We start from the raw sequence: 107,991 nt of genomic DNA, 5'->3' as shown, positions 1-107,991 counted from the left end.
CGCGGCGCGGTGGGCGCGCTGGGCGTGGCGCGGCGCGGTGGGCGCGGTGCGGCGCGGCGGCCAGGGCGGTGGGGCGGGCGGGGAGGTGCGGTGGGATTAGGCGGGGCCGGTGGAGTCGCGGACTACCAGGCGGCAGGGTTGGCGGATCACGCCTGATGTTGGTTGGCCGTCCAGGGCGGCGAACAGGTGCTTTACCGCTGTCTCGCCCAGCTGTTGGAGGTTGAGGTCGACGGTGGTCAGCGGGGGCTGGCAGTCGGACGCGAACTCGTGCCAGTTGTCGTATCCGACGATCGACACGTCGTCGGGGATGCGCCGGCCGAGGTCGCGCAGCGTGTTGGCCACGCCGGTCGCGATCTGGTCGTTGCCGCAGAAGATCGCGTCGATTTCCGGGTACGAGCTGAGGAGCATCCGGGCGGCGTGCCGGCCCCAGCGCTGCGACCATTCGCCGTACAGCGGCTCGCCGCCCACCAGCGACAGGCCGGCGCCGTCGAGCACCTTGCGCAGGCTGGCGACGCGGTCGCGGGCGGCGCGGTACGTTTCGGGGCCGGTGATGTGGGCGATGTTGCGCCGGCCGAGTGACACGAGGTGCTCGGTGGCGAGGCGTGCGCCGTCGGCGTCGTCGGCGAGCAGGGACAGGTCGTCGGGGTCGTCCGACTCGCCGTACACGTAGACGACCGGGACCGGGATGTCGCCCGTCAGCGACGGGCGGACGTCGTTGGAGTCGCCGAGGATGATGAAGCCGTCGACCTGGCGGGCGAGCAGCGTGCGGATGTAGTGGCGGCGCCGGATGGCGTCGCCGCGGGCGTCGCACAGCAGGACCGACATCTGCTCGCTGCCGAGCGCGTTTTCGACGCCGAGCAGGATCGGGATCGAGAACCGGCCGGCGAGTTCATCGGTGAGCAGGCCGATGGTGCGGGTGCGGCCGGAGATCAGGCCGCGCGCCAGCACGTTGGGTTGGAACGAGAGCTCGTCGGCTGCCGCCAGGACGCGGCGGCGGGTCTCCGGTGCCACCTCGTCGCGGGCGTTGAGCGCTTTGGATGCGGTCGCGATGGACACCCCGGCGCGGCGGGCCACGTCGGTGAGTGTGACGGACTGCGAACGCTGCCTGGCCACCGAAACCCTTTCGAAATGCTTTCGGATACCTCAACAATGTAGACCATGGTGCCATGAGATCCATAAGAAATGTGACCTTGACAGCGGTGTTTGGGCATGGCTAAATTGCCGAAAAGGTTTTCGGGGATCGATGGGGGTGTTGGTGATGTCTCCAGGTGGTGCATCCCCCGTGCGCCCAGCCGGGCCAGTTCACGGTAACCGGTGCGGCCGAGGGCACGTCGCTCGTGGACGCGACCGTGCCGGTGACCACCTGAAGGGGTGAAGATGATCGGACCGGTGCGTCCGTCCACCGGGGCGCTGAGCCCGCTGGGGGTCGACCAGGCGCGGCTGACCGGCGGCTTCTGGGCCGAGCGGCAGGAGCGCAACGGCACGGCCACGATCCCGCATGCGCACGAGTGGATCGAGCGGACCGGCTGGCTCGACAACTTCCGGCTCGCCGCCGCGGGCGAGCTCGCACCGCACCGCCGCCGGGGTCGGGAGTTCTCCGACTCGGAGATCTACAAGCTGGCCGAGGCCATGGCCTGGGAGATCGGCCGTGGCGGCGACGCGCCACTCGACGACCTGTCCATGGTGGTCGCGGCCGCGCAGGAGCCGGGCGGATACCTCAACACCATGTTCGGACGGCCGGGGCAGCGGCCGCGCTACTCGGACCTGGTGTGGGGTCACGAGCTGTACTGCTACGGGCACCTCATTCAGGCGGGCGTGGCCCGGCTGCGCACCGGGTTCGAAGACGCGCTCACCGCCACCGCGATCCGCGCGGCCGACCACGTGTGCGCGGAGTTCGGGGCGGCCGGGCGGCAGTTCCTCTGTGGACACCCTGAGATCGAGATGGCGCTCGTGGAGCTGTACCGGGCCACCGGCACGACCCGCTACCTCGACCAGGCGCGGCTGTTCATCGACCGGCGCGGGCAGGCCACCCTGCCCGACATCGAGCTCGGCCGTGCGTATTTCCAGGACGACATCCCGATCAGGGAGCGGGCGGCGTTCGCCGGTCACGCCGTGCGCGCCCTGTACCTGGCCTGCGGCGCGGTCGACTTGGCGGTGGAGACGGGCGACGACAAGCTGCTCGCCGCCGTCGTCCGGCAGTGGGAGCGCACGGTGGCGGCCCGGACGTACCTGACGGGGGGCATGGGCTCGCGGCACGAGGGCGAGGCCTTCGGCGACGACTTCGAACTGCCCACCGACCGGGCGTACGTGGAGACCTGTGCCGGCGTCGCGTCGGTGATGCTGTCGTGGCGCCTGCTGCTGGCCACCGGCGAGCCGCGCTTCGCCGACCTGGCCGAGCGAACTCTGTACAACGTGGTGGCCGCCTCGACATCGCTGGACGGGCGGGCCTTCTTCTACACCAACACGTTGCACCAGCGGGTGGCCGGCACCCCGATGGACCCGTCGAAGCCGTGGCCGCGGGCCTCGTCGAGCGAGCGTGCGCCGTGGCGAGACGTGTCGTGCTGCCCGACCAACGTCGCGCGCATGCTCGCGTCGCTCGGCGGATACGTGGCGACCGCCGACAGCGATGGCGTGCAGGTGCACCAGTACGCCAGCGCCAAGGTGCGCGCGGGAGAGACCGGGCTGTCGATCGAGACCGGATACCCGTGGCGCGGCGACGTCACGGTGCGGGTCACCGCCACCAGCGACCGGCCGTGGCGGCTGTCGCTGCGGGTGCCCGGCTGGGCAGGTGAGGCCACGCTCGTCACGCCCCAGGGCACCGAGCGGGTCCGGTCCGGGTACGCGGGGGCTACCCGGACCTGGCGCATCGGCGACCAGGTGCGGCTCGAGTTGCCGGTCGGTCCACGGTGGACGGCGCCCGACCAGCGTATCGACGCGGTGCGCGACTGCGTCGCGGTGGAGCGGGGCCCGCTGGTGTACTGCGCGGAGTCGGTCGACCAGGACCCGGCGGTGCCGCTCGACGCGGTGGCGGCGGACCGGTCGGCGCCGGTGGTGGAGCGCCCGCTGCCGGCACTCGGGCCGGACGCCGTCGCCCTCGACGTGCCGGCCGCACAGCTTGCGGTCTCCGCCAACGGCTGGCCGTACGGGTCACCTGGTGGCAGCGAGCCGGAGGCGAGCACGCTCACGCTCGTTCCGTACCACCTGTGGGCCAACCGCGGTCCGGCGACCATGCGCGTCTGGCTACCACAGAGCAGGGGGTGAAACCAATGTCACCGTCTCGCCGCACCGTCCTGCGCACCGGGGTCGCCGGTGCCGCCGCGGCCGCCGGCCTCGCGGCGCTCGATGGCCGGCCCGCGTCCGCCGTCCGGCCGGACACCGAGGTTTCCGTGTACCCGTTCCCGCTTTCCGCGGTGACGCTGCTGACCGGCCCGTTCCAGGCCAACATGGCGCGCACGCACAGCTACCTGAGCTTCCTCGACCCCGACCGGATGCTGCACATGTTCCGGCTCAATGTCGGCCTGCCCTCGTCGGCGGCCGCGATGGGCGGTTGGGAGTCGCCGACCACCGAGCTGCGCGGCCATTCGATGGGCCACCTGCTCACCGCGCTCGCCCAGGGGTACGCCAACGCCGGCCCGGCCGCGTTCAAGACCAAGGGTGACTACCTGGTGGCCGAGCTGGCCAAATGCCAGGACCGCGCGACCACCGCGGGCTTCAACACCGGATACCTGTCGGCGTTCCCGGAAAGCTTCATCGACCGCGTCGAGGCCCGGCAGTCGGTGTGGGCGCCGTACTACACGCTCCACAAGATCATGGCGGGTCTGCTCGACATGCACCTGCTCGCCGGCAACGCGCAGGCGCTCGATGTGCTGACGAAGATGGCCGCGTGGGTGAAGTTCCGCAACGACCGGCTCACGCAGACCCAGCGGCAGAACATGCTGGACACCGAGTTCGGCGGCATGAACGAGACGCTCGCCAACCTCTACCAGCTCACCGCCGACCCCGACCACCTGGCCACCGCGCGGTACTTCGACCACGCCGAGGTATTCGATCCGCTTGCCTCCAATGTGGACGCGCTCAACGGGTACCACGCGAACACGCAGATCCCCAAGGCGTTGGGCGCGATCCGGGAGTACCACGCCACCGGCGAGACACGGTACCGGGACATCGCGGCCAACTTCTGGGACATCGTGGTCGGCCGGCACTCGTATGCCATCGGCGGCAACTCCAATGGCGAGTACTTCAAGGCGGCGAACCGCATCGCCAGCGAGCTGAGCGACACCACAGCCGAGTGCTGCAACACGTACAACATGCTGAAGCTGAGCCGGCAGCTCTTCTTCACCAACCCGACCCGCGCCGACTACATGGAGTACTACGAGAAGGCGCTCTACAACCACATCCTCGGTGCCCAGAACCCGTCGTCGTCGCACGGCTTCCACTGTTACTACGTGCCGTTGCGCCCCGGCGGCATCAAGACCTACAGTAACGACTACAACGACTGGACGTGCTGCCACGGCACCGGCATGGAGAGCAACACCAAGTACGCGGACAGCATCTACTTCCACTCCGCCGACACCCTGTACGTGAACCTCTTCATAGCCTCGGTGCTCATGTGGTCGGCCAAGGCGATCACGGTGCGGCAGGAGACCAGCTTCCCGGAGACGACGAGCAGTCGCCTGACCATTACCGGCTCCGGGATCTTCACGCTAAAGGTCCGGGTGCCGTCCTGGGCCGCCGGCGCCCAGATCCGCGTCAACGGCACCGCCGTCACCGAGCCCGTGACACCCGGCTCGTACGCGACGATCAGCCGCACCTGGGCCTCTGGTGACGCGGTCGACATCTCGCTGCCGATGGCGCTGACCCGCGAGTCCACTCCAGACAGTGCCAGCACGCAGGCGGTCAGGTACGGCCCGATCGTGCTCGCGGGGGCGTACGGCACCAACAACCTCTCCGTGCTGCCCACGCTCAACGCGTCCACCGTCGCGTCGACGTCGACGCCGCTCCAGTTCACCGCGACCGCCAGCACCGGGCAGGTCACGCTGCTGCCGTTCTACAAGACGCACGGCCAGCGGTACACGGTGTACTGGACCGTCGGCACCACACCCCAGCTGCCGCCGTTCGTCGCGCACTACCGCTTCGACGAGACGACCGGCGCCACTGCGGCGGACGCGACCGGCAACCGGCGCACCGCCACCCTCGCTGGCGGTGCGGGCTGGATAGCGGGCCGCACCGGCAACGCGGTCAACCTCAGCGGTTCGACCGCGCACGTGGCGCTCCCGTCGGGCATCCTCGCCGGTGCGACCGCGTGCAGCGTCGCCACCTGGGTCCGGTTGGACACGATCGCGACCTGGGCCCGGGTGTTCGACTTCGGTGCCGGTACCGCCGCGAACATGTTCCTCACGCCGCGCAGCAGTGCGGGCACCGCGCGCTTCGCGATCACCAGCTCCGGAGCTGGCGGCGAGCAACGCATCGACGCGCCGGCGGCGCTGGCGGCGGGCGTGTGGACGCACGTCGCGGTCACACTCTCCGGCAGCGCCGGCATCCTGTACGTCAATGGCGTCGAAGCGGCCCGGAACTCCTCGATGACCCGGCGCCCGGCGGACCTTGGCACGACCACCCAGAACTGGCTCGGTCGCTCGCAGTACGGCGGCGACCCTTACCTCGACGGCGCTCTGGACAACGTCCGCGTGTACAGCCGGGTGCTGACCGCGGCGGAGGTGGCGGACCTGCACGCCACCGGCGGATAGCGCCCCACGAACCCCCGGCTGGTGGTTCCGACCTGCGCCCGGCTGGTCGGGCCACCAGCCGGGCCAGTTTCGGCTCCGCTGCTTCGGGTATCCCGCCCGCATGCGAGCGGTTACCTGGCACGGCAAGAGAGACGTCCGGGTCGACGACGTGCCCGACCCCACGATCAAGGAACCCACCGATGCGGTCATCCGGGTGACATCGAGCGGCATCTGCGGCTCCGACCTGCACCTGTACGAGGTGATGGGCCCCTTCATGGGCAAGGGCGACGTGCTCGGCCACGAGCCGATGGGCATCGTCGAAGAGGTCGGTGCCGAGGTCACCGGCATCAAACCAGGCGACCGGGTCGTGGTGCCGTTCCAGATCGCGTGCGGCCGGTGCTTCATGTGCCGGCAGGGGCTTCAGACCCAGTGCGAGACCACGCAGTGCCGGGACACCGGTATGGGCGCGGCGCTGTTCGGCTACACCAAGCTGTACGGCGAGGTGCCCGGCGGCCAGGCGGAGTACCTGCGGGTGCCGCAGGCACACTACGGGCCGATCAAGGTGCCGGAAGGACCGCCCGACGACCGCTTCGTGTACCTGTCGGACGTGCTGCCCACCGCGTGGCAGGCGGTCGAGTACGCGGCGATCCCGCCGGGCGGGTCGGTGGTCGTGCTCGGCCTCGGACCGATCGGTGACATGTCCGCCCGGATCGCGATGCACCGAGGCGCAGGTCGGGTCATCGGTGTCGATCTGGTACCCGAGCGCCTCGACAGGGCCCGCGCTCGGGGCGTCGAGGTGGTCGATGTCGGTGCGGTCGACGACGATCTCACTGAGGTGATCCGCGACCGCACCGACGGGCGCGGCCCGGATGCTGTTATCGACGCGGTCGGGATGGAGGCGCACGGCGCGCCCGCCGGCAAGTTGGCACAGCAGATGGCCGGCCTGCTGCCCGACGCGGTCGCTGCGAAGATCATGCAGAAGGCGGGCGTCGACCGGCTCGTGGCCCTGCACTCGGCGATCGACATCGTGCGGCGCGGCGGCACGATCTCACTGATCGGCGTGTACGGCGGCATGGCCGATCCCATGCCCATGCTGACCCTGTTCGACAAGCAGGTGCAGCTGCGGATGGGCCAGGCGAACGTGCGCCGCTGGGTCGACGACATCATGCCGCTGCTGACAGGCGACACTGATCCGCTCGGCGTGGACTCGTTCGCGACCCATCACCTGACGCTGGACGAGGCGCCGCACGGGTACGAGATCTTCCAGAAGAAGCAGGACGGCGCGGTGAAGGTGGTCCTACATCCCTAAGCGGCGTCTTCGAACCGCGACCTCAGGTCGCGCATGTCCTCCGGGTCGATGAGCGCCTTGAAGGCCTGCTCCTGGTACTGCGCGGGGATGATCTGGCGGACCCGCTCCGGATAGCCCTCGCCGCCCTCGGCCACCCGGATCACCGGCGGCTGGGCGAACTGGACCGACAGCGGCCCGCTCAGCTTGACCGCGAAGTCCCACGGCCGGTCCTTCTCGGCGACCGCGCACAGGTGGTATCCGTAGAAGGTCTTCACCTCGGCGAGCGTGGCGGCGCCCGGCGGGTCGAAGCCGAGCGTCTCTGCCTCGCAGACAACCTTGCCGGCCTCGGCCACCTCGCCGTGCCCGTGCGCGTGGTGCTCGGTCGTCGTGGACTGCTCCAGGATCGCCGCGACCTGGTCGGCGAGCTGGTTGTGCAGGGTGGGCGGCTCGGCGGTGCCGCCGGAGCCGATGCCGCGCAGCACCACCGCGACCAGAACGGCGGTCAGAACGACGACACCGACCGCGATCCAGCGGGTGTGACCGCGCCTGCGGGGCCGCTGGGTGGCCGTATCGACAGCGGTGGACATGACTACATCGTCCCATCCAAATGTCCCTGGGTGTGGCCCCTCGACGTCCCAACGAGAGGCCACACCCGTGTGGGGGCGGGTCAAGCCGAGCAGGCAGCGCCGTTCAGGGTGAACGCGGTGGGCGTGCCGGGTGCGCTGCCGGTGTATGTGCCCTGGAAGCCGATGCTGGTCGTGGCGCCGGTGGCCAGCGATCCGTTCCAGGTGGCGTTGCGTGCGGTGATCTGAGTGCCGGACTGGGTCCACGTGCCGTTCCAGCCGCTGGTGAGCCGGACGGTCGAGCCGACCGTGAACGCCAGCGTCCAACTCGTCACCGCGCTGCCCTGGTTGGTGATCCGGATCTCCGCCGTGAAGCCGCCGGTCCACACGTTGGGTGTGTGCACAATGGAGCATGCAGTCGGCGGCGGCGTGGTCACGGGCGGGGTGGTAACCGGGGGAGTGGTCACCGGCGGTGTCGTGACTGGCGGTGTCGTGACTGGCGGTGTCGTGACTGGCGGTGTCGTGACTGGCGGTGTCGTGACTGGCGGTGTCGTGACTGGCGGTGTCGTGACTGGCGGTGTCGTGACTGGCGGTGTCGTCCGCGGCGGGGCCGCGATCGCGAGGTCATAGGCCCGCTGCGGTACGAACTGGCCGGCGCTCGCGATGCAGCCGTCGGCTTCGCCCGGCAGCTTGATCCACAGGTACGCGTCAACCGCGGCGTCGCCGGTCACGTTGGTCGTCTCGATGCCGATCGCGCGCCCCGGCGGGTCGCACCACTCGGAACCGGCCGGCCCGTTGCCGTTGCGGCTGGTGTCGACGACGATCTTCAGGTTCGGCGCGCCGGTGGCCGCGACGACCGCCTTCGCGTAGGGGATCAACTCGCTGTTGGTGCGGTAGTTCGACACGTTGACCGAGATGCCGTGCGCGCTGTTCGCGATGTCGGCCTGCACGAGGCGGCGGGCCATCTCGCTTGCCGACAGCCATGCAGAGTGGGCCGCGTCGAAGTAGACCCGGGCCTGGGAAGAGCCGGCGCGCAGCGCCTTGCCCGCGTACGCCATGGAGGCCGCGGTCTCGGCCTGCTGTGCGGCGCTCTGGCAGTCGCTCATTATGGCGAGCACGTCGGGTTCGAGAATGATGTACGCCGGGCGGCCCCCGAGGCCGGCCGCGACCTGGTCGACCCACTGGCGATATGCCTGGTGGCTGGGCGCGCCGCCCGAGCTGGCGCCGCCACAGTCCCTGTTCGGCACGTTGTAGACCACCATGATCGGGATCTTGCCGGCTGCGGCGGCCGCGCCGACGAACCCGTCGACCTGCGCCCGTACCGCCGAGGTGTTGGTGGTGGTGAACCAGCGCGCCTGGGCCACGTTGGCGATGCGGTCCCGGATCACCGGGGTCCGTGAGTCGTTGGGGTTGGCGGCGACCCAACGAGCGGCCCCCGTGTCCGGGTCGACATAGAATGCGGACTCAGCGGCGGCCGCGGCGTGTGGTCGCAACAACCCGACGCCGACCACGGTCGCGACCGAGGCCAGGCTCATGGCGGCGGTCGCGACGGCCGCGGTGAGCACGGATCTCCTGCGCATGCGGGACTCCCTTGCATCGAGCGGTCTCTGTGGAAGCGCTCCCACGCATCGATTACCGTACGTGGATGTTGCGAGAATGTGAAGTCTTCGCGGCGTGCTTTCTCGGGGGGTGGCACATGCACCTGGTCATTACAGCGGACACCCACGTGCCGAAGCGCGCCCGCGACCTGCCGGCGCCCCTGTGGGCGGCCGTCGACGCCGCCGACGTGGTGATCCACGCTGGCGACTGGGTCGACGTCGCCCTACTCGACGCGATCGAGGCGCGGGCGGCCAGGCTGATCGGCGTGTACGGCAACAACGACGGCCCGGCGCTGCGGGCCAGGCTGCCCGAGGTGGCTCGGGCCGAGCTCGACGGGCTCCGGCTGGCGGTCGTGCACGAAACCGGTCCCGCGGGTGGGCGGGAGCGCCGGTGCGCGGCCCGGTTCGGCGACGCGGACCTGCTGGTGTTCGGCCACTCGCACATCCCGTGGGACACGGTGGCGCCGGGTGGCCTGCGGTTGCTCAACCCGGGTTCACCCACCGACCGTCGTCGCCAGCCCCGGGCGACGTACCTGACCGCCGCGGTGGAGGCGGGCGCCTTGACCGAGGTCCGACTTCACCCGCTCTGATGCCGGATTGCGGGGTTGCGTCCCGCAAGGGCGGGACCCATATAGTCGCTGGGTGACGGAGCCGGGGGAGAGCCGCCGCGAGACTTCCGGGGTGATGGGGTACGTCGCGGAGCTTCAGCAGTTCGACCAGAGCATGACCGTCGACGAGCCATCTGCGCGGGACCCCGAGCCCGAGCCGGCCATCGAGCCGGTGCTCGCCCCTGTCCGCGTACCCGAAAAGCTGCCGTGGACCCGCATCGAGGTCGTCCTGGCCGTGGTGTTCGTGATCGTGGCGGCGACTGTCGTCATGGGTGGGGCGTACGCGTTGATGGAGCGGCGGCGGCCTACCGGTGAGGTGGCGTTGCCGCTCCCGATGGTCGTGCCGTCGCGGCCGGCGGCGTCGCCGCCGGCGGAGGGGGTGGCCAGTCCGACGCCCACGGCTGGGGTCCGTGGCGAGAGTCGCCAGCGGACGTCGCCGGGCGCGGGGCCGGTGCCCGCGAGTCCGACGCCGGAGTCGGCTACAAGCGCGCCCGTCGCGGCGGCTGACCTGCACGCGAGCTATGCACGCGCGGCCAACACCGGCCTGTTGGGGCTCGGCGGGTATCGCGGCGAGGTGACCGTCCGCAACGAGGGTGCGGGTGCGGCGCGGGACTGGCAGGTCACGCTGAGCCTGCCGGCCGGGCTGGAGGTGAGCGGCGCGTCCGGTGCGCAGTTCGCACAGGACGGGACGCTGGTGATCTTCACGCCTGAGGACGGTGCCGCTGCGGTGCCGCCCGGCGGGTCGGTGGCGTTCACGTTCGACGTGCCGGGATTGCTGGCGGGCGAGCCGACCGGCTGCGCCATTGATGGGCGAGCTTGCGCGTAACTTCTGCCTTTTGTCCGAAAAGCCCCGAATAACCCTAGATTGAGTTGCATGATCAGGGGGTATGGAGGGCTGCGAGTGACAGGAGGGGACGCGTATGTCCGAGCCCTTGGCGGTGGAGCACGTCGATATCGACGGCGCGCTCACCGATATGTGGAGATCAGTGCTGTTGTTCGTGCCCAAGGCGATCGGGTTCATCGCGATCCTGGTCGTGGGGTGGATCATCGCCCGGTTCGTGCTGAAGCTGGTCGACCGGATATTGGAGCGGATCGGCTTTGACCGCGCGGTCGAGCGTGGCGGCATCGGCCGCGCGCTGCAAAACAGCAAGTACGACGCGAGCGACATCGCGGCGCGGATCGTGTACTACGCGGTGCTGCTGTTTACGTTGCAGTTGGCGTTCGGGGTGTGGGGGCCGAACCCGATCAGCGATCTCATCAGCGCCGTTGTCTCATGGCTGCCGAAGGCGTTCATCGCGATCGTGATCGTGGTGGTGGCCGCGGCAATCGCCAACGCGGTGCGTGACCTGGTCACGGGGGCGCTGGGCGGCCTGTCGTACGGGAAGTTGCTCGCCAACCTGGCGTCCGTCTTCATCATCGGGCTCGGCGTGATCGCCGCGCTCAACCAGGTGGGCATCGCGACGACCGTCACGACGCCAGTGCTGATCGCCGTGCTGGCCACGGTGGCCGGCATCCTTATCGTCGGCGTTGGTGGCGGTCTGGTGCGGCCGATGCAGCAGCGCTGGGAGGGCTGGCTCGACCGGGCGGCCGCCGAGACGCAGGTGATCCGGGAGCGGGCGCAGGCCTACTCGGCTGGCCGGGAAGACGTCAACCGGCAGATGGCTGACCGCACCGAACCGTTGCCGACGGGGGCCGAGGCGCCCGCGATGGCGGCATCCCAGCCGTCCCAGCCGGGGGTGTACCAGTCGTCGGCGGGCTCGCCGCCTCCGGCAGCTACGGCGGCTTCGGCACCTCCGCCGGCTCCGCCCGCGGCGCCGGCCCCGGGGTCTTTGGCCAACGACGAAACGCAGCGCATCGAGCGCCGGTAGAGCGCTCTGTCGTCCCGCCGATCTTGTGGCCTGAGGGCTGCGAGATCGGCGGACGGCGCGATGGGTGGCCTAGCGGGCGAGGGCGCAGACCGCCAGGAGTCGGGTCAGGACCCAATCTTGCGCGGCGCTCCAGTCGATCGCCTCGGGCTCGCGCCAGCCGTGCTCGACGGCGGCCTCGCGGACGCCCTCGGCGTATCCGGCCAGGTGTACCGGGGTCAGCTCGCGCAGGTCACCGAAGAGGCTGTCGCGGATCGCGGCGGCGTGCTGGTCGATCGCGGCCAGCAGGCCGGGGTGCCGAGCGGCGGCTTCGAGACCGGCCGCACCGATGGACGCCATCAAGCTGGCCAACACGGAGCGTGCTGACTTCGTGGCGGAGCGTGCGGAAAGGTCGCTGAGAAACCCGGTCATAGTGACTCACCGTAGTCGCGGGCCGCGCTGTGGTCTTCGGCCAGTCGGCTGATTTTGCCTGTTCTCCGTGAGAGGGATGTCACGGACTATTCGTCGCTGCGCACCTTGACCGGGCGGCGACGCATCGAGTCGTCGGCCATGATGACCGTCGCGACCATGAGCGCCACGACGACGCTGAACAGCCACGACTCGTCTGGCAGCAAGCGGGCGGCGAGCGGGGCCTGCAGCGCGGTCAGCACGAAGCCGACCCACGCGAAACGGCGCTGGTTTGGGGTGAGGAAGCCCGGGGCTTGGCGCATCCGGAAAGTCTGCCGTGCGGTTTCGGGACTGCCATGGGACGTTCGGCTGATAACGATTGAGCCGTCCGGTCGAGACTGCCGTTAATCGCGTTGGCCGCCCCGGGTGTCCGTCGGGAAAGATCGGAACTCATGTCGACCGCCAAGACCGCGACCCGTGGGTCGTTGCTCCTGCTGGCCTACTTCGCGTTCATCAGCCTGGGACTGCCCGACGGCCTGATCGGCGTCGGCTGGCCGTCGATCAGCCCCGACCTCGGCGTGCCGCTCGACGCGGTGGGCCTGCTGCTGATCGCGGGGACCACGGGGTACATCACGTCGAGCGTGGCGGCCGGCTTCACGATCGCCCGGCTGGGCGTGGGCTGGCTGCTCGCCGGGAGCACCGCGCTCGCCAGCCTGGCGCTGACCGGGTACGCGACGTCGCCGGTGCTGGCCATGATGGTCGGGTGCGCGCTGCTGCTCGGGCTCGGCTCGGGCGCGGTCGACTCGGGGCTCAACGCGTACGCGGCCGCCGCCTTCGGCCCCCGGCACATGAACTGGATGCACGCGTTCTTCGGGCTGGGCGTCGCGATCGGGCCGCTCATCATGACCTCGGTGATCAGCGCGGGGCTGTCGTGGCGCTGGGGGTACGCCGCGGTGGCGACGGCGCAGGCGGTGCTGGCCACCGCGTTCGCGCTCACCGCGCGCAACTGGGCGGCGCACCGGCCGGTGGCGGACGGCGAGGCGCCCCTACTCAAGGTGCCGATCCGCGACACGCTGGCCATCCCCGCCGTGTGGTTCGGGGCGCTGGCGTTCGCCGTGTACGTGGCGGTCGAGGTGGCGGCGGGGCTGTGGGCGTACCTGCTGCTGACCGAGGGGCGCGGCCTGAGCGGCGCGGTCGCCGGTGTGTGCGTGTCCGGGTACTGGGCCAGCCTGTTCCTGGGCCGGGTGGTGCAGGGCGTGGTCGCCGAGCGGCTGGGCAGCGATCAAGTCCTGCGGGCCAGCCTGGCAGGCATGGTGTTCGGGGCTGTGCTGGTGGCGCTGCCCGCGCCCGGCTGGGTGGCCGTGGTGGGGCTCGCGATCATCGGGTTCGCGGCGGCGCCGGTGTTTCCGCTGATGACGCTCACGACCGCGAACCGGGTTGGCCCGGCGCACGCGGACCGCGCCATCGGGGTGCAGATCGGGGCGGCTGGGCTCGGCGGTGCGCTTCTGCCGGGCGCGGTCGGTGTGCTGCTGAACCGCCTGGACGTGGAATACCTGGGGCCGGCGCTGGTGACGCTGGCGGTACTGCTGCTGGCGCTCTATGTGGCGTCGGCGCGCCGGCCCTCCTCGGCTGGTTAGGCCTTAGTGCGGGCCGGTCCGGCCCGTCGTGGTCGGACGGTCCTCGTGGTCAGGGATGTCCTCGTCGTGGCCGGCCTCCTCCCTGCCGGAAAGGGGGAGCCGGCGGCCGCCGGCTCCCCCTGCTTCCTGATCGCTACAGAATTGGGCTTCCTGATGGCTACAGCATTGGGCTTCCTGATGGCTACAGCATTGGCTGCGGCCTGTCGGTGCCGGGCCTCTCGCTGCCCGGCTTGGGCACCTCGCCACGCCACGCGCCAGTTTCCTGGCCGCCGCGCTGCTCGATGTACTCCTTGAACCGCTTGAGGTCACCCTTCACGCGCGTCTTCAGCACGCCAAGCTTGTCGGCGCCCTTCTCCACCGCGCCCTCGGGTTCGAACTCCATCTGCGCCGTCACGCGGCTGTGCGTGTCGTCGAGCCGGTGGAACGTCACCACGCCCGCCTGCTTGGTGCCAGCCGTGGAGGTCCAGGCCACCCGCTCGTCGGGCAGCTGCTCGGTGATCCGCGCGTCGAATTCGCGCTTGATCCCACCGATCTCGACCTTCCAGTGGGTCATCGTGTCCGACATCTGCCGGACCTCCTGGACCCCTTCCATGAACTGGGGGAACTCCTCGAACTGGGTCCACTGGTTATAGGCCGTGCGGACTGGTACCGCAACGTCCACAGACTCGGTAACCCCACCCATTGGTATTCCTCCTAACCGTCGTTCGTGCGTTGCAACGTGGCCCATTCCTCGGTGACCGTCTTTCGAACGTCACATCCGGGGCGAGCAGGTCCCCACGCCCAAGCGCGGACCGTGCCTGCTGCTGCCACGTGCCATACATTTGCGGTACCCGACGCTTGGGCGGCCAAACACCGCCCCTAGTCACAGAGGCCTACTCGGAGGGCTCGGTGCGTGGAGGGAGTACCGGGTCGTCGGGGTCGTGGGTGCCGGCCTGGATCTGGCGGCCGCGCTGCAACTCGGCGTTGATCTCCACACCGAGCATCAGGGCACAATTCGACAGGTACAGCCAGATGAGAAAGGCGATCACCGCGCCCAGACTCCCGTACGTCGCGTCGTAGGAGCCGAAGTTCGCCACGTACAGCCCGAAGCCGAACGACACGAGCCCCCATGCGATCAGCGTCGCGAACCCGCCGACGGTGAGCCACCGGAACCGCGGCGGCTGCACGTTCGGCGCGATCCAGAACATCAGCGCGAGCAGCAGGAGCATCACCAGTATCAGCACCGGCCACTTGACGATCGTCCACAGTGTCTTGGGTGCGTTGCCGAGCTTCAGCGCGTCGCCGATCGCGTCGGTGACCGGGCCGCTGACGATCAGGATGACCGCGACCACCGCCAGCAGCACCAGCGCGGTTGCCGTCACGAGCAGTTGAAGCGGGCGCAGCTTGTAGATCGGCCGCCCCTCGGCCACCCCGTAGATGGCGTTCGACGCGCGGGTGAAGGCACCGATGAACCCGGACGCCGACCACAGCGCGCCGATGAGGCCGAAGCTGAGCAGCACGCTGGCCGAGTCTTGATCGGTGACGCTCTTGATGATGCTGACGACGTTGTCGTTGGCCACTACCGAACCGGCGCCCACGTCCTTTGCCAAGTCGGTGATGGTGGTGACCGTCTGCTCGCCCTTGGAGACCAGCCCGACGAGCGCGACGATGACGATGAGGCTGGGGAAGAGGGCGAGCACGCCGTAGTACGTGAGCGCGGCCGCCCAGTCGGTGCAGTTGTCCTTCATGAAGCCCTTGGCGCTGCGGACCAGTACGCCGCGCCACGTCGACCAGCGCAGGTCGCGCAGCCCGCGGGGAATGCTCATCCGGTCGGCTGCCGTCGTTGCCATGCCCGCCGGTACCCGGGTGTGACCAGGCACAAACGTTTGCGTGTCGATGAACGGGGGAACCGCGATCGAAGAGGCAATGTGAGGAGGTCGCCATGCCGGCACGCAAGGAGATGCCCAGCACACTGAAGCGCTCGCCGAAGAAGGCGCAGGAGACGTGGGCGAAGGCGCACGACTCGGCGGTCGATACGTACGGCGAGGGTGAGCGTTCGCACCGCACCGCCTTCTCTGCGCTCAAGCACTCGTTCGAGAAGGTCGGTGACCGCTGGGAACCCAAGAACGGCAAGGGGCCGAGCGACGCTCAGGCCGCCCGCAGCCGCCGGGCCAAGCCGGCCAAGACGGCGGGTGGGGTCGACGCGAACGCCTCCAAGGAGCACCTGATGGAGGTCGCGAAGAGGCTCGAGATCCGCGGCCGGTCCCGGATGACCAAGTCGGAACTGGTCGACGCGATCCAGAAGGCGAACAACCGCAAGACCGCCAAGGCTCGGAGCAAGTAGCAGCTCAGCGTCGGGGTGCTTGGGCGAGGTGGCCGACCTTCGTGACGGTCATCTCGTCCAGCAACTCCGGGCCGTACCCGAAGCCCTGGCCGCTGCCGCGCCGGGGGTGGGCCGCGCCGCCGGGCGCGCCGCCGAACACCGCGTTCACCTTGACGGTGCCGACCGGCAGCTCCCGCCAGGCCCGCTGGGCGTGCTCCCAGGAACCGGTCAGCACGGTCGCGGCCAGCCCATAGGGCGAGTGGGCCGCGCGGGACAGGGCCTCGTCGAAGGAGTTCACCACCATCACCGGCGCGACCGGGCCGAACGTCTCCTCGCGCATGACCGCCATGTCATCGGTGCAATCCGCGAGCACGGTCGGTGCATAGTACGCGCCGGGACCGTCCGGGACGGTGCCGCCGCACAGGAGGCGTGCACCCCCGGCCATCGCCTCGGTCACCTGCGCGTGCACCTGGTCCCGGTGCCTGCGGTCAACGAGCGGGCCAAGGTCGGTGCGCGGGTCGCGCCCCGGACCGACCCGCAGCTCGTGGCACGCCTGGACAAGTGCGGCGAGGAACTGCGGCGCGGTAGCTCGGTGCGCGTACACCCGCTCGACCGCGACGCAGATCTGCCCCGAGTTCGCGAACGCGCCCAGCGCCACCTGTTCCGCCGCCCACTGCGGGTCGACGTCCTCATCGACGATCAAAGGATCGCTGCCACCGTTCTCCAGCAGCGCCTTCGCGCCGGTGCGCGCGCACGCCGCCGCGATCGAGCGGCCCGCCGCCGTGGAGCCCACATGCGCGACCACGTCGACCTCGTGCCCGGCCAGCGCGGCGCCGACATCACCGCCGCCGGTCAGCAGCGACAGCACCCGGGTCGGCAGGTGTTCGTTGAGAAGCCGGGCGAGCAGCCAGCCGGTCGCGGGCGCGCGCTCGCTCGGCTTGTAAACGACCGTGTTGCCCGTCACCAGCGCCGCGCCGAGCAGGCCACAGGAGACGGCGACCGGGTCGTTCCACGGGGTGATGACCGCGACGACGCCGCGCGGCTCGTACGCCATCAGGTCGATCGCGTGCGCGCCGCCGGCCAGCGCCTTGCCGCGGTGGAGCGGACCAAGCTCGGCGTACTGGCGCAGCGTCCCCACGCCGGCCTCTACGGAGGCCCGCGCGCCATCCAGTGGCTTGCCCATCTCCGCGGTCATCGCCTCGGCCAGCCGGTCGGCCGCGGACTCGACCGCGTCGGCCGCCAAGCGCAGCGCGGTGCCACGGTCGGCGGGCGCCATCCGGGCCCAGGCCGGCGCGGCCTGCTGGGCGCCCTTCACCGCCGCGTCCACGTCGGCGGGCGAGGCCATGGGCACTCGGCTCACCGGCCGGCCGTCCGCCGGGTCACACACCGTCAGGTCCCCGCTTCCGGGCAACCACTCACCGTCAACGAGCTGCTCCACCTCGTACATGCGGAGGTGATCCCCCGGGCGGGGGTGCGCGAAACGCGCGACAATGGGACCGATGGTCGACGCTGTCGTAATCGGAGCGGGGCACAACGGCCTCGTCGCCGCCAACCTGCTCGCCGATGCTGGCTGGGACGTTCTGGTGCTGGAGGCCACCGGTGCGCCGGGCGGCGCGGTGCGGTCGGGCGAGGTCACCGCGCCCGGCTACCTGAGCGACCTCTTCAGCTCGTTCTATCCGCTCGGATACGCCTCACCGGTGATGCGCGGGCTGCGCCTGACCGAGCACGGGCTCAGCTGGCGGCACGCCCCCGAGGTGCTCACCCACGTGCTGCCCGACGGGCGGGCGGCCACGCTGAGCCGCCGGCCGGAGACCACGGCGGCGTCCGTCGAACAGTTCGCCCCGGGTGACGGGACGCGCTGGCTCGACGCGTACGCCGAGTGGTCCGGCCTTTCCCAGCCGCTGCTCGACGCGCTGTTCACGCCGTTCCCGCCGGTGGCCGGCACGCTGGCGGCGCTGCGGCGGCTGCGGACGGCCGGGGCGCTGCGGATGGCGCGCCGGCTCGTGCTGCCCAGCCGCCAGCTCGGTGGCGAGATGTTCGAGGGCGAGGGCGCCCAGTTGCTGATGGCTGGCTGCGCGCTCCATACCGATCTGTCCCCCGACGACGTCGCCAGCGGCATCTACGGCTGGTTGCTCGCCATGCTGGGGCAGGAGTTCGGGTGGCCGGTGCCCGCCGGGGGCGCGCAGCAGATCACCGACGCGCTCGTGCGCCGGCTGCGGGCCCGCGGTGGGCGCATCGAGTACGACGTGCGCGTCGACCGGGTGCTGACAGCGCGCGGCCGGGCGATGGGAGTGTCCACTGTGGGCGGCCGCCGTTGGCGGGCCCGCCGTGCCGTGCTCGCCGACGTGCCGGCACCGTCGCTGTACCTGCACCTGGTCGGCGCGGCGCTGCTGCCACCCCGGTTGGTGACCGACCTGGAGCACTTCAAGTGGGACGGTTCGACGGTCAAGGTGGACTGGGCGCTTGCCGGCCCGATGCCCTGGAAGCACAGCGCGGCGGCTGGTGCGGGCACCGTACACGTGGGCGCCGACCTGGATGGCCTGACGAAGTACGCGGCCGCGCTGGCGTGCGGTGAGGTGCCGCGGCACCCGTTCCTGCTCGTCGGGCAGATGACCACCGCCGACCCGGCGCACTCACCACCTGGCACCGAGTCGCTGTGGGCCTACACACACCTGCCGTTCCGTCTGGATTGGACAGCCGACGACGTGGCCGAGCACGTGGCGCGCATGGAGGCGGTGCTGGAGGAGTACGCGCCGGGCTTCGGGAGGCTGGTGGTGGGGCGGCACGTGGCCGGCCCCGCCGACCTGGAGCGGGAAAACCCCAGCCTCGTGGGCGGCGCGGTGGGTGGCGGCACCGCGGCGGCGTACCAACAGCTGTTTCTGCGGCCGATTCCCGGGCTGGGCCGGGCGGACACGCCGATCGACCGGCTGTATCTGGCCAGCTCGTCGGCGCACCCGGGCGGCGGCGTGCACGGCGGCCCCGGCGCCAACGCGGCCCGTGCCGCTCTGGCCCGCGACCGGGCCCTGACCGGCGCCGTCTACAAGGCGGCGATCGCCGCCGCGCACCGCGCCATCTACCGGTGATCGAAGACCCGGTCGGCGGTGGTGGGGCGGCCGAGTAGCCAGCCCTGACCCAGGTCGCAGCCGATCGCGCGGAGGCGTTCCAGCTGGGCGGCGGTCTCGATGCCTTCGGCCGTGACCGTGAGGTCCAATGTGTGTCCCAAGTGGACGAGCGTGGTGAGCACCGCCTCGTCGGTGCGGCCGGCGAGGCCCGGACGGCCAAGGCTCGCGCTGAACGCGCCGGCCAGCTTGATGCCGTGGACGGGCAGCCGTCGCAGGTACGCGAGGCTGCAGTACCCGGTGCCGAAGTCGTCGAGCGCGATCCGCACGCCGAGGCCGGCGAGGGCGTGCAGGTTGGCGACCGCGTCGGCCTCGGCGGTCATGACGTCGCTCTCGGTGATCTCGAGCTGTAGCAGCTCGGCCGGCAGGCCGGTGCGGTCGAGCACGGTGGCGACGTCGGCCGCGAGGCTGGGATGGCAGAGCTGCCGGGCGGCCAGGTTGACGCTCACCACCGGCGGCTCGGGCCGGGCGGTGCGCCACCGCACGGCCTGCCGGCACGCCCGCTCCAGCAGGTGGATGCCTAACGGCACGATGAAACCGGAGTCTTCGGCCAGGTGGATGAAGCGCGCCGGCGGCAGCTCGCCGAGCTCCGGGTGATGCCAGCGGGCCAGCCCTTCGACCCCGGCCACCGAGCCGTCGGCGAGGCTCATCAGCGGCTGGTACGCCAGGCTGAACTCGCCGCGGGCCAGCGCGCCGGGCATCTCCGCCGACAGCTTGTAGCGGGCGACCTCGCGGGCGCTACGTATCTCGTCGAAGAGCTCGAAGCGGTCGCGCCCCTCGGCCTTGGCCCAGTACAGGCTCATGGCGGCGGCCCGCAGCGCGTCGACCGGGTCGGCGGCGTCGACGGCGCGCTCGACGACGCCGGCGCTGGCGGTCATCGGCAGCTCGTGCCCGTCGATGTGGAACGGCGCCCGGAGCGCGGCGAGGGCCCGGTCGGCGGGCTTCACCGCGTCTTCCGGCCCTTCTGTGTCGCGGATCAGCAGCGCGAACTGGTCGCCGCCGAGATGAGCGAGGGAGCTGGCGCGGCGACGCCTGGACCGAGGAGCGAAGCGACGAGGGAAGGCGTCGCCTTCGGCGCCGCGCGACTGAGCGAGTCCGGAGTCAGAGCCTTCGGCGCCGCGCGACTGAGCGAGTCCGGAGTCAGAGCCTTCGGCGCCGCGCGACTGAGCGAGTCCGGAGTCAGAGCCTTCGGCGCCGCGCGACTGAGCGAGTCCGGAGTCACAGTGCGCGGCCTCGTCGCAGAACAGCGACAGGCGCTCGGCCACCGCGACCAGTAGCCGGTCGCCGACCGCGTACCCGAGGCTGTTGTTGACAGCGGTGAAGCGGTCGATGCCGATCACGCAGACGCCGAAGCGCTCCGGCGGGTCGGGCGCGGTGCGCAGCGCAGCGAGCCAGTGGGTGACCAACGCGCGGTTGGGCAGGCCGGTCAGGGCGTCGTGGAGCGCGGCGTGGCGCAGCCGCTCCTCGCTGCGCCGCAGCGCCTGCTCAGCCTCGGTGCGCGCGGCGATGTCGGCTCGGCGCAATGAGTCCTGCTTGTCGAGTGTGCGGTCCTGCAGCGCGGCGGTGTATCCCATGCAGAGGGCCTCGACCAGCGCGGTCAGCCGGTCGCGGCTGATTAGGCCGTGCAGTTCGAGGTCGGCGAGCAGCCGGGTGCTGAGCAGCGTGACGGTGCGGCCGAGGGCCTCCGGGGCGATCGCGTCGGCCTCGGCCAGATCTGTGCCGACCTGGTAACCGCCGTACGCGTCGAACGGATCGGCGGTCAGCGCGGCCGCCAGCCGCTCGGTCAGGTCGAGGAAGAACGCCTCGCGCTCGGCCCGGGTCATCAGCACGTAGCTGGCCTCGTGCACCGCCTGGCCCCAGGCGAGCGCGAACCGTCGCGCGGCGGTCATGGCTTGCGTCCCACGCCGCCGTAGTTCGCCGACATCTCCGGCCGTTCGGGCACGTCTTCCGGCGACTCCGGCCGCCACTCCGGCACCCAGACGAGGCCCGGCTCGACCAGCTCGAACCCTTCGAAAAAGCGCAGGATCTCGGCGTGCGCGCGCATGGCCAGCGGGGTGGTCGTGCTCTCGGTCATCTCCATGATCTTGTGGAACTCGTCGGGGCGGCTCTCGTAGGTCGCGTGGCCGATCACCAGGTAGCTGCCCGGTGCCAGCGCGTCCTTGAGGGTGGCCACCGCGCCGTACGGGTCGCGCTCGTCGCGCACCGCGTGCAACACCGCCACCATCAGCAGCGCGATCGGCTGGTCGAGGTCGAGCAGCCCGCGCACGTCGGGGTGGCCGAGGATAGCCCGCGGCTCGCAGAGGTCTTCGCGGATCACGGTGGCGTTGGGGTTGCCGGCCAGGATCTGGCGGCTGTGGGCCACCGCGACCGGGTCGATGTCGACGTACGCCACCCGCGCGCCAGGGTCGACCTTCCGCGCGATCTCGTGCACGTTGCCCACGGTGGGGATGCCGGACCCGATGTCGAGGAACTGGCGGACGCCGACGCTCAGGGCGAACCGGACGGCGCGGTGCAGGAAGGCGCGGTTGACCCGGGCCTGCCGCCGCGCGTCTGGCATCAGTGTGACTATGCGTTTGGCCAGCTCGCGGTCTGCGGCGAAGTTGTGCGATCCACCAAGTAGGTAGTCGTACGCCCTGGCGAGGGTGGCTGTGCCCATGTCGACGTCCTCGGCGTTCGTCACGGTCTTGAGTATCCTGTGTCCGGGGTCACACCTCAAACCGTCTGCCGGCCCGTAAGGGATGAAATCCGGGCGGCACCGGATCCGTGGCGGCGCGTCTCGCGCCACCATCTCTGCATGCTTCGAACACTGTCCACACTGGGCCTCGCTGGCGTCACCCTCCTCGCCGCGGCGGCCTGCGGCGTCGCCGACATCGACACCTCCGCGGAGGAGGATCGGTACGGCGTGCCGGGTACGGTCACCGCGCTCGACGTGCGCGCCAACGCCGGCTCGGTGACGATCGTCGCCACCGATGGGCCGGTGCAGGTGCGGGAGACGCGCCGGTACTCCGACGAGCCGCCGCGCACCAGCCACCGCACCGAGGGCGGCACGCTCTACCTCGTCGACGACGGCTGCGACGGCAAGCGGCGGTTCAACTTCAAGTGCGAGACCGACTACCGCGTCGAGGTGCCGGCCGGCGTGACGGTGGCCCTGAAGGCGGACGCCTCCGAGGTGACGATCACCGGCATCACCGGCGCGCTCGACATCGCCACCGACGTCGGCGCGATCAAGGGGACCGGGCTCGCGGGCAAGACGAAGGCGTACACCAACGTCGGCGATGTCGACCTGCGGTTCGCGACCGTGCCGGCCAGCGTCGACACCTCCAACGACGTGGGCAGCACGGCGGTGTACCTGCCGTCGACCGGGTCGTACCGGTTCGACGTGGACGTGGAGCTGGGCGACCAGAACATCGATCTGCCCACTAGCCCCGACGCCAGGACGCTCGTGACGATGCGGGGCAATGTCGGCGACGTCTCGGTGCGGGCCGCCTAGGCCCTAGTTGTACCGGGTGCAGATCGCCTCGATCGTGACGAGGACCGCGAGGCTCTCTACCGCGAGCAGACCGATGAGCACGAGGAGCTGGATGGCGCCGGCCTGCACCGGGCTGGCGCCGCCGAGCAGCACACCGACGAACGCCCCGGGCAGGGTCACCAGGCCCACGGTCCGGGTCTGGTCGAGCGCCGGCACGAGCGCGGTCGCCGCCTTCGGCCGGGCGATCTCGAGTGCGGCGTCGCGGCGCATCAGCCCGATCGCGAGGCCCGCCTCATACTCGCCGTGCCGGGTGCGCAGCTCGTCCAGCGCTCGCCGGCCGGCCAGCGAGGTCGCGGTCATCGCGCCGCCGATGAGGATGCCGGCGATCGGCACGACGGAGATGCCCTTCAGCGGCACCAGGCCGGAGGCGAGTAGCAGCGTGAGCACCGGCGCGACCCCGGCCGCGATGGCCGCGGCGGCGATCCACCACGCGGACCAGCCGTCGCCGACGCGCCGGGCCGCGGTGAGGGCGGCGACGGTGTACATCAGACCGATGAACGCGGACGTGAGCAGCCCGTGGCGGAGGACCACGACGATGATCACCGACACGGCGGCCAGCTGCACCGCGGCCCGGAGGGACGCGGTGAGCACCGCGCGCCCAACGCCGAGCCTCCCGGCGTAGGCCACCCCGGCTCCAGCGAGGGCGAGCACGCCGAGCACAACCCCAAGCAGCGGTCCGATCGGCACATCTGTCTCGGTCACGCCGTAGATGATCTCCCGGCGAGCAGGCGGTTGTCGCCTCGACAGCGTTGATCAGGACTTCTGGCGGGTCGCCACGTCGGAGAGCCTGCGGAGCGATTCGACATTGCGTCGGTGCAAGATCAGGTCGTTCAGCTTCGTCCTCAGCCAGCGCGCCGGGCCGGCGGTGAAGTCTTCGCCGATCGTGACCTTGGTGCGGCCGGGGGAGACCTCGGTCAGGGACAGGATCACCTCGGCCTCGCCCAGGGGCCACATGTGGGGGCGCACCACCAGCTCGCGGTGCGGGTCGGAGCGCAGCACGACCGTCTTGTCACGCAGCGAGAGGGGCCACGGCCCCGCCTTGTGGTAGAGGTGCGCGCCGGGTGCCGGCCACGAGTCGTCGACGTTACGGACGTGTGCCGTGCCGACGACCCAGTCGCTGTACGTCCAGCCGTCGGCCAGTACCGCCCACACCCGCTCGGGCGAGGCATCGATGACCCGTTCCACGACCGCCATGTCAGTGCAGGTACCCGCGTTGGGGACAGGTGTAACCGGTAAGTCTTCGGGTACCAGCGGCCCATGCGCGTACTCGGTGTCAACGCGATCTTCCACGACCCCGCCGCGGCGCTGGTGGTCGATGGCCAGGTGGTGGCGGCAGCGGAGGAGGAACGGTTCAGCCGGCGCAAGCACGGCAAGCGGCCAGTGCCGTTCTCCGCGTGGGAACTGCCGGAACTGTCCGCCGCCTGGTGCCTGGCCAGCGCGGGCCTGGACCCAGGCGACCTGGACGCGGTGGCGTACTCGTTCGACCCGGCGCTCTGCCTGCCTGAGCGCGACGGAGATCCTTGGGACTGGCTGCGCCAGCGGTACGCCGAACGCGCGCCGCACTTCCTCGCGACCGCGCTGCCCGGGCTCGACCCGGGCGCGGTGCGCTTCGTGCCCCATCACGTGGCGCACGCCGCCTCGGCGGGGCTCGCCATGCCGTACCGGGACGGCGACAGCGCGGTGCTGGTGCTCGACGGGCGTGGCGAGTCGGCCAGCCATCTGGCCGGGGCCTACCGCGACGGCGTGCTGGAGCCGCTGTACAGCCAGGCACTCCCGCACTCGCTCGGGCTGCTGTACGAGGACCTGACGCGGCACCTCGGCTTTCTGCACTCCAGCGACGAGTACAAGGTGATGGCGCTTGCCTCGTACGGTGCTCCGAAGCACCTCGGGGTACTGCGCGAGCTGATCCGGAGCACCGGCGAGGGCGGTTTCGTGGTCGAGCGGATCGATTGGGGCGCACTCGCGAAGGCCCGACCCGCGCACGCGGACCTCGCCGAAGAGCACGCCGACCTTGCCGCGAGCGTGCAGGTGCGGCTCGAAGAGGTGTTGCTCGACCTGGTCCGGTGGGTGCACGAGGCGGCCGGTGGGCCGCGCACGCTCGCGATGGCCGGTGGAGTCGCGCTCAACTGCGTCGCGAACGCCCGGATCGCCGCCGAGGGGCCGTTCGACCGGGTGTGGGTGCAACCCGCCGCGGGCGACGCGGGCACCGCGCTGGGGGCGGCCCTGCACGTCGCGCGCGAGCTGGACGACCGCACCGCACCCATGCCCGGCGCCGACCTCGGCCGCGGCTGGTCCGACGAGGAGATCGAGGCAGAGCTGCGGCGGGCGGCGCTGCCCTACACACGGCCGCCGTCGATCGCGGCGGAGGCGGCCCCGGTACTGGCCGGTAGCGGCATCGTCGCCTGGTACCAGGGGCGCAGCGAGTACGGGCCGCGGGCGCTCGGGCACCGGTCGCTGCTCGCCCACCCGGGTGACCGCGACACCACCGTCCGGATGAATGCTGTGAAGGGGCGCGAGCAGTTTCGTCCGATCGCACCGATGGTGCGCGCCGAGCGAGCGGCCGAGATCTTCGAGGGCAATCTTCCGAGCCCGTACATGCTGTTCGTGCACCGGGTGAAGCCCGCGTGGCGGGAGCGGATCCCCGCCGTCGTGCACGTCGACGGTACGGCCCGGGTGCAGACGGTGGACCGGGAGAGCGAGCCGCTGGTCGCGGAGATGCTGGCCGAGTTCGACCGGCTGACCGGGCTGCCGGTCGTGGTCAACACGTCTCTCAACACCGCGGGGCGGCCGATGGTCGACACGCCGCGCGAGGCGATGGAGCTGTTCGGCTCCGCGCCCGTCGACCTGCTGGCGATGGGGCCGTTCGCGGTGCACCGGGTCGGCGCGTTCCGATGAACGTCTCGATCGTCATCCCGACGGTGGGGAGGCCTAGCCTCGGGGTGCTGCTCGAGGCGCTCGCGCGGGGTGTGGACGACCGGGTGGAGATCCTGATCGTCGACGACCGCGGGCCGGTGGACCGCGCCGAGCCACTCGTGGTCCCGGCGACGCTGTCCGCGTACACGAAGGTGCTGGCGGGCGGCGGCGCGGGACCTGCGGCGGCGCGCAACGTGGGTTGGCAGGCCGCCCGATCCGAATGGATCGCGTTCCTGGACGACGACGTGGTGCCGGACCCGGACTGGTTCGCGCGCCTGGCGCGCGATCTCGACGTCCCGCCCGACGTGGGCGGCGTGCAGGGCCGGGTCCGGGTGCCGCTGCCGGCGCACCGGCGGCCGACCGACTGGGAACGCTCGACGGCCGGCCTGGCGCGGGCTCGCTGGATCACCGCGGACATGGCGTACCGGTCGGCCGCGCTGACGGCGGTCGGCGGGTTCGACGAGCGGTTTCCGCGCGCGTACCGAGAGGACACCGAGCTGGCGCACCGAGTGCGGCAGGCCGGGTGGCGGCTGCTGGTCGGTGCAAGGGCGGTGAGTCATCCGGTGCGCCCCGAGGGGCCGTGGGCGAGCCTGCGGGCACAGCGCGGGAACGCGGACGACGCGTTGCTGCGCCGGATGTACGGTCCCCGGTGGCGGGCGCTGCTGGAGATCGCGCCGGGACGGCGACGCCGGCACGTCGCGACGACAGCCGCGCTGGTCGCGGCCTTGATCGCCCCGCGCACTCCGGTTGGGATGCTGGGCGCGGCCGGCTGGCTGGCGGGTACCGCGGAGTTCGCGCTGGCACGGGTCGGGCCCGGTCCCCGGACGCCGCGCGAGATCGTGACCATGGCCGTGACGAGCGCGGCCATCCCGCCACTCGCCACCATGCACTGGCTGCGCGGCTGGTGGGCGGGGCGTGGCGCCCGCCCGTTTGGCGAGGTCAGGTGATGTTTACTTCACCTTCTCCCGGGCACTCGCCTCTCGTGCTTTTCGACGTGGTTCTGTTCGATCGGGACGGCACGCTCGTCGTAGACGTTCCATACAACGGGGATCCTGACCAGGTACGCCCGGTGGCTGGGGCGCGCGCCGCGCTCGACCGGCTCCGGGCCGCCGGGCTGAAACTCGGCGTGGTGACGAACCAGTCCGGCCTGGCGCGCGGCCTGTTCACCGCCGCTGACCTGGCCCGGGTGAACGCACGCGTCGACGAGTTGCTCGGGCCCTTCGACACCTGGCAGGCGTGCGTGCACGGTCCCGGCGACGGGTGCCGGTGCCGCAAGCCGGCGCCCGGGATGATCCTCGACGCCGCGCGGGCCCTCGGTACCACGCCAGAGCGCTGCGTCGTCGTGGGTGACATCGGCAGCGACATGATCGCCGCTGGTGCTGCCGGAGCCGCGGGGATCCTGGTGCCGACCGAGGTCACCCGGGCGGAGGAGGTCGCCGCGGCCCCAGCGGTGGCTGGCGACCTGGGCGGGGCGGTAGATGTGATCCTGCGCCGGCAGCGACTCGTGGCCAGCCCAGCGGGGGTACGCCGCCGCACCGTCCTCGTCGCCCGCCCTGACTCGGCGGGCGATGTGCTGGTGACGGGCCCCGCGATCCGGGCGGTGGCGGCGGGCGCCGAGCGCGTCGTCATGCTGTGCGGGCCGCGCGGGCGGGCCGCGGCCGAGCTGCTACCCGGCGTCGACGAGCTCATCGAGTGGCGGGTGCCGTGGATCGACCCGGAGCCATCGGCAGTGGATCGGTCCACAGTGGATCTAGTGAGGGATCGGGTTGCCGCGGCCGGCGTCGAAGAGGCCGTCATCTTCACCTCGTTCCACCAGTCGCCGCTGCCGCTGGCACTGGTGCTGCGGATGGCCGGCGTGGGCAGGATCTCCGCGATCAGCGATGACTATCCCGGCTCCCTTTTGGACGTACGGCACCGGGTGCCGCTCGGCCTGCCCGAGACGGAGAGAGCGTTGTCGCTGGCCGCCGCGGCCGGCTTTCCGCTTCCGCCGGACGACGGACCCACACTGCGGCTGCGCGAGCTCCCCCCGGCTGGGCTGCCACTCGGATACGTGGTGGTGCACCCCGGCTCGTCGGTGCCGGCCCGTGCCTGCCCACCGCAGCGGTGCGCGGAGATCGTCACCGCGCTGGCCGATGCGGGGCACCGCGTCGTGGTGACCGGCGGTCCGGACGAGCGTTCGCTCAGCGGCCGGGTCGCCGGCTCGGTAGGTGTGGACCTGGGTGGGCAGACGTCGCTTGGTGAGCTCGCCGCGATCATCGCTGGCGCCGGCTGCCTGGTCGTCGGCAACACCGGGCCGGCGCACCTGGCGGCTGCCGTCGGCACGCCCGTGGTGAGCCTCTTCGCACCGACCGTCTCCTTCGGACAGTGGGGCCCGTACCGCGTGCCGTGGGTGCGGCTGGGTGAGGCGGCCGCCCCGTGCCGGCACACCCGGGCGTCGACGTGCCCGATACCCGGCCACCCCTGCCTGGCCAGTGTGGATCCGCACGCGGTCGTCGAAGCCGTCCGCCTGGTGGGTGTGCGATGAACGTGTTGCTCTGGCACGTGCACGGCTCGTGGACGACCGCGTTCGTACACGGCAAGCACCGGTACCTCGTGCCGGTGACGCCCGACCGCGGGCCGTGGGGCCTGGGCCGGGCACGCACGTACTCGTGGCCGGACACGGTGGTCGAGGTTCCGCTGCATCGGCTTTCCTCCGAAGAAATCGACATCGCTATCCTCCAGCGCCCGTCCGAAGTGGACCTGCTGGACGCCCTGCTCGGTCGTCGCGTGCCCAGGATCTACGTCGAGCACAACACCCCCAAGGGTGACGTGCCGGACAGCCGGCACCCCATGGCCGACCGGGACGACCTGCTCGTCGTGCACGTCACCCACTTCAACGACCTGTTCTGGGACACCGGCGACACCCGCACCGCCGTCGTCGAGCACGGCATCGTCCCGCCCACCGCCTCCTACACGGGCGAGCTGGACCGGTTCGCCGTGGTGACCAACGAGCCGGTACGCCGCGGCCGGGTCACCGGCACCGACCTGATGCCGCGGTTCGCGGCCGTGGCGCCGCTCGACGTGTACGGCATGGGCGTGGCCGGCCTGGCCGTACCGGACGTGACTGCCCACGAAGACGTTCCGCAGGCGCGGATGCACGCGGAGGTCGCGCGCCGCCGCGCCTACCTGCACCTGTGCCGCTGGACGTCGCTCGGGCTCAGCCTCATCGAGTCGATGGCGATGGGCATCCCAGTCGTGGCGCTCGCCACCACCGAAGCCGTCGCCGCAGTTCCGCCGGACGCGGGCGTTCTCAGTACCCGGGTCGACACGCTCGTCGAAGCCGCACAGTGGCTCCTCGAGGAGCCCGAGGCGGCGCGCCGTCTTGGCGCCCGGGCGCGTGAGGCCGCCGGCACCCGCTACGGCCTCGATCGTTTCCTCGCCGATTGGGACCGGCTGCTTGAGGAGGAAGTATGCGCATCGCGATGATCTCAGAGCACGCGAGCCCACTGGCCTCGCTGGGCGGCGAGGACGCGGGCGGCCAGAACACGCACGTCGCCGAGTTAGCCGCGGCCCTCGTCGACCAGGGTCACGAGGTGCGCGTGTACACCCGCCGGGACGCACAGGAGCCGCCCGATCTGGTGCGGATGGACGGCGTCACGGTCGTGTACGTGCCCGCCGGCCCACCCGAGGCGCTGCCGAAGGATTCCCTCCTGCCGTACATGAAGGACTTCGGGCGTCGGCTGGTCGAGCAGTGGCGCGGCGACTGGACACCCGACGTGGCGCATGCGCACTTCTGGATGAGCGGGCTCGCCGCTCTCACCGCTGGAAGGCAGACCGGGGTCCCGGTGGTGCAGACATACCACGCGCTCGGCACCGTCAAGCGCCGGTACCAGGGGGCGGCGGACACCAGCCCGCCCAAGCGGATCGGGTACGAGCGGGCGCTCGGCCGAGCCGTCGACCGCGTGATCGCGCAGTGCCAGGACGAGGTGCGGGAACTGGTGCGCATGGGCGTTCCACGGTCGCGCCTGGCGGTCATCCCGTCCGGTGTCAACAGCGAGAAGTTCACGCCCGAGGGGCCGACCGTGCCTCGTGACCCGAACCGGTCCCGCGTCCTCACGGTCGGCCGGCTCGTGGAGCGCAAGGGCTTCGCCGACGTGATCCGGGCCATGCGCGCGTTGCCCGACGCGGAATGCGTCATCGTCGGCGGGCCGCCAGGCTCCAGCGTGGACGACGACCCACTTGCCCAGAAGCTGCGTGCCGAAGCCGAGGCGGCCCGCGTGGCCGACCAGGTCCGGCTCGTCGGCGCGGTGCCAGCAAGTGAAATGCCGAGTTGGTACCGGTCGGCCGACGTGGTCGCTGCCGCACCGTGGTACGAGCCGTTCGGACTGGTGCCGCTGGAGGCAATGGCCTGCGGTATACCTGTGGTCGGGACAGCTGTCGGCGGGATCACAGACACCGTCGTGGATGGATTGACCGGTGATCTGGTGCCGCCGCGCGACCCGCGGGCGCTCGGCGTCGCGCTGCGCAGACTGCTCGCCGACCCCGTGCGACGTTTCACGTACGCCACCGCCGCCGTCGACCGAGCACGCCAGTGCTACTCGTGGAAGCGGGCCGCCGAACAGCTCATCGCGGTGTACGAGGCGGTCGGCGGCCTGCGCCGGCCGAGCGGGGCGGTGGCCTGATGTCGTCGGTACTCGACAGCCACCTGGCGGCGTTCGCGTCCGCGTTGGTCCCGTATCGGCAGGTCGCCGGCAAGCTGGCCCGCTGGGGCACCGAACTGGCGCGTACGCTCGCCGCGGGCGGTAGGTTGCTGGTCGCCGGAAACGGCGGGAGCGCCGCCGAGGCCCAGCACCTCGCCGCCGAACTGGTCGGCAAGCTGCGCGACGACCGCCAGCCGCTGTCCGCCATCGCGTTGACCGCCGAGACGTCGTCGCTGACCGCCATCGGCAACGACTACGGGTTCGAGGAGGTCTTCGCGCGGCAGGTAAGGGCGCACGGCCGCCCGGACGACGTCTTGCTACTGATGTCGACCAGCGGACGCAGCACCAACCTGCTCGCTGCCGCTGAGGCAGGCGCCGAGGCGGGGCTGCGCGTGCTGGCTTTCACCGGACAGAGCCCGAACCCCTTGGCCGAGCTGTGCTCCGACGTCCTGGCGGTGCCGTCGTCTGACCCGCAGGTCGTGCAGGAGCTGCACCTGGTCTCGGTACACGTGCTGTGCGAGCACATCGACCTGGCGCTGCCGACGCTGGTCGCGCGCCGTCCGGCCCTCTCGTTCGTGAGGTCTTCGTGATTGTCGTGGTGGGTGACACGCTGCTGGATCGTGATGTGGATGGCGCGGTGGAACGGCTGTGCCCGGACGCCCCAGCGCCCGTCCTCAATGAACGGTCGGCATTGGAGCGCCCCGGTGGAGCAGGGCTGGCGGCGGTGCTCGCCGCGCGGTACGGCGGCGACGTCGTCCTGGTGACCGCGCTCGCCGACGACGCGGGCGGGGCCTGCTTGAGCGAGCTGCTGTCCGCGGCCGGTGTCAAGGTGTACGCCCTGCCAATGCGCGGCGCGACGCCGGAGAAGGTGCGGCTGCGCGCCGACGGGCGAGTGATGCTGCGGCTCGACCGCGGCGGTGCGCCCGGCGCGGTGGGCGAGGCGCCCGACGCGGCGCTCGCGGCGCTCCGCGACGCCACCGCGATTCTGGTCAGCGACTATGGCCGCGGGCTCGTCCGGCAACCGGACCTGCGGGCGGCGCTCGGGAGGGCGTCCGCGCCGGTCGTCTGGGATCCACACCCGCGCGGCCCGGCACCGGTGCCGGGCGTACGGCTCGCCACACCCAACGAGGCGGAGGTGCGCCGGCTCGCTTCCGCCGGCTCGTCCGGCTCTGAGGTCGACGGCGGCAGCCGTATCGCCGTGGCGACGGCGGGTGCGCAGGAGCTTCGGCGGCGCTGGCGTGCCGGCGCGGTCGCGGTCACGATGGGCGCCGACGGCGCGTTGCTGTGCCACGCCGGCCCCACGCCACTGGTCGTACCAGCGTCCGTCGTGGACGGTGGCGACGCGTGCGGTGCGGGCGATAGCTTCGCGGCGGCGGTGACGGTGGCGCTCGCGGGCGGCGAGCTGATGTCGCGCGCGGTCGAGCAAGCCGTACGGGACGCCACGGCGTACGTGTCGTCCTCGTTGTTGTCTTCTTCTTCGCCGCGGCCTTCCCCCGGCGGGGTTGGTCGGGACGCAGCCGGTGAGGTGCTGTCGCGGGTGCGGGCCGCTGGCGGGCAGGTGGTCGCCACCGGCGGCTGCTTCGACCTGCTGCACGCCGGTCACGTCGCGACCCTGGAAGCGGCCCGCCGGCTCGGTGACTGCCTGGTGGTCTGCCTCAACTCCGACGCCAGCGTCCGAGGGCTCAAAGGCCCCGAACGGCCGGTCGTGGGCGAGGCCGACCGGGCACGGCTGCTCGCCGCACTCGGCTGCGTCGATGCCGTCGTCGTCTTCGACGAGTCCACACCGGAGGCCGTGCTGACCTGGCTGCGCCCCGACGTGTGGGTCAAGGGCGGCGACTACGGCTCCGACGCGGCCGAACTGCCCGAGGCCGACCTGATGCGGCGCTGGGGCGGCCAGGCCGTTCTCGTGCCGTACCTGGACGGTCGTTCCACCAGCACCATGATCGCCGCTGCGCGGGAGGGAGCACGATGAGGAGCGTTCTGGTCACCGGAGGTTCGAGCGGCCTCGGCGCCGCCGTCGTCACCGCCGCCGCGAAGGAAGGCTGGCGGCCGTACGTGCTGGACCGTCGGCCGCCGGCCGAAGGCGTGCCCTGGGCCGACTGCGACCTCGCCGACACCCGCGCCGCGGAGGAGGCGACCCGCGCCGCGGCCGCGTCACTGGGCGGTTTGGACGCGGTGGTCGCCGCCGCCGGTATGGACGTGCCCGGGCGACTCGCCGACGTGCCGGCGGAGACCTGGGAGCGCGTCATCGCCGTCGACCTGCTCGCCACGGCGGCGGTGGTCAGGGCGGCACTGCCATCGCTCGAACAGGCACACGGGACGATCGTCACGGTCGCGTCCACATTGGGCGTCAAGGCGGTCAGCGACGCCACCGCGTACTGTGCGGCGAAGTTCGGCGTGGTGGGCTTCACGCGGGCGCTCGCCGCCGAACTGGCCGGCAGCGTCGACGTCACGCTGCTGGTGCCGGGCGGCATGCGCACGGCGTTCTTCGACGAGCGCGACGAGCGATACAGGCCCGGCGCCGACGCCGTGCTCAACGACCCGGCCAGCGTCGCCGCGGCTGTGATGTTCGCACTCGACCAGCCCCCCGGCTGCGTCGTGCGGGAGCTCGTGGTCTGCGCCGACCAGGAGACCTCCTACCCATGATCCTGATACTTCGCGCTCTGGGCGTCGGTGACCTGCTCACCGTGGTGCCGGCGCTGCGGGGCCTGCGCGCGGCCTTCCCGGACCGCCCCCTTGTGCTCGCCGCGCCCGCGTGGCTGGGCCCGCTGGTCGACCTGATCGGTGGCATCGACGCGCTCGTACCGTGCGATGGGCTGGCGCCGCGCCAGCTGCCCGCTCCCAGTGTGGCCGTCAACCTGCACGGTCGCGGACCGCAGTCGCACCGGCTGCTCCGATCGGCCGGGGTGGCGCCGATGATGGCGTTCGCGTGCCGCGAGGCCGAGCACCACGAGGGTCCGGTGTGGACAGCGGAAGAGCACGAGGTGCGGCGCTGGTGCCGCATGCTGTCCTGGTACGGCGTCGCCACCGACCCGTCGGACCTGGCGGTGCGCCGCCCGCCACCACGGTCGGTGGGGTTGACCATCGTGCACCCGGGTGCCAAGGCGCCGGAACGGCGCTGGCCGGTGGCGCGGTTCGCCGCCGTGGCCGCCGCGTTGCGCGGGCGCGGCCACCGGGTGGTGGTCACCGGGTCGCCCGCCGAGGCGCCGCGCGCCGCTGACGTGGCCGCTCTCGCTGGCCTGCCACCCGGGGCGGTGCTGGCCGGCGACACCGACATCGGCGACCTGGCCGCGCTCGTCGCGCACGCCCGCCTGGTGGTCAGCGGCGACACCGGCATCGCCCACTTGGCCACCGCGTACCGGACCCCGTCGGTGACCGTGTTCGGCACGGTGTCACCCGCGCTCTGGGGGCCACCACCCGACCGGTCCGAACACCGGCCATTGTGGCGCGGAAAGCTCCTGGACGTAACCGTCGAAGATATACTGTCGGCTGTGGACGGAGTGCTCTGTGCGCCTACGCCGTAGCGACCCGAGCAGGCCCGGGTATGGCAGGCGCCGGCACGGGCGAGGGTTCGTGTACATCGACGAGGCGGGACGGCGGATCACCGACCCGGACGTGCTCGACAGGCTCCGGTCGCTGGTCATCCCGCCCGCTTGGCGCGAGGTTTGGATCAGCCCCGACGAGCGCGGCCACATCCAGGCCACCGGTGTCGACGCGGCCGGCCGCAAGCAGTACCTGTACCACCCCGTGTGGCGGACCAAGCGCGACGAGGCCAAGCACGACCACGTGCTGCGGGTGGCGCGCCGCCTGCCGCGGATGCGCAAGCGGATCGAGGCCGACCTGGCTGGCCGCGGGCTCGGCCGAGACCGCGTGCTGGCCGCGATCGCCAAACTCCTCGACATGGGCGCGTTCCGGGTGGGCGGCGAGCAGTACGCGTCAGGCGCCGACCCCACGTACGGTGTCGCGACCCTACGACCAGAGCACGCCAGCGCACAGCGCGGCTACGTGGTCCTCGAGTACCCGGCGAAGGGCGGCATCGAACAGATCAGTACGGTGAACGACCCGGCGGTGTGCGAGGTGCTGCGCTCATTGCGCCGGGCTCGGCGGGGACACGTGCGGCTGTTCGCCTACCGCAACGGGCGGCAGTGGCACGAGGTGCGCAGCGACGAGATCAACGAGTACCTGCGCGAGATCAGCCGCAGCGAGATGACCGCGAAAGACTTCCGCACCTGGCACGCGACGGTACTGGCGGCGGCGCGGCTGGCTGCGGCCGGGCCGCAGCCCTCGGCGACGAAGCGCCGCCGTACGGTAAGCGCCGTCATGCGGGAGGTGGCCGACCTGCTCGGCAACACGCCGGCGGTGGCGAGGGCCTCCTACGTGGACCCCCGCGTCCTCGACCTCTTCGCCGACGGCGTGGTGGCAGACCTCGACTCGACCAGCGACCGCGAGCGCGCCGTCCTCCAACTCCTGTCCGACTAGGCCACCCCACGCCGCCCAGGGGCGCCACACAACGGCGTCCTCGGGTTGAGGGCTTGAGCAGCGCGGCCTGGGTCAGCGGTCGGTTAGGCGAGCTCGGGCCTCGGGCCAGCGTGGAGCGGGAAAGGCGTGGGTGGCGAGGGGTTCGGGCACCGCCGCGACGCCCGGGCCGCCGTCTGCGAGCCAGTCGGTGATGGCCGCCACCGCCCTGTCGTCGAGAACGCCGCCGAGCCACACCGGGCGGGCGCCGGCGCTCCGGGCCGCCGGTGCTGGCTGTACGACGACCACATTGGACTGATCGCAGACGTTGAGGCATTCGCTGGCGCGTACCCGGTGCTGGTGACCCGCCGCTGCGCGCAACGTTCGCAGCTGGCCGTCGTGGTCGACGTCCGGGTGTTTCGACACGGTGCCGCAGCAGCAGCCGCGGCAGACCGTGACGGTGACGCGGTTCACGCGGAGCGGGCGGACGCCGGGGCGCGGCGGGGCACCAGCGACAGCGCGAACGTCAAGCCGAAAACCGTCCACAGTGCGGTCAGCTCGCCAAGCGATGCCACCCGGAAGTCCCACAGCAGGTCGGCCGGCATGGTGTCGGGCACCGGATCTGGGTTCGGCGGCCACGTCATGAGCAGCGCGACGTATCCGATCGCGGCGACCGCGACGGCGGTGGCCGTGCGGTGCTGCGCCGGCCACGAGCGGCCGGCGAGCCGGTGGTGCACCAGCAACGCGAGCCACGATATGGCGATCGCCGCGGCGATGAGGGTGAGGTACTGCACCGTGCGCTCGGTCACCGTGTCGGGATCACCGACGCCGGGTGGGTTCGCCGGGTACTTGACCGCCGGCAGGAGCGCCACCGTCACGAATCCGAGGAACGCGAGCAGTGCCGCGCGGCCGAAGTCGGTGCTGGCCGGCAGCCGGTGGCGTACGCCGGCGAAGACCACGGCCACGACGAGCGCGAGGCACACCGCGACCGCGACCGCGGCGACCGCACCACCGAAGACCTGCGTGCCGCGGCTGAACATGGGCTCCTCGTGCGAGGCTTCTTCGAGGGCGATCGCCTCGTCGAGGCGCGGCTCGACGAGGAGCAGCCCGACCAGCGCGGCCGCGAGGCCCGCGATCAGGCCGCAGAGCGCCCCCCGGCGCAGCACGGCGCCGAGTGTCAGGGACGTCACGGGGGTTAGTGGCAGGGCACGCCGAGCGCGTGCCGGCCGTCGTGTGTGAACTCGTGCAGCTGCTCGGCGAACGCGGTGCCGCTGAGCTGAAGCAGCACGTAGATGACGCCCAGCGCGACAGCGACGAGCAGCCACGCGAAGACGGGCACGCGGATGGGAGCAACCGATGTGGAGGGTGCGGGCGACGACATGCCAGGTGTTCCTCTCGTCCATGCCTCGTGGCGATCCGGTCAATGCCACGGCCGGTCTCCTGGCTCCCGGATCAGCACACTCCGCTCGGCCTTCCCGGACCAGTGTCGGCCCAGTGGCGTGGTGAGCGGAGCGCTCCCCGGTCACAGTGGCGAGGACCACGCCGGATTCACACCGGCTTCCCGTACACCGTGGCCTGGGCAGCGTATCGCTTCCTCACCTGCACCGCTAGCATGGCCGAGCGAGCGTGTGACGGAGGAACCCGGTGCGAGTCCGGGACGGTCCCGCCACTGTGACCGGGGTCAACCCGGGAGTCAGACACTTCGGGCGCTCGGCTCATCCGCACCGATACGCGGGCGTGGACACCCGCGGAAGGGACTCGCGCACATGCCCGCGCCATACCCGTTCTCAGCCGTCGTCGGCCTCGACGACCTGCGCACCGCACTCCTGCTGACCGCAACCAATCCCGCGATCGGGGGAGTGCTCGTGCGGGGCGAGAAGGGGACCGCGAAGTCGACCGTGGTCCGCGCGCTCGCCGGGTTGCTGCCGGAGCTGGACGTCGTCACGCCGTGCCGGTTCGCCTGCGACCCGGTGGCGCCCGACCCGGAGTGTCCGGACGGGCCGCACCCCTCCGGCGTCGCGGCCCGCACGCGCCGTGCCGCGCTCGTCGAGCTGCCGGTTGGCGCGACCGAAGACAGGGTCGTGGGCACGCTCGACATCCAGCGCGCGCTCGCCGACGGCGTCAAGGCGTACGAGCCTGGGCTGCTCGCCACCGCCCATCGTGGACTGCTCTATGTGGACGAGGTGAACCTGCTCCCGGACCACCTGGTAGACCTGCTGCTGGACGCCGCCGCGATGGGACGCGCCCACGTCGAGCGCGACGGGGTGTCGGTGAAGCACGCGGCGCGGTTCCTGCTCGTCGGCACGATGAATCCGGAGGAGGGTGAGCCGCGCCCGCAGCTCGTCGACCGCTTCGGCCTCGTGGTGTCCGTCGGGGCGCCCACCGAGCCGGCACCGCGCGTCGAGGTGGTGCGCCGGCGGCTCGCCTACGACGCGGACCCGGACGGGTTCGCGGCCCGGTGGGCGGCTGCCGACGCGACGCTCGGGGAGCGGATCAGGGCCGCGCGGTCGCGGCTGCCCGGCGTGGTGCTGCCCGACGCCGAGCTCGACCGGATCGCGCGCCTCTGCCTGGCGTACGGGGTGGACGGGCTGCGGGCCGACATCGTGGTGGCACGCGCCGCGCTCACGCTCGCGGCGTGGCACGGGCGTGCCGAGGTGACCGCCGAGGAGGTGCGGGAGGCGGCGCGTCTGGCCCTGCCACACCGGCGCCGCCGTGACCCGCTCGATCCGCCGGGGACGGACGAGCAGGCGTTGGAGGACGCGCTGGACGCGGCCGAGAACACGCCGGATGACACCCGGGATGACGGGCCGGACGACGGTGGTGGAGGTGGAGGCGCACCGCGTCCCGATGCGGCTGATGGGGAGGGGGCGCCCACCAAGCCGGCGTCGGCGCCGGGGACGCCATACAAACCGAAGGTGCTCACGCTCCCGAAGACCGGTCAGCGGGCGCACACCGGGCGGCGCTCCGCCGCGTATGCCGCGCGCGGCCGCGTGGTCGGCGCGCGGCTGCCCCGCGCGGAAAGCGCTCCCGTGCATCTGCCCGCGACCCTGAGAGCCGCCACCGCGCGCGGCAGCCGCACCGTCCATCGTGGAGACCTGCGCGAGGCCGTGCACATGGGTCGGGAAGGCAATCTCGTGCTCTTCGTGGTCGACGCCTCCGGCTCCATGGCGGCGCGGCAGCGGATGCGCACCGTCAAGACGGCGGTGCTGTCGCTGCTGCGCGACGCGTATCAGCGGCGTGACCGGGTGGGCATGATCACCTTTCGGGGTGCCGGAGCCGAAGAGGTGCTGCCGCCGACGTCCAGTCACGAGGTGGGCGTGGTGCGGCTGGCCGAACTGCGCACCGGTGGGCGCACGCCGCTCGCGGCCGGCTTGCGCGCGGCGGCGACCACGCTGCGCACCGAGCGCCGCCGCGACCCGCGCCGCCGGCCGCTCCTCGTGCTCGTCACGGACGGGAGGGCCACCGCCGGCCCCGATCCGCTGGCCGTGGTGGCGGAGCTCGGCGGCACCGCGGCGGTGGTCATCGACTGCGAGGCCGGGCCGGTGCGGCTGGGTCTGGCACGGCGCCTGGCCGCCGCACTTGGGGCCGATTGCCTGCGCCTGGAGGACCTGTCCGCGACCACGCTGCGTCGCGCCGCATGATCGGAAGGGATCGTTGATGCCGCAAGGGAAGCCGGAGACGGTGCCGGACGACGGGCTCACCACCCGCGAGCGCCGACGACAGCCGGTACTGGCCGTCCACACCGGACACGGCAAAGGGAAGTCGACGGCGGCGTTCGGGATGGCGTTGCGGGCGTGGAGCGCCGGCTGGCCGATCGTGGTCTACCAGTTCGTGAAGAGTCCGAAGTGGAAGGTCGGTGAAGAGTCGGCCCTTCGGGCGCTCGGCGAGACCGGCAAGGGTGGCCACGTCACGTGGCACAAGATGGGCGAGGGCTGGTCGTGGATCCGGCGCCCCGGCACCGAACGCGACCACGCCGCCGAGGCGGCCGAGGGCTGGGCGCAGATCAAACGCGACCTGGCCGCCGAAACCTATCGGTTCTACGTGCTCGACGAATTCACGTACCCGATGAAGTGGGGTTGGGTCGACGTGGCCGACGTCGTCGCGACGCTGCGCGACCGTCCGGGTGGCCAGCACGTGGTCGTCACCGGCCGGGACGCGCCCGCTGGCCTGGTCGACCTGGCCGACCTGGTCACCGACATGGCCAAGGTCAAGCACCCGATGGACGCGGGCCGCAAGGGCCAGCAAGGGATCGAGTGGTAGCCCGGGTCGTCGTCGCGGCACCCGCGTCGGGCCACGGCAAGACGACGGTCGCTACGGGGCTGCTGGCCGCGTTCGCCGGGCGCGGGACGCGGGTCGCCGGCTTCAAGGTTGGCCCCGACTTCATCGACCCCGGTTACCACGCACTGGCAGCCGGCCGGTCGGGTCGCAACCTCGACCCGGTGCTGGTGGGGGAGGAGTTGATCGGGCCGCTGTTCGCGCACGGCAGCGCGGGCGCCGATCTCGCCGTCGTCGAGGGCGTGATGGGCCTGTACGACGGCCGCACAGGCGCTGGAGACTTCGGCTCGACGGCGCATGTGGCCGCGCTGCTGCGGGCACCGGTGCTGCTGGTGGTCGACGCGTCCGCGCAGGGGCGCTCGGTGGCGGCGCTGGTGCACGGGTTCCGGTCGTTCGGGCAGGTGCGGATCGCGGGCGTCATCCTCAACCGGGTCGGCTCCGAGCGCCACGAAAACATCCTTCGCGACGCCTGCGAGGAGGTCGGCGTACCAGTGCTCGGTGCACTGCGCCGGCACGGAGCGGTGGCCGCGCCGTCGCGGCACCTCGGCCTGGTGCCGGTCGCCGAACGATCCGCGGAGGCGAAGGCGTCGGTGGCCGCGCTGGCGGCTCTCGTGGCGTCCGGTGTGGACCTGGACGCGGTCGGAGCGGTGGCGCGGGCCGCACCACCGCTTGACGCCGCACCGTGGTCGCCGGCTCTGGATCCGGTCCCGGGCCGTCCGCTGGTCGCGGTCGCCGGCGGACCGGCCTTCACCTTCGGGTACACCGAAACGGTCGAGCTGTTACACGGGGCGGGCGCCGACGTGGCCACTGTGGACCCGCTGCGTGACGAGGCGCTGCCGCCCGGCACACGGGCGCTGGTCGTCGGTGGCGGCTTCCCCGAGGTGTACGCCGACCGGCTCGCCGCCAACGCCCCGCTGCGCGCCGCGGTGGCCGCCCTCGCCGCGACCGGAGCGCCGATAGCGGCCGAATGCGCGGGTCTGCTCTGGCTGAGCCGCAGCCTCGACGGCGCCCCGATGTGCGGGGTGCTGGACGCGGACGCGGTGATGACCGACCGGCTCACGCTCGGCTACCGCGACGCGGCGGCCCTGTCGGACAGCGCGCTGGCACCGGCCGGCACCCGGGTTACCGGCCACGAGTTCCATCGCACGGCCGTCACACCGCGCGCGGGCACCACGCCGGCGTGGGCGTGGCGCGGCGCCGCACCGGAGGGCTTCGTCACAGCCGGTGTGCACGCTTCGTACCTGCACCTGCACTGGGCCGGCCACCCGGACATCCCGCGCAGCCTGGTGGGCGCGGCTCTTAAGGTTGCCCCATGACCGAAGAGCGCGAGGATCTCGACTGGGCGACGTTCGGCGGTGCCGGCTACGAGCTGGCCGCCCAGGTCGCGGCCGACGGGTTCCGGCCCGACCTGATCCTGGGTATCGCCCGCGGTGGCCTGTTTCTGGCGGGGTCGCTGGCGTACGCCCTGAACGTCAAGAACGTCCACGTGATGAACGTGGAGTTCTACACCGGCGTCGACGAGCGGCTGCCGATGCCGGTCATGCTGCCGCCGGTGCCTCAGGCAGTCGACCTGGCGGGCTCGCGGGTGCTCATCGCCGACGACGTCGCCGACACCGGCGCGACGCTCAAGCTGGTACACGACTTCTGCGGCGAGCACGTCGCCGACGTGCGCTGCGCGGTGCTGTACGAGAAGCCACACACCCAGGTGAGGTGCGAGTACGTGTGGCGTCGCACTGAACTGTGGATCAACTTTCCGTGGTCTTGAGGTTTTTCCACCGCCTTGGGCGGGATGTGCCAACGCTCTTGAGCGCGAGATAGTGCGATCACACAAACTCCCGCGAACGGAGGAGCCCCACCGTGACCACGATTCCCGATAGGCCATCAGAGATCGCCATCTCGGTCGCCGCCAACGCGCTCGCCGCCGAAGCGGATGCGGCTGGTGTCGAAATCACCTACGAGCAGCGTGAGCGGCTGGCACGGGCGGCCCTGGAGGGCGCCTGGCCATACCTGACCGCCACCGAGTAGCTAGCGGTCTTCCAGGTCGCCTTCGGTCGCCAGGTACGCCTCGCGGAGACCGTCGAGGACCGCCGGGTCGGGGTACTCCCACATCTTGCGGTCGGCGGCCTCAAGCAGCCGCTCGACGATGCCGTGCAGAGCCCACGGGTTGGACCGCTCGAAGAACGCCCGGTTCTCCTCGTCGAGCACGTACGTCGACGCCAGCTTGTCGTACATCCAGTCAGCCATCACGCCGGCCGTCGCGTCGTACCCGAACAGATAGTCGACGGTGGCGGCCAGCTCGAACGCGCCCTTGTAGCCGTGCCGGCGCATCGCCGCCAGCCAGCGCGGGTTGACGACCCGGGCCCGGAAGACACGCGCTGTCTCCTCGCTCAGCGCCCGGGTGCGCACCGCCTCCGGCCGCGTACTGTCACCGATGTACGCGGCCGGGTTGGTGCCGGTCAGTGCGCGCACTGTCGCGATCATCCCGCCGTGGTACTGGAAGTAGTCGTCCGAGTCGGCGATATCGTGCTCGCGGGTGTCCACGTTCTTGGCCGCCACCGCGATCCTGCGGTACGCGGCCTCCATGTCGGGGCGGGCGGCCACTCCGTCGAGCCCGCGGCCGTACGCGTAGCCGCCCCACACCGCGTACACCTCGGCGAGGTCGGCGTCGTCGCGCCAGTTCCGGCTGTCGATGAGCGGGAGCAGCCCGGCACCGTACGCGCCCGGCTTTGAACCGAAGACACGCGTGGTGGCCCGCCGTTCATCGCCGTGCCCGGCCACGTCGGCGGCCACGTGCGCGCGGACGAAGTTGTCTTCCGCCGGCTCGTCGAGCCCGGCCACGAGCCGGACGGCGTCGTCGAGCATCAGCACCACGTGCGGGAAGGCGTCGCGGAAGAAGCCGCTGATCCGCACGGTCACGTCGACGCGCGGCCGGCCCAACTCGGCCAGCGGGATTGGCGCCAGCCCGTTGACCCGGCGGGACGCGTCGTCCCACTGCGGACGGACTCCGAGCATGGCCAGCACCTCGGCCACGTCGTCGCCGGCTGTACGCATCGCGCTGGTGCCCCACACCGACAGCCCCACCGAGCGCGGCCACTGGCCGGTGTCGGCGCGGTACCGGGCCAGCAGCGAGTCGGCCATCGCCTGGCCGGTCTCCCACGCCAGCCGGCTGGGCACCGCCTTGGGGTCGACGGAGTAGAAGTTGCGGCCCGTCGGCAGCACGTTGACGAGGCCGCGCAGCGGGGAGCCGCTCGGCCCGGCCGGTACGTACCCGCCGGCGAGGGCGTGCAGCACGTTGGTCAGTTCGTCGGTCGTGCGGTCGAGCCGCGGCACGATCTCGGTGGCCGCGAACCGCAGCACGTCGCTCACCGGGCCGCTGCCGGCGTGCTCCGGCGCCCAGCCGCGCGCCTCCATCTCGGTGACGAGCGCGTGTGCTTGCGCCTCGACCCGATCCACATCGGACCGCGGCGCGTGCTCGGCCAGACCCAGCGCCTCGCGTAAGCCAGGAAGGGACACCTGGCCGCCCCACATCTGCCGGGCACGCAGCATCGCCAGTACCAGGTTGACGCGTGCCTCACCTGCTGGCGCCTCGCCGAGCACGTGCAGCCCGTCGCGGATCTGCGCGTCCTTGACCTCGCACAGCCAGCCGTCGACGTGCAGCAGGAAGTCGTCGAACTCGGCGTCATGCGGGCGGTTGCCGATCCCGAGGTCATGGTCGAGCTTGGCCGCCTGGATCAGCGTCCAGATCTGCGCGCGGATCGCGGGCAGCTTCGCCGGGTCGAGCGCCGCGATGGTGGCGTGCTCGTCGAGCAACTGCTCCAGCTTGGCGATGTCTCCGTAGCTCTCGGCGCGGGCCATCGGCGGCACCAGGTGGTCGATGAGGGTCGCGTGGGCGCGGCGCTTGGCCTGGGTGCCCTCGCCGGGATCGTTGACCAGAAACGGGTAGACGAGCGGCAGGTCGCCGATGGCCGCGTCCGGCCCGCACGCCGCCGACATGCCGACCGTCTTGCCGGGCAGCCATTCGAGGTTGCCGTGCTTGCCGATGTGAACGACCGCGTCGGCCCCGAAGCCGGCCGCCAGCCAGCGGTATGCCGCCAGGTAGTGGTGACTGGGCGGCAGGTCGGGGTCGTGGTAGATGGCGACCGGGTTGGCGCCGAAACCGCGCGGCGGCTGCACCATCACGACGACATTGGCGGCGACGAGCGCGGCGAGCACGATGTCGTCGCCGTCCACGTACAACGAACCGGGCGGCGGCCCCCAGTGCTCCTCGACCCTCGTCCGAAGCGAGACCGGCAGCGTTTCGTAGTAAGCGATGTAGTCGCGGGCCGGGATGCGCACAGGGTTCGCGGCGAGCGCCTCCTCGGTGAGCCAATCCGGGTCCTGGCCACCGGCCGCGATGAGCGCGTGCATCAGGCTGTCGCCGTCGTCCGGCAGGTCGCCGATGGTGTATCCGCGCTCGCGCAGCGCCGCCAGCAGCCGCACCGTGCTGGCGGGCGTGTCGAGGCCGACGGCGTTGCCGATCCGGGCGTGCTTGGTGGGGTACGCGGACAGCATGAGCGCGATCCGCTTCCTGGCGGGCGGCACGTGCCGGAGCCGGGCGTGGGCCACCGCGATACCGGCGACTCGAGCGGCCCGCTCGGGATCGGCCACGTACACCGTGAGCCCGTCTTCGTCGATCTCCTTGAACGAAAACGGCACCGTGATGATGCGCCCGTCGAACTCGGGGATCGCCACCTGCGTAGCGGTGTCCAAAGGGGACATACCGTCGTCGTTGGCGGACCAGGTCTCGCGGCCGGAAGTGAGGCACAACCCTTGCAGGATCGGCACATCGAGCGCGGCCAGCGCGCCGACGTCCCAGGCCTCGTCGTCGCCGCCCGCGCCCGCCTCGGCCGGGCGGGTGCCGCCAGCCGCGAGCACGGTCACGACGAGCGCGTCCGCCTGACCCAGCGTGGCCAACAGCTCGGACTCCGGCGTTCGCAACGACGCGCAGAACACCGGCAGCGGCCGCGCTCCAGCGTCTTCGATGGCCGTACACAGCGCGTCGACGAACGCTGTGTTGCCCGCCACATGGTGCGCGCGGTAGTAGAGCACGGCCACCACCGGCGCATCACCATCGGCGAGCGGGCGCATGAGGCCCCACGTCGGCGTCGGCACGGGCGGTGCGAAGCCGTGACCGGTCAGCAGGACGGTGTCGGACAGGAAGCGGTGCAACTCGGCGAGGTTGGCCGGACCGCCGTGCGCAAGGTATGCGTGAGCTTCCGCGCACACGCCGCTCGGCACCGTCGACAGCCGCATCAGCTCGGCGTCTGGCGCCTGCTCGCCACCCAGCACGACGACCGGACGCGGACCGGCCAGCAGCGCGTCGAGCCCTTCCTCCCAGGCCCGCCGGCCGCCGAGAATACGCACCACGACCAAGGTGACGCCCTCGACCAGCGCGGGCAGGTCGTCGATCGTGACCCGGGCCGGGTTGGCGAGGCGGTAGTCAGCACGGCTGGCACGCGCGCTGAGCAGATCGGTGTCGGACGTCGACAGCAGCAGGAACACGCGGCACGGCTCCCCTCCGAGATCCTCGTCTCGGTCAGTAGGAACGCGGCGACGGGAGTGTCTGGCTTCCGAGAACCGTGGCTCTCGGTGACAGTGGCGGGACCGCACCGGACTCGCACCGGCTTCCTCCGCTTGTCGCCGCGGGTTGCGCCCGCCAGCTTAGCGGGTCGTATGCTCCGGCCCGTGGTCAGCCCTCTCACACCAAGCCGCGATCGCGCCGACGCGTGCCCCGGCGTGCTCCAGGTGCACGCCGCCGCCGACGGCGGCCTCGCGCGCGTGCGGATACCCGGCGGGTGGCTGACCGGCGCGCAGCTCGCCGCCGTCGCCGCCTGTGGCGGCCTGGAAGTCACCTCCCGAGGTAACCTCCAGGTCCGCGGCCTGGCGCCGGGCGCCGAGACGGCGCTCGCCGCGCGGCTGTCGGAGGTCGGCCTGTTGCCGTCGCACACCCATGAGCGGGTACGCAACATCGTGGCATCACCGCTCACCGGCCGTGACGGGCACGGGGTACTAGACGCGCGTCCGCTGACGACGGCGCTGGACCGGGCCCTGTGCGCGGATCCGGCGCTGGCCGAGCTTCCCGGGCGGTTCTTGTTCGCGCTCGACGACGGGCGCGGTGACGTCGCTGGACTCGGCGCCGACGTCGCGATTCACGGCGCCGCCGTGCTGCTCGCCGGCCGCGACAGCGGCCTGCGCGTGTCGCCAGCTGAGGCCGTGCCGGTGCTGCTGGCCGCCGCGCACGCGTTTCTCGCCGAACGGAGCGACGAGTGGCGACTGTCCGAACTGGACGACGGCCCGGCACGGGTGGCGCGGCGCCTCGGCGGATCGGTGGGTGCGTCGGTGAGCGTCGCCGGCCGCCCGCCGATCGGTGCCGTGCGCCAGGTCGACGGCCACGTCGCGATCGGCGCGGCCGTGCCGCTGGGTCGGCTCACACCGGATCACATCGCTGTCCTGTCCGGACAGTCGTCGGTGTGCGTCACGCCGTGGCGAGGAGTCGTCGTCGCCGACCTGCCGGACGCCGGGCTCTTGGAAAATCTGGCGGCGGTGGGGCTCGCGGTCGAGCGCGGCTCGCCGTGGGCCGGTGTGACCGCCTGCGCCGGGCGACCCGGGTGCGCCCGGTCGCTGGCCGACGTGCGTGCCGACGCGCTGGCCTTCCACGGTGGGCGGCCGGCGCCCTCGCTGCCAGTGCACTGGGCCGGCTGCGAACGCGCCTGCGGCCGCCCCACCGGAGCGCACGAGCTGATACTGGCCACAGAGGACGGATACGAAAGCCGATGACCCTGACAACTGGCGCCCGCCCCCGCTCCCTCGACTCCGGGCCGGCTGCGGGAGGCGGCGCATGACCGGCTACGTCAAGGATGGCGCGGAGATTTACCGTCGTTCGTTCGCCACCATCCGGGCCGAAGCCGACCTTTCGGCGCTACCGGAGGATGTGGCACGGGTCGCGGTCCGGATGATCCACGCGTGCGGGATGGTCGACCTGGTCAAGGATCTGGCCTGGTCACCCGGCGTGGTCGCGGCCGGCCGGGCCGCGCTGCGGGCCGGAGCGCCCATCCTGTGCGACGCCGCGATGGTCGCCGCCGGGGTGACCCGGCGGCGCCTGCCGGCGGACAACGAGGTGGTGTGCACGCTGAGCGACCCGCGCGTGCCCGACCTCGCCGTGCGGCTCGGCACCACGCGCAGCGCGGCGGCACTGGAGTTGTGGCGCGACCGCCTCGCCGGGTCGGTCGTGGCGGTGGGAAACGCGCCGACCGCACTGTTTCGGCTGCTGGAGTTGATGGCCGAAGGAGCCGGTCGCCCGGCGGCGGTGCTGGGCATACCAGTCGGGTTCATCGGGGCGGCGGAGTCCAAAGTGGCGCTGGCGACCAGCGACCTTTCGCACCTGGTGGTGCACGGGCGGCGGGGCGGCAGCGCGATGACGGCGGCGGCGATCAACGCCATCGCGAGCGAGGAGGAGTAGTGGCCGGTCGACTGTGGGGAGTGGGGCTCGGGCCCGGCGACCCGGAACTGGTGACGGTCAAGGCCGCGCGGCTCGTCGCGGACGCCGACGTGGTTGCCTACCACTGCGCGCGCCACGGCCGCAGCATCGCCCGTTCGGTGGCCGCGCCCTACCTGCGGGCTGGCCAGATCGAAGAGGCGCTGGTGTACCCGGTCACCACCGAGACGACCGACCACCCCGGTGGATACCGCGGCGCGATCGAGGAGTTCTACGCCGACTGCGCCGAGCGGCTGGCCGCCCACCTCGACGCCGGCCGGGACGTGGTGGTGCTGTGCGAGGGCGACCCGTTCTTCTACGGTTCGTACCAGCACATGCACAAGCGGCTCGCGCACCGGTACGAGACCGAGGTGGTGCCCGGCGTCACGTCGATGAGCGCCGCGTCGGCGGCACTGGGTCGGCCACTCGTCGAGCGCGACGAGGTGCTGACCGTGCTGCCCGGCACGCTCCCGCCGGAGGTGCTCGCGGAGCGGCTCGCCGGCACCGACTCGGCCGCGATCCTCAAGCTGGGGCGCACGTTTCCGGCCGTACGGGACGCGCTCGACAAGTCTGGACGGCTCGACGAGGCGTGGTACGTCGAGCGTGCCAGCACCGACCGGGAACGGGTCGCACCGCTGTCCGAAGTGGATCCTTCGTCGGTGCCGTACTTCTCGGTCGCCGTGCTGCCCAGCCGGGTGGCGGCGGCGCCGGTCGCTGTCCCGGCTCCCGCCCGATCGCGCGATCGCGGTGAGGTGGTCGTCGTCGGTCTCGGGCCAGCCGGGCGGGAGTGGCTGACACCTGAGGCCCAGGCCGCCCTCGCCGAGGCGGACGATCTGGTCGGCTACGGCCCGTACCTCGACCGCGTCCCCCCGAATCCCCGCCAGAAGCGGCACCCGTCCGACAACCGGGTGGAGGCGGAGCGGGCGGCGTTCGCGCTCGACCTGGCGCGAGGCGGGTCGCGGGTGGCCGTCGTGTCGTCCGGCGACCCGGGTGTCTTCGCCATGGCCAGTGCCGTGCTGGAGGTAGCCGCCGAGCCGCACTTCGAGGCCGTGCCCGTCCGGGTGGTGCCGGGGCTCACAGCAGCGCAGGCGGTGGCTTCCCGCGCGGGCGCGCCGCTGGGCCACGACTACTGCGTACTGTCGCTGTCCGACCGGCTCAAGCCGTGGGACACCATTGTGGACAGGCTCACCGCCGCCGCCCACGCCGACCTCGTCATCGCCATCTACAACCCGGCGTCCCGTACGCGTACGTGGCAGGTGGAGAAGGCGCGCGATCTGCTGCTGGAGCACCGGTCGCCCGACACGCCCGTGGTGGTCGGCCGAGACGTCGGGGGAGCGGCGGAGAGCGTGCGTGTGGTGCGCCTGGCCGACCTCGACCCGTCCAGCATCGACATGCGGTGCCTGCTGATCGTCGGCTCGTCGACGACCCGGCTCGCGCCCGGCGGCGCCGTTTTCACACCCCGGCGTTATCCCTGAGCCAATCCACCGCCTCGCCGACGGTCGCCACCGTGGGGACCCCGTCGGGCGGGGCGGGGCGGTCGACCATCAGCACGGGCAGGCCTAGCTCGCGGGCGGCCGCGAGCTTCGCGGCGGTCAGCGGGCCGCCGCTGTCCTTGGTGACCAGCACGTTGATTCGGTGCTCCCGCATCAGCGCCGTCTCGCCGTCCACGGTGTAGGGCCCGCGATCCAGCACGATCTCGTGCCGTGACGGAAGCGGCGGTGACGGCGGATCGACGGTGCGGATCAGGAACCACCCGCTGTTGCCGGCGAACGCCGCGAGGCTCTGCCGGCCGGTCGTGAGCAGTACCCGGTCGCCGAGCTCCGGCAGCGCGGCGGCGGCCGCATCGACGCTTGGCACCCGGCGCCAGTCGTCGCCCGGCCCGGGGGTCCACCCGGGGCGGTGCAGCGCCAGCAGCGGCAGTTCGAGGTCGGCGGTCGCCTGCCGTGCCGACGCGCTGATCCGGTGGGCGAACGGGTGCGTCGCGTCGACCACCGCGTCGATACGTTCGCAGACCAGCCACGCGGCGAGGCCCTCCGGGCCGCCGAAGCCTCCGATTCGCACCTCGCCCACGGGCAACCGGGGCGCGCTGACCCGGCCCGCCAGCGACGTGACGACATGACCGGCGGGCACGGCCGCTGCCAGCTCCCGCGCCTCGCCTGTGCCGCCCAGGATCAGCAACCGCAGCGTGCCTGATGGTTCGCTCGCTCGCACGGCGCTGAAGGCGCCAGCTCGCTCACTCACTTGACGCCGATGGAGTGGAACGCGCCCGCGCGGGTGCCGAAGTAGAGGTTGCCCTTCCACACCGCCGGCGTGGACTCGACGCAGCCGCCGATGTTCACCGTCCACAGCTTCTTCGGCGCGGCGGTGGTGTCGCTGACGTCGTACGCGTGCATGTCGCCCTTGCAGTCGCCGATCAGGAGCACGTCGTCGACGACCACCGGGGACTGCCAGGTCGGCCCCGGCAGCTCGAATCGCCACCGCACAGCGCCGTCGTCGCGGCCGATGCCGAGCACCTCACCGCCGTTCGTGTCGAAGATGACGATGTCCTTGTGCAGCGCCGGCGTACCCCAGATGCCCGCCGGGTTGCCCTTCTGATCGTCCACCTTCCACACCAGCGGATCCTTCTTCGTCGGGTCCAGCTTCATCATCTGGCCGACCTTCTTCGAGCGCGCGGTGCCCCGCTCGTACTCCGAACCGACGTAGAGCGAACCCTTCTCGTCCACCACGATCGTGGCGTCGGTGTCGTCACCGGTCCAGAAGCGAAACACCCGCTTCGGCTTCTTCCCGTCCTTCAGGCCGCTGATGTCCCAGCCCTGCACCAGCCCACCCGAGTTGCTGAAGTACACGGTGTTTCCGTGGATCGCCACCGAGGTCTCGATGGAGACGTTCTGGTCGCCGACGTCCTTGAGCAGCTGCGAATCCCAGCCCGGCGCGTTGAAGACAATCTTCGGCGAGACGGTCACCTTGCCGTCCTTGCCGTACTTCCGGTTCAGCTTCACGATGTGGAACTGGCTGTTTTCCCCGCCCTCGAACAGGTAGTCGTCGATGATGAGCCCGGTGCTGTCCCAGTCGTTGTTCCACATCGTCGGCGACACCGCCGTCGCCGGCAGCTTCCACAGCTCCGTCGGCTTGCCCCGGTCGATCGCGATGACCCGGTAGTTGTTGTCGCGCGACCCGGAATACACCAGCGGGAAGCCGTCCGGATCCACCGTCACCGAGCCCTTGATGATGTCGCCGGTGGGGAAGTCGGGAAGGATGCGCTCACCGGTCGCCGCGTCCAGGAAGTGGATCGCCTTGTCGTACGCGCCGAAAACCACCCACGTGCGGTTGTCGCGCTCGAAGACGGCCGGCTGACCGGTCCAGCCCGAGCCGCACCAGACCCGTTCGCCCTTGCCGTCCGTCGACTTCGCGCACAGGCCGCCGCTGCGGGGGAACTGCCACCGTTTCTCCGGCGTTGTGCGCGACACCGGACCGGTGCCGTAGTAGGTGCGGGTCGGGTTGCCACGGAACGTGAGCAGCCCGGTCACCTTCTCGCCGTACGGCTTGCCGACTCCGGCGGGGTCGGACCAGCCCTCGAAGGCGGCGGCTCCCGTGGCCGGTGCCGTCGCGGGCGCTGTCGACCCGGACGTGCCCTGCACGAACTTCGGCTGCGCCGGCTCCGAACCGCACGCCGCCACGCTCAGTACCAAGACCATCGCGAACCGTCTCTTCACTGGCACAAGTGTGCAGGTTGCGGGCGAGTGGCGAAAGGGTGTGGGGCATCCTGTGACCGTGACTTTGCGGTACGGCTGGACCACCGGAGCGTGCGCGACCGCGGCGACCAAGGCCGCGTACACCGCGCTGCTCACCGGCGCCTTCCCAGACCCGGTGGAGATTGCGCTGCCCAAGGGTCAGCGGCCGGCGTTCGCGCTCGCCGTGGAGCACTTGAGTGACGACTCGGCTACAGCGGGTGTCGTCAAGGATGCCGGTGATGACCCTGACGTCACCCACGGCGCTCTGGTCCGCGCCACTGTCCGCCCGGCCCGGTCGGGGGAGGGAGTGGTCTTTCGTGCCGGCCCGGGGGTGGGCACGATCACCAAGGCGGGCCTGCCGCTTCCGGCCGGCGAGCCGGCCATCAACCCGGTGCCGCGCCAGATGATGCGGGACGTGGTCGCCGAGGTGGCCGCACAGCACGGCGGCACCGCAGACGTGGTCGTCGAGATCTCCGTCGACGGCGGCGAGGAGCTGGCCGCGCGCACCTGGAACCCGCGTCTCGGCATCCTCGGCGGCCTGTCCATCCTCGGCACCACGGGGATCGTGGTGCCTTACTCGTGCGCCGCCTGGATCGACAGCATCCGCCGCGGCATCGACGTCGCCCGCGCCGCCGGCCACCAGCATGTCGCCGGCTGCACCGGCAGCACGTCCGAGCGGGTCGCCGCCGAACTGTACGGCCTGCCCGAGGACGCGCTGCTCGACATGGGCGACTTCGCCGGCGCCGTGCTCAAATATCTGCGCCGCCACCCGGTGCCTCGGCTCACCATAGCCGGCGGGATCGGCAAGCTCGCCAAGCTCGCCGACGGCCACCTCGATCTCCACTCCGGACGGTCCCAAGTGGACCTGCGCAGCCTGGCCGCGCTCGCGCGCGCCGCCGGGGGCGACGACGAGCTGGCCGAGCGGGTGGTCGCGTCGAACACCGCGCTCGAAGCCCTCCAGCACTGCGAGGCGGCCGGCGTCCCGCTCGGCGACGCGGTCGCCGCCGGCGCCCGCGAAACCGCCGCGTCCGTCCTCCGCGAGGCCCCCGTAGCGGTCGACGTGGTGGTCATAGATCGCGCCGGCCGAGTCGTGGGCACGGCGCGGCCGGGAGGTTAGCGGGAGCGTTGCGCGGAGTAGAGGTGGCTGTCGGGGAACGCTTCGGCGGACAGGACGCGGCCTACGACGATGACCGCCGTTCGCACTATGCCAGCCGCCTTGACCAGATCCGCTATGTCGGACAGGGTGCCGCGCAGGACCACTTCGTCGGGGCGGCTGGCGCACGCGACCACGGCCGCGGGGCAGTCCGCGCCGTAGTGCGGCAGCAACTGGTTCACCACCTCGTCGATGCGCTGGACCGCCAGGTGGAGCACCACGGTCGACCGGCTGGCCGCCAGCGTCGCCAGGTCTTCGCCCGGGGGCATCGGGGTCGCGCCGCCTGATATCCGGGTCAGGATGACGGTCTGGCCGACTGTGGGCACAGTCAGCTCGCGGCCGAGCGTGGCCGCCGCCGCGGCGAACGCGGGCACACCCGGGGTCACGGCGTACGGGACACCAGCCGCGTCGAGCCGCCGCATCTGTTCGGCCATCGCGCTGAACACCGACGGGTCGCCGGAATGCAGCCGCGCCACGTCGTGCCCGGCGGCGTGCGCGGCCACCATCTCCGCCACGATCTCGTCGAGCGTCAGCCGTGCCGTGTCTACTGCGCGCGCACCGGACGGGCAGTACGCCAGCAGCTCCACCGGCACGAGGCTGCCCGCGTACAGGCAGACCGGGCTGCGCGCGATGAGGTTGCGCCCCCGGACGGTGATCAGGTCGGCGGCGCCGGGGCCCGCACCGATGAAGTGGACTGTCATTTCACCACCGTCCACTGTGTCACCGGGTGCAGCGGGCGCCAGCCGGTGAAGCCGCCGATCGGCGCCGCACGCTGGACCGCGATCCGGGTCAGGTCGCCGCCCATCCGGTCGTGCCACTCGGCGACCAGGCGCTCGGACTCCAGCGTCACCGCGTTGACGACCAGGCGCCCGCCGGGCCGCAACGCGGCCCAGCACGCCTCCAGCATGCCGGGTGCGGTCACCCCGCCGCCGACGAACACCGCATCGGGCGGGTCGAGGCCGTCGAGGGCCGCGGGCGCACGACCCTCCACAACAGACAGATATGGTACGCCCAACGCCTGTGCGTTGGCACCGATGCGTGACGCGCGTTCCCGGTCGGCCTCGACGGCGACCGCCCGGCACGCGCGGTGTGCGCGCGACCATTCGATGGCGATGCTGCCGGCGCCCGCACCGACATCCCAGAGCAGCTGCCCGGGCACCGGTTGCAGGCGGGCGAGCGTGACGGCGCGCACCTCGCGCTTGGTGAGCTGCCCGTCGTGGGCGTACACGTCGTCGGGCAGCCCGGGCACGGTGGCCATGACGGCGGTGCCGCGGCAGTGCACGGCGACCACGTTGAGCGGGTCGGCGACGGGCCAGTGGTCGCGGGCGAGGCCGGCGACGACGCGTTCACGCGGGCCGCCGAGCTGTTCCAGCACGGTCAGTTCGCTGTCGCCGTACCCGCGCGCGTCCAGCAGTGCGGCGACCGCGGCGGGGGTGGCGCCGTCGGCGCTCAGCACCAGCACCCGGTGGTCGGGGTGGAGCACGGGGTGCAGCAGGCTGACCGGGCGGCCGACCGCGCTGATGACCTCGACGCCGTCCAGGGGCCAGCCGAGGCGGGCGCAGGCGAGCGACGCCGATGAGGGGTGGGGCAGCACGGTGACCCGCTCCGCGCCGAGCAGCTTGACCACAGTGGACCCGATGCCGTGGAACATCGGGTCGCCGCTCGCCAGGACGCACACCCGCCGGTCGCGGTGCGCGTCGAGCAGCCCGAGCAGGGCGGCCAGCAGCGGCGACGGCCACGGCACGCGGTCGGCCTTGACCTCGTCGGGCAGCAGGTCGAGCTGGCGGCGGCTGCCGAGCAGCACCTCCGCCGCGCGGGCCGCCTCACGAGCGGGCTCGGGCAGGCCGGCCCAGCCGTCGGCGCCGATGCCGACGACGATGACGTCAGACATTGCCCAGTACCCGAGTCACCGTGATCTCGATGACCACGCGCTCGGGGTTGGCGCGCGGGGTACGGTACCGCTCGGCGTAGCGGCGCTCGGCCTCGGCGACGGCCTCCGGGTCCGCGCGGACCGTGGCCTGACCCTCCAACGTGGACCAACGACGGCCGTCGACCTGGCACACGGCCACGCGGCCGGTGGCGGCGGCGTTGCGCGCCTTGCGCGACGAGCCGGAGGTGATGACCCGGGCCACGCCCGCATCCGGGTCGAGGGTCACGCCGACGGGCACGACGTGCGGGGAGCCGTCGCGGCGCAGGGTGGTGAGCGTGCACAGATGCCGCTCCCGCCAGAACTGCCGGAAGTCTTCGCTGGTCATCATCGTGCGCTACGGTACCGCCCGGCCCTGGTGCGGCGATCAAGGGCGTTTGCATCGATCAAGGGCGAACGCACGTGGAAAAGAGATCGAACCACGTGCGTTTGCCCTTGATCGACGGAAAGAGGGGAGGGGTAGGCGCGGCGGCGCGGTTAGTCGGTTAGGACGTGGGCTAGGCGGTCGCGGAACTTGCGTTCGGGGTCGGTCACCACGTCGCCACCGATGCCCAGGATGCCGCCGCTGGGAGCCGCGGTCACCACCTGCTCGGCGATCGTCACCAGCCAGTGCTTGTAGGCGCCGGCCGCGCCCTCGTCGACCTTCGCGGCCAGCAGCTTCGCGGCCTCGGCGGCCCGGCCGAGAACGTCGGCGATGTAGGCCTCCGGGTCGGCGGGCTGGATGGACGGGAGCTCCTCGCCCAACTCCGGGTCGCCGACGCGGTTGACGAACTCCTGAGCCACGGCCGCGACCAGCGGGTCCGCGTCGTCCCGACCCTCCGCGATCGCCTCCAGGCCGGCGGCGTTCTCCTGGTGGGTGCGCTTCGCACCGTCCGGCTCGGCCGCGCTGGCCGCGGTCAGCACCGACTGTGGTAGGCCGACCAGCAGGCCCCACTCCTCGTCAGTGAAACCCAGCCTCGTGTACACCGGCTGCTCCGTCACGTGCGCGCCCCTCTCCAATGAGTCATGTCAGCAGTCCTTGCTCCCGGACCACCGGCACCGACAAGGTCTTATACCCTACGTCGTCGAACAGCACCGTCATCCGGTCCGCCTCGTAGCCCATCACCATTCCGGTGCCCCAGTCGGCGTGTCGCACGGTGCTGTGAAGGGGGAACGGTCCGGCGGTCTTCGCCGCCGCTGTGGAGGTGCCGGCCGCGCAGTTGTCGCAGTGCCCGCACTGCCTCGCCATGTGCTCGCCGAAGTACGTGAGCAGAGCCTGCCCCCGGCAGGACCGGCTCTCCGCGAAAGCACGCATCATGTCGGTGCGCGAGCGCTGTACCGTCTGCTGGCGCTCGGCCTCGGCGAGTGCCGCGCGCGCCGCCTCGGCCGGAGCCGGCGCGTAGGGCGGCGCGGTGACCTTGTTGTTGCCGAGCGTGACCGCCGCGTCGACCTGTTCCAGCAGGCTGAGCAGCCGGCCGACCTTGCGCGGGCTGAGGCCGGTGCGGTCGCGCAGGGCGGTGCGGCTGAGCGGGTCTCCGGTGCGCAGGACGGCGGCCAGGTCGCGCAGTTCGGTCTCGTCGGGGGCGCCGCCGGTGAAGAACCGCTGGAGGCCCACGTCTTCGGCCCGCCACAGCAGCAGCGCCCGCGCCGGTGCGCCGTCCCGACCGGCGCGACCGATCTCCTGGAAGTAGCTGTCGGGCGAGTCGGGCAGCGCCATGTGCGCCACCCAGCGGATGTCGGGCTTGTCGATGCCCATCCCGAACGCCGAGGTCGCCACCATCAGCGGCACCCGGTTGTCGAGGAAGTCGTTGTGCCGCCGCTCGCGCGGGCCGGCCGACATCCCGCCGTGGTACGCCTGCGCGGGGAAGCCGGCGGCGGTGAGCCGTTCGCACAGCTCCTCGGCGGCGCGGCGGGTCGGCACGTACACGATGCCTGGCCGCTCACCCTCGCGCAGGAGCGCGACCAGCCGGCGCCACCGGTAGTCCTCGGTCGGGCAGTGAGCGACCTCGAGGAAGAGGTTGTGGCGGTCGAGCCCGGACACGATTACGCGCGGGCGTCGCAGCCCGAGGTGGCCGATGATGTCGTCGCGCACCGGTGGGGAGGCGGTGGCGGTGAGCGCGGCGATCGGCGGCCGGCCCAGGCCGCGGATGAGGTGGCCGAGCGCCAGGTAGTCGGGGCGGAAGTCGTTGCCCCAGGCGGAGATGCAGTGCGCCTCGTCGACGGCGACCAGGGCGGGGCGCAGCATGCGTACGTCGGCGAGCCGGTCGGGGTTGCTGAGCTGCTCGGGTGTGATGAACAGAAACCGTGCCTCACCCCGGCGTACCGCTTCCAGAGCCGCGGCCTGCTGGGTCGGTGACTCGGCGGAGCTGATCCGCACGGCGCGCAGCTCGGGCTTGTCACGTTCGTTGAGCGCGGCGATCTGGTCCTGCTGGAGCGCCAGCAGCGGCGAGATCACCACCGTCGGTCCGGGCAGGACGGTGGCCGGCACCTGGTACACGGCGGACTTGCCGCCACCGGTGGGTAGGACGACAAGGACATCGCGGCGGTTGAGGACCGCCTTCATGGCGTCGATCTGGCCGGGGCGCAACCGCCGCCAGCCGAAGTGATTACGGGCGGCCCGGCGAAGGCGGCGGGCGTTCAGCAGCGGCAGCAGTCTCATGGCCCCGCCATCTTGCCCTGGCGGCGCAAGCTACAAACGAGGCAGTACCCGCTTCGCGTACAGGTCGAACAGGCCCTGGTAGTGCGGGCCGACGTTGGCGACGTACAGCTCGTCGAAGCCGGCGTCGGCGTACTTGCCGATCATCTCCAGGTGGCTGTCGGGGTCGTTGCCGAGCACGAACGCGTCGCGCATAGCGTCGGGCCGCACCAGCTGGCTGGCCTGCTCGAAGTGCTTCGGCGACGGCAGCACCTGCGACAGCTCACCGGGGACGCCGGCGTTGGGCCAGCGCTCGTACGCGATCCGCACCGCCTCGTCCTCGCTGTCGGCGAAGCACGCCTTGAACCCGGCCTGGGTGGGCTTGTCGCCGCCGCCCTTCTCCCGGAACCGCCGCACGAGGTCGCCGTCGGGCATCGTGCTGACGTAACCGTCGCCGATGCGCGCGGCGAGGTCGACGGACTTCGGCCCGAACCCGGAGACGTACACCGGCGGCGGGCGGTCGGGCAGGGTGTAGATGCGGGCGTTCTCGACGGTGTAGTGCTTGCCGCGGTGGTACGTGAACCCGCCCTCCCACAGCTCGCGCATCACGGCGACCGCCTCTTCGAGCATTTCCAGCCGCACGTCGGCGCTGGGCCACGGGTCGCCGAGGATGTGCTCGTTGAGCGCCTCGCCGCTGCCGACGCCCAGTACGAACCGCCCCTCGTGCAGCACCGCGCTGGTGGCCGCCGCCTGGGCCAGTACCGCCGGGTGGATGCGCACGGTCGGGCAGGTGACCGCGGTGGTGACCGGCAGCCTGGTCACCTGACTGAGCGCTCCGATCATCGACCACACGAACGGGCTCTGCCCCTGCGCGTCGACCCAGGGGTGATAGTGATCGGAGATCCACAACGCCTGGAAGCCAGCCGCCTCGGCGCCGCGCGCCTGTTCGATCAGCTCAGCCGGGGTGAACTCTTCGCAGGAAAGGAAGTAGCCGATGCGCATGCCCTGGAGGTACCCAGGGGCGGCGCGCTCACACCGATGTCGGCCGGACGGGGCCCTGACCGGGCTGAGCCTCGGGGCAGCGCAGGCGCAGCTCCTGGTGCCCGAACGGGGTGTCGACGAGCCAGCAGTGATGCGGCTCGGTGCTGCCCGGGTGGGCGTACCCGTCGAAGAACCGGCACGTCACGCACATCTTGGTGACCGGGATCTGGCCCTCGCGCTGCATGCGGCGGATCTGCCCGGCCACCACACCGAGCAGCCGGTGCTGCCCCTCCTGGTCGAGGTTGTGCAGCTCGGCGAGCAGGTCGGCGGCCCAGCCGCGCACCTCGGGGGCGTGCCGGCGGCCGGCCTCGGTGAGCGTCACGCGCACGGCGGCCGGCGCGTACGACGGCGACGGGTCCATCGACACCAGGCCCTCGCGGACCAGCGTCGACACCGCCGTCATGGTGGCCTGTGTAGTCATGCCGAGGTCGCCGGCGAGGTCAGCCAGCGGGTACACCTCGCTGCGCCGGCTCAGTAGGAGCAGTACCTGCTGCTGAGCGATGGTGCGCTCCAGTTCACCGCCCGGGCCTTCCGCGGCGTGGACGGCGACCGCCACGCGCGCCAAGCCGGTGGCGAGCTGACGGGAAGAGCTTTCCAGATCCACGCGTATCTGCCCAACGATCGATAACGCTTGGTGGTGACGGCGGTCACGTTACCCGAGGTCTACCCCGTGTGACGAGTCGCGGATCGGCTGCTCTTCGCTCAGGTGCGGCTTAACGCCCTTTTCCGAACATCGACCGTATCGCAGCCATCAGTAGCAGCGTGCCCAGGATCGCGCCGACCACCCGGACCGCCGGGATGTCGTACCAGCTGGTGTCCATGCTTCAGAACTGTCCCACACCAAATAGAAAAGTTTATTTACTATGGCGGCATGACAGGACAGAGGAGCCGTGACCTGGTCCGGCTCGCGGGCACCGTGCTCCAGCCCGGTTTCGCGGGCACGACGCCGCCGCCATGGGTGCGCCGCTGGTTGGGGGAGGGGCTCGGGGGCGTGGCGCTGTTCGGCCGCAACATCGACCGTCCGGCGCAGCTCGCGGCGCTGACCGCCGCCCTGCGCGCCGAACGCCCGGACGTCATCGTGGCAGTCGACGAGGAGGCCGGCGACGTCACCCGGCTGGAGACCCGGCGGGGCAGCTCGCGGCCGGGCAACCTGGCGCTCGGGGCCGTCGATGACGTGGCACTTACCGAGGCGGTCGCCCGCGACCTGGGCCACGACCTCGCGGCGGCGGGTGTGACGCTCAACTACGCGCCGGACGCCGACGTCAACACCGACGTCCGCAACCCCGTCATCGGCGTGCGCTCCTTCGGTCCCGACCCGGACCTGGTCGCGCGGCACACCGCCGCCTGGATCACGGGACTCCAGTCCGCGGGTGTGGCCGCCTGCGCCAAGCACTTCCCGGGCCACGGCAACACCAGCGTCGACTCGCACATCGACGTACCAAAGATCAATGCCTCTCGCGCGGAGCTGGACGCCGTCGAGCTGCCGCCCTTTCGGGCCGCCATCGCCGCGGGTACGCAGGCGATCATGACCGGACATCTGGTCGTGCCGGCCATCGACCCGCAGTGGCCGGCGACGCTGAGCCGGCGGGTGCTGGTCGGCTTGCTCCGCGACGAGCTCGGGTTCGCGGGGGCGGTGGTCACGGACGGCATCGAGATGGCGGCGATCGCCCGGCGGTACGGCTTCGAGGCCGCCGCGGTGCGCGCGCTCGCGGCCGGCTCTGACGCGGTGTGCGTGGGCGGCGACCACTTCGACGAAGGCGACGCGCTGCGGCTGCGCGACGCCGTGATCGACGCGGTCGCCACCGGCGAGCTGCCCGAGCAGCGCCTCGCCGAGGCCGCGAAGCGAGTGGAACAGCTCGCCGAGTGGACCGTCCAGGTTCGCGCCGGCCTACCTGACCGACCGGCCGGGACGCCGGTCGGCCTGCTCGCCGCCCGGCGCGCGGTTCGCCTCACCGTCGCCGACGGCGCCGTGCCGCCGCCGCTGGCCGCCGCGCCCCATGTCGTGGAGTTCGCGCCGCCGGCCAACATGGCCGCCGGGACGCAGACGCCGTGGGGCGTCGCGACGCCGCTGCGCACGCGGATGCCGGGCACGACCGCGGTGCGGCTCAGCGCCGCCGACCCCAAGGCCGCGCTCCGTCCGGCACGCGGGCGTCCGCTGGTGGTCGTCGTCCGTGACATTCACCGGTACCAGTGGATGGCGCGCGCCGTGGCGGCGCTGCTCGCCGAGCGGCCGGACGCGGTGATCGTCGAGATGGGCGTACCGGAACTGATCACCGGCGCGGTGCACCTGGCCACGTACGGGGCGACCCGGGCGTGCGGCGAGGCGGCTGCGGAGGTGCTCGCTGGCGCTGCGTGACTACCGTCCACAGCGGAGCGTGCCCCCACGGATACGCGCTGTGGCAGTATCGTGCCTTTCGTGGCCGTCGATTGGCAGCGGGCAGTGATGGTGCCGTCCTGGATTCGCTGGCTCCCCTGCTCGTTCGCCTACCTGACCGTGATCCCTGACCAGGAGCAGTTCCCCCGATCGGCGTGGTCGATCCTGCCGTGGGACACACCTGTGTGGTGCGACCCCGGATCGGTCGACGACTGGATCGCCCGCGCCCGGCGGCGGCATCCACGACGTGACGCCGGTCACGCCGAGCGCCGGGCCCGCGAGCACTACGACCGGGTCGTGCAGGTGCGGGCGGCCCGCATCGAGCTGTTCACCGAGATGTGCCGGCGCCGCGGGCTGCCCGTGCCGCACACCCTCGACGAGCTGCTGACCTGCCTCGCCGGCTTCGGACTGTTCACATTGGACGGCGAGGTGGTGCGGCCGCGGCTCGACCAGAACCCGATCGACGTGCTGCCGCTCGTCGGCCAGGAGCTGGTGCACGAGGAGCAGGCCCAGCAGGACGACCGCACCGTGCTCGTCGCCATCACGGTGCGCGAGATGGCCAGCCGCGGGCGGCGGCGGTGGCGGCGCCGGCAGCTCACCACCTACCTGGGGGCGATGGCGACAGGGCTGCGCATGCCGGTGAGCGAGGTGCGGCGGGCGCTGGCGCAGCTCGGTGAGATCGCCGACCTGGCCACCGAGCCGGCGCTCGACGCCGCCGCCGACCGCATCCGCATCACCGTGACCTGGCCCGACTTCGCCCGGCGGTTTCCGTTCGAAGACCTGCCGGCGCCGGAACACGCGGTCTAGACCGCGGTGGCCAGGGCTTGGACGCGCACCGCTTCGTCCACGCCGGACACCAGGTCGCGCAGCACCCACGGCAGGTTTTCGCGAATCCGAGCCGGATCGGCGACCAGCCCGGCAGTCCCGGCCAGCGCGGCCAGCGTCGCGAGCTGCGCGTCGACGGGGCCCTGCCCGGCCATCGCCTGCGCGAGGCGGCGGCGCGGCTCGGCGTACCGCTGCGGATCGTAGGCGGGGTAGCGGGTCTGCCCGCGCCGCGCCAGGCCGCGCGGCTGCTCGCGCCGCACCAGCCCGGTCGCCACCAGCCGCCTGGCCACCACGTCGCGCACGTCGTGGCGCAGGTAGCCCACCCAGTGCCGGACCGGTAACCGGTCGCCCTGGCGGCACACCTCACCCATCGCCGCGTCGGTCACTTTCTCGCCGTACGCGCGGGCGGCCTGCACCGCGACGCGACCCTCGACAATGGTCAGCCGGCCGTCGAGCAGCAGCTCACCGAGGACCGCGCCCGCGAGCGCGCTGGCCAGCACGTCGGCGTTGCCGGTCGGTTTGCCGGTGTACTCGTCGTGGCCGACGAGAAACAGCTCGTCGGCGAGCGGGTGGTTCATCTCTCGACGACGAGGTCCTGGTATTCGGTGTGCCGCTGCACGTACGCGGCCATGAAGGGGCACTCCAGCACGATCTTCTCGCCCCGCTCGCGCACCTGGTCGAGCGCGGCCGCCGCGAGCTGGGCACCGACGCCCTTGCCCTGGAAGGCGGGGTCGATCTCGGTGTGGGTGAAGACGAGGAGGCCGTCGCGCACCAGGTACGCCGCGAAGCCGGCCAGCCCACCGTCGACCAGGATCTCGAAGCGGCGTCGGGCGGGATTGTCGGCTACGAGCACGTTCACGAGGGCCAGGGTAGCGGCATACGCAACCCCGTGGATCCCGCCACGTACGCTGGATCACGTGATGAACCGACTGACCGCCGCCCGGCTAGCGTCTGGGCTGGCCCTCGGCCTGGTCCTTCTCGCTGGCTGCGGCTCCGAGGGCTCCAACACCGACTGCGGCCTGGATGCGTGCACCGTCACCTTCGACCGCGGCGTCGACGCCAAGGCGAGCGTGCTCGGCGTCGACGCCAAACTGGTCGGCGTCGACGGCGACAAGGTGACCGTCGAGGTGGCAGGCGAGAGCCTCTCCCTCACCGTAGGAGAGCAGGGCACCGACGTGGGCGGCCTAAACGTCGCCGTGCAGAGCGTCACAGACACCGAAGTCGTAATGAAGATCTCCCGCTGAGGCTGGTTACCTCCGCTCACTTCGGGCATCGTTGGCGGCTTGGCCGGCCGTTGCCGATGAGAAGGAGGTACACCAGTGGAGGCCGCCCTGTGGACGGTCGCCGTAACCGTCGCCGCCGTGGCGATCGCACTGGCTGTGGTCGAGGTCGTACACCGGGTGATCCGCCGGCTCGGCAATCGGTCCGTGCTGCTGCGCGAGCTCACCGAGCACGCGCACCGGCCGTTCCAGGTAGCCGTCGTGCTGCTGGCCTGCCAGGCGGCGGTACGCAGCTCCGCCGGTGAGTTCCCCGGCCGGGCGAGCGTGCTGCACCTGCTGGTGCTGGCCGCGATCGCGGGGTTCGCGTGGCTGGTCGCCGCACTGCTGCTGGTGAGCGAAGACCTCGCGCTGGCCCGGTTCCGCACCGACGTACCCGACAACCGCCGCGCCCGGAAGCTGCACACCCAGGTGGTGATGCTGCGCCGGGTCACCGTGGCCGGCATCGTGGTGCTCACGGCCGGCGTGATGCTGATGACGTTTCCGCATGTGCGAGCCATCGGCGCGAGCGTGCTGGCGTCCGCTGGCGTCATCGGCGTGGTGGCCGCGCTGGCCGCGCAGAGCGTACTGAGCAACGTGTTCGCGGGGCTCCAGCTCACGTTCAGCGACGCGGTGCGGCTCGACGACGTGGTCGTGGTCGAGGGCGAGTGGGGCCGGGTCGAAGAACTCACCCTGAGCTACGTGGTCGTGCAGGTCTGGGACGACCGGCGGCTGATCCTGCCCACGTCGTACTTCACCACCAAGCCGTTCCAGAACTGGACCCGGACCCGGGCGGCGGTGCTGGGCACGGCCGAGTTCGACCTGGACTGGTCGGTGCCGGTGACCCAGATGCGCGAGGAGCTACGGCGGTTCGTCGAGCGCAGCGAGCTCTGGGACGGCCGGGTGTGCGTGCTCCAGGTCACCGAGGCGACCGGCGGGATGATCCAGGTACGCGCGCTGGTGAGCGCCGCCGACGCGCCGACGCTGTGGGACCTTCGCTGCCTGGTACGCGAGCACCTGGTCAACTGGATCCGCCAGCACCACCCGGACGCCCTCCCGCGCATGCGCGCCGACCTGGCCTCCGACGGCGCGGTATGGCCCACGCTCACCCGCCACCCCGACGGCACCGCCCGCGACGGCGCCCGCGACGGCACTGTCCGCGACGGTGCTGCTCGCAATGGTGCTGCTCGCGACGGCGCCCACGACGGCGCCCACGACGGCGCTGCTCGCAATGGTGCTGCCCGCGATGGCGCTGCTCGCAATGGTGCTGGTCGGGATGGCGGCGGTCGGGATGGTGTGGCGCGCGATGGCGCGGCGCCGGACGACGATGCCCGCGTCTTCGGCGGCAGCGACGACGGCGACTCCCGCGCCGAGGCCTTCGTCGGCCCCGACGACTCCGCCCGTCCCGATCCAGCGGAGCCGCCCTCACCGCCCGAGCCGGCGCCGGCCGTTGCCGGCCGGGAGGCACGGCCCACCCCGCCCTCCTGACCGCCGATCAAGGGCAAACGCACGTGGTTGGATCTCTTTCCGCGTGCGTTTGCCCTTGATCGATGCAGATCTCCTTGATCGACGTCGCCCAAGGCACGCTTCCGCGCGCTCCTGCCGCGTGTTGCCCTCCGCGCTCCTGCCGGGTGACCCCGACGCGACATCCGCGCGGCAGCCTTGCGGTTGACCCGGCGGATTGTCCTGGTTTAGACCTCGGCGAGATCGCCGCGCTGCCAAGGGCCGTGCGCCGCCGCCGTGCCCAAGTCACGACGGCCGCGCGCCGCCGCCGTGCTCCCAAGGCGCGGCGCTGATCAAGGAGAAGTCCGCCGATCAAGGGCAAACGCCCGTGGAAATGAGATCCAACCCCGTGCGTTTGCCCTTGATCGGCGGAGATGTCCTTGATCGGCGGGATCGCGCCGGGCAAACCGGCAGCCGGGGAAGTGGGTTTGCGGGAGGCTCAGAAGCGGGCATAGGGGCGGCGAGGGGCAGAGGAGGGGCGCCATGGCGGATGTGCTCAAGAACGGGTCCCGGCCGGTCGCGGAGCAGTCGACCGGTGAGCTGGTGCAGCGGGCCAGCGAGCAGATCTCCCGGCTGGTGCGCGACGAGCTGGCGCTGGCGAGGGCGGAGCTGACCGAGAAGGGCAAGCATGCCGGGCTGGGCATCGGCCTGTTCGGTGGTGGGGGCGTGCTGGCCGTGTACGGGCTGGGGGCGCTGGTCGCCACAGCGATTTTGCTGCTCGATCTTGTCCTGCCGGCGTGGGCGGCCGCGCTCATCGTGACGGTGGTGCTGTTTGCGCTGGCGGGCGTGTTGGCGCTGGTCGGCCGCAGGCAGGTGAAGCAGGCCGTGCCGCCGGTGCCGAGCGCGACGGCGTCGAGCCTGCGGGCCGACGTCGACGCGGTGACGTCCGCGATCAAGAAGGACGCGGCCATGAGGGACGCGGTCAAGAAGGACGCGGCCATGAGGCGCGCGGTCAAGAAGGAGCGGAGCCGGCACTGAAGACGGCAGCGACGGAGGGCGGAGCGCCATGAACGGTACCAATGGCAGCGGCGACGTGGAGATGCTGCGCGAGGACATCCGGCAGGCGCGAGCCGACCTGGGCGAGACGGTGCAGGCGCTCGCGGCGAAGGCGGATGTCAAGGCCCGGGTGCGTGCCTCCGCCGAGCACACCCGGGAACGTGCCCTGGCACAGGTGCACGACGCTGGGGTGGCGGTGCGCCGCAACGCTGTGCCGTGGGCGGCCATGGTGGCCGGTGCCACCGCCGCGATAATCGTCCTGATGGTGATCCAGAGGAGGCGCGGGTGAGCAAGACGGTCAACAAGCTGGCGTACAAGCCGGTGGGCCTGCTGCTGGGCGTCGGCGCGGGCATGGTCGCCGGGGCCCTGTTCAAGCAGGTGTGGAAGATGGCCGCGGGCGACGACGATGCCCCGAACGCGACAGACGAGGATCGCGGCTGGGGTGAGGTGTTGGGCGCCGCGGCGCTCCAAGGGGTCATCTTCGCGGTGGTGAAAGCGGCCGTAGACAGGGGCGGAGCTGCGGGAATACGGCGGTTGACCGGTCGCTGGCCGGCCTGACCCCCACCACACCGCGAGCCCCCAGCAGGTCACATGTCGGAGAAATTCCTCGGGTAGGCTGTACGAAGTTTTTGCGTACGTGGTTTGCTGGTCCACGCTGTTGTCGAGACGGCGTGGGTTATGAGAAGTCCTCCTTCTGGGGGCCGCCTCAAGCGCCGCTGCTCGAAAACGGCCAACCGGCCGCACGGTGCTCGGCCGTCAGTTTCAGAAGGAGATACAGCATGGCGCAAGGAACCGTGAAGTGGTTCAACGCTGACAAGGGCTTCGGCTTCATCACCGTGGATGGTGGGGGTGCCGACGTGTTTGTCCACTTCTCGGCGATCCAGACCAGCGGTTACCGGACCCTGGAGGAGAACCAGCGGGTGGAGTTCGAGATCGCGCAGGGCCAGAAGGGCCCGCAGGCCGAGCAGGTTCGCCCGCTCTGACCGAGCTCAGTCGCGCCCCGCACCCGACCCCGGGTGCGGGGCGCGATCCGTTTAGCCGCGCTTGCGGGTCCGCAGGCCGTACCAGATCAGCGCCAGGCCGATGAGCGCCACCAGCGGGCCCACGACTGCCCAGATCCGCTCGTCGGTCATCACGCTGCCCGTCAGGTGCCCCAAACCCTGCAGCGTCCACACCGCACCGACGACGACGGCGAGGAGCCCCAGCGCGAGGGCGAGCCAGCCCTTCACCAGCGGTGGTGGATCTGCGGGCGGATCAGTTCGTCGTACACGGCTTTGACCTGTTCGTGCACCTCGGGGGAGAGGGGCGGCAGGTCGGCGGCCGCCGCGTTTCCGCGGGCCTGCTCGGCGTTGCGCGCGCCCGGAATCACCACGGTCACTGATTTCCCGGTGGAGTCTCGTTCAGCGCTCGCGCTGAACGAGACTCCACCGGACAGGGCAGTCGGCTGGTCGAGGATCCAGCGCAGCGCGAACTGGGCCGTCGTCGCACCTTCGGGTACCAGTGGTGTCAAGCGGCGTACCGCTTCGAGTCCGATGTGGTATTCGACGCCGGAGAACGTCTCGCCGACGTCGAAGGAGCCGCCATGGCGGTTGTACGTGCGGTGGTCGTTCTCGGGAAAGTGGGTGTTCTCGTCGTACCGGCCGGAGAGCAGGCCGCTCGCCAACGGCACCCGGGCGATGATGCCGACGCCCGCCTCGGCGGCTGCCGGGAGCACCTCTTCGAGCGGCTTGTGCCGCAGCGCGTTCAGGACGATCTGCACGCTCGCGATGCCCGGCCGGGTGATCGCGGCGAGCGCCTCTTCGCAGGTCTCGACGCTGACGCCGTACGCCGCGACGCGCTTTTCCTGCACGAGCGTCTCGAGGGCCTCGTAGACCTGCTCGGTGCGGTAGACGGCGCTGGGCGGGCAGTGCAGTTGCACCAGGTCGAGGGTGTCGACGCCCAGGTTTTCGCGGGAGCGGTCGTTCCACTCGCGGAAGTTGTTGAGTGTGTAGGCGGCTGGGTCCTGCTCGACCCGCCGGCCCATCTTGGTTGCCACGGTGACGCTGCTGCCGGCCGGATGTTCCCGCAGGAACCGGCCGATGATCTGCTCGCTGCGGCCGTCGCCGTACACGTCGGCTGTGTCGATGAAGGTCACGCCCGCCTCGACGGCACCGGCCAGCGTGGCGAACGCCGTGTCTTCGCTGACCTCACCCCAGTCGGCGCCAAGCTGCCAGGCGCCGAGTCCGATCACGCTTGAGTCGCGGTCCATTCGTGCAAATTTGCGCTTCTCCACATCGCCACCCTAGCGTCAAGCTAAACAAGACGGACGTACGGTTTGGAGATGATGAAATGTGGGATCCATCGACCTACCTGCGCTTCGGTGACGAGCGATCGCGACCGTTCGTCGATCTTCTCGCCCGGGTGCCCGTCGAGCGGCCACGGTCTGTGGTCGATCTCGGGTGCGGGCCGGGCACCCTCACGGTCACCCTCGCGCGGCGCTGGCCGGGCGCCCGGGTCCGCGGGCTCGACTCGTCAACGGAGATGATCGAAAAGGCGCGCACGGAGGAGTACCCGATCGATTTTTCGGTGGGTGACGTGCGCGAGTGGACCCCGGAGCCCGACGACGACGTGATCGTCTCCAATGCCGTGCTGCAGTGGGTGCCCGGCCACGAGGCGCTGCTGCGCCGGTGGGCCGGCGCCATGGCGCCGGGCGCGTGCCTCGCCGTGCAGGTGCCGGGAAACTTCGCCGCGCCGTCGCACCGCGCGCTGCGCGCGGTGGCGAGCGAGGCACGCTGGCAGGCGCCGCTCGCGGGCCTGTTACGCGACGCGCCGGTCCTGGATCCTTCCGGATACGCGGGCATACTGCACGCCGACTGTGTGGTGGACGCCTGGGAGACCACGTACCTGCACCAGCTCCCCGTCATCCCCGGCGGTGACCACCCGGTTCTGACGTGGATGGAGGGCACCGCGCTGCGGCCGGTGCGCGCCGCGCTCGACGGCGACGACTGGGCCGTGTTCCGCGCCACCCTCGGCGCGCGCCTGGCGGGGGAGTATCCGGCCCGGGGTAACGTCGTCTTCTTCCCGTTCCGCCGAGTCTTCTTCGTCGCGCTCAAACAGGGGTAGTAGTGGTGCAGGACTTCATCGCTGGGCTGCCAAAGGCCGAGTTGCACGTTCACCACGTCGGGTCGGCGTCGCCGCGGATCGTCGCGGAGCTGGCCGCGCGGCACGAGGGCAGCACGCCGGTGCCCGCCGACCCGGCGCTGCTGGCGAAGTACTTCGAGTTCCGGGACTTCGCGCACTTCGTGGAGATCTACCTCAGCGTTGTCGACCTGATCCGTGACCCGGAAGACGTGCGCATCCTGACCTATGAGGTGGCCCGCGAGCTGGCCCGGCAGCAGGTGCGCTACGCCGAGCTGACCGTCACGCCGTACTCGCACGTGAAGCGGGGCATGCCGGCGCCGGTGTTCTGCGAGGCGATCGAAGACGCCCGGGTGCGCGCCGAGTCCGAGCTGGGCATCGTGCTGCGCTGGTGCTTCGACATCCCCGGCGAGGCGGGACTGCCCGCCGCCGAGGAGACGCTGCGGATCGCCCTCGACGAGCGGCCCGACGGACTGGTCAGCTTCGGCCTCGGCGGCCCCGAGATCGGCGTGCCGCGGCCGCAGTTCAAGCCGTACTTCGACAAGGCGCGCGCGGCCGGGCTGCGCTCGGTGCCGCACGCGGGCGAGACCACGGGCCCAGCGACGATCTGGGACGCGATCCGGGAGCTGGGCGCCGAGCGGATCGGGCACGGCATCTCGGCGGTGCAGGACCCGTCGCTGCTGGCGTACCTGGCCGAGCACCGCATCCCACTGGAGGTCTGCCCGACGTCCAATGTGCGCACCCGGGCGGTGGCCTCGATCGAGCAGCACCCGCTGCGGCTGCTGCGTGACGCCGGCGTACCGGTGAGCATCAACTCCGACGACCCGCCGATGTTCGGCACCACGCTGAACGACGAGTACGCGGTGGCGGCCGAGCTGCTCGACCTGGACGAGAACGGGCTGCGCGAGCTGGCGAAGGCGGCCGTCGACGCGTCGTTCCTGCCGTCGGAGCAGAAGCAGCGCCTCGCCGCGGAGATCGGCGCCTACAGCGCGTAGACCGGGTCCTGCCAGCAGGCGAGCACCGCGAGGATCAAGGCGCCGCCGATCGCGGCCCAGCGGATGATCCGGCGCCGGCGCCTGGCGTCGCGTGGGTCGCGTCGGGCGGGGGAGAGCGACTCGGCAGTCTCGGCGGTGGGTTCAGGGGCCACGCGCGCGCACTCCTCCTGTGAGGTGGGCGCGCGGCGGGATCAGGGTTGGGGGACCGTCTCCCGCCGCGCGCAAGCTCCGCCGGACCGGGGTGGGTGGACAGGTACTGCGGGCGGTGGTCCGGGGAACCGGATGGGATCGCTCCCGATGCTGCCATCCGGCCCGCGCGCGGTCGTGCCCGTTAACTCAGACCTAAGAGAGACTTGTGCTTTCGCTACTCTTCGGGCGGGCGTTGGCGGGGCCAGCGGCGCGAGCCGGGCTCCCGAGCCAGCCGCCCGACCAGGCCGAACCTGCTCATCTGCCGAGGTGTGGCCTCGGCGTCGGCGAGGAGCATGACCACGCTGGCGCCGCCGAGCTGGGCCCGGTCGAGGCTCACCGAGCCGCGCGCCTGCTGGGCGACCCGCTTGGCGATGTCGAGCCCCAGGCCGGTCGAGCCCCGGTCACTGGCGCCGCGGCGCAGCGCCCGGTCGGGGTTCGCGATGCCGGGACCGGCGTCGTCGACGCGTACCGCCACGTAGCCGTCGCGCCGCGAGATCGCCACCTCGAAGGCGGTGCCCTGCGGCGTGTACCGGAAGACGTTGCCGAGCACCGCGTCGAGCGCGGCGGCCAGCTCGGGGCGCGGCACCGGCACGGGGATGCGGGTGTGCGCGCCGATCACCTTGTACGGGCGCTGCTGGTCGCTTGCCAGCTGCGACCAGAAGACCATCCGATCGCGGACCACCTCGCTGGCGTCGCACACGCCGCCGCCCTCCGGGGGCGCGGCCTGGGCCACCGCCTTCCGGCTCGTGTTGATCAGTACGTCGACTTCGCCTTCCAGCGTGACGATGGCCTGGCGGATCCGGCGGATCGTGCGGCGCCGGTCGAGCTCGGCTTCGCTGAACGTGCCCACGCTGGTGTCGTCGGAGTCGAGCGCGTCGGCGTCCAGCCGCAGGGCGGTGAGCGGGGTGCGCAGCCGGTGCGACAGGTCGGCGACCATCTCGCGCTCGTTGGTGCGCGAGGTCACCAGGCGGTCGGCCATGCGGTTGAACGCGTACCCGGCCTCGGCCAGCTCGCGCGGGCCGCCGGGCTGCACGCGTACCCCGCCATTGCCATCGCCCACGGCCATGGCGGCCTGGACCAGACCGCGCGCCGCGGCGACCGCCTTGGCCGCCAGCCGGTCGACGACGAACACCGACGCGGCGATCAGCCCCAGGACCAGGCCGATGAGCAGCCACCAGTTGCCGCCGTCCTGGGCGGAGTCCGGGATGAACACCTCGACCACGGCTGTGTCGCTGCCGACCCGCACCGGTTGCAGGTACACGGCCCCGCCGGACACGTCGACGACCAGCGACGTGGTGCCGCTGGCGGCGCGGGTGACGTCGTCTTCGTCGGCCCGCCCGTCCGCGTTCCGGCCAAGCCCGTACACGACCGGCGTGCCGCCCGGCCCGTTGCCGGCGGCCGCGAGGGAGCGCTCGACCGCCTCACGTCCGGTCGCGACGGTGAGCGCGCCGGCCACGGCCGCGCCGCGCTGGCGCGCGTCGGCGACCGCGCGGTCGCGCGCCTCACCGTCCTGTTCGATGCCCAGCGGGATCATGAACGCCAGCGCCGCGATCGCGGTCAGCGCGGCGGTGACGTACGCGTGCGCCTGCCTTAGTCCGGTGCCACCAACCGGAAGCCGACCCCCCGCACGGTGCGCAGGTAGCGGGGCTTCGCCGCGGACTCGCCCATTTTGCGGCGCAGCCAGTACAGATGCACGTCGATGGTCTGGTCCTCGCCTACCGAGGGTTGCCGCCATACCTCCTCCAACAGCTCCCGGCGTGAAACCACGCGGCCGGGTCGCGCCGCCAGGTAGGCGAGCAGGTCGAACTCCTTGCGGGTCAGCGCGAGCGGGACGCCGTCGAGCTGCGCGCTGCGCTCGCCAACGTCGACCCGGAGGCCGCCGACCTCGTGCACAGCGGGTTGTACGGTGCGGCTGGCCCGTCCGGCTCGACGCAGGACGCTGGTGATCCGGGCGTCGAGGTGGGCCCCGGTGAACGGCTTGACCATGTAGTCGTCGGCGCCGGCCCGAAGCAGCCGAACGATGGCCTGCTCGTCGTCACGGGCGGTAGCGATGATGATCGGAATGTCGGTGATCCCGCGCAGCATCCGCAGGGCGTCGGCGCCGTCGAGGTCGGGCAGGCCGAGGTCGAGAACGACGAGGTCAGGGGTTTCGGCCGCGACCCTGCGCAGCGCGTCGAGGGCCGTGCCGACCGCGTGCACGGCGTGCCCGCGGTCCGCCAAAGAACGCAGCATCGCCCCGCGTACGACGTGGTCGTCTTCGACCAGGAGCACGGTGGCCATGCGAAGACGGTACTGCGCTTGGCAAGCTTTCAGTACGTCAGGCCAAAGCCATACGGGTAGAGGGGCGGCTTGCCGTCGCCGCTGTTGATCGGTTGTTGGCCCGCCGACGCCATCCAGGTGACCGGCAGTTTCCCGGTCGGCGGGTGCACGCCGAACAGCACGTCGGCGACCCCTTCACCCTCTGTGCCGGGCAGCCAGGCGGCCAGCAGCGCGCGCCAGTTCGGCACCTGCGTCGCGACGTCGAGCGGGCGGCCCGAGACCAGCACCACGATCACCGGTACGCCAGCGGCGCGGAGCCGGGCGATGGTGTTGAGGTCGGTGCTGGAAAGGCCCATCGCGCCGGGCCGGTCGCCCTGGCCCTCGGCGTACGGGGTCTCGCCCACCACCGCGATGGCGGCCCGGTACGAGGAGTCGATTCCGGTGCCGTTCGCGTTGTACGTGACGGTGGTCGAGGGCGCCACGCTGGCTCGGATGCCGGCCAGGATCGAGGTGCCCGGCGTGATCGCCCCGCTGCCGCCCTGCCAGGTGATCGTCCAGCCGCCGCTCTGGTATCCGATGTTGTCGGCGCTCCGGCCGGCGACGAAGATCCGGTTATTCTCCCTGGCCAGGGGCAGGATGTTGCCGTCATTCTTGAGCAGCACCTGCGACTGCCGCACCGCCTGGCGGGCCAGCGCGCGGTGCTCGGCGTTGCCGACCGTGCCAAGGTATGAGCGGTCGGTGAGTGGTTGCTCGAAGAGGCCCAGCTCGAACTTCTTCGCCAGGATGCGGCGGTTCGCGTCGTCGATCCGAGCCTGCGTCACCCGGCCGGCCTGCACCTCGGCGCGCAGATGCCCGATGAACGTGCGCCAGGTCTCGGGGACCATGACCATGTCGATGCCGGCGTTGACGGCCTGCCGCACCTCGGCGGCGGTCATGCCGGGTGCGCCGTCGATCTGGTCGATGCCGTTCCAGTCCGAGACCACGAACCCGGTGAAGCCCAACTCGCTTTTGAGAACCTCGCTGATCAGGTACTGGTGGCCGTGCAGCTTCTGCCCGTTCCACGAGCTGAACGAGATCATCACCGAGCCGACGCCCTTGCGTACCGCCTCGGCGAACGGCGGCAGGTGGATGTTTCTCAGGTCGGCTTCGCTGAGCCGGGTGTCGCCCTGGTCGTCGCCGCCCTCGGTGCCGCCGTCGCCGATGTAGTGCTTGGCCGTGGCGAGCACCCGCTCACCCTGGATGCCGGTGATGTAGCTGGTCATCGCGGTCGCGATCTCGGGCTGCTCGCCGAAAGACTCGTACGTGCGGCCCCATCGGTCGTTGCGGGCCACGCACAGGCATGGTGCGAAGTTCCAGTCGACGCCGGTGCCCGCCATCTCCGTGGCCGTGGCCCGCGCGATCCGCTCCACGAGCGCCGGGTCGCGGGCGGCGCCGAGCCCGATGTTGTGCGGGAAGATCGTCGCGCCGCGCACGTTGTTGTGCCCGTGCACCGCGTCGACCCCGTAGATGAGCGGGATCGCCAAAGGCGTGGCGAGCGCCTGTGCCTGGAAGCGGTCGTACATGTCGGCCCAGGAGGTCGGCGTGTTGGGTGACGGCGCCGAGCCGCCGCCGGACAGCAGGGAGCCGAGCCGGTACGTCGTGACGTCGGCGTCCGTGACGAAGGCGCGCTCGGCCTGGGTCATCTGGCCGATCTTCTCGTCGAGACTCATCCGGCCGAGCAGGTCTTCGACGCGGGTGGCGACCGGGAGGGTGGGGTCCTGGTACGGCAGTGCGGCGGCCTTCGCGGGTGGAGCCAATGTCAATGCGGTGACCAGCGCCACCATGGTCACGATATTGACGTACTTCATTGGATGAAGATACCTGACGTTCCGTTCTGCGGGATACGGCGTGGTATCGCCGCATGACCTGGGATCGGCTGGGAAAGTGTGTGGAGTGAACCGCACCACCGTCGCGCCGGCCCTCGAGGCCGGCGCCGCCACCAGTGACGATGCCCTCTGGCAGGGCGCCGCAGCCGTCCTCGATGCCAACTGGGAACGGGACCACACGGTGCCCTCCCGGACCCTCTATCCGCACCACTGGAACTGGGACGCGGGGTTCATCGCGGTGGGGCTCGCCCACCACGACCCCGCCCGCGCCTGGGCCGACCTGCGCAGCCTGTTCTCGGCGCAGTGGATCGACGGGCGGGTGCCGCACATCGTCTTCGACCCGGACGTCTCCGAGCGCGACTACTTCCCGGGGCCGGCATTCTGGGACAGTGCCGCGATGCCGGGGCGGCTGGCCGGGCTGACCACCGGCATCGTGCAGCCGCCGGTGCACGCGCTCGCGGTCGTCCAGATGTGGCGGCGGGCGCCGGACGAGGTCGAGCTGCGATGGCTGTACGAGCGGCTGGCGCACCAGCAGCGGTACCTGCTCGAACGGCGCAACGTCGGCGGTGTGGGCCTGGCCAGCATCGTGCACCCGTGGGAGTCGGGCCTCGACAACAGCCCGTCGTGGGACGCGGTGCTCGGCGCGATACCGGTCGACCTGGACATGATGCGTAAGTACCGCCGGCAGGACAATCGGGTAGCGAACTCGGACCACCGCCCCACCGACGCGGACTACGCCCGGTACATCGCGATCGCGGCCAACTACCGCGACGGCGGGTACCTGGACGCGGGGCTGATCGACCGGCACCCGTTCCTCGTGGAATGCCCCGGTTTCAACGCGATCCTGGGCGCGGCCGAGCATTCCCTCGCCGACCTGGCCGAGGTGGTGGGCGCCGACCCGGCACCGCACCGCGAGCGCGCCGCCCGGGTCACCCGCACGCTGGTCGACGAGCTGTTCGACCCGGCGACCGGCATGTTCCACTCCCGTGACGTGCGCACCGGCGGGCTGAGCCCGGCCCGCTGCGTCAACGGGCTGGTCCCCCTGATCCTGCCCGACCTGCCCACCGAGGTGGTCGACTCCCTCGTGGCGGCCGCCTCGTCGGAGCGGTTCGGCATCGGCCCGCTGCCGGTGCCCAGCTACGACCGCACCGCGGGTGACTTCGACCGGCTGCGGTACTGGCGCGGCCCGATCTGGATCAACGTGAACTGGCTGCTCTGGCAGGGGCTACGCGCCCATGGCCGGGAGCGGGAGGCAGCTGTCTTGAGGGACGCGATGCTCACGCTCGTGCGGCGAGGTGGCTACCACGAGTACTTCGATCCGGTGACCGGCGACGGGATCGGGTCGGCCGCGTTCAGCTGGACGGCCGCGCTGACGATGGATCTCCTCACGGGGTCCTGAATCCGCCGATCTTGGACGGCGCATAGCATGGCACGGTCATCACCGACGAGTACCGAGGAGATCACCGTGTCCGGACCCCGTACCCCAGCTGTGGCCGACCCCATCGTCGTCCCGGCCGGTACGACGGCGGCCGACGCGGTGGCCGCCGCCGGCCTGCCCACGACGGGCCCGAAGGCGATCGTCGTGGTCCGCTCCTCCTCCGGTGATCTTCGCGATCTGGACTGGGCGCCTTCGGGCGATGAAACCGTCACGCCGGTGGCGATCGACGAGCCCGACGGGCTCAACGTGCTGCGGCACTCCACCGCGCACGTGCTCGCGCAGGCCGTACAGGACGTGTTTCCCGAGGCGAAGCTCGGCATCGGGCCGCCCGTCGTCAACGGGTTCTACTACGACTTCGACGTGCCGCGACCGTTCCAGCCGGACGACCTCGACAAGCTCGAAAAGCGCATGCAGGAGATCGTCAAGTCGGGGCAGCGGTTCCGGCGGCGGCGGTTCGAGAGCGTCGACGAGGCGCGCGCCGAGCTCGCCGACGAGCCGTACAAGCTGGAGCTGGTCGGCACCGCTGGCGCCGGCGGCTTCGACGCGGCCGAGATCATGGAGGTGGGCGAGGGTGACCTCACCATCTACGACAACGTCGACGCCTCGTCCGACAAGGTGTGCTGGTCCGACCTGTGCCGCGGGCCGCACCTGCCCAACACCCGGCTGATCGGCGCCTTCAAGCTGATGCGCTCCGCCGCCGCGTACTGGCGGGGCTCGGAGAAGAACCCGCAGCTCCAGCGCGTTTACGGCACCGCCTGGCCGACCCGGGACGCGCTCAAGGGATACCTGAAGCTTCTCGAAGAGGCCGCCCGGCGCGACCACCGCAAGCTCGGCGCGGACCTCGACCTGTTCTCCTTCCCCGACGAGATCGGCTCGGGCCTCGCGGTGTTCCACCCCAAGGGCGGGATCATCCGGCGCGAGATGGAAAACTACTCGCGGGTGCGGCACGAGCAGTCCGGGTACGAGTTCGTCAACACGCCGCATATCACCAAGGCGCACCTGTTCGAGACCTCGGGACACCTGCCGTACTACGCCGACACGATGTTCCCGCCGATGGACCTCGAGGGCGCCCAGTACTACCTCAAGGCCATGAACTGCCCGATGCACAATTTGATCTTCCGGTCGCGCGGCCGGTCGTACCGGGAGCTGCCGCTGCGGCTGTTCGAGTTCGGCACGGTGTACCGGTACGAGAAGTCGGGTGTGGTGCACGGGCTGACCCGGGTGCGCGGTCTGACCATGGACGACTCGCACATCTACTGCACCAAGGAGCAGATGCCGGGCGAGCTGCGCACGCTGCTGGCGTTCGTGCTCGACCTGCTGCGCGACTACGGCCTCGACGACTTCTACCTTGAGCTGTCGACCCGCGGCGACTCCGACAAGTTCATCGGGTCGGCCGAGGAGTGGGCCGAGGCCACCGAGACGCTGCGGCAGGCCGCCGAGGACTCCGGGCTGGAGCTCGTGCCCGACCCGGGTGGCGCGGCGTTCTACGGTCCGAAGATCTCGGTGCAGGCCCGCGACGCGATCGGGCGCACCTGGCAGATGTCGACGATCCAGCTCGACTTCAACCAGCCGAAGCGGTTCGGTCTGGAGTACCAGGCGGCCGACGGCAGCCGGCAGCAGCCGATCATGATTCACCGGGCGCTGTTCGGGTCGATCGAGCGCTTCTTCGGCGTCCTGACCGAGCACTACGCGGGGGCGTTCCCGGCGTGGCTGGCGCCCGTGCAGGTGGTGGGCATCCCGATCCGCGACGACCACGCCGCCTATCTGGACTCCTTTGTCTCCTTGTTGAAGAGCGAGGGGATTCGCGCGGAGGTCGACACCTCCGACGACCGGATGCAGAAGAAGATCCGCACGGCGCAGCAGCAGAAGATCCCGTTCATGGCGATCGCGGGTGACGCCGACGTCGAGGCGGGCACGGTGTCGTTCCGCTACCGGGACGGGTCGCAGCGCAACGGCGTACCCATCGCGGAGGCCGTGGCCCACGTGGTCGAGGTCGTCCGCTCCCGCACCAACGCGGGCCCCTCCGCGGCCTAGGCCCTGTAGCGCTCACCGCGCCGCGATGGCGGCGCGGTGGTCGCATGGTGGCGGGTGCCGGAATCCTGCCTTTATGACCAGATCCAAGCGTGTTGTAGGCATGGCCGGCGCCCTCCTCGCTGTCGCTGGCGTGACGCTCCTCGTCGGCGACGTACCCGCCGCCCAGGCCGCCCGCCGCGACGCCACCTGCGTGGGTGGGGTCGGCGACGCGGCCACCATCCAGAACGCGATCGACGCGTCCAACCCCGGCGACGAGGTCGTCATCACCGGTCGCTGCCTGATCACCACCACGATCAAGCTGCTCGACGAGCGCACCTACCGCGGTGACGCGCGCGGTGACGCGGACGGCGGCGGCGGTACGGTGCTGCGCCAAGCCGACGGCCGCAACCTGCCCGCACTGGTGGCCACCGAGACCTGGGTCGACAACAAGACCTGGGTCTCGGCGGGCATCCGGATCGAGCACCTCACGCTCGACGGCAACCGCGAGGCCAACACCGGCACCGTCGGGCTGATGCTGCGCACGTGGGACAGCCGCGTCTACGACGTGCGGGTGCAGCACACACCGGGCGACGGCATCCGGCTGACGAGCCTGTCCAGCGACGGCACCATGCTGGAGGAGCGCAACAACAGCGTCAACGGCGTGATCGCGGATTCGTTCGTCGAAGACAGCGGCGGGGCGGGCATCCGGGTGGTCGACCCCGGAAACCACATCACCGACTGGGTACTGGAGCGCAGCTGGATCTCCAAGAGCGACGGCAGCGGCGTCGACCTCGACAACGCGGCCGGCTGGCAGATCCGCGACCTGCACGTGTACGAGTCGCAGGAGCACGCGATCGACGCCCGGCGCTGCTACAACGCGGGCGTCCACGACAACTACATCGAAGACTTCGGCCTGCGCGGCACGGCGGGCTCCGTCTACTTCGGAATCCGCTGCACACTGCAGCCTGGGACGCCGGCAACGCTCATCGGCAACAAGATCAATTATCTGTACGGGACATTGCCAGCGGCCTCCTATGTGTACCTGGCTGTGGAGGGACACGGTGCCGGTACTTCGTACGTAGCGGTGACCGGCAACGCGGTCGTCGGGCGGGGCACCGCTCGAGAGACCGGGCTGCGATACACGCTGGGTGCGGGTACCGCGATCACGGTCGCGTCCACCGGCAACCTGGTGGCGGGCATGGGCACCGCCCGCTCGGTCGGCACCGGCGTGACCGTGACAGCTGGGCAGTAAGGGTGGTCCCGTCGCCCGGCCTTGCCGGGGTGGCAGCGGGCCGGCTTGCCGGGCGGCGGGCACCTAGGATCGAGGTGTGACGGATGGGTTGGAGCGGCTGTGGACGCCACACCGGATGACGTACATCGCCGGCAAGGACCAGCCGCCCGGGTGCCCGTTCTGCGTCGCGCCCGGCATGACCGACGGCAGCCTCGTGGTCGCCCGCGGCAAGCTGGTCTACGCGGTCCTCAACCTGTACCCGTACAACCCCGGCCACCTGCTCGTCTGCCCGTACCGGCACGTGCCCGACTACACCGACCTCGACAACGACGAGATGGCTGAGCTGGCACACTTCACCCAGACCGCGATGCGGGTGATCCGCGAGGTGAGCGGCGCGCACGGGTTCAACATCGGGATGAACCAGGGCTCGGTCGCGGGGGCCGGCATCGCCGCCCACCTGCACCAGCACGTGGTGCCGAGGTGGGGCGGCGACAGCAACTTCATGCCCGTGGTCGGCCAAACCAAGGTCCTCCCACAACTCCTGACCGACACCCGCGACCTCCTAACCGGCGCCTGGCCCCCCGACGCCTAACCCCGCCCCGCGCCACCCGCCCCGCCCGCCCCGCCCCGCGCCGCCCGCGGGGGCGCGCCTCCCCTTCCGTCGATCAAGGGCAAACGCACGTGGTTCGATCGCTAATCCACGGCGGCATGGTGGCGCGGACGGCAGCCCGACGGGGCGGACCCGCTCGACCAGGGCGTCGAGCCCGCGAGGAGCGCGTGGGGTTGACTTCGAGTGTGCTCTAGCTGGAACGGTGTTTCCCATGAGGGCATTGGGACGTAGTGGCATCGAGGTGAGCGACCTCGGGGTTGGATGCTGGGCGATCGGCGGACCGTTCTGGCTGGGCGAACAGCCGCTGGGCTGGGGCGAGGTCGACGACGAGGAGTCGGTGCGGGCGTTGCGCCGGGCGGTCGAGCTTGGCGTGACGTTCTTCGACACGGCTGACGTGTACGGCATCGGGCACAGCGAGGAGGTCGTCGGGCGAGCGCTGCGGACGGTGCGCGACCAGGTGGTGATCGCCACCAAGTGGGGCCACACGTTCGACTCAGCGACGCGGCAGCTCAAGGGCAACGACGCTTCGCCGGACTATCTGCGGCAGGCGGTCGAGGGCTCGTTGCGGCGGCTGGGCACCGATCGGATCGACCTGTACCAGCTGCACCTTGGCGACCTGCCGATCGCCCAGGGGCTGGAGCTGGTCGACACGCTGGAGGAGCTGGTCGCGGTGGGCAAGATCCGCGCCTACGGCTGGAGTACGGACTTCGCCGACCGGGCGACCGCGTTCGCGACCGCCGGCGCGCACGCCACGGCGGTCCAGCACGCGTTTTCGGTGCTGGAAGACTCGCAAGAGGTGCTCGACGTGTGCGAGAAGCTCGACCTGGCCAGCGTCAATCGTGGGCCGCTGGCGATGGGGCTGCTGACCGGCAAGTACAGCGAGTCGTCCACGCTTGGCCCGGACGACGTGCGGGGGATCGCGCCGGAGTGGCTGAGCTTCTTCCGTGATGGCCGGCCGGCACCGGAGTGGCTGGCGCGGGTGGCGGCGCTGCGCGAGGCGTTGACGGCGGACGGGCGGACTCTGGTGCAGGGCGCTTTGGGATATCTGTGGGCGCGCAGTGGGCGTACTGTGCCGATCCCTGGCTGCCGGACGGTGGCCCAGGTGGAGGAGAACGCGGGCGCGCTGGCCTACGGGCCGCTGCCTGCCGACGCGTACGCGGAGGTGGAGCGCATCCGCACGACGGCGCCGAGCTGACCGCGGCGATCAAGGACCCTTCTTGCGATCAAGGGCGAACGCACGCGCGATAGATATCGAACCGCGCGCATTTGCCCTTGATCGACGAGAAGGAGGCGGCCGTGGCCGCGCAGGGTGCGGGCGCCGCGGAGCGCTAGGACGTGTGTTCCTTGCGGATGGACTCCGCAAGGTGAGCCGGCATGGGGTCGTGTCTGGCGAAGGTGCGCGTGAAGGTGCCGGCGCCGCTGGTCATGGAGCGGAGCTCTACCGCGTACCTCACCAGCTCGGTCGCCGGGACCTCGGCGCGAACCAGGGTGCGCTCGCCGCCCGCCGGGTCGGGCTCGGTGCCGAGTACGCGACCACGGCGCCCGGACAGATCGCTCATCACGGAGCCGACGAACGAGTCGGGCACCCGGATGGTGATCTCGTCGACCGGTTCGAGGAGCTGGATCTGGCCCTTCTCGGCCGCCTCGCGCAGCGCCAGCGCCCCCGCCGTCTGGAACGCCGCGTCGGACGAGTCGACGCTGTGCGCCTTGCCGTCGTAGAGCGTCACCCGCAGGTCCACCACCGGGTACCCGGCGACGAGCCCGCGTTCCATCTGGGCGCGCACGCCCTTTTCCACGGACGGGATGTAGTTGTGCGGCACCACGCCGCCGACGATCTTGTCGACGAACTCGAAGCCGCTGCCCCGGGGCAGCGGCTCGACCCTGATGTCGCAGACCGCGTACTGGCCGTGGCCGCCGGACTGCTTGACGTGCCGGCCGTGCCCGGCCGACTGGGCGGCGAACGTCTCGCGCAGCGCCACCCGCACCGGCTCGGTCTCCAGCTCGACGCCGCCCGCGCGGAGCCGGTCGAGCACCACGTCGGCGTGCGCCTCGCCCATGCACCACAGGACGAGCTGGTGGGTCTCGGCGTTGCGCTCCAGCCGCATGGTCGGGTCGCCCGCGACGAGGCGCCCCAGGTTTTTGGCCAGCGCGTCCTCATCGGCGCGGGTCTTGGCGACGATGGCGATCGGCAGCAGCGGCTCGGGCATCACCCACGTCTCGACGAGCAGCGGATTGTCCTTGGCGGAGATCGTGTCGCCGGTTTCCGCGCTGCCCGACTTGGTGATCGCGCAGATGTCGCCGGCGACACAGAACGGCACCTCGCGCAGGTTGGCGCCCAGCGGCGAGTAGATGTGCGCGATGCGCTCGTCGTTGTCGTGGTCGGGGTGGCCGCGATCTTCCATGCCATGGCCGGACACGTGCACGACGGCTTCCGGGCGCAGCGTGCCGGAGAACACCCGGACGAGTGAAACCCGGCCGACGTGCCGGTCGATGGTGGTCTTGACGACCTCGGCGACGAGTGGGCCGTTGGGGTCGCAGGTGAGCGGCTCCTGCGGGGAGCCGTCGACGCCGGTGACGGCGGGCAGGTCGTGTTCGAGCGGGGTGGGGAACGCCGCGGTGAGCAGCTCCAGGAGGGCGTCGAGGCCGACCTGGGTCTCGGCGCACACCGGTACGACGGGGTAGAAGTGGCCGCGGGCGACCGCCTTTTCCAGGTCGTCGATGAGCACCTGGGTCTCGATCTCCTCGCCACCCAGGTAGCGGTCCATCAGCGTCTCGTCTTCGCTCTCCGCGATGATGCCCTCGATGAGCTCGTTGCGGGCCTCTTCGATCGCGGGCAGGTGCTCGGGGTCCGGCTCGCGCGCCTCGGGCGGGTACCCCTCGGAGTAGTCGAAGACCCGTTTGGTGATCAGGCCCATGAGGCCGACGGTGGACTCGCCGTCGTCGCCAAGCATTGGCAGGTAAAGCGGCAGCACGTTGTCGCCGAACACTCGCTGGCACAGCGCGACCGTCTCGTCGAAGTCGGCGCGCTGGTGGTCCAGGCGCGTGACCGCGACGGCGCGCGGCATGCCGACGGCGGCGCACTCCTCCCACAGCGTGGCCGTGGCCGCGTCCATGCCGTCGACCGCGGAGACCACGAACAGTGCGGCGTCGGCGGCCCGTAGGCCGGCGCGCAGTTCGCCGACGAAGTCGGCGTATCCGGGACTGTCGAGCAGGTTGACCTTGACGTCGTTGTGGATGAGGGGAGCGCAGGCCAGGCTCACTGAGCGCTGCTGCTTGACCGCGGCAGGGTCGTGGTCGCTGACCGTGGTGCCCTCGGTCACCGAGCCCGCTCGGGAGACCGTGCCGGTCGCGGCGAGCAGCGCCTCGACCAGGGTGGTCTTGCCGGCACCCGAGTGCCCGACCAGCACCACGTTGCGTACCCTGCCGGGTGCTTCCACCACCGGCGCTGGGCCGGTGACTCCCTTCTCCTGACTCTTTTGCGCCATCCGGCTACCTCCCTGGGACGGTACGTGAGCTACCTCACGTTCGCCCTTCGATCCCACACCCGCAACACGCAGTACACAACCCCGACGCTCTGTGTTTTGGCCTCGCCTTCGGCTCGGCGGCTCACGCGCCTTTCACGCCGTCCTCACAGATCCCTCCGCTTTGTGGGGTCTGCGGGCGGCGGCGCGCTCGCGACCTGGTTGGACCGCTATCGTGAGAGCCGCCATGGCGAAGATCTTCCGTGTGTCCGCTCGCACCGCTCTCAGCAGCGTCGTCGAGCCCGTAGCCCGCGCCCTCCTCCGGTTGGGCATCTCTCCGAACGCCGTCACCGTCGCCGGCACCGTCGGCGTACTCGTCGGCGCCGTGGGCTTCGGAGCCCGCGGCCACCTGATCATCGCACTCGCGATCGTCGTCGTGTTCGCGCTTACCGACTTTCTCGACGGCACGATGGCCCGCATGAAGGGCGGCTCGACGAAGTTCGGCGCCTTCCTCGACTCCTCGATGGACAGGGTCGCCGACGCGGGCATCTTCGGCTCCGTCGCGTACTGGCTGGCCACCCAGGACGACCGCTGGGGCATGGTCGCAGCGCTGCTGTGCCTCGCCTCGGGCCAGGTCGTCTCGTACGTGAAGGCGCGCGCCGAAGGGCTCGGCATGACCTGCGACGTGGGCATCGCCGAGCGGCCGGAGCGCCTGCTCAGCGTGGGTGTCGGCGGCCTGCTCGCGGGGCTGGGCCTCGCGTGGGCGCTGCCGGCGGCGCTCTGGATCCTGGCGGCCTTGTCCGTGATCACGATCGGCCAGCGCGTCGCCCACGTCTACAAACAAGCCCAAGTCCCCGCATGAGCACCCCACCAAAGCGCTCGCTTCGCTCACCCTTCCGCGGGGACCCCGCATGAACCTGGCCGAGGTCGGGTACGCCGCCGGGTGGCGAGTGGTGCGGGCGCTTCCGGAGCCGGTCGCCGCGGCCGCGTTCCGCGCCGGCGCCGACCTCGCCGCCCGCCGAGGCGGTCCGGGTACCACGCGGCTGGCGCGCAACCTGCGCCGCGTGGTGGGGCCGGACATGCCGGAAGACGAGTTCGACGCTCTGTTACGGCGCGCGGTGCGCTCCTACGCCCGCTACTGGATGGAGGCGTTCCGCTTGCCGTCTCGCACCCGCGAGCAGCACCTGCGCGGGTTCACCCTGGGCGGCGACCACATGCTGGCCGACGACGTGGCGACCGGCCGGGGCGCGGTGGTGGCATTGCCGCACGGCGGCAACTGGGACGCCGCCGGCGCCTGGGTCGCGGCGAAGGGCTGGCCGATCATCACGGTGGCCGAGCGGCTCAAGCCCGAGAGCGTGTACGAGCGGTTCCTGGCGTTCCGGCGCGGCCTTGGCATGGAGATCGTGCCCGCCACCGGCGGCGACCGGGCCCCGATCGACGTGCTCGGCGACCGGCTCGACCAGGGGTACGTGGTGCCGCTGCTCGCCGACCGGGACCTGTCCGCCCGCGGCGTCGAGGTGACGTTCTTCGGCGGGCGCACCCGGATGCCACCCGGCCCCGCACTGCTGGCGCTCAAGCACGGCGCGCCGCTGTACACGGTCGACATGTGGTACGAGCCGGAAGGGCCGCGCGGGGAGCTTCGGGGTCCACTTTCACCGCCGACAGAGGGTCCGCTCGACCAGCGCTTGAAGGCGTTCACCCAACAGATAGCCGACAGCCTGGCGGTGGGCATCGCACGGCACCCGGAAGATTGGCACATGCTTCAACGGGTCTGGCTCGACACACCGGCGAGCACGCCAGGCCGAGCGGCCTGAGGGGGAGGGGTCCGTGCGCGTCGGCATCGTGTGCCCGTACTCGCTGGATGTCCCCGGTGGCGTGCAGAACCATGTCATCGATCTCGCCGAGGCCCTGATCGCCCTCGGGCACGAGGTCAGCGTGCTGGCGCCGGCCGACGACGACTCGCCCCTGCCCCCGTACGTGGTGCCGGCCGGCCGGTCGGTCCCGTTTCCATACAACGGATCGGTGGCCCGGATCAGCTTCGGGCCGGTGTCGACGGCGCGGGTGCGGCGGTGGCTCAACCGGGGCGAGTTCGACGTGCTGCACGTGCACGAGCCGTTCGTGCTGAGCCTCTCGATGCTGGCGGTGCTGTCGGCGCGCGGCCCGGTGGTGGCGACGTTCCACACGGCGATGACCCGGTCTCGCGCCATGGCCGCCGCGCAGGGCCTGCTCCAGCTCGTCCTGGAACGCATCACCGCCCGCATCGCGGTCAGCGCCCTGGCCCGCAAGGTGCAGGTCGAGCACATGGCCGGCGGCGCGGTGGAGATCCCGAACGGGGTGGCGGTGGCCAAGTACGCCAGCGCCGTGCCGCTGCCGGGCTGGCCGGGCGAGGGCGGGGCGATCGGCTTTCTCGGCCGTTTCACCGAGCCGCGCAAGGGCTTCGAGTACCTGCGCAGCGCGTACGTGTCGATGGCCCGTCAGCGGCCCGGGCTGCGGCTGCTCGTGGCCGGGCCGGGCGAGCGCGAGGAACTGCTGGAGGACGTGCCGGCCGACCTGCACGCCCGGGTCCTCTACCTGGGCAAGGTCACCGAGGCGGACAAGGCCCGCATGCTGCGCAGCGTGGACGTGTACGTGGCGCCGAACACCGGTGGCGAGTCGTTCGGCATGATCCTGACCGAGGCGATGGCGGCGGGCACGCCGATCGTGGCCAGCGACCTCGACGCGTTTCGCCGGGTGCTCGACGGCGGCCGGGCCGGCGCGCTGGTGCCGGTCGGCGACGCGCAGGCCCTGGAGCGGTGCGTCGGCCAGCTGCTGGACACGCCCGCGCAGCGCGCCGCTCTGGCCGAGCACGCCCGCGAGGTGGTCACCGCGTTCGACTGGCCGGTGGTGGCCGGGCACGTGCTGGAGGTGTACGCGACCGCGATCGAGGCCACGGACGGCAGGGTCATCGACGAGGAGTTTTGAACCGGAATCCAGGTCAATCGCCGTCATGTGCGGCCGCGGCTCCCCGGTAGGACCCGAAAGTGACCAAGGGAGGCCCCTCTACTATGCCGAGCATGTGGTGGGTTGCGGGTGCCATCGCCGTGGCGGCGCTGCTGTCCGCGTACCTCATCTGGACGGCCAGCCGGGTCGAGAGGCTGCACCTGCGGGCGGCGGCCGCGGCGCGGGCCCTTGACGCGCACCTGCTGAGGCGCGCCGCGGCGGCCGCGGTGGTAGCGGAGGCGCGCGGCGCGCTGGAGCTCTACGCCGCCGCGCGGATCGCGCTCGACGCGGGTCCGGAGGAGCGCGAGGCGGCCGAGAACGACCTCACGCGCCAGCTGCGCGTGACGGAGCCGGACGACGAGGTGCTGGCCGCGAACCGGCGCCTGGCCGTCGCCCGGCAAGTGCACACCGATCTGGTACGCGACGCGCTGTCCGCGCGGCGGCGCTGGGTGGTGCGCCTGTTGCGCATGTCGAGGAGGCACCCGGAACCGGGTTACTTCGACATCGATGATCCGATCCTGCTGGCGGTGCCCGCGCCCGCTGCTCCTCCCGTCGTGACGCCGCTGGCCGCCGAGCAGGCCACCTAGGGTGCGATTGGCCGTCGGCAGCCGCTCGTGGCGGAGCTAGCATCCGGATTATGGCCGAGATTTCCGCACAGTCCACCGAACCTGTCACCGGCACCGCCCGCGTCAAGCGCGGCATGGCCGAGATGCTCAAGGGCGGCGTGATCATGGACGTGGTCACACCGGAGCAGGCGAAGATCGCCGAAGACGCCGGCGCCGTCGCGGTGATGGCCCTGGAGCGGGTACCGGCCGACATCCGTGCCCAGGGTGGCGTGTCCCGGATGAGCGACCCCGACATGATCGACGGGATCATCAGCGCGGTCTCCATCCCGGTCATGGCCAAGGCGCGGATCGGCCACTTCGTGGAGGCCCAGGTGCTGCAGGCGCTGGGCGTCGACTATGTCGACGAGTCCGAGGTGCTGACCCCGGCCGACTACGCCAACCACATCGACAAGTGGGCGTTCACCGTGCCGTTCGTGTGCGGTGCGACCAACCTCGGAGAGGCGCTGCGCCGGATCACCGAGGGCGCGGCCATGATCCGGTCGAAGGGCGAAGCGGGCACCGGGGACGTTTCTAACGCGACCACCCACATGCGGCAGATCCGGGCGGAGATCAAGCGACTGACCTCGCTGCCCGACGACGAGCTGTACGTGGCGGCCAAGGAGTTGCAGGCCCCGTACGAGCTGGTCCGCGAGGTGGCGAAGGCCGGCAAGCTGCCGGTCGTGCTCTTCACCGCGGGCGGCATCGCCACCCCGGCCGACGCGGCGATGATGATGCAGCTCGGCGCCGAGGGCGTGTTCGTGGGCTCGGGCATCTTCAAGGCCGGTAACCCGGCGCAGCGGGCGGCCGCGATCGTCAAGGCCACCACGTTCTTCGACGACCCGGACGTGCTCGCGAAGGTGTCCCGCGGCCTCGGCGAGGCCATGGTCGGCATCAACGTCGACGACATTCCGGTGCCGCACCGCCTCGCGGAGCGCGGCTGGTGATCGGCGTCCTCGCCCTCCAGGGCGACGTTCGAGAGCACGTGGCCGCCCTGTCCTCGTGTGGCGCGTCCGCTGTCGCCGTCCGGCGGCCGTCAGAGCTCGACGCGGTCGACGCGCTGGTCATCCCCGGCGGCGAGTCGACCACGATGAGCAAGCTCGCCATCGAGTTCGGCGTGCTCGAACCGGTGCGCAAGCGGATCGCGGGCGGCATGCCCGTGTACGGCTCATGCGCTGGGATGATCATGCTGGCCGACCGCGTGCTCGACGGGCGCCCCGACCAGCAGTCCTTCGGCGGCATCGACATGACCGTGCGGCGGAACGCGTTCGGGCGGCAGGTCGACTCGTTCGAGGGTGCGGTTGTCCTGACGCCCTTCGAGGAGCCGTTCCACGCCGTTTTCATCCGGGCTCCCTGGGTCGAAAGCCTCGGTCAGGACGTCGAAGCGCTGGGCCGCGTCACGGACGGTGCGGCCGCCGGTAGGATTGTCGCGGTTCGGCAGGGCAATCTGCTCGCCACCGCTTTCCACCCGGAGTTGACCGGCGACCTACGCGTCCACCGCTACTTCGTGGAGATGGCGCGCGCGGCAGTGGACGGGTAGTCGGTCTTTGGTATAGGGGGCGTCATGTCTGGCCACTCAAAGTGGGCGACAACCAAGCACAAGAAAGCAGTCATCGACGCCAAGCGCGGCAAGCTCTTCGCCCGGCTGATCAAGAACGTCGAGGTGGCCGCGCGCACGGGCGGCGGTGATCCCGCCGGCAACCCGACCCTCTTCGACGCCATCCAGAAGGCCAAGAAGAGCTCGGTGCCCAACGACAACATCGACCGCGCCGTCAAGCGCGGCTCCGGGCTCGAAGCCGGCGGCGCCGACTACCAGACCATCATGTACGAGGGATACGGGCCGAACGGCGTCGCGATCCTCATCGAGTGCCTCACCGACAACCGCAACCGCGCCGCCACCGAGGTGCGCACCGCGCTCACCCGCAACGGCGGCTCGCTGGCCGACGCCGGTTCGGTGTCCTACATGTTCTCCCGCAAGGGCACGATCCTGGTGGCGAAGGTGGACGGGCTCTCCGAAGATGACGTGTTGCTTGCCGTGCTCGACGCCGGCGCCGAAGAGGTCAACGACCTGGGCGAGTCGTTCGAGGTCATCACCGACCCGTCCGACCTGATCGCCGTGCGCACCGCGCTCCAGGACGCCGGCATCGAGTACGAGTCGGCCGAGTCCGGCTTCGTGCCCTCCGTGAGCGTGCCGCTCGACGAGGAAGGCGCCCGCAAGATCTTCAAGCTGATCGACGTGCTCGAAGACTGCGACGACGTCCAGAACGTCTTCGCGAACTTCGACGTCAGCGACGAGGTAATGGCCGCCGTCGGCTAGGCCCTAGTGGTCGGCGGGCGGCAGTGTGGGGAGGCCGGCGGCCTCGGCGGCCAGCCGCAGCTGACCGAGGAAGAGCGCGTCGCGGGCCTCCGGGTCCATCCACTCGAAGTGGCCGTTGGCCTCCAGCGACGTGAACCCGTGCAGTGACGCCCACGCGTGCAGCATCGCCTGGAAGAGCTCCGGCCCGACGCTGACCTTGGTGTGCGCCGCCTTCAGCGTGGCGCAGTGCTCGACCGCGGGGTGGACGTCGCGGAGCCGCGGTGGGCGTAGCTGCCCGGAGTGGAGCGCCTCCACAAACAGCGTGGAGAGTTGGGCCATCGCCCGTCCGGCCGCCTCGCTGGTGCTGCCGTCCACCGGCGCGGCGTAGTCGGGCAGCGGCAGGCCGAGGATCAGCGCGAACTGCTGCGGTTCGCGGTGCGCCCACCGCCGGTACGCCTGGGCGGCGGCGATGAACCAGGCGGCGATGTCGCCGTCCGGCACCTCGGCACGGGCCTTCGCGACTTCGGTGCCGAGCGCCTCGTACGCGTCGGTGATGAGCGCGCTGATCAGCTCGTCGCGATCGGCGAAGTAGCGGTAGAGCGCGGGCGGTGTCATGTCCATCTCGCGGGCGATGTCGGTGAAGCGCACCGCCGCCGGCCCGCCCTCGCGCATGAGGGCGAGAGCGGTCTGCTTGATCTCGTCGATCGTGGCTGCTCGCGCCCGTTCGCGGCGGGGGGCTGTCCGCGGGGTCGGGCTCATGCTTCCTCCAGGTTAAGCCTTCCGTTAAGCATCGTTACAGACGTGAAGGAGCTTGACAAGTGATGGGTCATCGTGTTGGTTATGTAGCGTAACGCTTCTGATGCTCCTTCACGTGGGGAACGACGATGAACGATGCAGGACCGCTCGGCCGGCTAGCCCGGCTCTCCTACCGCAACCGCGGCCGCACCGTGCTGCTGTGGCTGGCCGCTCTCATGCTCGCTTTCGGCCTCTCGGCGGCCTTCGGAGGCGACTTCGCCGCCGACTACTCCGCGCCCGGCTCCGACTCCAAGGCCGCGCAGGAGCTGCTCCAGGAGAGGTTCCCGGCCCAGTCGGGCGAGGTCGTCGACGTCGTGGTCCGCGCCGAGGGCGGCGTGGAGGCGGCGCGGGGCGACGTGCGGGCGCTGCTCGACGAGCTGGCCACGGTGCCGCATGTGGCGAGCGTGGACGACCCGTTCGCCGCGCCGGGCGGCGTCTCGCCGGACGGCCGCACGCTCGTCGCGCACCTGCGCCTCGACGTGACCAATCCCAACGATATGCCGGTCGCCGACAGTGAGCGGCTGCTGGAGATCGCCGACGCCGACCGGCCCGGTCTCGAGATCGCCCTCGGCGGGCAGGCTGTGCAGAGGGCCGAGCAGGGCGAGATCGGCTCGGAGGGAATCGGGCTCCTCGCGGCGGCGGTGATCCTGCTGCTGATGTTCGGCTCGGTGGTCGCCGCCGGCCTGCCGATCCTCACCGCCGTCGCCGGCCTCGCGGTGAGCAGCGCGTTCACCGGCCTGGTGCTGCGGTTCGTCGACGCGCCCGACTGGTCCACCTCGCTCGCGACCATGATGGGCATCGGTATCGGCATCGACTACGTGCTGCTCATGGTCACCCGGTTCCGCGAGTGGCGAGCCTCCGGGCTCGACCCGGAGGCGGCCACGGTCGCGACGCTCGACACCGCCGGCCGTGCGGTGATGGTCGCCGGCAGCACGGTCGTGGTCAGCATGCTTGGCCTGTTCGCCATGGGCCTGTCGTTCATGCGCGGCGCCGCGGTTGTCACGATCATCGGTGTCCTCGTCGTCATGGCGGCCAGCATCACCCTCTTCCCCGCGCTGCTCGGATACCTGGGCCGGCACGTCGACCGGCTGCGCCTGCCGCTTCGCCGGCGCGGCGGCACCGAGATCGCCGTCGGCGGCCACATCGAGCCGAGCCGCGGCTGGCTCGGCTGGAGCCGCTTCGTGCAGCGGCACCGGGTGCTCACCGCACTGGTCGGTGTGGCGATCCTGCTCGCGCTCTCCGCGCCGTTCCTCGGCGTCCGCTTCGGGTTCCCGGACGCGGGTAACAACCGCGAGGAGACGTCAACGCGGCAGGCGTACGACATGCAGGCCGACGGCTTCGGCCCGGGCGCCAACGGCCCGCTCCTGCTGGTCGCGGACCTGTCCCGGCCGGGCGACACGACCGCGCTCGACGGCCTGCGCGCGGCCGTCGCGGCGACGCCGGGCGTCGCCGCGGTCACGCCACCCCAGCTCAACCCCGCTGGCGACACCGCGGTGCTCACTGTCGTGCCGGCGACCGGGCCGCAGGACGAGCGGACCGAGGACCTGGTACACCGCCTTCGCGACGAGACCATCCCGGCGGCCACCCGAGACTCGGGTACGGCGGTGCGGGTCGGCGGCGTCACGGCCACGTCGATCGACAGCACGGAGAACATCGCCGGGCGCCTGCCGCTGCTCATCGGCGGCGTGGTGCTGCTGTCGATGCTGCTGCTGCTCGCCTCGTTCCGCAGCGTGGCCGTGGCGATCAAGGCCGCGGCGATGAACCTGTTCTCGGTCGCCGCCGCCTACGGCGTCGTCGCGTACGTGCTCCAGGGCGGCTGGGCCGGGCAGCTGATCGGCATCGACACCGAGACGCCGTTGCCGGCGTTCGTGCCGGTGCTGATGTTCGCCGTCCTCTTCGGACTGTCGATGGACTACGAGGTGTTCCTGGTCAGCCGGATGCGTGAGGCGTGGAATCGCACCCGCGACAACGGGCGCGCGATCACCGAAGGTCTGGCCGGTACCGGAAGCGTGGTCACGGCCGCCGCGGCCATCATGATCGCCGTCTTCGCGGCCTTCGTGCCCAGCCCCGACGTCGTGCTCAAGGTGATCGGCGTCGGCATGGCGGCCGCGATCCTGGTCGACGCCACCGTGGTACGGATGCTGCTGGTCCCGTCGGTCATGCACCTGCTCGGCCGCGCCACCTGGTGGATGCCGCGCTGGCTCGAGCGGATCCTGCCGGAGCTGCACGTCGAGGGCCGGCCCGAGCGGCATCTCCCGGTGCCACCGGAGCCCGAGCCGTCGGTGGAGCTGGTCGACGCCGGCACCCGGTAGCCCTGGCGGACCGGAGGCGCCCCTTTTACCGGGGGCGCCTCCGGCGCTGTCATGGGCGTGGGCGGTACTCGACCTCGGGGCGGCCTCTCGTGCCGTACCTGGGGGAGCGGATCACCCGGCCGGCTTCGGCCAGGTGTTCCAGGTAGCGGCGGGCTGTTACGCGGGAGGTGCCGGTGTGGCTGGCCACCTCGGCCGCTGACAGGCCGGGGGAGTCGCGCAGGGCGGCCAGGACCCGGTCGAGGGTCGCCTCGTCCAGACCCTTGGGCAGCCCGCCGACGCCCGTGCCGCGCAGGGTCGCCAAGACCCGGTCGACCTCGTGCTGTGCGCCGACCTCGCCCGCGGCGAGCACCTGTTCGCGGTACTGGGCGTAGCGCTCCAGCTTGTCGCGGAACGCCGCGAACGTGAACGGCTTCAGCAGGTAGTGGGTCACCCCCAGCGCCACCGCCGCCCGCACCATCGCCAGGTCGCGCGCCGAGGTCACGGCCAGCACGTCGGTGCCGCTGCCCGCCGCGCGCAGCGCCCGGCACACGTCGAGGCCGTGCCGGTCTGGCAGGTTCAGGTCGAGCAGTACCAGGTCGACCGGCGCGCTGCGGAGAGCGGTCATCGCGTCCTGGGCGGTATGCACGACCCCCGCCACCGTAAATCCGGGCAGCCGTTCCACGTACGCCTTGTGAGCCTCGGCGATCAGCGGTTCGTCCTCCACGACGAGTACCCGGATGGTCATGAGCGCACCGGCAACCGGACGGTGAACACCGCTCCGCCCTCGGGTGCGGCGGTGACCGTGTAGCTCCCGCCGTACCGCTCGACCACCTGCCCGACCAGCGCCAGCCCGAGCCCCCGGCCGGCGCGTTTGGTGGACCAGCCGCGGCGAAACGCGTCGGCCACCTGGCCGGGGTCGAGCCCGGGACCGTTGTCGGTGACCCGCACGACCACCTCGTCGTCGCTGGATCGCGCGTACACGGTCACCCGCCGCGGCGGGTCGATGCCGGCGACCGCCTCCAGGGCGTTGTCGACGAGGTTGCCGACCACGGTGAGCAGGTCGCGGACGGGCAGCGGGCCGGGGTCAAGGTGCGACTCCCGGTCGACGACCAGGTCGACGCCGCGCTCGCTGGCCTGCGCCGACTTGCCGAGCAGCAGCGCGGCCAGGGCGGGCTCGGTGACGGCGCCCACCACCTGGTCGGTCAGCTCCTGGGCCAGCGCCAGCTCTTCGGTGGCCAGCCGGACAGCTTCGTCGGTGCGGCCCAGCTCGATCAGGGTGAGCACGGTGTGCAGGCGGTTCGCCGCCTCGTGGGCCTGGGAGCGCAGCGCCTCGGTCAGCCCGCGCACCGAGTCCAGCTCGCCGGTCAGCGACCGCAGCTCGGTGTGGTCACGCAGGGTGAGCACGGTGCCGAGCGGCCGCCCGTCGAAGCGCGTGACCTGCTGGTTGGCCACCAGCACCCGGTCGCCGGCCAGCACCGGCTCGTCGTCGGCGGGGCGACCGGAGCCGAGCAGCTCGGCGACCGCCGGCGGCAGGTCCAGCTCGCCGACGGGGCGGTCGGTCACGCCGTCGCCGGCCAGCCCGAGCAGGCGCCGGCCCTCGTCGTTGACCAGCGCCACCCGGCGGTCCCGGTCGACGACCACCAGACCTTCGCGTACCGAGTGCAGTACCGCGTCGTAGTACTCGTACATCCTGGTCATCTCCGCGGGGCCGAGGCCGTGGGTCTGGCGGCGCAGCCGCCGGCTGAGCAGCCACGCCCCGGCGGCGGCGAGGGCCAGCGCGGCGGCCGTCGCGATCGCGACCGCCGGCGCCTGGCGCAGCAGCTTGCGGTTGATGGCCTCGGTGGTGATACCTACCGAGACCAGGCCGACGATCTCATTGTCGGTGTCGCGGACCGGTACGACCGCGCGCACCGACTCACCCAGCGTGCCGACGTAGGTCTCGGTGACGATGCCACCGGCCAGGGCGGGCCCGATCGTCCCCACGAACGGTTCGCCGATCCGGTCGGGCTCCGGGTGCGTGTACCGGGTGCGGTCGGGCGCCATCACCACGACGAAGTCGGTGACCGTCGCTCTCCGGATGGACTCCGCGTACGGCTGGAGCCGGCTCGTCGGGTTCGCGCTGCGGAGCCCCTCGATGACGTTCGGGGAGTGCGCGACCGTCTCGGCGACGGCGAGCACCTCTTCGGTCGCGGCGTCCCGCGCGTCGGAGCGTGCGAGCAGCACCGCGGCCACCGAGCCGCCGGCCACCAGCAGCGTCACGACCAGCACCTGGAGGGCGAACAGCTGCCCGGCGATGCTCCAGCGACGTGTCATGTTCCTGTTTCCGATCCGGGTCCCCGTGATGAACAGAATGAACGTAAGAGTGCTCTCCAGTGAGACCTGGACCACAGTCTGCGGCATGGAGACCCAGAGCCCCCTCCCGCAGGTCAGGCGGGACCGCACGCACTATCTGTACATCGCCGTGGTCGTCGCAGTCGCGGCGGGCATCCTTGTTGGCCTGCTCGTCCCGGATTTCGCGAAGGAACTCCGGCCGATCGGCACCGGCTTCGTCAACCTGATCAAGATGATGATCAGCCCGGTCATCTTCTGCACGATCGTGCTGGGTGTCGGCTCGGTGCGGCAGGCCGCCAAGGTCGGCAAGGTCGGTGGCCTCGCACTCGGGTACTTCCTGACGATGTCGACGATCGCACTGGCCATCGGCCTGGTCGTCGGCAACCTCATCCACCCGGGCGCCGGCCTGGACCTGGGCACTTCGGTGGCCGAGGCGGGCCAGAAGGCGGCGAGCGGCGCGTCCAACGAGGGTACGGCCGACTTCGTGCTCGGCATCATCCCGACCTCGCTGGTGTCGGCGCTGACCGAGGGCGAGGTGCTCCAGACGCTGCTGGTCGCGCTGCTGGTCGGTTTCGCTGTACAGGCCATGGGCAGCCGCGGCGAGCCAGTACTGCGCGCGATCGGCGTCATCCAGCGGCTGGTCTTCAAGGTCCTGTCGATGATCATGTGGCTGGCGCCGATCGGCGCGTTCGGCGCGATGGCGGCGGTCGTGGGGGCGACCGGCGTGGACGCGCTCAAGAGCCTCGCCCAGATCATGCTCGGCTTCTACGCCACCTGCTTCATCTTCGTGTTCGTGGTGCTCGGGCTGCTGCTGCGGATGGTTGCCGGGATCAGCATCTTCGCGCTGTTCAAGTACCTGGCCCGGGAGTTCCTGCTGATCGTCTCCACGTCGTCGTCGGAGTCGGCGCTGCCGCGGCTGATCGCGAAAATGGAGCACGTCGGCGTGAGCAAGCCGGTCGTCGGCATCACGGTGCCGACCGGGTACTCCTTCAACCTCGACGGCACCGCGATCTACCTGACGATGGCCTCGCTCTTCGTGGCCGAGGCGATGGGCAACCCGCTTTCGGTGGGCGAGCAGATCTCGCTGCTGCTCTTCATGATCATCGCGTCGAAGGGTGCGGCGGGCATCACGGGTGCCGGGCTGGCGACCCTGGCCGGCGGCCTGCAGAGCCACCGCCCCGACCTGGTCGACGGCGTCGGCCTGATCGTGGGCATCGACCGGTTCATGTCCGAGGCGCGGGCGCTGACGAACTTCGCGGGCAACGCGGTGGCGACGGTGCTGGTGGGCACCTGGACGGGCGAGTTCGACAAGGAGCGGGCGCGCGACGTGCTGGCCGGCAACGACCCGTTCAACGAGCAGACCCTGCTCGACGAGGACGAGCCCGCGCCAGTCTCGCCAGCCATCCCCGACGCGTCGGTGCCGGTCCCAGCATCCGTCGCCCCATAACCCCAACCCGCCCGGCGTCCGGCCCGGGCCCGGCGCCGGCCGGACCGGACGCCGGACGTCGATCAAGGGCAAACGCACGTGGTTGGATCTCTTTTCCGCGTGCGTTTGCCCTTGATCCATACAGATCTCCTTGATCGACGGCGGCGCTGCGCAGCGCCGCCGTCGATCAAGGCCGCGGTGGCGCGGTCAAGGCCCGTCCTGCCAGCGCCACCACCGGTCGGATCGCCCGACATCCGCCCACGACAAGATTCGGCGGCCAGGACGACCTTGACGGCGGTCTGACTGGTTCAACTCAACGGCGTTGCTCCTTGATCGGCGAGCGAGTCGGCGCGGCCGGCTCGCTCGGGCGGCGCGCGGTGTTGTCGGCGGCGGTTCGTGGTTGCGGCCGGGAGGGCTCGCCGTGCCGCGCGCCGCCTGAGGCGGCGCTCTTCGCCGGCCGATTGGTGGGTGCGGCAGCGGTGGGCCCCCACGGGCCGACCGGTTCGTGCCCGCAGCGTGGACCTTGCCGAACGGACCGTTGTCGCCGGCACGCGCCGGCGCGGACGCCGGCGCAGGCCGGGCTGGCTTGCCGCTGCGGTGGGTGGAAAGGACGCCGCGGCGCCGATCTTGCCGAATGGACCGTTGTCGCTGGCGCGGACGCCGACGCAGGCGGGGACTGCCTTCCGCTGCGGTGGGAGGAAAGGATGCCGCGGCGCCGCGCCGCCGTCGATCAAGGAGATCTGCATGGATCAAGGGCAAACGCACGCGGAAAAGAGATCGAACCACGTGCATTTGCCCTTGATCGGCGGAGAGAGGGGCGGATTGCGCGGACGGCGGGAGAGGGGAGGCGGGGCGCGGACGGCGGAGAGAGGGGAGGGGCGCGGAGCGCCCCGGGAGGTTAGGAGTAGGTCACGGAGAAGGAGTTGGTGCGGAAGTCCATGCCGCCGGATGACGAGGTGATCTCGTAGCCGAACTGGACCGTGCTCAATGTGACGTCGCCGAACCAGCCTCTACCGCGGATCCAGTTCATCACCGCGCGGATGTCGACCGTTCCCGAGTTGGTGTTCGACGAGCGGATGAACGAGAAGACCTGGTTGGAGCCGTTGGATCCGCGGTAGACAGCCCAGCTGTGGCCGCCGACCGAGACGTTGGTCTGGAACGAGCCGAGCGGCCCCACCGGCCCGTACTTGTTCATCCACAGCATGATTTCGTACGTGTGGCCGTCGGCCCAGATGTCGTAGGCGCTGGTGTACGCGCCGCCGCTGGGTACGGTCACGTTGAAGCTGCTCCGCGCGGTGCCGAGGGAGCTGAGGCGGCGGTTCACCTCGCGGGTGGCGTTGGGGTACGACTTGATGCCGCCGGTGTTGGGGTGGTTGGCCCAGACGCCCCAGTTGCTGTACGAGTTTGCCCAGATCGTCTGCGGCCCGTACCCGCTGCCCCAGATGTTGTTGTAGAGGATGTAGCCGCCGTTGTTCCAGGTGCCCCAGCGGTCGGACGAGCTCCACGTCGCCGCCTGCGCGGGTGCGGAGGTGAAGCCGACGATGACGGCCAGCATGAGGGCGAGGAGCGAGACGCGCCTACCAAAGAGAAGCATGGCTGACTCCTTCGGTGTCGAAAATCGAGTCGAAGCGCTTCGAGCAACATTTCGACATTTTTGGGTGAAAACCGCTGCGGTACCGCCAACCATAGGAGTCGAAGTACTTGAATGCAACAGGTTCGTAACAAGATAGGGTCGATTTATGGATCTTGCCGAGGCCAAGGGACTGTGGGATCCGGAGCCGGGATGGCTCAACACCGCCAGCTATGGCCTGCCGCCCCGACCCGCCTGGGACGCGGTGCAGCACGCGCTCGGCGACTGGCGCGCTGGGCGTACCTCATGGGAGCCATGGGGTGAAGCGACCGAGTTGGCCCGCGGTGCTTTCGCCCGGCTCGTGGCCGTGCCCAGCGCCGACGTGGCCGTCGGCGCCGCCGTCTCCCAGCTGCTCGCGCCCATCGCGGCGGCCCTACCCGACCGGGCGAGGGTGCTGGCGCCCGACATGGAGTTCACCTCGAACCTCTTCCCGTGGCTGGCCCAGCCGGGTGCCCGCGTGCGGACCGTGCCCGCCGACAAGCTCTCCGGCGCGGTCGACGCGGAAACGGACGTGGTCGCGTTCAGCCTGGTGCAGTCGTCGGACGGCGCGGTGGCGGCGTACGACGATGTCGTCGCGGCGGCCCGTGTCCACGGCGCCCTGGTGGTGGTGGACGCGACACAGGCGTGCGGCTGGCTGCCGTTCGACGCGAGCCGGGCGGACGCGGTGCTGGTCGCGGCCTACAAGTGGCTGATGGGGCCGCGCGGTGCCGCGTTCGCGTACCTGTCGCCGGAGCTGCGGGAGCGGCTCGTCCCGTCGGCTGCCGGCTGGTACGCGGGGGAGGACGTGCACTCGTCCTACTACGGGCCGCCGCTGCGGCTCGCGGCGAACGCGCGGCGCTTCGACATCTCGCCCGCCTGGTTCTCGTGGGTCGGCCTCGCGCCGGCGCTGGAGCTTCTGGAGCGGATCGGGATACCGGCCATCCACGCGCACAACGTCGCGCTGGCGAACCGGTTTCTCGTCGCGCTCGGCCGTCCGCCGGGAGACAGCGCGATCGTGACGGTCGACGTCCCGGGCGCGCAGGAGAGGCTTGCGGCGGCCGGCGTTCGCGCGGCCGTGCGGGCCGGTCGCGTGCGGGCGGCGTTCCATCTGTACTCCACCGAGAGCGACGTCGACATGGCGGTGAATGCCCTGGTGTGACGGGCCGCACTTTCTAATACGAGACGGTTCCGTTTCGCTATGGCTGGGCGTAGCTTCACTTGTGAAACGAGACCGTTCCGTATCGGGGGGAGACAGGGACTTGCAACCCCAAGAAAACACCGGCCACCCGAGGCGCTGGGTCATCCTCGGCGTCCTCGTGGTCAGCTTGCTCGTGGTGGTGCTCGACAACACCGTGCTCAACGTCGCGCTGAAGACGCTCGCCGACCCGGAGCACGGCCTGGGCGCCAGCCAGGGCGAGTTGGAGTGGTCGATCAACTCGTACACGCTGGTCTTCGCCGGCCTGCTCTTTACCGCCGGGGTGCTCGGCGACCGGTACGGTCGCAAGCGCTTCCTGGCCATCGGCCTGGCGCTCTTCGGCCTGGCGTCGGCGCTGTCCGCGTACGCGCAGGACCCGGCGCAGCTCATCTGGGCGCGCGCCCTGATGGGCCTCGGCGGCGCGGCGATCATGCCGGTGACGCTGTCGATCATCTCGAACGTCTTCGACCCGCGCGAGCGCGGGCGGGCGATCGCCATCTGGTCCGGCTCGGTCGGCCTGGCGATCGCGATCGGCCCGATCCTGGGCGGCATCCTGCTGGAGCACTTCTGGTGGGGTTCCGTCTTCCTGATCAACGTGCCGGTGGTGATAGGTGGCCTGGTGGCGGTCGCGCTGCTGGTGCCCGAGTCGCGCGACCCGCGTCCCGGGAAGATCGACATCGTCGGCGTGCTGCTGTCGGTCGTCGGCCTGGTCGCGCTGTCGTACGGCATCATCGACGGCGGCGAGCACGGCTTCGGCCGGCCGGTCGTCTGGGTGGCGATCGCGGGTGGCCTCGCGGTGCTGGCGGCCTTCGTGGCCTACGAACGGCGCATCGAGTTCCCGTCGCTGGACGTGCGGCTGTTCAAGGTGCCGCGGTTCGCGGCCCCGGTCGCGCTCATCGGCCTGGTCTTCTTCGCGGCCCTCGGCGTGTTCTTCTTCAGCGCGTTCTACCTCCAACTCGTCCGCGGCTACAGCCCGCTGGAGACCGGCCTGATGCTGCTGCCGTTCGCGGTCGCGCAGCTCGTGTTCGCGCCGCGCAGCGCTGCCATGGTCAAGCGGTACGGCGGCAAGGCGGTCTCCGTGGTGGGCCTGGTGCTGACCGCGATCGGCATGGGTGGCTTCGTCTTCCTCGGCGTGAACACCCCGATCTGGGTGGTGCTGGTGCTGTTCTTCGTCCAGGGCGTCGGGATGGCCAACATCATGCCGCCGGCGATGGAGTCCATCATGTCGTCGCTGCCGCGCGAGAAGGCCGGCGTCGGCTCGGCGGTCAGCAACACCGTTCGCCAGGTCGCAGGCGCGCTCGGCGTGGCGGTGCTCGGTTCGGTACTGGCCGGCGTCTACCGGGGCGAGGTCAGCTCGGCCGTCGGCACGCTGCCCGATCCGGCACGCGAGGCGGTCGAAGAGTCGATCTCCGGTGCGTACGGCGTGGCCCAGGGTCTGGGGCCGGCGGGCGGGGCGGTGATCGACGCGGCGAACAACGCGTTCGTCACGGCGATGCACTGGACGGCGGCGATCGGCACGGTGGTGGCGGCGCTGGGCGTCCCGATGGTGTTGCGCTGGATGCCGGGCAAGGCCGACGGCCACCAGGTTTCACCAGAGGAGGCTGCGGCGCCGGCTGGGCGAGCGTCGGAGCAGCCGGAACTAACTCCGGCCTCGTAAGGTTCTCGCCATGACTGAGCTAGCTGGCGCTCACAGCTCCCTCCGCTTGGCGGCGGCTGCGGGAGGCGGCGCATGACCTCCGTAGCCAGCGCTCCGCGGTCGCCTGGTCGACCGCGGAGCGCCCGCGCCGACGAGGCGATCGTCGAGGCCGTCCTGGACCTTCTGGCCGAGGGCAGCAGCGTCGAGTCGCTGTCGATCGAGGCGATCGCCGCGCGCGCGGGCGTCGGCAAGGCCACCATCTACCGGCGCTGGTCCGGCAAGGACGCGCTGATGGTCGAGGCGCTGCGCAAGCTCAAGGGGCACCCGCCGATGCCGGAGGGTGCGACGGTGCGCGACGACCTGGTGACGTTGGTCAGCGCGGCCGCCCGCTTGCGCGACCCGCGGGCCGACAAGATCATGCCGTGTCTGGTGCCGGAGATGCACCGCAATCCGCAGCAGTACGCCATGTATCAGGAGATCGTGGCGCCGCGGCGAGAGCTGATGCGCGAGGTGCTGCGCCGGGGCATCCGCACGGGGGTGCTGCGCCCCGACATCGACCTGGAGCTGACCATGGCCATGCTCATGGGGCCGACGACGCTCCAGCGCGTGCTCCGGTGGAACCCGCAGCTGGAGGAGGAGAACCTCCCCGAGCGCACCGTCGACGCCGTACTCGCCGGGATCGCCGCCCGCTGAATCGAACGTGTGTCGGTCCACTCTCTTCGGAATAGCGGTCGGTACGGTGGCTGCGTGCGGGTGCTCGGAGTGGATCCAGGGCTGACCCGGTGCGGGGTCGGCGTGGTCGAGGGAGTGCCGGGGCGGCCCTGCACGCTCGTGGCCTACTACGTGGTCCAGAGCGACCCCTCCGAAGACCTCGCGCTGCGGTTGCTGCACCTCGACCGCAGGCTCGCTGAGCTGGTCGCCGAGCATCAGCCGGAGAGCGTCGCCGTCGAGCGGGTGTTCAGTCAGCACAACGTCCGCACCGTCATGGGCACAGCCCAGGCCAGCGCCGTCGCCGTCCTGGCCGGCGCGCGGGCCGGGCTGCCGGTGACCACGTACACGCCGAGCGAGGTCAAGGCCGCCATCACCGGCTCGGGCCAGGCCGACAAGGCGCAGATCACGTCGATGGTGACCCGGCTGCTGCGGCTCGACGCGCCGCCGAAGCCGGCCGACGCCGCGGACGCGCTCGCCCTGGCCATCTGCCACGTGTGGCGCGGCGGCACCCGGTCTAAGCTCGCGGCGGCGGCGCAGGCGGCGGCTGCTCGACAGCGGGGAGGACGAAAATGATCGCGAGCGTGCGCGGGACGGTCGCGGCGGTGTCGCCGGACGGCGCGGTCATCGAGGTCGGTGGCGTCGGGCTCGCGGTGCAGTGCGCACCGGGCACGCTCGCCGGCCTGCGGCTGGGCGCCGAGGCCCGGCTCGCGACCAGCCTCGTGGTGCGGGAAGACTCGCTCACCCTGTACGGGTTCGCCGACGACGACGAGAAGCAGCTCTTCGAGCTGCTCCAGACCGCGAGCGGCGTCGGTCCGCGGCTTGCGCAGGCGGTACTGGCGGTGCACTCGCCCGACACCGTGCGGCGCGCCATCGCGAACGCCGACACCGCCACGCTGACCCGGGTGCCGGGCATCGGCAAGAAAGGCGCCGAGCGGCTGGTGCTGGAGCTGCGCGACCGGATCGGGCCGGTGTCCGTGGGCCCTGAAGACACTGCCGGCAACTCCGGTCTTGTCCGCGGCGCCTGGCAGGAGCAGGTGCGGCAGGGCCTGGTCGGGCTCGGCTGGACCGCGTCGCAGGCCGACCAGGCGGTGGCCGCCGTCGCGGAGACCGTCGATGGTGTGCTGCCGCCCGTGCCAGTGCTGCTCAGGCAGGCCATCAGGCTGTTGGGCAAGACCCGATGACCGACTCCGAAGGGCTGGTGTCCGCGTACGCGACCGAAGCGGAACACGACGCGGAGGTCAGTGTCCGTCCGAAGCGCCTGGCCGACTTCATCGCCCAGCATCGGGTACGCGATCAGCTGGACCTGCTGCTGCGTGGCGCGAAGGGCCGCGGCGCCCCACCCGACCACATCCTCTTGTCGGGCCCGCCTGGCTTGGGTAAGACGACGCTGGCCAACATCGTGGCGGCGGAGTTGGGCGCCGGGATCAGGGTGACCAGCGGTCCGGCGATCGAGCGCTCCGGCGACCTGGCCGCGATCGTGACCAGCCTCAGCGAAGGCGACGTTCTCTTCATCGACGAGATCCACCGCATCGCCAAGCCGGCCGAGGAGCTGCTGTACAGCGCGATGGAGGACTTCCGCGTCGACGTCATCGTTGGCAAGGGGCCGGGCGCCACCGCGATCCCACTCGATGTCGAGCCGTTCACGCTAGTCGGCGCGACCACCCGGTCCGGGCTGCTCACCGGGCCGATGCGCGACCGATTCGGGTTCGTCGCGCACCTCGACTTCTATTCGCCCGCCGATCTGGAGACGCTGCTGCACCGTTCGGCGCGCATCCTCGGTGTGCCGATCACGGACGAGGGAGCGGTCGAGATCGCGGGCCGCTCGCGGGGCACGCCTCGCATCGCCAACCGGCTGCTGCGCCGCGTGCGCGACTTCGCCGAGGTGCGCGCCGACGGGGTCGTCAACCAGGAGACCGCTCGCGCGGCCCTCGCCGTGTACGACGTCGACGACCTGGGCCTCGACCGGCTCGACCGCGCGGTGCTGGTCGCGCTGGTCGACTCGTTCCGGGGCGGGCCAGTGGGCCTGTCGACGCTCGCGGTGGCGGTGGGGGAGCAGCCGGACACCGTTGAGGAGGTGTGCGAGCCGTTCCTGGTGCGTGCTGGCCTGCTCGCGCGCACCCCCAGGGGCCGGGTCGCGACCGACGCGGCATGGCATCATCTTGGGCGAACGCCCCCAAATGGTACGTTCGCGGGCGGCACCGCTGCGCCACCTGACCTGTTCTCCGCCGAGCCATAGGATTCTTCGCCGTCCATAGGCGGGCCTGTATAGGAGTTCTCAGGCACAGGGATTAGACTTCGCCGCGGTCCGTACAGGACGTGAGACTCCGCCTCCGCTCCGGCGCCCCCGCGCCAGCGGAGGATCAACTGGAAGGTTCGACACAGTGTTTCTGGCAGCAAACTCCGGCGGCGCCGGCAGCTTCATGCCGATACTTATGATCGTCTTGCTCTTCGGCGTCATGTACTTCATGATGATCCGCCCGCAGCAGCGCCGCCGCCGCGAGGCCGAGCAGATGCAGCGCACCCTCGGTCCGGGTGCGGAGGTCGTCACGATCGGCGGCCTGTACGGCACGATCGTCGACTCCGACGACGAGACCGTGATCCTCGAGGTGGCCCCCGGCGTGCACACCCGCTACGCGCGTCCCGCGATCGCGCGCGTGGTGAGCAAGCCCAGCCACACCGAAGACGACGAGGTCGAGGCCGAGCCCGTGATCGACGAGGCCGAAGCCAAGAAGGACTGACGCGCCCCGCGCCTACCCACCAGAACTCCGCCGCGCCCACCGGCGGCCATACCGCACAGGAGACCCGACAGCCGTGGCACCACCTCAGGGACAGATGCGTCCCGGCCGGCAACTCGCCGTGCTCGGCCTCATCTTCGTCGTCCTCTACCTGCTGGTGTTCTTCGCCGGCGCCAATGGCAGCTTCACCGACCGGCTGGAGGTGCGGCTCGGCCTCGACCTGATCGGCGGCAGCCGGGTCACCTATACGGCGACCACGATGGACGGCCAGGACCCGAGCGCCGAGTCGTTGGAGGAGGCGCGGCAGATCATCGAGTCGCGCGCCAACGCGTACGGCGTGTCCGAGGCCGAGGTGGTGACCGAGGGCAACCGCAACATCGTCGTCTCCCTGGCGGGCGAGAGCAACGACGCGCTGGCCCAGCTCGGTCAGGCGGCTGAGCTGCGGTTCCGCAAGGTCCTGAAGGTGACCACGGACAGCGGCGCGCTCACACCGGCGGCGACGGCGACGCCCACTCCGTCGGGCAGCGCGACTCCGACCCCGGGTGCCAGTGCCTCAGCGGCCCCGTCGGCCTCGGCCAGCCCGGGCGGGCAGGGCGGTATGGCGGCCACGCCGACGCCGAGCGCCTCCGCCACTCCGGCGCCAACCACGTCGGCCGCCCCTGAGCCGGGCGGCACCGACGACATGACCCCCGAGCAGCGGCTCGCAGCCGTCCAGGCGAAGATCGGCCCGCAGTTGTGGGCGGCGGCCTCGGCGCTGCAGGCACCGGTTGACCTGAGCGCCGACCCGACGGCGCTCACCACCTACGCCAAGTTCGCGGAATTGAACGGCAACGAGGTCGCGGTGCTCCCGCCGGCGATGCAGTTCAACGTGCCGACGGTCACCTGCCAGCAGCTGGCCGACCGGCAGCCGGGCTCGATCGCCGACCCGAAGCAGCAGGCGGTGTCCTGCGAGGGCGCGCAGAAGGAGTTGCTCGACGTCGCCAAGGTGCTGGGCACCGACGTCAGCGACGCCGACGGCGTGCTCGACTCGCAGAACGGCGAGTGGGTCGTGTCGCTCGACTTCACCGGCTCCGGCCAGAAGAAGTGGACCGACCTGACCCGCGAGGCGTACACCAACGAAGGCGGCGCCTGCGAGCAGTCGGCGCTCGGCGACCAGAGCCGCTGCCGGGTGGCCGTGGTGCTCGACAACGAGGTGATCTCGTCTCCGGAGATCCAGGGCGTGCTCACCGGCGACTCGCAGATCACCGGCGACTTCAACGCGACGACGGCGAACGAGCTGGCCAGCAAGCTGCGCTACGGCGCGTTGCCGCTCACCTTCGACCAGAACGAGGTGCAGAACGTCTCCGCGACGCTCGGCACCGAGCACCTCAAGGCGGGCCTGCTCGCCGCGGGCGTCGGCATGCTGCTGGTCATCATCTACGCGTTCTTCTACTACCGGCTGCTCGGCACGGTCATCTTCCTGAGCCTCGTCCTGTCCGGCCTGCTGGTCTTCGGCGCGCTGATCGTGCTCGGCCGGCAGATCGGCTACACGCTCACGCTGTACGGCATCGCGGGCTTCATCGTCTCGTTGGGTGTGGCGGCCGACTCGTTCGTCATCTACTTCGAACGGCTCAAGGACGAAATACGCGAAGGTCGAAGTCCGCGCAGTGCCGTGCCGCGCGCCTGGATACGGGCCCGCCGCACCATCATCTCGGCCAACGCCATCTCGATCCTGGCCGCCGTGGTGCTCTACCTGGTGTCCGTCGGTGCTGTGAAGGGCTTCGCGTTCGCGCTCGGCCTCGCCACCATCCTCGACCTCGTGGTCGTCTTCCTGTTCCGGCACCCGATCATGACGATGTTCGCGCGCACCCGGGCCTTCCTGTCGCCGCGAGTCAGCGGTCTCGGGCGGGCGGTTGAGACCGGTGACACCAACCAAAGCACCCCGCGCCCGGCGCGGGTGAAGGAGGCCTGACATGAGCGGGCGCAGTGGTCTCGCTGGGCGCCTCTACCGGGGCGATGCCGGCCTCAACATAGTCGGCCGACGGACGCTTTGGTTCTCGATCGCCGCCGGCGTCGTGCTCGCGGCCATCCTCTTTTTCGTGCTGCGCGGCTTCACCCTGGGTATCGAGTTCGCCGGTGGGATGGAGTACCAGGTCCCCAAGTCGGTCGGCACGATGCAACAGGCCGAGGAGGCTGTAGCGAGCGCCCTGGGCAACGTCGACGCTGGCGACGAGCCGCTCCGGGTGGCCTCCGCCCAGGAGATCGGCGGCGGCGACGGCACGTACCTGATCCGCACCTCCGAGCTGAAGCCGGAGCAGGCCGTCCAGGTGAAGGCCGACCTTGTCGAGCAGCTCGGGATACCGGCCGGGCAGATCAGCGACAACCGGGTGAGCGGCGCATGGGGCGGCCAGGTCACCGAGCGGGCCCTGCTCGGCCTCGGCATCTTCCTGGTCCTGGTGCTGCTGTACCTGGTGTTGCGGTTCGAGTGGCGGATGGCGGTGGCGGCCGTCTCCGCGCTGGTGCTCGACCTGGTGATCACCGCCGGGGTCTACTCGGTGGTCGGATTCGAGGTCACCCCGTCGACGGTGATCGGCTTCCTGACCATTCTCGGTTTCGCCCTGTACGACGTGGTCGTGGTCTTCGACAAGATCCAGGAGAATACGCGGGGCATCACCGCGAGCGCTACGCAGACATACGGCGAAGCCGCGAACCTCGCGGTAAACCAGACGCTGATGCGTTCGATCAACACGTCGGTCGTGGCGCTGCTGCCCGTCGGTGGCCTGCTGTTCATCGGCGTCTTCCTGCTCGGGGCCGGCACCCTGCGCGACCTGGGCTTGGTGCTGTTCGTGGGTATGGGCGCCGCGTTCTTCTCGTCGATCTTCTTCGCCACGCCGCTGCTCGTCGTGCTCAAGCAGTACGAGCCGAAGTACCAGGGACACACACAGCGGGTGCTCGCCCGCCGGGCGGCCATCGCCCGGGGCGAGGTGCCCGTCAAGGGTGCCCGCTCGCCCAAGCAGGTCGCCAAGAAGGCGGCGGCCGAGCCGGGCTCCGAGGACGAGCTCGCGGCCATGGCGGGTGCCACGCCCAAGGTGGGTTCCCGCCCGACCACCGGCAAGCGGCCGTCCAGCGGCCGCGGCGGCCGGCCAGGCAGCGGCAACCGGCCCGGCCGGGGTAAGCGCCGGTGAGCGATCTGGCGAAGCTCGTCGCCAGCCACGTGGTGGATGTGCCCGACTTCCCCAAGCCGGGCATCCTCTTCAAGGACCTCACGCCGCTGTTCGCTGACGGTGCGGCCTTCCGCGAAGTGGTCGACGGCATCGTCGACCGCTACGGGCAAGACAGCTTCGACGCCGTCGCGGGCATCGAGGCGCGCGGCTTCCTGCTCGCAGCCGGCATCGCGTACGCCGCAGGCGTGGGCGCCGTGCCGGTGCGCAAGGCCGGCAAGCTGCCCCGGGAGACGTACACCGCCTCCTACGAGCTGGAGTACGGCGAGGCGGCCCTGGAGATTCACCGTGACGCCTTTCGGGCGGGGCAGCGGGTGCTGGTGGTCGACGACGTCCTGGCGACCGGCGGCACCGCAGCCACCTCACTCGACCTGGTCGAGCGGGCGGGCGGCGTTGTGACCGGCTTCACAGTGGTCCTGGAGCTGTCGTTCCTGCCCGGCCGCAAGCGACTGGCGCCGCGCGACGTACATGCCCTGTTGACCGTTTAAGCTGCTGGGACTTTTCGGGGCAGGCTCTTTGTTGGGTAGCGGAGGGTAGGGCCAGCCGGATACGGTCGGTTCAGTTCCCGGCGAGGTGTGAGGAGGCCGGTGTCCCACGACGTCGCCCATCCCCTAGGGGATGAGAGCTCGGTGCATCCAGTCGAGCCCACGCAGCCTGTCGAGCCTCCGCACCCGGTGGACGACGACAACGGCGCGGGTTTCGGCCTGGCCGGCGCACCCACCGGGCGCCGCGTGCGGGCGCGGCTGGCCCGCTTCAACGCGCCCTGGCAGACGCCACAGGTCAGCGAGGTGCTCGAGCCGCTGATCGCCACGCACCGCGCGTGCCACCCCAAGGCCGACGCACGGCTGTTGCAGACCGCCTTCGACGTGGCCGCCAAGTGGCACTCCGGGCAGTACCGCAAGTCAGGCGACCCGTACATCACGCACCCGCTCGCGGTGGCGACCATCCTGGCCAACCTGGGCATGGACACCACGACGCTGGTGGCGGCGCTGTTGCACGACACGATCGAAGACACCGAGTACACCCTCGAAGACATGCGCACCGACTTCGGTCCCGAGGTCGCGCTGCTGGTCGACGGCGTCACCAAGCTCGACAAGGTCAAGCTCGGCGACGCGGCAAAGGCCGAGACCATCCGCAAGATGGTCGTCGCGATGGCCAAAGACCCTCGGGTACTGGTCATCAAGCTCGCCGACCGGCTGCACAACATGCGCACCCTGACCTTCCTGCCGCGCCCCAAGCAGGAGCAGAAGGCCAAGGAAACGCTGGAGATCCTGGCTCCGCTGGCCCACCGCCTGGGTATGAACACGATCAAGTGGGAGCTTGAAGACCTCGCGTTCGGCACGCTGTTCCCCAAGCGGTTCGAAGAGATCAACAGGCTGATCGGCGAGCACCAGCCGCAGCGCGACACGATGCTGCGCCAGGTCACGCAGAAGGTCCAGCTCGACCTCAAGGCCGCCAAGATCAAGGCTGAGGTGACCGGCCGGCCCAAGCACCTGTACTCGATCTACCAGAAGATGATCGTGCGGGGGCGGGACTTCAACGACATCTACGACCTGATCGGCGTGCGCATCCTGGTCGACACGGTGCGCGACTGCTACGCGGCACTCGGTGTGATCCACGCGAACTGGCAGCCTGTGCCGGGCCGGTTCAAGGACTACATCGCGATGCCGAAGTTCAACATGTACCAGTCGTTGCACACGACCGTGATCGGGCCGACCGGCAAGCCGGTCGAGATGCAGATCCGCACGATCGGCATGCACCGCACGGCCGAGTTCGGCATCGCCGCGCACTGGAAGTACAAGGAGCAGAAGGGCGCGACGATCGTCGGCCCGCCGGCCCACATCGACGAGATGACGTGGCTGCGCCAGCTGCTCGACTGGCAGCGGGAGGCCAGCGACCCCAGCGAGTTCCTCGACGCGCTGCGGTTCGACCTGTCCAGCCAGGAGGTGTACGTCTTTACGCCCAAGGGCGACGTCATCCCCCTGCCCACGGGCTCCACGCCGGTCGACTTCGCCTACGCGGTGCACACCGAGGTCGGGCACAAGTGCATCGGTGCCCGGGTCAACGGCAAGCTCGTGCCGCTGGAGTCGACGCTGTCCAACGGCGACGTGATCGAGATCTTCACGTCGAAATCCGACACGGCCGGCCCTTCGCAGGACTGGCTCGGGTTCGTCAAGAGCCCGCGGGCGCGCACCAAGATCCGGCAGTACTTCAACAAGGAGCGCCGCGAAGAGGCCATCGAGGCCGGCAAGGACTCGATCGTCAAGGCGATGCGCCGGCAGGGCCTGCCGCTGCAGCGGATGCTCACCAGCGATGCGCTCATGACGATCGCCCGCGACCTGCACCTGGCCGACGTGGCATCGCTGTACGCCGCCGTCGGGGAAAACCAGGTCTCCGCCCAGTCGGTCGTGCAGCGGCTCGTGGCCGGATACGGCGGCGAAGAGGGCGCGGTCGAAGACATCGCCGAGACGGCGGTCGCCACCAAGCCGCCGCGGGCCCGGCAGACCTCCCACGACCCCGGCGTCGTGGTGCACGGCGTCACCGACGTCTGGATCAAGCTGGCCCGCTGCTGCACCCCGGTGCCGGGCGACGCGGTGTTCGGCTTCGTGACCCGCTCCGGCGGCATCAGCGTGCACCGCGACGACTGCGCCAACTCCGAAGACCTCAGGCTCCAGCCCGACCGGATCGTCGAGGTCACGTGGAAGCCCACGTCGGCGTCCACGTTCCTGGTGGCGATCCAGGTGGAGGCGCTCGACCGGCACAAGCTGCTGGCCGACGTGACCCGGGTGCTGAGCGACGAGCGGGTCAACATCCTGTCCGCGACGGTGACCACGACGCGGGACCGGGTGGCGGTGAGCCGGTTCTCGTTCGAGATGGCCGACCCGAAGCACCTGGGCCACCTGCTGGCCGCCGTCCGCAAGGTAGACGGCGTCTTCGACGCCTACCGCGTCACGAGCGGCGCCTAACCCACTCCCGCGTCGCCGCCCGCCCCGCGATGAGCGCCGCGTCCCGTCGCCCGCCACGTGTCCCCGGTAGCGGCGCGCCATCCGCCGCGCGGCCTTTCCCGCCACGCGGCCGCGTCCGCCTTTCCCGCCACGCGGCCGCGTCCGCCTTTCCCGCCACGCGGCCGCGT

General features: G+C 71.3%; 100 protein-coding genes, 2 pseudogenes and 3 riboswitches. Of the genes and pseudogenes, 64 read left to right on the top strand and 38 right to left on the bottom strand.

Annotation, left to right across the window (positions count from 1 at the left end):
* Nucleotides 1-96: 96 nt before the first annotated feature.
* Complete coding sequence (locus V6V89_RS15665) at nucleotides 97-1,113, bottom strand: LacI family DNA-binding transcriptional regulator (RefSeq protein ID WP_334619833.1); 1,017 nt, start codon at nucleotides 1,111-1,113, stop codon at nucleotides 97-99.
* A 264-nt stretch (nucleotides 1,114-1,377) separates the two neighbouring features.
* Between V6V89_RS15665 and V6V89_RS15660 the strand changes: the two genes are divergently transcribed.
* The 3 genes from V6V89_RS15660 (at nucleotide 1,378) to V6V89_RS15650 (ending at nucleotide 7,032) form a co-directional block, all read left to right on the top strand.
* Nucleotides 1,378-3,261 carry a glycoside hydrolase family 127 protein gene (locus tag V6V89_RS15660; RefSeq protein WP_334619832.1) on the top strand — a complete coding sequence of 628 codons (1,884 nt, stop codon included), beginning with the start codon at nucleotides 1,378-1,380 and terminating at the stop codon, nucleotides 3,259-3,261.
* 5 nt (nucleotides 3,262-3,266) lie between these two features.
* Nucleotides 3,267-5,744 (top strand): glycoside hydrolase family 127 protein, encoded by a 2,478-nt coding sequence (locus V6V89_RS15655; protein ID WP_334619831.1) that lies wholly within the window; start codon nucleotides 3,267-3,269, stop codon nucleotides 5,742-5,744.
* 100 nt (nucleotides 5,745-5,844) lie between these two features.
* Entirely contained in the window at nucleotides 5,845-7,032 is a 1,188-nt protein-coding gene (locus V6V89_RS15650) for a zinc-dependent alcohol dehydrogenase (RefSeq protein WP_334619830.1), read from the top strand.
* Here the strand turns inward: V6V89_RS15650 and V6V89_RS15645 are convergent.
* Complete coding sequence (locus tag V6V89_RS15645; RefSeq protein ID WP_334619829.1) at nucleotides 7,029-7,598, bottom strand: hypothetical protein; 570 nt, start codon at nucleotides 7,596-7,598, stop codon at nucleotides 7,029-7,031. The genes V6V89_RS15650 and V6V89_RS15645 overlap by 4 nt on opposite strands.
* An 80-nt stretch (nucleotides 7,599-7,678) precedes the next feature.
* On the bottom strand, nucleotides 7,679-9,154 hold the full coding sequence (locus V6V89_RS15640) for a glycoside hydrolase family 6 protein (RefSeq protein ID WP_334619828.1): 1,476 nt from the start codon (nucleotides 9,152-9,154) through the stop codon (nucleotides 7,679-7,681).
* A gap of 116 nt (nucleotides 9,155-9,270) precedes the next feature.
* On the opposite strand from V6V89_RS15640, the gene V6V89_RS15635 reads away from it, so the two are divergent.
* From V6V89_RS15635 to V6V89_RS15625, 3 genes are all read left to right on the top strand, one after another.
* Nucleotides 9,271-9,762 carry a metallophosphoesterase family protein gene (locus V6V89_RS15635; protein ID WP_334619841.1) on the top strand — a complete coding sequence of 164 codons (492 nt, stop codon included), beginning with the start codon at nucleotides 9,271-9,273 and terminating at the stop codon, nucleotides 9,760-9,762.
* 52 nt (nucleotides 9,763-9,814) lie between these two features.
* On the top strand, nucleotides 9,815-10,606 hold the full coding sequence (locus tag V6V89_RS15630) for a cellulose binding domain-containing protein (RefSeq protein ID WP_334619827.1): 792 nt from the start codon (nucleotides 9,815-9,817) through the stop codon (nucleotides 10,604-10,606).
* Nucleotides 10,607-10,700: 94 nt separating this feature from the next.
* Complete coding sequence (locus tag V6V89_RS15625) at nucleotides 10,701-11,648, top strand: mechanosensitive ion channel family protein (RefSeq protein ID WP_334619826.1); 948 nt, start codon at nucleotides 10,701-10,703, stop codon at nucleotides 11,646-11,648.
* A 69-nt stretch (nucleotides 11,649-11,717) separates the two neighbouring features.
* Here V6V89_RS15625 and V6V89_RS15620 read toward each other — a convergent pair whose 3' ends face one another.
* Both V6V89_RS15620 and V6V89_RS15615 read right to left on the bottom strand, forming a co-directional pair.
* Nucleotides 11,718-12,056 (bottom strand): DUF6401 family natural product biosynthesis protein, encoded by a 339-nt coding sequence (locus V6V89_RS15620; RefSeq protein WP_334619825.1) that lies wholly within the window; start codon nucleotides 12,054-12,056, stop codon nucleotides 11,718-11,720.
* 86 nt (nucleotides 12,057-12,142) lie between these two features.
* The gene (locus V6V89_RS15615; RefSeq protein WP_334619824.1) at nucleotides 12,143-12,355 is read right to left on the bottom strand and encodes a hypothetical protein; all 213 of its coding nucleotides are present in this window, start codon (nucleotides 12,353-12,355) and stop codon (nucleotides 12,143-12,145) included.
* 129 nt (nucleotides 12,356-12,484) lie between these two features.
* On the opposite strand from V6V89_RS15615, the gene V6V89_RS15610 reads away from it, so the two are divergent.
* Nucleotides 12,485-13,669: an MFS transporter gene (locus V6V89_RS15610; protein ID WP_334619823.1), complete on the top strand. Its 1,185-nt coding sequence runs from the start codon at nucleotides 12,485-12,487 to the stop codon at nucleotides 13,667-13,669.
* Between the two features lie 181 nt (nucleotides 13,670-13,850).
* Here the strand turns inward: V6V89_RS15610 and V6V89_RS15605 are convergent, their stop codons facing one another.
* The gene (locus tag V6V89_RS15605; RefSeq protein ID WP_334619822.1) at nucleotides 13,851-14,351 is read right to left on the bottom strand and encodes an SRPBCC family protein; all 501 of its coding nucleotides are present in this window, start codon (nucleotides 14,349-14,351) and stop codon (nucleotides 13,851-13,853) included.
* A 190-nt stretch (nucleotides 14,352-14,541) separates the two neighbouring features.
* On the bottom strand, nucleotides 14,542-15,498 hold the full coding sequence (locus V6V89_RS15600; protein WP_334619821.1) for a YihY/virulence factor BrkB family protein: 957 nt from the start codon (nucleotides 15,496-15,498) through the stop codon (nucleotides 14,542-14,544).
* A gap of 92 nt (nucleotides 15,499-15,590) precedes the next feature.
* Here V6V89_RS15600 and V6V89_RS15595 point away from each other — a divergent pair, with 92 nt between their 5' ends.
* Nucleotides 15,591-15,992, top strand: a complete 402-nt coding sequence (locus V6V89_RS15595; protein ID WP_334619820.1) for a ChaB family protein — start codon at nucleotides 15,591-15,593, stop codon at nucleotides 15,990-15,992.
* Nucleotides 15,993-15,996: 4 nt separating this feature from the next.
* On the opposite strand, the gene V6V89_RS15590 is transcribed toward V6V89_RS15595, so the two are convergent.
* Nucleotides 15,997-17,418, bottom strand: coding sequence for an aldehyde dehydrogenase family protein (locus V6V89_RS15590; RefSeq protein WP_334619819.1), 1,422 nt, complete (start codon nucleotides 17,416-17,418; stop codon nucleotides 15,997-15,999).
* A gap of 43 nt (nucleotides 17,419-17,461) precedes the next feature.
* Here V6V89_RS15590 and V6V89_RS15585 point away from each other — a divergent pair, with 43 nt between their 5' ends.
* A complete protein-coding gene (locus V6V89_RS15585) occupies nucleotides 17,462-19,054 on the top strand; it encodes a phytoene desaturase family protein (protein WP_442935150.1) in 1,593 nt (530 codons plus the stop codon).
* Here the strand turns inward: V6V89_RS15585 and V6V89_RS15580 are convergent.
* Nucleotides 19,045-20,979 (bottom strand): putative bifunctional diguanylate cyclase/phosphodiesterase, encoded by a 1,935-nt coding sequence (locus V6V89_RS15580; protein WP_334619817.1) that lies wholly within the window; start codon nucleotides 20,977-20,979, stop codon nucleotides 19,045-19,047. The two genes, V6V89_RS15585 and V6V89_RS15580, sit on opposite strands and share 10 nt — an antisense overlap.
* Nucleotides 20,976-21,746, bottom strand: coding sequence for an SAM-dependent methyltransferase (locus V6V89_RS15575; RefSeq protein WP_334619840.1), 771 nt, complete (start codon nucleotides 21,744-21,746; stop codon nucleotides 20,976-20,978). Before V6V89_RS15575 ends, V6V89_RS15580 begins: the two co-directional genes overlap by 4 nt.
* A 138-nt stretch (nucleotides 21,747-21,884) precedes the next feature.
* On the opposite strand from V6V89_RS15575, the gene V6V89_RS15570 reads away from it, so the two are divergent.
* A complete protein-coding gene (locus V6V89_RS15570) occupies nucleotides 21,885-22,580 on the top strand; it encodes a DUF4097 family beta strand repeat-containing protein (RefSeq protein WP_334619816.1) in 696 nt (231 codons plus the stop codon).
* A gap of 3 nt (nucleotides 22,581-22,583) precedes the next feature.
* Here V6V89_RS15570 and V6V89_RS15565 read toward each other — a convergent pair whose 3' ends face one another.
* On the bottom strand, nucleotides 22,584-23,321 hold the full coding sequence (locus V6V89_RS15565; RefSeq protein ID WP_334619815.1) for an ABC transporter permease: 738 nt from the start codon (nucleotides 23,319-23,321) through the stop codon (nucleotides 22,584-22,586).
* A gap of 51 nt (nucleotides 23,322-23,372) precedes the next feature.
* Nucleotides 23,373-23,813: an SRPBCC family protein gene (locus tag V6V89_RS15560; RefSeq protein ID WP_334619814.1), complete on the bottom strand. Its 441-nt coding sequence runs from the start codon at nucleotides 23,811-23,813 to the stop codon at nucleotides 23,373-23,375.
* A 63-nt stretch (nucleotides 23,814-23,876) separates the two neighbouring features.
* On the opposite strand from V6V89_RS15560, the gene V6V89_RS15555 reads away from it, so the two are divergent.
* Genes V6V89_RS15555 through V6V89_RS15510 form a run of 10 tightly spaced genes read left to right on the top strand, consistent with a single transcriptional unit; the run spans nucleotide 23,877 to nucleotide 34,690 of the window.
* The gene (locus V6V89_RS15555; protein WP_334619813.1) at nucleotides 23,877-25,514 is read left to right on the top strand and encodes a carbamoyltransferase family protein; all 1,638 of its coding nucleotides are present in this window, start codon (nucleotides 23,877-23,879) and stop codon (nucleotides 25,512-25,514) included.
* Nucleotides 25,511-26,479: a glycosyltransferase family 2 protein gene (locus tag V6V89_RS15550; RefSeq protein ID WP_334619812.1), complete on the top strand. Its 969-nt coding sequence runs from the start codon at nucleotides 25,511-25,513 to the stop codon at nucleotides 26,477-26,479. The genes V6V89_RS15555 and V6V89_RS15550 overlap by 4 nt, the downstream gene beginning before the upstream one ends.
* Nucleotides 26,479-28,056 carry an HAD-IIIA family hydrolase gene (locus V6V89_RS15545; RefSeq protein ID WP_334619811.1) on the top strand — a complete coding sequence of 526 codons (1,578 nt, stop codon included), beginning with the start codon at nucleotides 26,479-26,481 and terminating at the stop codon, nucleotides 28,054-28,056. Before V6V89_RS15550 ends, V6V89_RS15545 begins: the two co-directional genes overlap by 1 nt.
* Entirely contained in the window at nucleotides 28,053-28,997 is a 945-nt protein-coding gene (locus tag V6V89_RS15540) for a glycosyltransferase (protein WP_334619810.1), read from the top strand. The genes V6V89_RS15545 and V6V89_RS15540 overlap by 4 nt, the downstream gene beginning before the upstream one ends.
* A complete protein-coding gene (locus tag V6V89_RS15535) occupies nucleotides 28,982-30,193 on the top strand; it encodes a glycosyltransferase (protein WP_334619809.1) in 1,212 nt (403 codons plus the stop codon). The genes V6V89_RS15540 and V6V89_RS15535 overlap by 16 nt, the downstream gene beginning before the upstream one ends.
* Nucleotides 30,193-30,801 carry a D-sedoheptulose-7-phosphate isomerase gene (locus tag V6V89_RS15530; RefSeq protein ID WP_442935149.1) on the top strand — a complete coding sequence of 203 codons (609 nt, stop codon included), beginning with the start codon at nucleotides 30,193-30,195 and terminating at the stop codon, nucleotides 30,799-30,801. Before V6V89_RS15535 ends, V6V89_RS15530 begins: the two co-directional genes overlap by 1 nt.
* Nucleotides 30,801-32,183 carry a PfkB family carbohydrate kinase gene (locus V6V89_RS15525; protein WP_334619839.1) on the top strand — a complete coding sequence of 461 codons (1,383 nt, stop codon included), beginning with the start codon at nucleotides 30,801-30,803 and terminating at the stop codon, nucleotides 32,181-32,183. The genes V6V89_RS15530 and V6V89_RS15525 overlap by 1 nt, the downstream gene beginning before the upstream one ends.
* Nucleotides 32,180-32,857: an SDR family oxidoreductase gene (locus tag V6V89_RS15520; protein ID WP_334619808.1), complete on the top strand. Its 678-nt coding sequence runs from the start codon at nucleotides 32,180-32,182 to the stop codon at nucleotides 32,855-32,857. Before V6V89_RS15525 ends, V6V89_RS15520 begins: the two co-directional genes overlap by 4 nt.
* Nucleotides 32,854-33,735, top strand: a complete 882-nt coding sequence (locus V6V89_RS15515; protein WP_334619807.1) for a glycosyltransferase family 9 protein — start codon at nucleotides 32,854-32,856, stop codon at nucleotides 33,733-33,735. Before V6V89_RS15520 ends, V6V89_RS15515 begins: the two co-directional genes overlap by 4 nt.
* Nucleotides 33,719-34,690, top strand: coding sequence for a DNA topoisomerase IB (locus V6V89_RS15510; protein WP_334619806.1), 972 nt, complete (start codon nucleotides 33,719-33,721; stop codon nucleotides 34,688-34,690). Before V6V89_RS15515 ends, V6V89_RS15510 begins: the two co-directional genes overlap by 17 nt.
* A 72-nt stretch (nucleotides 34,691-34,762) precedes the next feature.
* Here V6V89_RS15510 and V6V89_RS15505 read toward each other — a convergent pair whose 3' ends face one another.
* Genes V6V89_RS15505 through V6V89_RS15495 form a run of 3 tightly spaced genes read right to left on the bottom strand, consistent with a single transcriptional unit; the run spans nucleotide 34,763 to nucleotide 36,047 of the window.
* Entirely contained in the window at nucleotides 34,763-35,140 is a 378-nt protein-coding gene (locus V6V89_RS15505) for a hypothetical protein (protein WP_334619805.1), read from the bottom strand.
* Nucleotides 35,137-35,856: a CbtA family protein gene (locus V6V89_RS15500; RefSeq protein ID WP_334619804.1), complete on the bottom strand. Its 720-nt coding sequence runs from the start codon at nucleotides 35,854-35,856 to the stop codon at nucleotides 35,137-35,139. Before V6V89_RS15500 ends, V6V89_RS15505 begins: the two co-directional genes overlap by 4 nt.
* 5 nt (nucleotides 35,857-35,861) lie before the next feature.
* Nucleotides 35,862-36,047 carry a CbtB domain-containing protein gene (locus tag V6V89_RS15495; protein ID WP_334619803.1) on the bottom strand — a complete coding sequence of 62 codons (186 nt, stop codon included), beginning with the start codon at nucleotides 36,045-36,047 and terminating at the stop codon, nucleotides 35,862-35,864.
* A gap of 32 nt (nucleotides 36,048-36,079) precedes the next feature.
* Nucleotides 36,080-36,254: riboswitch (cobalamin riboswitch) on the bottom strand.
* 4 nt (nucleotides 36,255-36,258) lie between these two features.
* Nucleotides 36,259-36,387, top strand: a riboswitch (cobalamin riboswitch).
* A gap of 45 nt (nucleotides 36,388-36,432) precedes the next feature.
* Here V6V89_RS15495 and V6V89_RS15490 point away from each other — a divergent pair.
* The 5 genes from V6V89_RS15490 to V6V89_RS15470 all read left to right on the top strand — a co-directional run bounded on the left by V6V89_RS15490 (nucleotide 36,433) and on the right by V6V89_RS15470 (nucleotide 40,966).
* On the top strand, nucleotides 36,433-38,307 hold the full coding sequence (locus tag V6V89_RS15490; protein WP_334619802.1) for a magnesium chelatase subunit D family protein: 1,875 nt from the start codon (nucleotides 36,433-36,435) through the stop codon (nucleotides 38,305-38,307).
* Between the two features lie 16 nt (nucleotides 38,308-38,323).
* Entirely contained in the window at nucleotides 38,324-38,926 is a 603-nt protein-coding gene (gene cobO, locus V6V89_RS15485) for a cob(I)yrinic acid a,c-diamide adenosyltransferase (RefSeq protein WP_334619801.1), read from the top strand.
* Nucleotides 38,920-40,257 carry a cobyrinate a,c-diamide synthase gene (locus V6V89_RS15480; RefSeq protein WP_334619800.1) on the top strand — a complete coding sequence of 446 codons (1,338 nt, stop codon included), beginning with the start codon at nucleotides 38,920-38,922 and terminating at the stop codon, nucleotides 40,255-40,257. The genes cobO and V6V89_RS15480 overlap by 7 nt, the downstream gene beginning before the upstream one ends.
* Nucleotides 40,254-40,706 carry a phosphoribosyltransferase gene (locus tag V6V89_RS15475; protein WP_334619799.1) on the top strand — a complete coding sequence of 151 codons (453 nt, stop codon included), beginning with the start codon at nucleotides 40,254-40,256 and terminating at the stop codon, nucleotides 40,704-40,706. The genes V6V89_RS15480 and V6V89_RS15475 overlap by 4 nt, the downstream gene beginning before the upstream one ends.
* 92 nt (nucleotides 40,707-40,798) lie before the next feature.
* Nucleotides 40,799-40,966: a hypothetical protein gene (locus V6V89_RS15470; RefSeq protein WP_334619798.1), complete on the top strand. Its 168-nt coding sequence runs from the start codon at nucleotides 40,799-40,801 to the stop codon at nucleotides 40,964-40,966.
* Here the strand turns inward: V6V89_RS15470 and V6V89_RS15465 are convergent, their stop codons facing one another.
* Nucleotides 40,967-44,482, bottom strand: coding sequence for a cobaltochelatase subunit CobN (locus V6V89_RS15465; RefSeq protein WP_334619797.1), 3,516 nt, complete (start codon nucleotides 44,480-44,482; stop codon nucleotides 40,967-40,969).
* A gap of 36 nt (nucleotides 44,483-44,518) precedes the next feature.
* Nucleotides 44,519-44,656: riboswitch (cobalamin riboswitch) on the bottom strand.
* 9 nt (nucleotides 44,657-44,665) lie between these two features.
* Here V6V89_RS15465 and V6V89_RS15460 point away from each other — a divergent pair.
* From V6V89_RS15460 to V6V89_RS15450, 3 genes are all read left to right on the top strand, one after another.
* Nucleotides 44,666-45,757 (top strand): precorrin-3B synthase, encoded by a 1,092-nt coding sequence (locus V6V89_RS15460; RefSeq protein WP_334619796.1) that lies wholly within the window; start codon nucleotides 44,666-44,668, stop codon nucleotides 45,755-45,757.
* A 61-nt stretch (nucleotides 45,758-45,818) separates the two neighbouring features.
* The gene (locus V6V89_RS15455; RefSeq protein WP_334619795.1) at nucleotides 45,819-46,439 is read left to right on the top strand and encodes a precorrin-8X methylmutase; all 621 of its coding nucleotides are present in this window, start codon (nucleotides 45,819-45,821) and stop codon (nucleotides 46,437-46,439) included.
* Entirely contained in the window at nucleotides 46,439-47,929 is a 1,491-nt protein-coding gene (locus V6V89_RS15450; RefSeq protein WP_334619794.1) for a precorrin-2 C(20)-methyltransferase, read from the top strand. Before V6V89_RS15455 ends, V6V89_RS15450 begins: the two co-directional genes overlap by 1 nt.
* Here the strand turns inward: V6V89_RS15450 and V6V89_RS15445 are convergent.
* Entirely contained in the window at nucleotides 47,907-48,695 is a 789-nt protein-coding gene (locus tag V6V89_RS15445) for a cobalt-precorrin-6A reductase (protein WP_334619793.1), read from the bottom strand. The genes V6V89_RS15450 and V6V89_RS15445 overlap by 23 nt on opposite strands.
* On the bottom strand, nucleotides 48,692-50,167 hold the full coding sequence (locus V6V89_RS15440; protein ID WP_334619792.1) for an outer membrane protein assembly factor BamB family protein: 1,476 nt from the start codon (nucleotides 50,165-50,167) through the stop codon (nucleotides 48,692-48,694). The genes V6V89_RS15445 and V6V89_RS15440 overlap by 4 nt, the downstream gene beginning before the upstream one ends.
* Before the next feature lie 58 nt (nucleotides 50,168-50,225).
* On the opposite strand from V6V89_RS15440, the gene V6V89_RS15435 reads away from it, so the two are divergent.
* Nucleotides 50,226-51,302: a cobalt-precorrin-5B (C(1))-methyltransferase gene (locus V6V89_RS15435; protein ID WP_334619791.1), complete on the top strand. Its 1,077-nt coding sequence runs from the start codon at nucleotides 50,226-50,228 to the stop codon at nucleotides 51,300-51,302.
* Here the strand turns inward: V6V89_RS15435 and cobM are convergent.
* The 7 genes from cobM to V6V89_RS15400 form a co-directional block, all read right to left on the bottom strand.
* The gene (cobM, locus tag V6V89_RS15430; protein WP_334619790.1) at nucleotides 51,299-52,039 is read right to left on the bottom strand and encodes a precorrin-4 C(11)-methyltransferase; all 741 of its coding nucleotides are present in this window, start codon (nucleotides 52,037-52,039) and stop codon (nucleotides 51,299-51,301) included. The two genes, V6V89_RS15435 and cobM, sit on opposite strands and share 4 nt — an antisense overlap.
* Complete coding sequence (gene cbiE, locus V6V89_RS15425; protein WP_334619789.1) at nucleotides 52,036-53,229, bottom strand: precorrin-6y C5,15-methyltransferase (decarboxylating) subunit CbiE; 1,194 nt, start codon at nucleotides 53,227-53,229, stop codon at nucleotides 52,036-52,038. The genes cobM and cbiE overlap by 4 nt, the downstream gene beginning before the upstream one ends.
* Complete coding sequence (locus tag V6V89_RS15420; RefSeq protein WP_334619788.1) at nucleotides 53,222-53,596, bottom strand: pyridoxamine 5'-phosphate oxidase family protein; 375 nt, start codon at nucleotides 53,594-53,596, stop codon at nucleotides 53,222-53,224. The genes cbiE and V6V89_RS15420 overlap by 8 nt, the downstream gene beginning before the upstream one ends.
* 146 nt (nucleotides 53,597-53,742) lie before the next feature.
* Nucleotides 53,743-54,246, bottom strand: coding sequence for a hypothetical protein (locus V6V89_RS15415; RefSeq protein ID WP_334619787.1), 504 nt, complete (start codon nucleotides 54,244-54,246; stop codon nucleotides 53,743-53,745).
* 22 nt (nucleotides 54,247-54,268) lie between these two features.
* On the bottom strand, nucleotides 54,269-55,903 hold the full coding sequence (locus V6V89_RS15410) for a RecQ family ATP-dependent DNA helicase (protein WP_334619786.1): 1,635 nt from the start codon (nucleotides 55,901-55,903) through the stop codon (nucleotides 54,269-54,271).
* A 30-nt stretch (nucleotides 55,904-55,933) separates the two neighbouring features.
* Nucleotides 55,934-56,881: an LLM class F420-dependent oxidoreductase gene (locus V6V89_RS15405; RefSeq protein ID WP_334619785.1), complete on the bottom strand. Its 948-nt coding sequence runs from the start codon at nucleotides 56,879-56,881 to the stop codon at nucleotides 55,934-55,936.
* A gap of 28 nt (nucleotides 56,882-56,909) precedes the next feature.
* A complete protein-coding gene (locus V6V89_RS15400) occupies nucleotides 56,910-57,524 on the bottom strand; it encodes a MarR family winged helix-turn-helix transcriptional regulator (protein ID WP_334619784.1) in 615 nt (204 codons plus the stop codon).
* A 267-nt stretch (nucleotides 57,525-57,791) separates the two neighbouring features.
* Here V6V89_RS15400 and V6V89_RS15395 point away from each other — a divergent pair, with 267 nt between their 5' ends.
* Together V6V89_RS15395 and V6V89_RS15390 are read left to right on the top strand one after the other, a co-directional pair.
* A complete protein-coding gene (locus V6V89_RS15395) occupies nucleotides 57,792-59,276 on the top strand; it encodes a glycoside hydrolase family 3 protein (RefSeq protein WP_334619783.1) in 1,485 nt (494 codons plus the stop codon).
* 60 nt (nucleotides 59,277-59,336) lie between these two features.
* Nucleotides 59,337-60,101, top strand: a complete 765-nt coding sequence (locus V6V89_RS15390; RefSeq protein ID WP_334619782.1) for a DUF6042 family protein — start codon at nucleotides 59,337-59,339, stop codon at nucleotides 60,099-60,101.
* On the opposite strand, the gene V6V89_RS15385 is transcribed toward V6V89_RS15390, so the two are convergent.
* Both V6V89_RS15385 and V6V89_RS15380 read right to left on the bottom strand, forming a co-directional pair.
* Nucleotides 60,098-60,697: a GOLPH3/VPS74 family protein gene (locus V6V89_RS15385; RefSeq protein WP_334619781.1), complete on the bottom strand. Its 600-nt coding sequence runs from the start codon at nucleotides 60,695-60,697 to the stop codon at nucleotides 60,098-60,100. The two genes, V6V89_RS15390 and V6V89_RS15385, sit on opposite strands and share 4 nt — an antisense overlap.
* Nucleotides 60,694-60,978, bottom strand: coding sequence for a GNAT family N-acetyltransferase (locus V6V89_RS15380; protein WP_334619780.1), 285 nt, complete (start codon nucleotides 60,976-60,978; stop codon nucleotides 60,694-60,696). The genes V6V89_RS15385 and V6V89_RS15380 overlap by 4 nt, the downstream gene beginning before the upstream one ends.
* Nucleotides 60,979-61,039: 61 nt before the next feature.
* On the opposite strand from V6V89_RS15380, the gene V6V89_RS15375 reads away from it, so the two are divergent.
* From V6V89_RS15375 to V6V89_RS15350, 6 genes and pseudogenes are all read left to right on the top strand, one after another.
* On the top strand, nucleotides 61,040-61,363 hold the full coding sequence (locus V6V89_RS15375; protein ID WP_334619838.1) for a hypothetical protein: 324 nt from the start codon (nucleotides 61,040-61,042) through the stop codon (nucleotides 61,361-61,363).
* Nucleotides 61,364-61,438: 75 nt separating this feature from the next.
* A pseudogene (locus tag V6V89_RS15370) lies at nucleotides 61,439-62,548 on the top strand (mechanosensitive ion channel family protein); the annotation flags it as partial.
* A gap of 813 nt (nucleotides 62,549-63,361) precedes the next feature.
* Nucleotides 63,362-63,856, top strand: a complete 495-nt coding sequence (locus tag V6V89_RS15365; RefSeq protein ID WP_334619779.1) for a phage holin family protein — start codon at nucleotides 63,362-63,364, stop codon at nucleotides 63,854-63,856.
* Nucleotides 63,857-63,884: 28 nt separating this feature from the next.
* Nucleotides 63,885-64,163, top strand: coding sequence for a DUF3618 domain-containing protein (locus tag V6V89_RS15360; RefSeq protein WP_334619778.1), 279 nt, complete (start codon nucleotides 63,885-63,887; stop codon nucleotides 64,161-64,163).
* Nucleotides 64,160-64,432, top strand: coding sequence for a DUF4235 domain-containing protein (locus V6V89_RS15355; protein WP_334619777.1), 273 nt, complete (start codon nucleotides 64,160-64,162; stop codon nucleotides 64,430-64,432). Before V6V89_RS15360 ends, V6V89_RS15355 begins: the two co-directional genes overlap by 4 nt.
* A gap of 221 nt (nucleotides 64,433-64,653) precedes the next feature.
* Nucleotides 64,654-64,857, top strand: coding sequence for a cold-shock protein (locus V6V89_RS15350; RefSeq protein WP_011905669.1), 204 nt, complete (start codon nucleotides 64,654-64,656; stop codon nucleotides 64,855-64,857).
* Nucleotides 64,858-64,908: 51 nt separating this feature from the next.
* On the opposite strand, the gene V6V89_RS15345 is transcribed toward V6V89_RS15350, so the two are convergent.
* Nucleotides 64,909-65,106, bottom strand: coding sequence for a hypothetical protein (locus V6V89_RS15345; RefSeq protein WP_334619837.1), 198 nt, complete (start codon nucleotides 65,104-65,106; stop codon nucleotides 64,909-64,911).
* Nucleotides 65,100-66,146 carry an aldo/keto reductase gene (locus V6V89_RS15340; RefSeq protein ID WP_334619776.1) on the bottom strand — a complete coding sequence of 349 codons (1,047 nt, stop codon included), beginning with the start codon at nucleotides 66,144-66,146 and terminating at the stop codon, nucleotides 65,100-65,102. Before V6V89_RS15340 ends, V6V89_RS15345 begins: the two co-directional genes overlap by 7 nt.
* A gap of 56 nt (nucleotides 66,147-66,202) precedes the next feature.
* Between V6V89_RS15340 and V6V89_RS15335 the strand changes: the two genes are divergently transcribed.
* Both V6V89_RS15335 and V6V89_RS15330 read left to right on the top strand, forming a co-directional pair.
* On the top strand, nucleotides 66,203-66,976 hold the full coding sequence (locus V6V89_RS15335) for a trans-aconitate 2-methyltransferase (protein WP_334619775.1): 774 nt from the start codon (nucleotides 66,203-66,205) through the stop codon (nucleotides 66,974-66,976).
* Nucleotides 66,977-66,981: 5 nt separating this feature from the next.
* The gene (locus V6V89_RS15330) at nucleotides 66,982-67,986 is read left to right on the top strand and encodes an adenosine deaminase (protein WP_442935148.1); all 1,005 of its coding nucleotides are present in this window, start codon (nucleotides 66,982-66,984) and stop codon (nucleotides 67,984-67,986) included.
* Here the strand turns inward: V6V89_RS15330 and V6V89_RS15325 are convergent.
* From V6V89_RS15325 to V6V89_RS15310, 4 genes are all read right to left on the bottom strand, one after another.
* On the bottom strand, nucleotides 67,974-68,138 hold the full coding sequence (locus V6V89_RS15325; RefSeq protein WP_334619773.1) for a hypothetical protein: 165 nt from the start codon (nucleotides 68,136-68,138) through the stop codon (nucleotides 67,974-67,976). The two genes, V6V89_RS15330 and V6V89_RS15325, sit on opposite strands and share 13 nt — an antisense overlap.
* 212 nt (nucleotides 68,139-68,350) lie before the next feature.
* Nucleotides 68,351-69,709 (bottom strand): sensor histidine kinase, encoded by a 1,359-nt coding sequence (locus tag V6V89_RS15320; RefSeq protein WP_334619772.1) that lies wholly within the window; start codon nucleotides 69,707-69,709, stop codon nucleotides 68,351-68,353.
* A gap of 56 nt (nucleotides 69,710-69,765) precedes the next feature.
* On the bottom strand, nucleotides 69,766-70,455 hold the full coding sequence (locus V6V89_RS15315) for a response regulator transcription factor (protein WP_265253026.1): 690 nt from the start codon (nucleotides 70,453-70,455) through the stop codon (nucleotides 69,766-69,768).
* 29 nt (nucleotides 70,456-70,484) lie between these two features.
* Nucleotides 70,485-72,281: a glycoside hydrolase family 3 protein gene (locus V6V89_RS15310; protein WP_334619771.1), complete on the bottom strand. Its 1,797-nt coding sequence runs from the start codon at nucleotides 72,279-72,281 to the stop codon at nucleotides 70,485-70,487.
* 85 nt (nucleotides 72,282-72,366) lie between these two features.
* On the opposite strand from V6V89_RS15310, the gene V6V89_RS15305 reads away from it, so the two are divergent.
* From V6V89_RS15305 to V6V89_RS15285, 5 genes are all read left to right on the top strand, one after another.
* Nucleotides 72,367-73,698: an MGH1-like glycoside hydrolase domain-containing protein gene (locus tag V6V89_RS15305; RefSeq protein WP_334619770.1), complete on the top strand. Its 1,332-nt coding sequence runs from the start codon at nucleotides 72,367-72,369 to the stop codon at nucleotides 73,696-73,698.
* 66 nt (nucleotides 73,699-73,764) lie between these two features.
* A complete protein-coding gene (gene thrS / locus V6V89_RS15300; RefSeq protein WP_334619769.1) occupies nucleotides 73,765-75,771 on the top strand; it encodes a threonine--tRNA ligase in 2,007 nt (668 codons plus the stop codon).
* A gap of 73 nt (nucleotides 75,772-75,844) precedes the next feature.
* Nucleotides 75,845-77,002: a right-handed parallel beta-helix repeat-containing protein gene (locus V6V89_RS15295; RefSeq protein ID WP_334619768.1), complete on the top strand. Its 1,158-nt coding sequence runs from the start codon at nucleotides 75,845-75,847 to the stop codon at nucleotides 77,000-77,002.
* A 115-nt stretch (nucleotides 77,003-77,117) separates the two neighbouring features.
* A complete protein-coding gene (locus tag V6V89_RS15290) occupies nucleotides 77,118-77,573 on the top strand; it encodes an HIT family protein (RefSeq protein WP_334619836.1) in 456 nt (151 codons plus the stop codon).
* Nucleotides 77,574-77,802: 229 nt separating this feature from the next.
* Complete coding sequence (locus tag V6V89_RS15285; RefSeq protein WP_442935147.1) at nucleotides 77,803-78,786, top strand: aldo/keto reductase; 984 nt, start codon at nucleotides 77,803-77,805, stop codon at nucleotides 78,784-78,786.
* Between the two features lie 133 nt (nucleotides 78,787-78,919).
* On the opposite strand, the gene V6V89_RS15280 is transcribed toward V6V89_RS15285, so the two are convergent.
* A complete protein-coding gene (locus V6V89_RS15280) occupies nucleotides 78,920-81,076 on the bottom strand; it encodes an elongation factor G-like protein EF-G2 (RefSeq protein ID WP_334619766.1) in 2,157 nt (718 codons plus the stop codon).
* A gap of 223 nt (nucleotides 81,077-81,299) precedes the next feature.
* On the opposite strand from V6V89_RS15280, the gene pgsA reads away from it, so the two are divergent.
* The 7 genes from pgsA to V6V89_RS15245 all read left to right on the top strand — a co-directional run bounded on the left by pgsA (nucleotide 81,300) and on the right by V6V89_RS15245 (nucleotide 86,950).
* A complete protein-coding gene (pgsA, locus tag V6V89_RS15275) occupies nucleotides 81,300-81,914 on the top strand; it encodes a phosphatidylinositol phosphate synthase (protein ID WP_334619765.1) in 615 nt (204 codons plus the stop codon).
* 49 nt (nucleotides 81,915-81,963) lie between these two features.
* On the top strand, nucleotides 81,964-82,866 hold the full coding sequence (locus V6V89_RS15270) for a phosphatidylinositol mannoside acyltransferase (protein WP_334619764.1): 903 nt from the start codon (nucleotides 81,964-81,966) through the stop codon (nucleotides 82,864-82,866).
* 13 nt (nucleotides 82,867-82,879) lie between these two features.
* The gene (locus tag V6V89_RS15265) at nucleotides 82,880-84,013 is read left to right on the top strand and encodes a glycosyltransferase family 4 protein (protein WP_334619763.1); all 1,134 of its coding nucleotides are present in this window, start codon (nucleotides 82,880-82,882) and stop codon (nucleotides 84,011-84,013) included.
* A gap of 83 nt (nucleotides 84,014-84,096) precedes the next feature.
* The gene (locus tag V6V89_RS15260) at nucleotides 84,097-84,618 is read left to right on the top strand and encodes a hypothetical protein (protein WP_334619762.1); all 522 of its coding nucleotides are present in this window, start codon (nucleotides 84,097-84,099) and stop codon (nucleotides 84,616-84,618) included.
* Between the two features lie 50 nt (nucleotides 84,619-84,668).
* Nucleotides 84,669-85,580 carry a pyridoxal 5'-phosphate synthase lyase subunit PdxS gene (gene pdxS, locus V6V89_RS15255; RefSeq protein ID WP_334619761.1) on the top strand — a complete coding sequence of 304 codons (912 nt, stop codon included), beginning with the start codon at nucleotides 84,669-84,671 and terminating at the stop codon, nucleotides 85,578-85,580.
* Complete coding sequence (gene pdxT / locus V6V89_RS15250; protein ID WP_334619835.1) at nucleotides 85,574-86,173, top strand: pyridoxal 5'-phosphate synthase glutaminase subunit PdxT; 600 nt, start codon at nucleotides 85,574-85,576, stop codon at nucleotides 86,171-86,173. Before pdxS ends, pdxT begins: the two co-directional genes overlap by 7 nt.
* A 24-nt stretch (nucleotides 86,174-86,197) precedes the next feature.
* Nucleotides 86,198-86,950, top strand: a complete 753-nt coding sequence (locus V6V89_RS15245; protein WP_334619760.1) for a YebC/PmpR family DNA-binding transcriptional regulator — start codon at nucleotides 86,198-86,200, stop codon at nucleotides 86,948-86,950.
* Nucleotides 86,951-86,953: 3 nt separating this feature from the next.
* Here the strand turns inward: V6V89_RS15245 and V6V89_RS15240 are convergent, their stop codons facing one another.
* Complete coding sequence (locus tag V6V89_RS15240; protein WP_334619759.1) at nucleotides 86,954-87,688, bottom strand: TetR/AcrR family transcriptional regulator; 735 nt, start codon at nucleotides 87,686-87,688, stop codon at nucleotides 86,954-86,956.
* Nucleotides 87,689-87,813: 125 nt separating this feature from the next.
* On the opposite strand from V6V89_RS15240, the gene V6V89_RS15235 reads away from it, so the two are divergent.
* Nucleotides 87,814-90,036: an MMPL family transporter gene (locus V6V89_RS15235; RefSeq protein WP_334619758.1), complete on the top strand. Its 2,223-nt coding sequence runs from the start codon at nucleotides 87,814-87,816 to the stop codon at nucleotides 90,034-90,036.
* 49 nt (nucleotides 90,037-90,085) lie between these two features.
* Here V6V89_RS15235 and V6V89_RS15230 read toward each other — a convergent pair whose 3' ends face one another.
* Entirely contained in the window at nucleotides 90,086-90,760 is a 675-nt protein-coding gene (locus V6V89_RS15230) for a response regulator (protein WP_334619757.1), read from the bottom strand.
* A complete protein-coding gene (locus V6V89_RS15225) occupies nucleotides 90,757-92,328 on the bottom strand; it encodes a sensor histidine kinase (RefSeq protein ID WP_334619756.1) in 1,572 nt (523 codons plus the stop codon). The genes V6V89_RS15230 and V6V89_RS15225 overlap by 4 nt, the downstream gene beginning before the upstream one ends.
* A gap of 85 nt (nucleotides 92,329-92,413) precedes the next feature.
* On the opposite strand from V6V89_RS15225, the gene V6V89_RS15220 reads away from it, so the two are divergent.
* Nucleotides 92,414-93,793, top strand: a complete 1,380-nt coding sequence (locus V6V89_RS15220; RefSeq protein WP_334619755.1) for a cation:dicarboxylate symporter family transporter — start codon at nucleotides 92,414-92,416, stop codon at nucleotides 93,791-93,793.
* A gap of 877 nt (nucleotides 93,794-94,670) precedes the next feature.
* On the opposite strand, the gene V6V89_RS15215 is transcribed toward V6V89_RS15220, so the two are convergent.
* On the bottom strand, nucleotides 94,671-95,366 hold the full coding sequence (locus V6V89_RS15215; RefSeq protein WP_334619754.1) for a glycoside hydrolase family 12 protein: 696 nt from the start codon (nucleotides 95,364-95,366) through the stop codon (nucleotides 94,671-94,673).
* Between the two features lie 145 nt (nucleotides 95,367-95,511).
* On the opposite strand from V6V89_RS15215, the gene V6V89_RS15210 reads away from it, so the two are divergent.
* From V6V89_RS15210 to V6V89_RS15160, 11 genes and pseudogenes are all read left to right on the top strand, one after another.
* Nucleotides 95,512-96,540, top strand: a complete 1,029-nt coding sequence (locus V6V89_RS15210; protein ID WP_334619753.1) for an aminotransferase class V-fold PLP-dependent enzyme — start codon at nucleotides 95,512-95,514, stop codon at nucleotides 96,538-96,540.
* Between the two features lie 100 nt (nucleotides 96,541-96,640).
* Complete coding sequence (locus V6V89_RS15205) at nucleotides 96,641-98,233, top strand: MFS transporter (protein WP_334619752.1); 1,593 nt, start codon at nucleotides 96,641-96,643, stop codon at nucleotides 98,231-98,233.
* Between the two features lie 72 nt (nucleotides 98,234-98,305).
* A complete protein-coding gene (locus tag V6V89_RS15200) occupies nucleotides 98,306-98,905 on the top strand; it encodes a TetR/AcrR family transcriptional regulator (protein ID WP_334619751.1) in 600 nt (199 codons plus the stop codon).
* Nucleotides 98,906-98,959: 54 nt separating this feature from the next.
* Nucleotides 98,960-99,496: a crossover junction endodeoxyribonuclease RuvC gene (ruvC, locus tag V6V89_RS15195; RefSeq protein WP_334619750.1), complete on the top strand. Its 537-nt coding sequence runs from the start codon at nucleotides 98,960-98,962 to the stop codon at nucleotides 99,494-99,496.
* The gene (gene ruvA / locus V6V89_RS15190; RefSeq protein WP_334619749.1) at nucleotides 99,493-100,104 is read left to right on the top strand and encodes a Holliday junction branch migration protein RuvA; all 612 of its coding nucleotides are present in this window, start codon (nucleotides 99,493-99,495) and stop codon (nucleotides 100,102-100,104) included. Before ruvC ends, ruvA begins: the two co-directional genes overlap by 4 nt.
* The gene (ruvB, locus tag V6V89_RS15185; protein WP_334619748.1) at nucleotides 100,101-101,159 is read left to right on the top strand and encodes a Holliday junction branch migration DNA helicase RuvB; all 1,059 of its coding nucleotides are present in this window, start codon (nucleotides 100,101-100,103) and stop codon (nucleotides 101,157-101,159) included. The genes ruvA and ruvB overlap by 4 nt, the downstream gene beginning before the upstream one ends.
* 145 nt (nucleotides 101,160-101,304) lie before the next feature.
* The gene (gene yajC, locus V6V89_RS15180) at nucleotides 101,305-101,661 is read left to right on the top strand and encodes a preprotein translocase subunit YajC (RefSeq protein ID WP_442935146.1); all 357 of its coding nucleotides are present in this window, start codon (nucleotides 101,305-101,307) and stop codon (nucleotides 101,659-101,661) included.
* A gap of 73 nt (nucleotides 101,662-101,734) precedes the next feature.
* Nucleotides 101,735-103,609 carry a protein translocase subunit SecD gene (secD, locus tag V6V89_RS15175; RefSeq protein ID WP_334619747.1) on the top strand — a complete coding sequence of 625 codons (1,875 nt, stop codon included), beginning with the start codon at nucleotides 101,735-101,737 and terminating at the stop codon, nucleotides 103,607-103,609.
* A 1-nt stretch (nucleotide 103,610) separates the two neighbouring features.
* Nucleotides 103,611-104,822 (top strand): protein translocase subunit SecF, encoded by a 1,212-nt coding sequence (gene secF, locus V6V89_RS15170; RefSeq protein ID WP_334619746.1) that lies wholly within the window; start codon nucleotides 103,611-103,613, stop codon nucleotides 104,820-104,822.
* The gene (locus V6V89_RS15165; RefSeq protein WP_334619745.1) at nucleotides 104,819-105,346 is read left to right on the top strand and encodes an adenine phosphoribosyltransferase; all 528 of its coding nucleotides are present in this window, start codon (nucleotides 104,819-104,821) and stop codon (nucleotides 105,344-105,346) included. The genes secF and V6V89_RS15165 overlap by 4 nt, the downstream gene beginning before the upstream one ends.
* A gap of 198 nt (nucleotides 105,347-105,544) precedes the next feature.
* A pseudogene (locus V6V89_RS15160) lies at nucleotides 105,545-107,824 on the top strand (RelA/SpoT family protein); the annotation flags it as partial.
* Nucleotides 107,825-107,991: the final 167 nt, after the last annotated feature.

It is taken from the genome of Micromonospora sp. CPCC 206061 (genome assembly GCF_036906915.1).
GTDB lineage: Bacteria > Actinomycetota > Actinomycetes > Mycobacteriales > Micromonosporaceae > Phytohabitans.
The sequence above is the reverse complement of the archived record's forward strand: the minus strand, read 5'-3'. Positions and strand labels throughout refer to the sequence as shown.

Coding starts and splice junctions, on each gene's coding strand:
- V6V89_RS15660 (WP_334619832.1), top strand. CDS start 1,378: ATGATCGGACCGGTGCGTCCGTCCACCGGGGCGCTGAGCCCGCTGGGG.
- V6V89_RS15655 (WP_334619831.1), top strand. CDS start 3,267: ATGTCACCGTCTCGCCGCACCGTCCTGCGCACCGGGGTCGCCGGTGCC.
- V6V89_RS15650 (WP_334619830.1), top strand. CDS start 5,845: ATGCGAGCGGTTACCTGGCACGGCAAGAGAGACGTCCGGGTCGACGAC.
- V6V89_RS15645 (WP_334619829.1), bottom strand. CDS start 7,598: ATGTCCACCGCTGTCGATACGGCCACCCAGCGGCCCCGCAGGCGCGGT.
- V6V89_RS15640 (WP_334619828.1), bottom strand. CDS start 9,154: ATGCGCAGGAGATCCGTGCTCACCGCGGCCGTCGCGACCGCCGCCATG.
- V6V89_RS15635 (WP_334619841.1), top strand. CDS start 9,271: ATGCACCTGGTCATTACAGCGGACACCCACGTGCCGAAGCGCGCCCGC.
- V6V89_RS15625 (WP_334619826.1), top strand. CDS start 10,701: ATGTCCGAGCCCTTGGCGGTGGAGCACGTCGATATCGACGGCGCGCTC.
- V6V89_RS15620 (WP_334619825.1), bottom strand. CDS start 12,056: ATGACCGGGTTTCTCAGCGACCTTTCCGCACGCTCCGCCACGAAGTCA.
- V6V89_RS15615 (WP_334619824.1), bottom strand. CDS start 12,355: ATGCGCCAAGCCCCGGGCTTCCTCACCCCAAACCAGCGCCGTTTCGCG.
- V6V89_RS15610 (WP_334619823.1), top strand. CDS start 12,485: ATGTCGACCGCCAAGACCGCGACCCGTGGGTCGTTGCTCCTGCTGGCC.
- V6V89_RS15605 (WP_334619822.1), bottom strand. CDS start 14,351: ATGGGTGGGGTTACCGAGTCTGTGGACGTTGCGGTACCAGTCCGCACG.
- V6V89_RS15600 (WP_334619821.1), bottom strand. CDS start 15,498: ATGGCAACGACGGCAGCCGACCGGATGAGCATTCCCCGCGGGCTGCGC.
- V6V89_RS15595 (WP_334619820.1), top strand. CDS start 15,591: ATGCCGGCACGCAAGGAGATGCCCAGCACACTGAAGCGCTCGCCGAAG.
- V6V89_RS15590 (WP_334619819.1), bottom strand. CDS start 17,418: ATGTACGAGGTGGAGCAGCTCGTTGACGGTGAGTGGTTGCCCGGAAGC.
- V6V89_RS15585 (WP_442935150.1), top strand. CDS start 17,462: ATGGGACCGATGGTCGACGCTGTCGTAATCGGAGCGGGGCACAACGGC.
- V6V89_RS15580 (WP_334619817.1), bottom strand. CDS start 20,979: ATGACCGCCGCGCGACGGTTCGCGCTCGCCTGGGGCCAGGCGGTGCAC.
- V6V89_RS15575 (WP_334619840.1), bottom strand. CDS start 21,746: ATGGGCACAGCCACCCTCGCCAGGGCGTACGACTACCTACTTGGTGGA.
- V6V89_RS15570 (WP_334619816.1), top strand. CDS start 21,885: ATGCTTCGAACACTGTCCACACTGGGCCTCGCTGGCGTCACCCTCCTC.
- V6V89_RS15560 (WP_334619814.1), bottom strand. CDS start 23,813: ATGGCGGTCGTGGAACGGGTCATCGATGCCTCGCCCGAGCGGGTGTGG.
- V6V89_RS15555 (WP_334619813.1), top strand. CDS start 23,877: ATGCGCGTACTCGGTGTCAACGCGATCTTCCACGACCCCGCCGCGGCG.
- V6V89_RS15550 (WP_334619812.1), top strand. CDS start 25,511: ATGAACGTCTCGATCGTCATCCCGACGGTGGGGAGGCCTAGCCTCGGG.
- V6V89_RS15545 (WP_334619811.1), top strand. CDS start 26,479: ATGTTTACTTCACCTTCTCCCGGGCACTCGCCTCTCGTGCTTTTCGAC.
- V6V89_RS15540 (WP_334619810.1), top strand. CDS start 28,053: ATGAACGTGTTGCTCTGGCACGTGCACGGCTCGTGGACGACCGCGTTC.
- V6V89_RS15535 (WP_334619809.1), top strand. CDS start 28,982: ATGCGCATCGCGATGATCTCAGAGCACGCGAGCCCACTGGCCTCGCTG.
- V6V89_RS15530 (WP_442935149.1), top strand. CDS start 30,193: ATGTCGTCGGTACTCGACAGCCACCTGGCGGCGTTCGCGTCCGCGTTG.
- V6V89_RS15520 (WP_334619808.1), top strand. CDS start 32,180: ATGAGGAGCGTTCTGGTCACCGGAGGTTCGAGCGGCCTCGGCGCCGCC.
- V6V89_RS15515 (WP_334619807.1), top strand. CDS start 32,854: ATGATCCTGATACTTCGCGCTCTGGGCGTCGGTGACCTGCTCACCGTG.
- V6V89_RS15495 (WP_334619803.1), bottom strand. CDS start 36,047: ATGTCGTCGCCCGCACCCTCCACATCGGTTGCTCCCATCCGCGTGCCC.
- V6V89_RS15490 (WP_334619802.1), top strand. CDS start 36,433: ATGCCCGCGCCATACCCGTTCTCAGCCGTCGTCGGCCTCGACGACCTG.
- cobO (WP_334619801.1), top strand. CDS start 38,324: ATGCCGCAAGGGAAGCCGGAGACGGTGCCGGACGACGGGCTCACCACC.
- V6V89_RS15475 (WP_334619799.1), top strand. CDS start 40,254: ATGACCGAAGAGCGCGAGGATCTCGACTGGGCGACGTTCGGCGGTGCC.
- V6V89_RS15455 (WP_334619795.1), top strand. CDS start 45,819: ATGACCGGCTACGTCAAGGATGGCGCGGAGATTTACCGTCGTTCGTTC.
- cobM (WP_334619790.1), bottom strand. CDS start 52,039: ATGACAGTCCACTTCATCGGTGCGGGCCCCGGCGCCGCCGACCTGATC.
- cbiE (WP_334619789.1), bottom strand. CDS start 53,229: ATGTCTGACGTCATCGTCGTCGGCATCGGCGCCGACGGCTGGGCCGGC.
- V6V89_RS15420 (WP_334619788.1), bottom strand. CDS start 53,596: ATGATGACCAGCGAAGACTTCCGGCAGTTCTGGCGGGAGCGGCATCTG.
- V6V89_RS15410 (WP_334619786.1), bottom strand. CDS start 55,903: ATGAGACTGCTGCCGCTGCTGAACGCCCGCCGCCTTCGCCGGGCCGCC.
- V6V89_RS15405 (WP_334619785.1), bottom strand. CDS start 56,881: ATGCGCATCGGCTACTTCCTTTCCTGCGAAGAGTTCACCCCGGCTGAG.
- V6V89_RS15395 (WP_334619783.1), top strand. CDS start 57,792: ATGACAGGACAGAGGAGCCGTGACCTGGTCCGGCTCGCGGGCACCGTG.
- V6V89_RS15385 (WP_334619781.1), bottom strand. CDS start 60,697: ATGAACCACCCGCTCGCCGACGAGCTGTTTCTCGTCGGCCACGACGAG.
- V6V89_RS15375 (WP_334619838.1), top strand. CDS start 61,040: ATGAACCGACTGACCGCCGCCCGGCTAGCGTCTGGGCTGGCCCTCGGC.
- V6V89_RS15365 (WP_334619779.1), top strand. CDS start 63,362: ATGGCGGATGTGCTCAAGAACGGGTCCCGGCCGGTCGCGGAGCAGTCG.
- V6V89_RS15360 (WP_334619778.1), top strand. CDS start 63,885: ATGAACGGTACCAATGGCAGCGGCGACGTGGAGATGCTGCGCGAGGAC.
- V6V89_RS15350 (WP_011905669.1), top strand. CDS start 64,654: ATGGCGCAAGGAACCGTGAAGTGGTTCAACGCTGACAAGGGCTTCGGC.
- V6V89_RS15335 (WP_334619775.1), top strand. CDS start 66,203: ATGTGGGATCCATCGACCTACCTGCGCTTCGGTGACGAGCGATCGCGA.
- V6V89_RS15320 (WP_334619772.1), bottom strand. CDS start 69,709: ATGATCCCGCTGGGCATCGAACAGGACGGTGAGGCGCGCGACCGCGCG.
- V6V89_RS15315 (WP_265253026.1), bottom strand. CDS start 70,455: ATGGCCACCGTGCTCCTGGTCGAAGACGACCACGTCGTACGCGGGGCG.
- V6V89_RS15310 (WP_334619771.1), bottom strand. CDS start 72,281: ATGAAGTACGTCAATATCGTGACCATGGTGGCGCTGGTCACCGCATTG.
- V6V89_RS15295 (WP_334619768.1), top strand. CDS start 75,845: ATGACCAGATCCAAGCGTGTTGTAGGCATGGCCGGCGCCCTCCTCGCT.
- V6V89_RS15290 (WP_334619836.1), top strand. CDS start 77,118: ATGACGTACATCGCCGGCAAGGACCAGCCGCCCGGGTGCCCGTTCTGC.
- V6V89_RS15285 (WP_442935147.1), top strand. CDS start 77,803: ATGAGGGCATTGGGACGTAGTGGCATCGAGGTGAGCGACCTCGGGGTT.
- V6V89_RS15280 (WP_334619766.1), bottom strand. CDS start 81,076: ATGGCGCAAAAGAGTCAGGAGAAGGGAGTCACCGGCCCAGCGCCGGTG.
- pgsA (WP_334619765.1), top strand. CDS start 81,300: ATGGCGAAGATCTTCCGTGTGTCCGCTCGCACCGCTCTCAGCAGCGTC.
- V6V89_RS15270 (WP_334619764.1), top strand. CDS start 81,964: ATGAACCTGGCCGAGGTCGGGTACGCCGCCGGGTGGCGAGTGGTGCGG.
- V6V89_RS15260 (WP_334619762.1), top strand. CDS start 84,097: ATGCCGAGCATGTGGTGGGTTGCGGGTGCCATCGCCGTGGCGGCGCTG.
- pdxS (WP_334619761.1), top strand. CDS start 84,669: ATGGCCGAGATTTCCGCACAGTCCACCGAACCTGTCACCGGCACCGCC.
- V6V89_RS15245 (WP_334619760.1), top strand. CDS start 86,198: ATGTCTGGCCACTCAAAGTGGGCGACAACCAAGCACAAGAAAGCAGTC.
- V6V89_RS15240 (WP_334619759.1), bottom strand. CDS start 87,688: ATGAGCCCGACCCCGCGGACAGCCCCCCGCCGCGAACGGGCGCGAGCA.
- V6V89_RS15235 (WP_334619758.1), top strand. CDS start 87,814: ATGAACGATGCAGGACCGCTCGGCCGGCTAGCCCGGCTCTCCTACCGC.
- V6V89_RS15230 (WP_334619757.1), bottom strand. CDS start 90,760: ATGACCATCCGGGTACTCGTCGTGGAGGACGAACCGCTGATCGCCGAG.
- V6V89_RS15225 (WP_334619756.1), bottom strand. CDS start 92,328: ATGACACGTCGCTGGAGCATCGCCGGGCAGCTGTTCGCCCTCCAGGTG.
- V6V89_RS15220 (WP_334619755.1), top strand. CDS start 92,414: ATGGAGACCCAGAGCCCCCTCCCGCAGGTCAGGCGGGACCGCACGCAC.
- V6V89_RS15215 (WP_334619754.1), bottom strand. CDS start 95,366: ATGCTTCTCTTTGGTAGGCGCGTCTCGCTCCTCGCCCTCATGCTGGCC.
- V6V89_RS15210 (WP_334619753.1), top strand. CDS start 95,512: ATGGATCTTGCCGAGGCCAAGGGACTGTGGGATCCGGAGCCGGGATGG.
- V6V89_RS15200 (WP_334619751.1), top strand. CDS start 98,306: ATGACCTCCGTAGCCAGCGCTCCGCGGTCGCCTGGTCGACCGCGGAGC.
- ruvA (WP_334619749.1), top strand. CDS start 99,493: ATGATCGCGAGCGTGCGCGGGACGGTCGCGGCGGTGTCGCCGGACGGC.
- ruvB (WP_334619748.1), top strand. CDS start 100,101: ATGACCGACTCCGAAGGGCTGGTGTCCGCGTACGCGACCGAAGCGGAA.
- secF (WP_334619746.1), top strand. CDS start 103,611: ATGAGCGGGCGCAGTGGTCTCGCTGGGCGCCTCTACCGGGGCGATGCC.